Below are 86,966 nucleotides of genomic sequence, written 5' to 3'. Positions count from 1 at the left end.
TTATTTTTTGTTGGTTCTTTGTTCATAATTGAGTAGGTAAAATTAGAATATCGTTATATTTAATTGTGTATTTGGATGAAAGATGATTATAAAAATAATTTACAAGGTTTGAAATATGTATTTAATAGGTAGTATAATGATAATATAAACATTATGCTACCTATTTTTTTGAAAGGGGAAATTAAAATTGAACAAAAAGATTGGTTATATAATTGGTATTGCTATAATATTAGCATTAGTTTTAATAAGTTCTTTTTCAAGTATTATAAATTTCATTACAGATTATCTATGGTTTAAGGAATTAGGATACACTAAGACATTTTTTACCAAATTAAGAACTCAGTTTACAATAGGAATACCTACTTTTATTCTATTAACTTTATTGTTAGTTTTCTATTTTAAATCTATTAAGAAAAGTTATTATAAAATAGCTGGTATAATACCAAATAAAGCTGGAGAAAGAAGATTAAATTCTGTACTTTGGGCTGTTTCAGCTTTGATTTCATTATATATCTCTTCAATTTTTGCAGGTAATTTATGGTTTACTATACTAAAGTTCATTAATTCAAACAATTTTAATATTAATGATCCTATATTTAATAAAGATATATCATTTTATATATTCAAGTTACCTTTGCTAAGTGAAATTATAAATTTACTGTTACTACTTTGTTTTATATTAATTATCTTAACTGCTGTATTTTATTTGATTCTTATAACAATAAGAAGACCAGGAATTTATAATGAAGATGAGTTTTATGATGGACCAGTTAGAAATATAAATTCTTTATTTAGTAAGAGAATTTTTAAAGTTGCATTGTTCCAGATAGGGTTAATAGGTTTAGTTATATTTATTGTTATTGGTTTAAATTTCATATTAAAAAGTTATGGAATACTGTATTCTACTAGAGGAAAAGTATATGGTGCAAGTTTTACTGATGTCCATATATCCTTATGGATTTATAGAATAATGGCTTTTATATCTGTAATATCAGCAATAGGATTTTTTATTGGTATTATTAGAAAAAAAGTTAGATTAGCATTAACAGGACCTGTAGTTTTAATAATATTTTCTATGATAGGAAGTATTGTTAGTGGGTTATTTCAGCAGTTTATAGTTGAACCGAATGAAATTTCAAAGGAAGAAAAATATTTTACATATAATATAGAATATACTCAAAAGGCATATGGATTAGAAAATGTTAAAGAAATGAACTTTAATGTTGAGCAAAATTTGACAAGAGATGATTTGATTAATAATAAAGAAACTATAAAAAATATAAGAATTAATGATTATAGGCCTATAAATCAAGTATATAATCAATTGCAGGGAATAAGACAGTATTATAGATTTAATGATATAGATATAGATAGATACTATATAAATGGAGAATATACACAAGTGTTTTTAGCAGCAAGAGAATTAGATCAAGAAAAACTGAGTAATCAAGCAAAAACTTGGATTAATCAACATTTAAAATACACTCATGGATATGGTTTGACTTTATCACCAGTTAATTCAGTTACACCAGAAGGTCAGCCTAAGCTTTTAATAAAAGATATTCCTCCTGTTACAGAGACAGATTTGAAAATAGAGAGACCAGAAATATATTTTGGTGAATTAACTAATGATTATATAATAGTAAATACAGATGAAAAAGAATTTGACTATCCAATTGGTGAAAATAATCAAGAAGCAATATATCAAGGCTTAGCAGGTATAAAATTAAGTGGAATAAACAGACTATTATTTGCAATTAGAGAAGGAAGTTTTAAACTGATATTATCAAGTGATATTAATTCTGATAGTAGAATTATAATAAATAGGAATATTATAGATAGGGTTAAAAAAATAGCACCTTTTATTATATATGATAGTGATCCATATTTAGTTATAAATCAAGAAGATGGTAAGCTTTACTGGATAATCGATGGATATACTGTAAGTAGTAGATATCCATATTCACAACCTTATAGAGACTCAAATATTAACTATATTAGAAATTCAGTAAAGGTAGTTATAGATGCTTACAATGGGACTACTAAGTACTATGTATTTGATGAAGATGATCCTATAATAATGACTTATAAAAATATATTTTCTGATTTATTTTTAGATAAAGACCAAATGCCTAAAGGTTTAAAAGAACATGTTAGGTATCCTCAATTACTATTTGATATACAAGCTGAAGTTTATAAGTTATATCATATAAATAATCCTGTTGTTTTTTATAATAAAGAAGATGTGTGGGATATAGCTAAAGAGAAATACATGTCAAATGTTAAAGAAGCTGAATCAAATTATGTTATGTTTAAACTACCAGATGAAGAAAAAGCTGAATTTCTTTTAACAGTACCTTATACACCAGCTACAAAACCTAATATGACAGCTCTATTTGTTGCTAGAAATGATGGAGATAATTATGGGAAGCTGTTTATTTATAAATTTCCAAAATCAAAAACTGTAGACGGTTTAATGATGATAGAGTCTAGAATAGATCAAGATTCAAATATTTCACCACAATTGACATTATGGAGTCAAAAGGGTTCTATAGTTTTAAGAGGTAATTTATTAGTCGTGCCGATAGAAAATTCTTTATTATATGTAGAACCTATATATTTGCAAGCTGATAATGAAAACAGTTTACCAGAAGTTAAAAGGGTAATAGTTGCATATAAAAATAAAATAGTAATGGAAGAAACTTTAGATGAAGCTCTTACAAAAATTTTCGGACAGATAGATAGAGAAGAAGATAAAAATGGTGTGATTGATAATGTAGATATAAATATATCAGATGGGAATTTAACGGAAATAATAAAAAAAGCAAATGAAATATTTAATAAAGCCAAAGAAGCTTCTCAAAAAGGTGATTGGGCTAAATATGGAGAGTATTTGAATAAATTAGAAAATATTTTAAATAGCTTAAATAACTCATTAAACAATCAATCAGTAAATCAATAGGAAGGAGAAAGATTATGCCAATGAAAGTAGAGAGTTTTGAGCTAGACCATACAAAAGTAAAAGCTCCTTATGTAAGAAAAGCAGGAAAGATAATAGGACCTAAAGGTGATATAGTGCAAAAATATGATTTAAGGTTTATACAGCCTAATGTTGGTGCTATACCGACAGCCGCAATGCATACAATTGAACATTTAATGGCAACCTATTTTAGAGACGAAATAGAAGATATTATAGATATTTCACCTATGGGATGTAGAACTGGATTTTATTTAATAAAATTTGGAGAAATAGATATTGAAGATATTAGAAAGGCTTGGATTAAAGTTTTAAAAAGAATTATAGAAACTAAAGAAGAAGAAGTTCCAGCTACAAATGAAGTACAATGTGGCAATTTCAGAGATCATTCATTGTTTTCAGCAAAAGAATATGCAAAAACAGTTTTAGAAAAACTTGAAAGAGTGGGGGAATAAAATGAAAAAATATATAGAAAATATAAGTCAAATAATAGGAAATACACCAATGTTTAAATTTGATAATAAAGCTTACGACATACCAAAAAATGTAAACATATTTGCGAAATTAGAGTATCTTAATCCTGGTGGCAGTATAAAAGATAGGACAGTTTTATATATGCTAGAGCAGGCTGAAAAAAAAGGTATTATTAAGCCAGGATACACTTTGCTTGAAGCGACAGCAGGTAATACAGGCATTGCGTTAGCATTATTAGGTGTACAGAAAGGATATAGAGTTATAGTAGTAGTACCAGGTAAATTTTCTATTGAAAAACAGATTATTATGAGAGGATTAGGTGCAGAAGTTTATAGTACACCTACAAAAGAAGGAATGGAAGGGGCTTATAGAAAAATAGAAGAACTATTAAAAGAAATTCCAAATGGTTATGTACTTAATCAATTCACAAATCCATTTAATCCAGAGGCACATTATATGATGACTGGCCCTGAAATATATGATGATATGGATGGCGAAATAGATGTATTTATTGCAGGAGCAGGAACTGGTGGTGCTTTTTCTGGTATAGTTAAATATTTAAAAGAAAAGAACAAAAATGTAAAAGGTGTCTTAGCTGATCCAGTAGGTTCAATATTAGGTGGTGGTGAGTATGCTACTTACAGAATAGAAGGAATTGGTAACGATTTTATACCTGAAACTATGGATTTGTCTTTAGTTGATGAAGCTATTTATGTAAATGATGATGAAGCGTATGATATGGTTAGAGATATTGCAGCAAAATCAGGACTTACAGTAGGGTCATCTTCAGGAGCTAATTTGGCAGCTGCAATAAAATATGCAAAGAAATATAAAGGCGACAAGGAAATTAATATTGTAACTTTAATGCCTGATAGAAGTGATAGATATTTTAGCAAGGATATATATGGTTTTAAAGATATGTATGAAAATAATGAGGACTAAAAACGCTTAGTCCTCATTATTTTTATTTCTTCAGCAGACATAGAATCAAGCTGTTTAGCTTTTATAGCTATATCATTCCTATTAATAATTCCTTTGTCTACTAGAACTTCAATAATACTTGCAATAGCTAAGGTATTTCTATAATCTATTTCTTTTAAATCACTTATTTGTGAAAAAATATCTATATCGTTCATAATAACCCCCCTTAACTAATCTATATGTTTGTATTGTTGACAAATTTATGAAATATATACAGTAGTTTTGGGTAAAATAATATTTAGGTACTAGGTACTGGATACTAGGTACTAGTAAATCAGAGGATAGGTGGCATTATCAGAAATTAAACACAGTAAGTGAAAAAATTACTTGCAAAAGATTGTTTTGTATGGTAAAATTATGCTCAAAATTAGATAAGAAAAAAGCTTTGAAGGGAAATAGTAGATAATCTGGTCTCTTAAGAGAGCCGATGGTTGGTGTGAATCGGTGGGAACGGTTATCGAATCCGTCCTGGAGCTTTTTACCTAAAAGTAAAACCGATGCACCGGTTATAGTGCATAGAGTGAGCTTAAAGCTAACTAGGGTGGCAACGCGGGAGATAACTCTCGTCCCTAAATTATTTAGGGATGAGAGTTTTTTTTCGACTAAAAATAGAAACAAAAGGAGGGGTTTTTATGCTAGATATTAAAAGAATAAGAAATAATCCAGATGAAGTGAGAAAGGCTTTAGAAAAAAGAGGTTTAGGTTCAGAGATTGATGAAGTACTGAAACTAGATGAAAAAAGAAGAAAACTATTAGTTGAAGTTGAAGAAATGAAGGCAAGACAAAATGCTGTATCAAAAGAAATACCAAAGCTTAAGAAGGAAGGGAAAGATGTTTCAGAGGTACTAAATGAGATGAAGGAGCTATCTCAGAAAATCAAAGATATTGATGTTTTAGTCAAGGAAATTGACAATCAATTAAGAGAAGCTTTATTAAGAATACCTAATACACCTCATCCTGATATTCCAGTAGGTGATAGTGATGAAGATAATGTTGAGGTTAGGAGATGGGGAACTCCTACAAAATTTGAATTTGATCCAAAGGCGCATTGGGATATTGGTGCTGATTTAGATATATTAGATTTTGAGAGAGCTTCTAAAATTACAGGTTCGAGATTCGCTTTATTCAAAGGTTATGGAGCAATGCTTGAAAGGGCATTAATTAACTTTATGATAAATTTGCATACTAAAGAGCATGGGTTCACAGAAATAATGCCACCATTCATGGTAAATAGAGATAGTATGACTGGAACAGGTCAGCTTCCAAAATTCGAAGAAGATGCTTTTAGACTACCTAGTAAAGATTTCTTTTTAGTTCCTACAGCAGAAGTACCTGTAACTAATATACACAGAGACGAGATATTAAAAGAGGAAATGCTTCCAATATATTATGTTGCTTATACACCTTGTTTTAGACAGGAAGCAGGTTCAGCAGGAAGAGATACTAGAGGACTTATAAGAAATCATCAATTTGATAAGGTTGAACTAGTTAAAGTAGTTAAACCAGAAAATTCCTATAATGAATTAGAAACGTTAACTAATTGTGCTGAGAAAGTTTTACAGCTCTTAAAATTACCATATAGAGTAGTAGAACTATGTTCTGGAGATTTAGGATTTTCATCTGCAAAAACTTATGATTTAGAAGTCTGGATGCCAAGCTATAATAGATATGTAGAAATATCATCTTGTAGTAATTTTGAAGATTACCAAGCAAGAAGATTAAACTTAAGATTTAGACCTAATGATAAAGGCAAAGTGACGTTTGTTCATACTTTAAATGGTTCTGGTTTAGCAGTAGGAAGAACATTTGCAGCAATACTTGAAAATTATCAACAAGAAGATGGAAGTGTAGTTATACCAGAGGTATTAAGGCCATATATGGGTGGATTAGAAGTAATTAAGAAATAGTATGTAGACAACAAGAATGTAGATATCAGGGGATATCCCTGATATCTTGCTTAAAATTCATATAAAACTTATAGACCAGTAAATACATTTAATTTTGGAGGAGATTTATGTTAAGGAGCAGAAAATACATTTTTATAATAATAATTTTAATACTCTCTACTGTATTTACTAGTTGTAGATATAAATTCAATAAAACTGATAAAGCAGATATAAGTAAAAATAAATATGAAACTTTAATGATAGATGATTATAACAATGTTGACATAGATAATATAAGTCAATATCAGATAGATGTGGTATTTAATCCAGAAGAAAAATATTATACAGCTAAGCAAAATGTTGTATATATAAATAATGAGGATATTTCATTGAATGAGATATATTTTCACATTTACCCTAATGCATTTAAGAAAGAGAGTACTGCTCCTTTTTTATTTGATAATTTTAAAAAGGCATATCCTAATGGATTTAAACCTGGTTATATAGACATACAAAAAGTTTCAGTAAATAATAAAGAGCTAGATTTTAGCATAATTGGTGAAGATAAAACTATACTTAAAATACCTTTAAGTGATGAAGTATTGCCTAAACAAAAAATAAACATCTATATAGAATATAAGGTGGTTATACCTCCAGCTCATGATAGATTTGGATATGGTGAAAAGACCTTTAATCTAGGAAATTGGTATCCTATACTTGCTGTTTATGATGATGAAGGGTGGAATTTAGATCCATATTATAGTATTGGGGATCCTTTTTATAGTGAAGTAAGCAACTATCAAGTAACGATAAAAGCTCCAAAAGATATTAAAATAGCTGCTTCTGGTTTGAAAATATCAGAAAAAACGATAGATAATATGAAAATATGGAAGTTTAAAGCTGAATTAATGCGAGATTTTGCTTGGGTTGCAAGTAAAGATTTTATTGAAGATGAAATAAAAGTAAATGATACTATAGTTAAATTTTATTTTTTGAATGATAACATTGAAATACAGAGTTTTGTAAAAAATGTAGCTTTTGATTGTATCAACATATTTAATAAGATATTTGGTAAATATCCATATAAGCAGTATTCAGTTGTTGCTACAAATTTTTCAAGTGGTATGGAATATCCAGGAATAGTTTTTATAGGAGAAGAATATTATTCTGATGAATATAGAGAATTTTTAGAGACAGTAATAGTTCATGAAACAGCACATCAATGGTGGTATGGCATTGTTGGAAATGATGAAGTAGATGAAGCATGGTTAGATGAATCTATAACTTCTTATTCAGAGGTTATTTATATTAGTGAAAAATATGGTGATGAAGTTGGAGAATATTATTACTATGAAAATACATCAAATTACTATATATCTAGAAAATCAATATTAAAGATTCCGGATGAAGTTATAGTAAAACCTTTAAGTAAATTTAAAGGATGGGATGATTATGCACCATTAATTTATTCTAAAGGAGCAATGTTTATATATGAAATAAAAGAAAAATATGGTGAAGATGTACTTTATAACATACTAAATGAGTTTTTTAATAGGTATAGATTTAAAATTGCTTCTACTAGTGATTTTGTCAATGTATGTGAAGATATCACTGGGGATGATTTTACTGATTTAATAAATTATTGGCTCTATGGTAAAAATGTATCTTAAGTGGTTTAAAAATTGCTTTTTAGGTAAAAACTATTAGGTATATTTAAGGATTTTAAACAATTGTACATTAAAACTAATTTGACAAAAAAAATTTATTGATGTATTATATATAGTTGTGGTAATGGCTGATTTTAAGATTTTGTGCACCCGTAGCTCAGCAGGATAGAGCGGCGGCCTCCTAAGCCGTGTGTCGGAGGTTCGAATCCTCTCGGGTGCGCCATTTTTATATATAGGGGATACTTGTCTATGGATGAATATTTCATGAGGTTGGCTTTAGAAGAGGCATATAAAGCTTATAAAATTGATGAGGTTCCTGTAGGGGCTGTTATTGTAAAAGATGGAGAGGTTATAGGAAGAGGATATAATATTAAAGAAACGCTCAAGGACGCTACTTGTCATGCAGAGATTATAGCTATTAAAGAGGCAAGTAAAAAATTAGGTGGCTGGAGACTTTTAGGAGCTACTATGTATGTTACTATAGAGCCTTGCCCTATGTGTGCAGGAGCAATAGTAAACTCTAGGATAGAAAAACTTGTCATAGGAGCCAAAGATTTTAAAATGGGCGGCTGTGGTTCTGTAATAAATATAGTTGATAATCCTAAATTTAATCATAGAGTACAAATTGTATGGGGTGTGCTAGATAAGCAGTGCTCTGATATTATGAAGGAGTTTTTTAAAAAACTAAGAAAAAAATAATACTATGGAGAGATGGCAGAGCTGGTCGAATGCGCCTGACTCGAAATCAGGTGTACACCCCCTAAGGTGTACCGAGGGTTCGAATCCCTCTCTCTCCGCCATATGAAAATAAGAGAGTATCTTTATGATATTTTTAGACAAAGTACTAATTGATATAAAGATAATATTATAAGAATAAGTAAATTCATAAGTGCACAGGGGAGTAACTGGCACTTTTATAGTGTAATTAAGCCAACATCATGATAAGTTCTCTTATCTGGCTTAATTTTAAATAGTGAGACTTGTGTATAGCGTTATTACGTTATACTCAAGTCTTTGTTTTTGATAAGAGAAATCGATAGTTTATAGTTAATAGTTAATAGACTAGTTATTGTGGACTATTGACTAACAACTATTAACTTAATGAAAAAGGATGGTGTTTTTATGGAAACATTTGTATTAAATATTATTGCTAATTCATCTTTACCTATTCTTTTTATGATTATAGCAATAATGCTATATACATTAAGTAAAGGAGCAGATTTACTAGTAAATGAGGCAGTAGCATTATCAGAAGAATTAGGAATACCTAAAATGATTATTGGTGCTACAATTGTAAGTTTAGGAACTACACTTCCTGAAGCTTCAGTTTCAGTTATGGCATCAATTTCAGGTAATTCTAGTTTGGCTTTAGGTAATGCAGTTGGTTCTGTAATATGTGATACTGGACTCATATTAGGTATTGCGGCATTAATTTCCCCATTAAAAATTCAGAAAGATATTGTTAATAGACATGGTTGGATTCAATTTTTTGCTGGATTATTATTGGTAATAGTTTCTATACCATTTACTTCTTTAAGTCATATATTTACTAATGGAGGATATATATCTAAATCATCTGGATTTTTATTTATTTTTCTATTGATAATATATATATATACTTCTGTAAGATGGACTAAAAATAACAAGGATGAAAATGCAGTTACAGTAGAATTCAGTGGAGAAATAGAAAATAAATTCATGATTTTAATAAAACTGATTTTAGGCGTAGTTATTATTATAATTTCTTCAAAATTATTAATTCCGACAGTGCAAGAAACAGCTATAAGATTAAGCGTTCCGAATAGTGTAATAGCAGCTACTTTAGTTGCGTTTGGCACGTCACTTCCTGAACTTGTTACATCTGTTACAGCTTCTATAAAAGGTCATGGAGAATTAGCTATTGGTAATGTTATAGGTGCAGATATTTTAAATGTATTATTTGTGGTAGGATCAGCTGCAGCATTTTCAAAAGAAGGTATACATGTTACTCCTGATTTTTTCAAACTATATTTTCCAGCAATGATATTTATTTTAACTATATTTAGATTAGGTACTATACTTAGTAAAGATAAACTTAGAAGATCATTTGGACTGATTTTGCTGTTAACTTATGTTGTAATAAGCATGTTAAGCTATTTATAGATAAATTTAGTATTATTTAACACTTTACAAGTACCAATAGAAAATGATATAATTATATTTGCATGATTTTAAGATAATATATTTTGGAGAGATGGCTGAGTCTGGCTGAAGGCGCTCGCCTGGAAAGCGGGTAGACGCGAAAAGCGTCTCGCGGGTTCGAATCCCGCTCTCTCCGCCAAAATTAAATTTTGCCGTGCTAGATGGGGAGGTAGCGGTGCCCTGTAACCTGCAATCCGCTATAGCAGGGTCGAATTCCCGATTGAGGCTTGCTATTGTGAGGTCTGCCCTGAGTAAGTGGCGTTGACGATTGGGTCCTACGCAACGGAAATTCATGAACCCCGTCAGGTCCGGGAGGAAGCAGCGGTAAGTGAACACTTCCGTGTGCCGTAGGGGTGCCTGGTTTGAGTTAACTGCTCAGGTAACGCTTGGGGTAGTAAGTCAAGGTCGGGTGCACGGCTTTAAATTAAAGAACTAATTAAAGGACTATGGTGTAGATCATAGTTCTTATTTTTATTTTAGAAAGTTATCATTTTTTTGTAGAAAAATGTAGAAAAATATAGGAAAATATTGTATTATGTAGAGTATATAGTATTACAACTTTTGTTGTTAGAAAATTGAATAATTTTACTTACTTAAAATTAATAAAGGGTGTTTGTTATGATATTTAATTCGTTTAAGAGAAAATTAATCGTTGCACTTATTATGTTAGCGATTTTTCCAATCATTACTTTGGGTTTTGTAGTCAATTTAACAGTAAAGGAGCAGATAATAAATCAAGCAATTGATGTTAAAACTCAGTTTGTAGCTAATAAAACAGATGAGATTAATAGGTGGTTTAACGATAAAGAGAAAACTTTAGAAGCTATTATAAGTGATTATCTAGCTCATAAAGAACAGATGGATTCAGTAATTAGTTCTGAAAATATAGATAGTTATCTTGCCGATTTAGCTAAAAATATAGATTCTTTTTCAGATATATATGTAATTATAAAAGGTAGAGAAGAATATAACTCTGCTTTATTAGATGGTGAAAATGATATTAGAATAAAACTATTATATGATAAAGTATTAAAAACCGGCAATACTTTATGGAGTCAACCTTATAAAGATTTAAAGACTGGAAAAATGATTTTGACTATATTTATTCCTATAAAAGATGCAACAGGAGAAATAAAAGAAGTAATAGGAGCAAATATATTTATTAATTCTATAGAAGATGTATTTAAGGAGCTAAGAGAAAAATTAGTAGCTGATGGTTTTACTGTTAGAGTTATGACTTTAGAAGGTAATAAGATAGATCTTTTTAATGGCATTAATAGATCAACTAATAGTCTTGACAAAGAATTAGAAAATATTAATTTATCAACATTAATAGATGGAGATAATGGAAAAATATCGATTCAAGGTAAAGAATATTTTGTTATTCAATCAATTATTCCTAAGGTAGGATGGAAATTAGTTTGTTTAATAGATAAACGTATATTTTTTACAAATATAATGAGACTAAATAAATACATAACAATAACTGTAATATTTACACTTATATTTGTAATATTATTAGCTTCATTTTTATCTAATCAATTTTCTAAACCATTAGAAAAATTAAGGGAAGGGACTATTGAGTTATATAAAGGCAATTATGATTATAAAATCTCAATGTATAGAGATGATGAATTTGGACAATTGGCAAAAGCCTTTAATAGAACAACAGATGAACTTGATAAAACCTATAAAAGATTAAGTGAACAGACAAAAATGTTAATAGAAAATAATAAACAGTTACGGGATATGAATATTGAGTTACAGGCTTCATATGAACAACTTCAGGCTGTTACATTGGAGCTCAATGAATCAAAAGAAAAATATAGATTATTAGTTGAAAATATGAATGATTTAGTATGGGTTATTGATTCTAATTGTAGAATTATGTTTGTTAATAAACAGATAAAAGATATGTTGAAATACGACAAGGAAGAAGTTGTAGGTACAGATATAAGGGATCTCTTATCAAAGATGTGGTATTTTAATAGTATAGAAGGTAAAAGTAAAAGTTTAAATAGTGACTTTAAGAAGTTGATGGAAAGTGATTATAATAGTGTTCAAGTTATATTAAAGTCTAAGAATGGAAAAGAAGTAATAGGAGAAGTTAGTACTAGAAGAATATTTGATAAAGGAAAATTTATTGGGGTACATGGTGTATTAAGGAATATTACAGAGAGAAAACAATTATATAGCCAGATCATAAGAAAAAATAAAGAGCTTTCTACAATCAATAAAATCAGTAAAAACTTAAATTCTACAATGAATATAAATAAACTTCTAAAAATGGTTGTTGATGATATAGTAGACCTAATGGAAGTTCCTCTGTGTACAATAAGATTATTAACAGAAGATGATAAATTAAAGTTAATGTCCTATTCAGGAGAACTAACAGATATTATATGGTCTGATGAGATACCAGTTAACGAGGATATTTTAGGAGAAGCTATAAAAAAAGGTGACATTATTAAACTTAGTGATTTTACTGACAAAAATATAAGCAAGTACAATAAGAAAGTTATTGAAAGTGGAAAGGTCGATCGTATAAATGTCATTCCACTGATTGCAAGAGAAAAAATATTAGGAGTACTTACAGTAACTACAAAAAAAGAGATTGATGAAAGTGAAACTACTATTTTGACTTCTGTAGCAAATCAAGTAGCCATGATGATTGAAAATATAAACTTATATAATGGACTAAAAGAGAGTTATTTAAGAACAATAAAGACTTTAGCAGCAGCAGTAGAAGCCAAAGATAAATATACAGAAGGTCATTCATATAGAGTTTCTAAATATTCATATATAATTGCAAAACATATGGGATTACCTAACAGGGTATGTGAAGAAGTAGAAATAGGTGGTATTCTTCATGATATAGGCAAAATAGGAATTAAAGATTCAATACTTACTAAACCAGGGAAATTGACTTATGAAGAATTTAATGAAATAAAAAGACATCCTACAATAGGTGATAAAATACTTCAAAACGTAGGTTTTTCAGATATTGTTATGAATGTAATCAAATATCATCACAAAAGGTATGATTTAAATGGCTATCCTGAAGAAAATAAAATATCAGAATTACCTTTAGAAGCTTGTATAGTAGGTGTTGCTGATGCTTTAGATGCAATGGCTTCAAGCAGGTCATATAGAAAGGCTATGAGTATAGAAGATGCTATTAAAGAAATTATTAAAAATAAAGGAACTCAATTTCATCCAGAGGTTGTAGATGCATTGGTGGATATGTATAAAAAGACTCCTGAAACTATTATAGAAATTTCGAAATCTTATTGCGATTAACATTAAATGACTAGCGGCTTTGGCCGCTTTTTTTATGGTAGAAGTATTTAGTATCTGATATAATTAATTATGGAAAAACATTTGTTTGAAGGTGATGAAATGGCATATCAAGCTTTATATAGAAAATATAGACCTAGGAACTTTGATAGTGTCTTAGGTCAAGAGCATGTTACCACAATATTGAAAAATCAAATAATAAATAATAGTATTGCTCATGCATATCTGTTTTCAGGAACAAGAGGAACAGGTAAGACATCTACAGCTAAAATATTTGCAAGGGCTGTTAATTGTTTAAATAATAAGGATGGAAATCCATGTAATGAATGTGAAGTATGTAAAGGAATATTAAATGATACTATTATGGATGTTGTAGAGATGGATGCAGCTTCAAATAATAGTGTAGACGATATAAGGGAATTAAGGGAAAAAGTTAAATATCCTCCTTCAAAAGGGAAATATAAAGTTTATATAATAGATGAAGTCCATATGCTGTCAAAAGGGGCATTTAATGCACTTTTAAAAACACTAGAAGAGCCACCAAAACATTTATTATTTATTTTAGCTACTACAGAACCACAAAAACTACCAGCTACAATATTATCAAGATGTCAAAGATTTGATTTTAAGAGGATAAGTGTAGACGATATTGTTAAAAATATGAGATCTATATGTGATGAACTGAATATAGATGTAGAAGATAGAGGCCTTCGACTTATAGCTAGAAATTCTGATGGTGCAATGAGAGATGCACTTAGTATATTAGACCAATGTGTATCTTTTTCAGATGGAAAAATAACATATGAATATATTTTATCTATATTAGGCACAGTAAACCTAGACATTATATTTGAACTAACTGATGCTGTTATTAATGGTAATTTGGATAAAACTTTAGAGTTAATTGAGAACATAGTTAGAGCTGGAAAAGATATTAATCAATTTATTAAAGATTTGATTTTGCACTTTAGAAATTTAATGATAGCAAAAACTTCTAGTAATATTGAAGATATTATAGATGCTAGTGATGAAATGATAGATAAACTAAAAAAACAGGCAAAAATTATTGAGCTAGATGATATAATGAGAGCTATCAAAATATTATCTGATGTAGAAGTTAAAGCAAAATGGTCATCTCAACCTAGAATAATTTTAGAAGTAGGTTTAATAAAATTTATAAAATCATCATCTGATATTGATATAGATAATTTATTAGAAAAAGTTATGAAACTCGAAAAAATTATAGAGGAAGGTAATTTTCATATAAGTAAACCAAGTTATTCACATAATACTGAATTTAAAACTTTAATATCAGATAATGTTAAAAAAGATGTTTTAAAGCAGGAAGTACAAATAAAAGACGAAATATCTAAGCAAGATGGAAATATTAATAGTGTAGATACAAGTTTTGATAAAATAAAATCAGATTGGTTAAAATTCCTAAAGAGTTTAAAAAAAGAGAAGATCAGTATACATGCTTTATTGATGGAAGGCAAACCAGTTAGCTTTGAAAATAATATATTAACAATAGCTTTTGAAGATGGCTTTGCTTTTCATAAGGATGCTATAGAAAAGAAAGATAATAAACAGTTTGTAGAAAAAACAATAAGTAAATACTTCAATTGTAATATAAAAACGAAATTTATTATGGCAAATGAAATAAAAAAGACAGAGGATAAACAAGACGATAAAAAAAAAGATATAATTGAAAAAATTAAAAACATTTTTGGTGAAGATTTAGTTGAAATTGTTTGATATAATTAGGCTGACAAAATAAAATTAAGGAGGATGATATAATGGCAAAAGGAAGATTCCCAGGTATGGGAAATTTCAATAACATGATGAAGCAAGTACAAAAAATGCAAAAAGAAATAGCAAAAATGCAAAAAGAGTTAGAAGAAAGAGAAGTAGAAGCTAGTTCAGGTGGTGGAGCTGTTACAGTTAAAGCAAATGGTAAGAAAGAAATACTAGATATAACTATAGATAAAGACGTGGTAGATCCTGACGATATAGAAATGTTACAGGATTTAATTTTAGCTGCAGTAAATGAGGCTTTAAGAAAAGCAGATGAGATGGTAAACAGTGAGATGCAAAAAATTACTGGAGGAATGCCAGGTTTATTCTAAGAAGGTGATATAGATGGAATACTTTCCTAAACCAATTGCAAAATTGATAGAAGAATTTTCGAAATTGCCTGGTATAGGTAAAAAAACGGCTCAACGATTAACATTTTATGTACTTAATATGAAAAAAGAAGAAGCCATGAATCTTGCAAATGCAATAGTTAATGCAAAAAGGGATATTAAATATTGTAGTGTATGTGGCAATTTAACAGATAGAGATCCTTGTCTAATTTGCAGCAATAAAAGAAGAGATGAAACGTTAATATGTGTAGTTGAAGACCCTAAAGATATAGTTGCAATGGAGAGAACTAAAGAATTTAAGGGACTTTATCATGTACTTCATGGCAGTATTTCACCTATGGAAGGTATTGGACCAGAGGACATTAGAATCAGAGAATTACTAATTAGAATAAAAAATAGTCCAGTAAAAGAAGTGATTTTAGCTACAAATCCTACTATTGAAGGTGAAGCTACAGCAATGTATATATCTAAGCTTATAAAACCAATGGGGATAAAAACCACTAGAATAGCCCACGGAATACCAGTGGGAGGAGATTTAGAATATGCAGATGAAGTTACACTATCAAAGGCTTTAGAAGGAAGAAGAGAAATATAATTATGTATAACCCTCCAAAAAAATGTAAATAATTAAGATAAAAATTATTTTGGGGGGTTATTAATATGTCAAATATGTTTTCGCAAAATAAAGTGAAAACACTTTTGAATGTAAATAACTTATTAGTTAATATGAAGGACAAGTTGATTCACCATAAAAGCAATGAAGAGGAATTTTTTAAAGCCTTAAAAATGGCACATTTTGAATGGAAAGAAGCAGAAAATTATTTTCAAAATGTAACAGATCCCGATTTAATAGATTTTGCTATCTATAATATGGAGGCTGCAAAAACAAAATATATCTACCTTTTAAAAGAAGCTAGAAAAAAAGGAATAAAAGCATCTGTATAAAGGCTTGTAATATTATTTTATTTTTACTTATATACTTAAATAAGAAAATATTTTAGGAGCGTGGAATAAATGGGCTTGGGTTTAGAGGTGGGGGTAGCTTTATCTTATATAGTGGCATTAGCCGTAATATTAATTGTTGTAACAATTCTTTTAAAACCGTTAAAATTAATTTTAAAATTAATAATTAATGGAATAATAGGTTTAGTATTACTTTTGTCAGTAAATTTTTTCGGTAAGTTTATTGGAATAAAGATAGGGATTAATATTATAACGATAATCATTGCAGGATTTTTAGGGATACCAGGAGTGATTTTGTTAATAATAATAAATTATATTTTGTAAATGAAAGTGGTAGAATAAGAGAGGGAATGTTTTCCCTCTTTTTTCTTTAACTATAAACTAATGACTAGCAACTATTGACTATCGACTAACAACTTCTTATTAGAAAAAAATAAAAATTCGATAAATTTGTCTTATATCATATTGTATCTATTGAACAATTTATATTTATCTGTTATACTAAAAAATGCAAACTGTTATATATTTAAAACTAAGATTTCCAGTATTATTAATGACCTGTTATATGAAAAATATAATATTGTACTACAACAGATACAATAAAAAACCACTGTTGTATAACAATTAATTTTATTTCCATAAGTTAATAATTCCTTTATATTTATTGAAGGAATTAAAGCTAATATATAGAAATATTCTGTGTATTTATAAGAACACAAAATTAAATTATTTTAATGGTTAATATGAAAGGAGGAAAATTGATGGCAAACAAAATGGTTGAAATTCGTTGGCATGGCCGTGGTGGTCAAGGTGCAAAAACTGCTTCATTATTATTAGCTGAAGCTGCATTTGCTACAGGTAAATTTATTCAAGGATTCCCTGAGTATGGTCCAGAAAGAATGGGAGCACCAATTACAGCTTATAACAGAATTAGTGATAGCAAAATAAGAATACATAGTAATATTTATGAACCAGACTATGTAGTAGTTGTTGATGAGACTTTACTTAAAGACGTAGATGTAACGGCTGGATTGAAAAAAGAGGGCGCTATTGTAATTAACTCAGAAAAGAGCCCAGAAGAATTAAGACCGCTTTTAAAAGGATATGAAGGAAGAGTTTACACTATTGATGCAAGAAAAATTTCAATTGAAGCATTAGGAAAATACTTCCCAAATACTCCAATGTTAGGAGCTATAGTTAAAGTTGCTAACATAATGGAAGAAGAAGTATTCTTAAAAGCTATGGAAGAATCTTTTGCTCATAAGTTTGCTACAAAGCCAGAGGTTATCGAAGGAAATATGGAAGCTATCAAGAGAGCCTTGAAGGAGGTTAAGGGCGATGAAAGATAATAAAAAGGTTACAATAACTACTGAAACGACTTGGAAAGAAATAACTCCAGGTGGAATCATCTATGAAGCTGGTAATGCGCATAATTATAAAACTGGCGAATGGAGATCAATGAGACCTATCTGGAATAGTGAGAAATGTAAACAGTGTTTATTATGCTTCCCAGTATGCCCTGACTCATCAATATTACTTGAAGACGGAAAAGTAGTAGGAATTGACTATGACCATTGTAAAGGCTGTGGGGTATGTGTAGAGGCATGTCCATTTAAAGTATTTGACTTTGTTAAAGAAGATTAGTTGTAAGGAGGGAAACAAATGGCTATAAGAGAAAGATTAAGTGGTAACGAAGCAGTTGCAACTGCTATGAAACAAATAAATCCTGATGTTGTTGCAGCTTTCCCTATTACTCCATCAACTGAAGTACCACAGTATTTCTCACAATTTGTTGCTAATGGTTCAGTTGATACAGAGTTCGTTGCTGTTGAAAGTGAGCACAGTGCTATGAGTGCTTGCGTTGGTGCATCAGCTGCAGGTGCAAGGGTTATGACTGCTACATCAGCTAATGGTCTTGCTTTAATGTGGGAGATATTATATATAGCTGCTTCATCAAGATTACCAATAGTTATGCCTGTTATAAACAGAGCATTATCAGGTCCAATCAATATCCACAATGACCATAGTGATTCTATGGGAGCTAGAGATTCAGGTTGGATACAATTATATTCAGAAGATAATCAAGAAGCATATGATAATATAATTCAAGCTATTAGAATAGCAGAGCATAAAGATGTTAGACTGCCTGTAATGGTATGTTTAGATGGATTTATAGTTAGCCATTCAGTTGAAAATATAGAATTATTAGAAACTGAAAAGGTTAAAGAGTTTGTTGGTGAATACGATCCAGGTTTAGATACATTATTAAATCCAGAGCAACCAGTTGCTATGGGACCATTGGATTTACCACCACATTATTTTGAACATAAACGTCAACAAGCTGAAGCTATGAAGAATGCTAAGAAAGTTATTTTAGAAATAGCTAAAGAATTTGAAGCTTTAACAGGAAGAAAATACGGTTTATTTGAAGAGTATAAAATGGAAGATGCAGAGGTTGCTATTGTTGTACTTAACTCAACTGCAGGAACAGCTAAGGAAGTGGTTGATGAGTTAAGAGAAAAAGGTGTAAAAGCTGGATTAATTAAGATAAGAGTATTTAGACCATTCCCTGTTGAAGAATTAAGAGATGCATTAAAACATGTTAAAGCTATAGCTGTAATGGATAAAGCAGATAGTTTCTCAGCTGCTGGTGGTCCAGTATTTGTTGAAACTAGAGCAGCATTATATGATGCTGAAACTAAGCCAGTTGTAATAAACTATATTTATGGTTTAGGTGGTAGAGACGTAAGAACTAATGATATTATGAAGGTATACAATGACTTACTTGAAATAGTTGAAACAGGAGAAGTTAAGTCAGTTTACAACTACTTAGGTGTAAGAGAATAGGAGGTGTACCGAATGGCTTTAAATTTAAGAGAAGCTGCAAAGAGACCTGAAAGATTTACAGGTGGTCATAGATTATGTGCTGGATGTGGTGCTTCTGTAACTGTTCGTGCTGTTTTAAGAGCATTAAAACCAGAAGATAAAGCAGTTATAGGTGCTGCTACTGGTTGTTTAGAGGTTTCAAGTTTCTTGTATCCATATACAGCTTGGAAAGATTCATTTATTCATAACGCATTTGAAAATGCAGGAGCTACTATAAGTGGTGTTGAAGCTGCTTATACAGTTTTAAAGAAAAAAGGAAAAATAAACGATACTTATAAGTTTATAGCTTTTGGTGGAGACGGTGGTACTTACGATATAGGTCTTCAATCATTGTCAGGAGCAATGGAAAGAGGACATGACATGGTATATGTTTGCTATGACAATGGTGCTTATATGAATACTGGTATCCAAAGATCATCAGCTACTCCAAAATATGCAAATACAACAACTTCTCCAGCAGGAAAAGTTGTTCCAGGTAAGCAACAGTTTAGAAAAGATTTGACTCAAGTTATGGCAGCACATCATATACCATATGTTGCGCAAACTGCACCATTTGGTAACTTCAGTGATATACATCAAAAAGCTGAAAAAGCTATATATACTGAAGGACCAGCTTTCTTAAATGTATTTACTCCATGTCCTCGTGGATGGAGATATGATACTCCAAAATTAATGGAAATAGTTAAGTTAGCTATAGATACTTGCTACTGGCCATTATATGAAGTAGAAAATGGTGAGTGGAGATTAACATACAAGCCTAAGAAGAAACTTCCGATAGAAGACTTCTTAAGACCACAAGGAAGATTTAAACACTTATTCAAACCAGAAAATCAACATTTAATTGAAGAACTTCAAAAAGAAATTGACAGAAGATGGGAAATGCTCCTTGAAAAATGTGGAGAATAATAAAAAAAGCCCTAACCTATTAAAGGTTAGGGCTTTTTATCTACAAAAAAACCTTTTTAAATATTTGAATTATTCTGAATTTTTTGATTTAATATTATTAAAGAAAAAATATAAAAGGGGGATATACTATGGCTGCACCAAAATTGAATGTAGAATTGAGGTATGAAGGTGGCAGGAGGTACTCTATTAAATTAAGAAAAGATGGTTTTATACCAGGAGTAATTTATGGTCATAATAAAGAGACCAAAAGCATTAAACTAAATGAAGTTGAAACATTAAAAGTTTTAAAAAGATTCGGTTCAGGTTCTACAGTAAACTTGAGCTTAAACGGAGAAGTGATTCCAGCTATAATTAAAGAAGTACAAAAGGATATTATTAAAGATAATTTATTACATATAGACTTTCAACAACTTTCTGAAGATGAAGAAATTAAAGTTTTTGTTCCTGTAGTTTTATCTGGAAAAGGGAAAGTAGAGAGTTCTACAACTATTATTCAGCAACAGATAATGGAATTAGAAATAAGATGTTTACCAAAATACATACCAACTACTGTAGAAGTTGATGTATCTAATCTAAAATTTGGTGATTCTATTACAGTGGGGGACTTGAAGTTAGGAGATAATATAGAAATATTACATGATGAAAATGAAGTTATAGCATCATTAACTGCAAATAGTAAGTATGAAGAGCTTGAAGACGATAAGAATGTACCTATTTATGAAAGTGATAAGAGTATATTAGATAGATAAACTTAAAGCGGCCTTTGGCCGCTTTGAGCTTGTTGACAAAGTTATATTATTTAATGAATTGAAAAAATAGCGTTCATAGACAAATCTTCAGAGAAAACATAGACTTATAGTTTCGAAAAATCCTAGTATTTATTTAGTTTACACCCTGAAAGTGATCTTTGATCGCTTTTTCTTTTTTTTGATAGATTAAGTTTTGCTGTTGTACTAATTTTGCATTTCTGTTCACTGTCCTCTGTACTCTGTCAACTGAAAAAGACTTCCATGTTTAAAAGAAAATAGTATTGGAAATAATGAGTAGAGAGAAAAATTAAGGAGGGGAAATTATGGCCGATGTACATATAAACTGTAATTTAAGAAATGAAATAGGCAGTAAAGCATGTCATAGAATTAGAAGTAGAGGACAGGTACCAGGTGTTATATATGGACATCATTTTTCAGGTTATAGTGTCCAATTTGATGCTTTGGAGCTTAACAAAATAATTAAGGAATATGGAGAAAATGCATTAATTAATGTTGAAGTAGAAGGAAATACTTTTCCAGTAATGATAAAAGAAATACAAAGAGATCCAATTAAAGGCAATATAATTCATATTGATTTGCAAAAGACTTATGAAACAGAAAAAATTCATGTTACAGTACCTATTGTGTTAAAAGGCAAGGAATATGTAAAAAATATTGGAGTTGTACAGCAGCAATTAAAAAATATAGAAATAGAATGTTTGCCTACACAAGTACCAAAGAATATTACAGTTGATATATCTAATCTTTTGACTGGTCGTTCATTAAGAGTATCCGATGTAGAATTTGGAGAAGAAATAAGTGTTTTAAACGATAAAAATGAAGTAATAGTATCACTTGCATCTATGAAGAATGAAGATGGTGAAGAAGCTGAAAATGAAGATGAAATAAACTTAGTATAAATCATCAAAAAACCTGTATCTAAGCTATTTAACTTAGATACAGGTTTTTTATGTAAAATTATAGTTCGACGTTACTATAGAAAAAAGTAGAAAAAAATGATATAATGGAACAAAAATAATAAACGTGAAGAAATTGGTAAATAAATGCCAAAGCGTGGTGAAAATTAATGAAAATAGTCTTATTAATTCTTTTATTAATTCCTTTTGTAATGTTACAAACATATATAATAAGAGATGTTTTAGAAGTAGCTAGAAGAAGTAAGAAGCATCATAGTTCTTATAGTAAAAATAATAGTGTGAATGCATATAATTATTATAGACATTCTAGATTTAATAGAAATAATATTAGAGCTGTCAAATAACAAAATCTTCGACTTTAATAAATTTAGGAAGATTTTGTTGAAATCCATATACGGAAATTATATTTGGAATTATTCACAACTTAATAAGGAACATAATTTCCTATGGATTATAAAAATCGTCATCTTTTAGATGGCGATTTTAGCATTTTAAAAGTAAAATTTGAAATTAGCTTATTTTTTAATTAAAATAGATATAAGAATATTTTTGGAGATGACTTAAAATGAGAAAGATAAATGTAAGTGAGATAATAGACAAAGTTAAAGAAATGTGTATAAAGGCTAATTATGAATTAGGGGAAGATGTACTAAAAAAGCTACAAAGTGCCAAAGATAAAGAACAATCCCCTATAGGAAAAGATATTTTGGATAAGTTAATATGGAATGCAAATATATCAAAAGACAAACAAATGCCAATGTGTCAGGATACTGGAATGGCAGTTTTTTTTGTTGAAATAGGACAGGATATATATATAGAAGGTGGAAATTTAACTGAAGCAATAAATGAAGGAGTTAGACGTGGTTATAAAGAAGGATTTTTAAGAAAATCAGTAGTTAATGACCCAATAATAAGAGAAAATACCATGGACAATACACCTGCAATAATACATTATGATTTAGTCGAAGGAGATAGATTAAAAATAAGTTTTGCACCAAAGGGATTTGGAAGTGAAAATATGTCTGGCTTAAAAATGTTAAAACCATCAGATGGGATTGAAGGTATTAAGAAATTTGTTTTAGATGTAGTAAAAAATGCAGGTGCTAATCCTTGTCCTCCTATTGTTGTTGGTGTAGGTATTGGAGGGACAATGGAAAAAGCGTGTATATTAGCTAAAAAAGCTTTATTTAGAAAAATTGGAGAATTTAATCCTATAAAGCATATTGAAAAGTTAGAAAAAGAACTATTAGATGAGATTAATAAAACGGGGATAGGACCTCAGGGATTGGGAGGAGATGTTACAGCTTTATCTGTAAATATAGAAGTTTTTCCTACTCATATCGCTGGACTGCCTGTTGCAGTTAATATAAACTGTCATGCAGCAAGACATATGGAAGTAGAACTATGAAATAAAAGTTAGGATACAGAGGACAGAGAACAGGATAAGGTTATGAAGAGAAGAAGGAGGATTTAATTGAAAGAAATAAAAATAACTACTCCATTAAATGATAATATTATAAAAAAGTTAAATGCTGGGGATAGAGTATATATTACAGGTACTATTTATACTGCTAGAGATGCAGCACATAAAAGAATGGTAGATAGTTTAAAAAACAGTGAAAGCTTACCTTTTGATATAAATAATTCTATAATCTATTATGTTGGACCATGTCCACCAAAACCAGGTCATGTAATAGGTTCAGCAGGTCCTACTACCAGTTATAGAATGGACGATTATACTCCTATATTATTAAAAGCTGGACTAAAAGGAATGATAGGAAAAGGGAATAGAAGTAAAGAGGTTATTGATTCAATAATAAAATATAATTGTGTGTACTTTGCTGCGATAGGAGGAGCAGGAGCTTTGATTTCAAACTGTATTAAATCCTCAGAAATTATAGCCTATGAAGATTTGGGTACAGAAGCTATTAGAAAACTTTATGTAGAGGATTTACCAGTTATAGTTGCTATAGATAGTAAAGGAAATAATTTATATGATATAAATATTAGAAATAAATAATAAAAATAGAAGGAGAAAGATTATGAATATAGGTGAAAGATCCCTTAAATTGCATGAAAAAACTAAAGGTAAAATTTCTATCAAGTCAAAGATCGATGTTGTTGACAAGGAGAGTTTATCACTAGCATATACACCTGGAGTTGCAGAGCCTTGTAAGCGTATAAAACAAGATAAAAATAATATATATAAATATACATCTAAAGGCAATATGGTTGCTATTGTAACAGATGGTAGTGCTGTTCTAGGCTTAGGAGATATAGGCGCAGATGCTGCATTACCTGTTATGGAAGGGAAAGCAATACTTTTTAAAGAATTCGCAGATATAGATAGTTTTCCGATTTGTATTAATTCTAAGGATGTAGATACAATAGTTAATACTATAAAGCTTATAAGTTCATCTTTTGGAGGTATAAATCTTGAAGATATTTCAGCTCCAAGATGTTTTGAAATAGAGGAAAGGCTAAAAAAAGAATTAGATATTCCTGTATTTCATGATGATCAACATGGTACAGCTGTTGTAGTATTGGCAGGTCTTTTAAATAGTGCAAGACTTCTAAAAAGGGAACTAAAGAGCTTCAAAATAGTTATTAATGGAGCAGGAGCCGCAGGAATAGCAATTTGTAAATTACTTTTAAAAGTAGGAATAAAAGACATAATCGTATGCGATAGTAAAGGAGCTATTTATAACGGTAGAGAAGATTTAAATTGGGTTAAAGAAGAAATTTCTCAAATTACAAATCCAAGAGAAGAAAAGGGTAAGCTTAAAGATGTGATTAAAGGTAAAGATGTATTTATAGGGGTATCAGCGCCAGGGGTTTTAACAGGAGATATGATTCAAAATATGAATGAAGATCCAATTATATTTGCTCTTTCTAACCCTATACCAGAAATTATGCCTGATATTGCAAAAGAGTATGGGGCAAAAATAGTTGCTACCGGTAGATCTGATTTTAGCAATCAGATAAATAATGTATTAGCTTTTCCTGGAATTTTTAGAGGTGCTTTAGATGCTAAAGCAAAAGCTATAAATGATGATATGAAAATAGCAGCAGCTTATGCAATTGCATCTATTATAGAAGATGATGAATTAAAGAGTGATTATATAATACCTAATCCATTTGATAAGAGAGTTGTGAAAAGAGTATCAGATGCTGTAAAGGATATAATAAATAATTAGTTAGTTTCATAAGAAAGGAAGATAGTTGTGAGAAATGTCGTAAAAGAGGTGACAACAAAACAACTGAAGCCATTTTGGGAAGTTATTTTAATAATATTAATTTCAGTAATAGGTGTGAATTCACTCATAACATTATGTAATAGATTAGGTGAAAAATATGCAGGAATTGCTAGTATTATTATATTAATACTTTCTATAGGCGTTTGTATATTTATAATAAAAAAGTTACTTGAATGCTATACTTATATTTTAATAGATGATGAGCTTTTGTTTGAAAAAAGTGTTGGTAAGAAAAATAATTTAATTTTGAGGATCCCTATGGAGGATATAGAAACTATAAAACCTTATAGAGAGTTAAAAGATGATGAAAATATTGCTTATACTTATAAATTTATTTGTGACAAGGAATATGATAAATTCTATTTTGGCGAATTTGAAAAGGAAGGTAAAAGATATAGATTTATATTTAAACCAGGTGAAAGGTTATTAAATGCTTTAGGTAGTAAGGTTTTTAGTGATATAGAAAGCTGAGGAGATTTTATCCTCAGCTTTTTAAATAGATCCTTTTGTTTTTATTAAATTTTAATGTTTTTCTTTTATACATAAAATAGTCTGCTTTTTCAAAAGCTGATTGTAAATTATTGATATTATTTGTATTAGAGAAGCCAAAGCTAACACTTATTTTAAAAGGAAGTTTTTTGCTTTTTAGTGCAATATTATGTTCAATTCTATTGATTATTTTTTTCATTACATTATTTCCTACATTAGGAACTATAATTATAAATTCATCTCCACCATATCTTATTGGTATATCTTTTTTTCTTATAGATTCTTTAATCGATTGAGACACTATTTTTATAGCTTTATCTCCTGATTTATGACCCCAATTATCATTTATATATTTCAAGTTATCCATATCTATTATTATTACTCCATATGTTTCATAATCAGGAAAGTTTAAAATTCCTTCTTTAAAGTGTTCCCAAAAATTCCTATTATGCAAATTAGTAAAAGAATCTATATATGCAAGTTCTCTATAATAATTTATATTAAATGGACTGGTAGTGATGGAGATTAAATAAAATATATTGTCATTATGAAATACTTTTTGGCTTTTTATCATATGACCTTTATATTCTAATTTATTAAGGTTATTTTTTTTATTTAGTTTTAAAATATCAGAATTCACCACTAGAGACTTATAGAATTCAGATTTTTCTGAACTACAGAATAATATTTCTCCATCTTCATATAATAATAAAATAATTTCTTCTATCATTTTGTATCCCCCAATAGACCTATTTTTCCCCTTTGTTCTTTATTAGAACGTAATTTTTAAAAAAATGAAATATTCTTAAAGTAAGGTGGTGAATATTGTGTATGAAACTAATAAATGATAAACAAGAAAAAAATTTAATTGGTAAAAGATTGAAAATAGCACGTTTAAAAAACAATTTAACCCAACAGCAGGTTTCAATAAAACTACAAACTATGGATATTCATATCGATAGAGCTAGTATATCAAAAATAGAACAATGTAAAAGAATAGTTACCGACTATGAATTAGTAGCTTTTTCTAAACTTTTAGGTGTTAGTGTAAATTGGTTATTAGGTATTGAAAAAGAATAAAATTTATTAACACCTATAAACCTATCTGGGGTAATACTACCCAAATACTAATATAATTATTCATTAATAAATTGTCAAGTTTTTGTATTTAAGGCATTTTAATTACAAATATACTGCAAATTAAAAAGTATTATTTAGAAAAAACTTTATTAATATCATTTACTATCATGCTATCAATAGCTCCATTATCTGCTATTTGTCTTAAAATTTCTATAGCTTTATAGTGAGGCATTGGTTTACGATAAGGCCTTTCTTCAGTGAGTGCTTGATAAATATCCAAACAGGCCATAAGTCTTGAGTTAAAATCTAGTTGTTTATTATTTTTTCCAAAAGGATACCCTGATCCATCTAATTTTTCATGGTGATTTGCTGCCCATTCAGTAATCTCTTCAAAACCACTTATTTCACTTAAAACTATTCTAGTATAATAAGTGTGAGTTCTTATTATATCAAATTCTTTTTCTGTTAATTTACCATCCTTATCTAATATAGAATTAGGTATTGCTAATTTTCCTAAGTCATGCAAATCTGCAGCAATAATTAATTTTAGTTTTTCTTCTTTATCTTTATTATAATAATCACACATTTCAGATGCTTTTAAGCTTAACCCATATGAATGTTTAAGTGTAAATTTAGATTTAGAGTCTATAATTTTTGAAAAAACTTTTGTTATATCATGTATTTTTTCTAGACTTAAATTTTTACTAAAAGAAGGTACATTAGATTTTAATACTCTAATTACGTATTCATCTTTTAAATCTAGCCAAAAACTAGTGTTCTTACTAACTTTCAGAAATATATCAACTAACTTACTAGAGAATAGTTTATTTTCATTAGCCTTCACAAAAGATATTATTTTATTTCTATTTTTTAAATATGAGTTTTTTAAATCAAATCTTAAATCTAATGTATCGGCTAAAGAAATTATTTGAGACATTAAAGGAATACTATCTCCTTTTTTGCCAAAAAAACCGCTTCCATCGTAATTTTCATGATGATATAAAATTACACCTTCAACATTAGTCAAGAACGGATAATTTTTTAAATTTTCTTCAGATACAATACAATGATTCCTACAACTTTCAATACTATTTAATATATCAACGTTTTTATTTTGCAAAGTATCATGTATAGCTTTTTCGCTTATACTATTATCGTGTAGAAGAGCTAGAGACACTAAATCGAAAATTTCTTCTGGATGCATTCCTATTTCTTCAGCCATTCTTAAAGATATGTATGCAACTCTTTTTGAATGATTCAATGGTATTCCAAGTATATCTGTTTCAACGAAATCTAACGCCCATGATACAGCTAGTAAAAATTCATTTAGGTTAAAATCCATTGTATCACCCCTCAAATTATACCAATTATGCTATTTCTATTATAACACCTATTAGTTTTTATGAAACAATGATTTTGTTAGAATAAGGTAATAAATGATATTTTATGTTATGTAAATTAAATAATACAAGTTAACAGCGAACTTTGGGCATGCTTTACGAATAAAATATTAAAAAAGGGAAAAAATCTAGTTAATAATTATTTAAGGGGATGGTAAAATGGACCTAAAAATATGTAAAATGTGTAATAAACTAGATTATAATGGTATAGATTTATTAGGAGTACATATATGCAAGGAATGTGAAGATGATATTATTAGCATAAATATTAAAGATATAAAGTATGAATATTACAAGACGATGATTAAACATATTTGGATAGAATATTTAGTAGATGTAAGTTAAGCTTTATTGACATGGTTTTATTCCATGTCTTTTTGTTTTGTATATGTTAGATTATAATATTTATAAAAGAGAGACTAATGACGATTTTTTAGGAGGAGCTTTATGAGAGTGCCTATTATAGAAGGTCTAAATAATTATATTAATAAAAATAAAATTAGGTTTCATATGCCAGGGCATAAAGGTAAAGAAGCTTTGATAGATTGGGTAAATTTAATTCCTCAAATAGACGTTACTGAGATTGAAGGAACAGATAATTTACACTCCCCTAGTTCAATAATACTAGAGAGTCTTAAGTTAGCTTCTAAAACATTCAAGACAAAAAGAACTTATTATTCAGTTAATGGTACTACTGCAGGTATTTATGCAGCAATAATGTCATCTACAAAACCGGGCGATAAAATTTTAATCCAAAGAAACTGTCACAAATCTGTATATAATGCTATAATATTAGGAAAATTAAATCCAATATATATATATCCTAACTATAATAATGAGTACAATATAGTTACTGATATAAATCCTGATGATATAGAGAAAGCACTTTCAAAACACGGTGACATTAAAGCTGTTGTTATAACAAATCCTTCATATTATGGTGTATGTAGTGATGTAGAGAGCATAGCTAAAATAGTACATAAACATAATAAGGTTCTAATAGTAGATGAAGCACATGGAAGTCATCTTATTTTTAGCAATAAACTTCCTAAATCTGCTATTGAGTCTGGTGCAGATATAGTTTTACAAAGTACACATAAGACTTTGCCTGCATTTACACAATCATCTATGATTCATGTATGTAGCAGCAGAGTTGATTTAGAAAGATTAGAAACTATGCTGTCAATTCATATGACTACAAGCCCTTCTTATATTCTGATGTCTTCACTTGATTTTGCTAGAGCTTATATGGCTAAGGAAGGACAGCAGAAACTTAATACTTTAATACAAAATATAGAGAAAGTTACGTCTCTTATGAATAACATTAAGGGAGTTAAAATTTTTAACGGTAGAGATAAGAAAGTATGTTTTGATTTTGACATAACTAAGATATTGATCAATCTTACGGGTATAAATATTAATGGAAGTAGACTCGAGGAAATTCTAAGTAGAGATTATGATATACAGGTAGAGATGTCAGACATTTATTATGTATTAGCACTGGCTACAGTTTTTGATGAATATGAAGACTTAGAGAAATTGGCATTAGCAATTGAGGATATAGCAAGAAAAGAAGTTTATAGGATAGATAAAGTGGACAAAGTAGATTATGAATATATTAAACCAAAAACAAGAATTTCTATTTATGATGCTTTTTATAATGAAGTAAAGTATGTTGAAATTACTAAAAGTATTGGTAAGATATCAGCTAACTTTATTATACCTTATCCACCAGGGATACCGATATTATGTCCGGGAGAAGAAATTACAGATGAGATAGTGAAATATATTAATTATTTAAAGACAATAAAAATACCTATTTTAGGTCTTAGTAAAGACTCAAATGAAATAAAAATTATAAAGTAAAGGATGGTATAAATGAAGGGAATATTTATTACAGTAGAAGGTCCAGATGGATCAGGCAAGAGTACACAAATAAGGCTACTAGAAGAATATTTAAAAGACAAAGGTTATAATGTAGTAGTAACTAGGGAGCCTGGAGGAACTAGAATTAGCGAAGATATTAGAAAAATTATTTTAGATACATCTAATACAGATATGTCACCGTATACAGAAGCTTTACTCTATGCAGCATCTAGGGCACAACATGTATATGAAACTATTCTACCAGCTTTAAAAGAAGGAAAAATAGTCATATGTGATAGATTTGTAGATTCTAGTTTAGTTTATCAAGGTTTTGCTAGAGGATTAGGGATTGAAAAAATTAAAGAAATAAATGATTTTGCAACAGAAGGGCTTAAGCCCGATGTTACTTTATTTTTTGATATAGATATAGATACTGCTTTAAAGAGAATAGGAAATAGAACTACAAAAGATAGACTTGATAAGGAGAATATAGAATTCCATAGAAAAGTATATGAAGGATATATGAAAATCAAAGAAATATATTCACATCGGATAGAAGTAATTAATGCAGCTTACGATATTGAAAACACATTTAAACAGGTAAAAAGTGTAATCGATAGATTGTTAGAATTAAACGAAAAGGAGGTGCTAAAATGAAACTTATTATAGCAATAGTTCAGGATGAAGATGCTCCTAATTTAATAGATGTTCTTATGAAAAATAACTATGGTGTTACTAAACTAGCATCTACAGGTGGCTTTTTAAAATCTGGTAATACTACATTGTTGATAGGTGTTGAAAAAGAAAAGGTTGATGAAGTTATTAGAATCATAGAGGAGCTTTGTCAGTCAAGAAAGCAAGTTACAACATCTCCTTCACTTACAACACTATCTCCAGGAGTTTACGTGCCATATCCTGTTGAGGTTCAAGTGGGTGGTGCAACAATATTTGTAGTTGATGTAGACCGTTTTGAAAAGGTATAGGAGGATTATTTATGAAAATAAGTGATATATCTAGTAAAAACAGCAAAACGCTTAATAAAATTAATGAAGTTAGTAATAAAACTGATGTTAATAAAATAAAATTTAGTCAATCTCTAAGGGTGATGGAAGGGCTAAATAAAAGAGAAAGATTAGATTTATTGCTAAAGCAAATAGACAAGCAGGCAGAGAAATTATCTAAAAAGATAGATATAGGCGAGTTAATAGCTTATAAAAAATTAGTTTCACAATTTATGCAAGAAGCTTTAGAATCTATGGTTAAGTTTAGCAAAAATGGTTTCCTTGATAGAAGAGGAAGACATAGGATTTATGCTATAATAAAGAAAGTAGATAAAGAACTTGAAAAGTTAACAGAAGATGTGTTGAAAAAGGAAAAGAATAATTTAAATATATTAAAAAGACTTGATGATATTAGAGGACTTATATTGGATATTTATCTATAGCTGGAGGATAAAGCATGGATTTTAATGATATAATTGGTCATGAACAAAATATTTTAAAGCTTCAAAATGCAATAAAAAATGATAGTATAGCTCATAGCTATATTTTTGAAGGACCTAAATCTATGGGTAAAAAAAAGCTGGCAATGGTTTTTGCTAAAACTTTATTGTGTGAGGAAAAAGGCATAGAGCCATGCAATAAGTGCCATTCATGTCTTAAATTTGATTCAGGTAATCATCCGGATTTTGATATAATAAACCCTGAAGGTAACTCCATAAAAAGAGAACAAATAGAAAAGTTATTACATTCTATTAGAATGTTGCCCTATGAAGGTATGAGAAGAGTATATGTTATAGAAGATGCATATAAAATGACTGCAGAGGCACAAAACAGTTTTCTTAAGACTTTAGAAGAGCCGCCTGAATATGCAGTTATTATACTTATAACTGATAAGAGTAGAAGCCTTTTGCCTACTATAGTTTCTAGATGTCAAGGAATAAAATTTTCATATGTGGAAAACGAAAAAATTGAAAAACTGTTGGTGGATAAGTACGGCTGTTCTAAGGAAGAAGCAAGTTTTATAGCTTCATTTTCAAATGGGATAGTAGGAAAAGCTGTTAAATTAATACAATCTGAGGAATTTAGAAAACTAAGGGATGATATTATTTTTGCTATAGATGATATTATTTACTCAGATAAATTTAGAATATTTAGTTTAAGTCAAACTTTTGTTGAGAACAAAGATAATATAGAAGATATATTAGATTTATTAACAATTTGGTTTAGAGATATTATGATTATTAAAGTAGCAGGAGATACTAGATTCATAATGAATAAAGATAAAATAGAGCTTATATATAAGCATAGTAATACCTTATCAATTGAAAAAGTAAGTGATATAATAGAAAATATTGAAAAAACTAAAGAAGATATAACTTCTAATGTTAATTTTCAGCTGGCTATTGAAGTTATGCTTCTAAAAGTACAGCAGGAGGTATAATTATTTATGGTTACTGTAGTTGGAGTTAGATTTAAAAAGGCTGGTAAGATATATTATTTTGATCCGGTTGGATTAGAAATTAACAAAAATGATTATGTAATTGTTGAAACAGTTAGAGGTATAGAGTTTGGTCAAGTTGTAGTAGGTCCAAAAGAGGTGAGCGAAGAAGAAATAGTTTCGCCTTTAAAGCCTGTAATAAGAATAGCAACTGAAGAAGACATAGAAAAACATTATGAAAATAAAGAAAAAGAAAATATTGCTTTTGATATATGTTTAAAGAAAATAGAAGAACATGGTTTAGAAATGAAATTAATAGACGTTGAATACACATTTGACAATAATAAGGTGATATTTTATTTTACAGCTGATGGTAGAGTTGATTTTAGAGAACTTGTAAGAGATTTAGCTTCAGTGTTTAGAACTAGAATTGAGTTGAGGCAAATTGGTGTAAGAGATGAGGCTAAAATGATGGGAGGTCTTGGTCCTTGTGGAAGGGCTATGTGTTGTGCTAGTTTTCTAGGTGAGTTTGAACCTGTTTCTATAAAAATGGCAAAAGAACAGAATTTATCATTAAATCCAACTAAGATTTCAGGAATTTGTGGTAGACTTATGTGTTGTTTAAAATATGAGCATGAAACTTATGAAAAATCATTAAAAAAACTGCCTCAAATTGGAGCTCTTGTTGTTACTCCAAAGGGAAATGGTATAGTTATAGAAACTAATACATTACTAGAATTAGTAAAAGTTAAGGTTAAGCAAGGGGACACAGAAGAAATAATTCCATTCATAGTTGATGAAATTAAGGTTGTAAATGAGGATGAAGAAGATAAAGAAGTTTAAAAATTACTAATTATTAAGCTTGTTATTGTATGTTAAAAACAATAAAAATACTTTTATAAAACAATAATAAATGTTAAAATAAAGGAGAACACTACTTATAGTGTTATATCCAGAAGGAGGTGAACCTGATGGCTTACAAAATTACAGATGCTTGCATCAGTTGTGGAGCATGCGAACCAGAATGTCCTGTAAATGTTATTAGTCCAGGAGAAGATAAATATGTAATTGATGCAGAGGGTTGCATCGAGTGCGGTGCTTGCGCAAATGTATGTCCAGTAGATGCACCAGTACAAGAATAATTATAAATACATAAGAAAGGCCCAATTAGGGTCTTTCTTTTTATTTTAGGAAGTTATATAAAATGCTATAATATATAGTAAGAAAGCAGTAGGAGAGTGACAAATGAGGAAAGTAGATTTAAAAGAAAACGAGAGAATAGATGATTTGCAGTGTGAAGGATTAAAAATTATACAAAATACTAAAGGGTTTTGTTTTGGTATGGATGCTGTATTATTAGCAAATTTTTGCGATATAAAAGATAATTCAGAGATAGTAGATTTAGGTACAGGAACAGGTATAATTCCATTATTGTTATGGGCCAAAAATAAAGTAAAAAAGATATATGGAGTAGAAATTCAAAAAGATGTTGCTCAAATGGCTAAAAGATCAGTTTTTATGAATGAGCTTGAAAAGTCCATAGAAATAGTAAATATTGACTTAAAAGAAGCTCCTGAGACTCTTGGTATTAATAAGTATGATGTAGTAACTAGTAACCCACCTTATATGATTTCAGGTAGTGGGGCTATTAATCCTGAAGACAAAAAGGCTATTTCAAGACATGAAATAATGTGCACGCTTGAGGATGTTATAAGGGTATCGAGTAGGCTACTAAGACACAATGGTAGGTTTTTCTTAGTTCATAGACCACATAGAATCGTTGATATATTATGCTTATTAAGGAAATATAAACTTGAACCTAAAAGCTTACGATTTGTTCATCCTAAAGTTGGAGAAAGACCTAATCTAATTTTGATAAAGAGTATAAAAGCCTCTAAACCTGATTTAAAATTTTTAAAACCACTTTATGTATACAATGAAGATGGAAGTTATACAGAAGAAATTTATGAAATTTATGGTATAGAGAGGGGGAAGGAGATTGAATAAGGGTATATTATATATATGTCCTACCCCGATTGGCAATTTAGATGATATTACAGTTAGGGTTCTTAATATATTGAAAAGTGTAGATTTAATAGCAGCTGAAGATACTAGACATACTTTAAAACTATTAAATCATTATGACATAAAAAAGCCACTAACAAGTTATCATGAGCATAATATAAAGCAAAAGGGGAAATTTTTAGTTGATAAACTTTTAGCAGGAGAAAATATAGCTTTAGTTTCTGATGCTGGAATGCCAGGCATATCAGATCCTGGAGAGGATTTGATAAAGCTTGCAATTGAAAATGATATAAATGTAGTTGGTTTACCGGGCCCTAGTGCTTCTTTATTAGCTTTAGTAGTTTCAGGTCTTTCTACAAGAAAATTTGTTTTCGAGGGCTTCTTATCTTCTAATAAAAAGGAAAGAAGGGGAAGGCTTAATAAAATTAAAACAGAAGATAGAACTATTATTTTTTATGAATCTCCACATAGGCTTATAAGTTCCTTAAAGGATATGAAAGAAATATTAGGAGATAGAAAAATTGCAGTTGCGAGAGAACTTACAAAGAAGTATGAAGAAATTTTTAGAGGTACCATAAACGAGGCAATCGATAAATTCCAAAAAGATGGTATAAAAGGTGAATTTGTTTTGGTAATAGAGGGAGCACAAATGGAAGATGATGAATTTGACGACAATTGGTGGGCTGACATGACGGTAAAAGAACATATATTGTTTTATATAAATAAGGGCTTTAATAAGAAAGATGCAATTAAAATAGTGGCAAAAGAAAGAAATATACCTAAGAGAGATGTTTATAAAGAAAGTTTATCTATAAAGTTTTAAATAAGAATAGGGGTGTGGGAAGATGAAGATTACTAAAGATATGATCATTTTTGATATTATTAAAAAAAATGAAAAGGTTCTTGAAGTATTAAAAAAGTATGGTTTGTACTGTAATTCATGTAATGCAGTTTACAATGAGTCTATTGAAGTAGCTTCAAGAGTTCATCATGTAGACTTAGATAAATTACTAGAAGATTTAAATAGCTTAGATGAGAATAAAGAATAAAAGCAGCTTAATAGCTGCTTTTATGTATTATTATTTTTTTAGTTCTTCAAGACAGCTTGGGCAGATGTTTTTACCTTTGAATACTTGTACGTCTTTAGCTTGTCCACAGAAAATGCATGCTGGTGCGTATTTTTTTAAGATTATATGTTCACCATCTACATAGATTTCTAGTGAGTCTTTTTCTCCAATTTCAAAAGTAGTTCTTAATTCTTTTGGTATAACGATTCTTCCTAGCTCGTCCACTTTTCTAACGATACCAGTTGATTTCATAAAATTCCCCTCCTAATATTAGTCATAATTCGACAACTTCCTACAAAGAAATAGTACCAGATATACCAATAAAAGTCAACATAAAATTTAAAATTTCCAAAAATTAATATATTTATTAGTATTTTTGATTAAAAAAATTAAATTTTTTAAGCATTTGCTTCTGTTTTCATATATATGATAAAAATGAGTTTATTAACAGTCTGAAATAATTTTTTTGATTATTAATTAAATTAACAAAAATTACGTCGATTAATGTTAATGGAAATTTAAAGCAATATAAATATTAAATAATTGTTTTATAATCCATTAGTGATTTAATATTTCAAATGGTATATAATTATAATAAAGAATACTAAAGATATTGCTTTTGAGGGGTTGATTTAATTGGATTTAATCCTTCCTAAATTGAAGGAAATAGGAAATAAAAAAAATGTCAAAATATATCTTGTAGGTGGTTATATAAGGGATTATTTACTTGATAAGCCCAATGAGGATATTGATTTTGTTGTTAAAGGGAATGTGGAAGATGTAGCTAAAGATTTTGCCGAATCTATAAATGGAAAGCTTATTACTTTAGGCGGTAGACATAAATTTTATAGAGTTATCAATAATAAAAGGAACATTACAGTAGATTTAAGCCAATTGAAAGGTGAAGACATAAAAGAAGATCTATTAAATAGAGATTTTACTATAAATAGCTTAGCAATTGATATAGATAAAATAGAAAAAGAAATAATTTCTAAAGAAAATATTATAGATGTATCAAATGGACTTGATGATTTAAATAAAGGCATTATTAGATATATTAATGAAAAGATTTTTGAAGAAGACCCTATTAGGATGTTAAGAGCAGTTAGATTTATGTCACAGCTTGAGTTTGAACTAGATGACACTACAAAAAGGCTTATAAAGAAAAATAAAGATAAAATTAAAAACATGCCTGGTGAGAGGATAACACATGAGTTATTTAAGTTATTAAAGTATAGAAGAACTTATTACTATTTTAACTATATGGATAGAACATTAAATATTTTAGAAGAAATTTTTCCAGAAATAGAACCAATGAGAGAGATAGGAAAATGTAAGTATCATGTGGTTGATTCTTTAACTCATTCAATATATACACTTAAAGTAGCAGAAGATATTATTTATGCAAATGGTTATTTTGAAGATCATGTAAGAAAGGCATATGAGGAGCATACTAAAAAAATAGTCGCATCAGGACATACAAGATTAGATTTAATAAAATTAGGGGCATTTTTTCATGATATAGGGAAGCCATCTGCTAAGAAAGTTGATGAAACAGGAAGGATAAGATTTAAAGGACATGAAATAACAGGAGCAGAAATAGTTAAAAAAATTGCAGAAAGACTTAAATTAAGTATAAAAGAAAGAGATTTACTTTATAAAATGGTTGCAAAACATATGCTTCCGCTAGTTTTATATAAAAATAATGATGTAAGTGGGAAGGCCTTATATGGAATATTTTCAGAATTAAAAGAAGATACTTTAGATATTTTACTTATATCTTTATCAGATATTATAGCAACAAGAAAGTTACTGTTCCCAGAAGAAGAAATGGGTAAATTCAAGGTTCATATAGAATATATGGCTAATAATTATCTAACAAGATATAAAGAAATAGAAAAGATATCTAATATTATAACAGGAAAAGAGATTATGCAAAAATTTGATTTAGGTAAAGATGTATTAGTTGGTGATTTACTAGAAGAAGTGAGGAAAGCAATATATTATGGCAAGATAAGTGCTAATAAACAAGCTGCATTAAAATATATTGAACAACTATTATAATTGGCTATTTGTTGTTTGCTTTTCGCTTTTCGATAGACGATAGTTAATATACAAATAACTGAATAAAGTCCTCCGTTTAGATATAAATATATAGAACTCGTTTTATACGAGTTCTATTCTGCTTTTTTGAAATATATTATTTTTTCAAGGCATATAATTTGATAGAAAAGAGGAGGGATAACGTTGATAAACTATATATGGTTTTTCCTGATTTTTATTGGAATAATTGTTTCGATTGTTAACGGAAATATAGATTCAATAAATGCAGTTGTTATAGAAGATACGCAGGAAGCTGTAAAATTTGCAATAAGTTTAACCGGAGTTATGGCAGTATGGCTTGGACTTATGAATATTGCGAACAAGTCTGGGCTGATAAATGCATTTAGCAGAATATTAAGGCCTATTACTAAGCTTTTATTTCCTGAAATTCCGCAAAATCATCCAGCAATAAGTGCAATAATCATGAATATGGTAACTAACATGTTCGGAGCAGGTAATTCTGCTACAGCTTTAGGAATTAAGGCTATGGAAGAGATGAATAAGCTTAATACCGACAAAAAGAAGGCTTCTAATACAATGTGTATGTTTTTAGTAATAAATATGTCTTCAATACAGTTAGTTCCACTCACAGTACTTAAAATTAGAGCAGATGCAGGCTCGTTAAATCCTACAGAGATTATTGGAACTTCTTTAATAGCTACTACAATTTCTACATTAGTAGGAATAATAAGTGTTAAAATATTTCAATTAAGAGGTTGATAGTATGGTTTATATATTTAATTTAATTTCTATCTCTATAATACCAATTATTATATCGATTATATTAATTCATGGATATCTAAAAGGTATAGATTTATACGATGCTTTTGTTGATGGTGCTAAAGAAGGATTTAAAACTTCTATTAGAATAATGCCATATCTAATAGCAATTTTTGTAGCAATAGGTATATTTAAACGTTCTGGTGCTATGGATATTATGGTAAATATTTTTAGCCCTTTAGCTAAATTTTTATCTATTCCGAAAGAAGTAATTCCTTTAATTATAATGAGACCTATTTCAGGCAGTGGTTCACTAGCTATAGTAAAAGACATAATAACTACATATGGTCCTGATTCTTTTGTTGGTAGAGTAGCGTCAACAATGATGGGTTCTGCTGAAACTATTTTTTATACTATGGCTGTTTATTTTGGTGCTGTGGGGATCAAAGATGGTAGATATACTTTAAAAGCAGCATTGTTATCTCACTTAGCTGCTGTAATTGCCTCAGTTATAGTTTGCAAAGTGATGTTTTTTTGATAGGTTATTGAAGTTGGAAAAATTACTTGACAAATAGATGTATTTTTTTGTATAGTTTTTGATAAATAAACATAATATAATATCAAAAACTATGAAGGGAAGAGTAGGTTTAACATTCTAACTATAGAGAGTCAGGGTTGGTGGAAACTGACGTTAGAGGTTAAGCTGAAGATGGCCCCTGAGTTGAATAGCTGAAATAGTAGTAGGCTATTACGGGTTTGTATCCGTTAAAATTACAAGGTTATTATTGTAACCTACTGAGGCATAAGTCGTGAGGCTTATGTAAATTAGGGTGGTAACGCGAGTTAATCCTTCGTCCCTATTGTTAGGGGTGAAGGATTTTTTATTTATCATTTAACATTTAAAATTCATTAAGTATGGGAGGAGATATTTTATGAATAAGACTTTCTATATTACAACACCAATCTATTATCCAAGTAATAATCTTCATATAGGGCATACGTATACAACTGTTGCTGCGGATGTATTAGCTAGATTTAAAAGACTTACAGGTTATGAAGTTAAGTTTCTTACTGGTACGGATGAACACGGACAAAAGATTGACAAAATAGCTAAGGAAAAGGGGATAACTCCTAAGGAATATGTGGATAAAATCGTAGAAGACATTAAGAAACTGTGGAAAACTTTAGAGATTACAAATGATATTTTCATTAGAACTACAGATAAGCAGCATGAAGAAGTAGTTCAGAAGATATTTACAAAGCTATATGAAAAAGGAGACATATATAAAAGTTACTATGAAGGGCTTTATTGTACTCCTTGTGAGTCTTTCTGGACAGAGAGTCAACTTGTTGATGGGAAATGTCCAGACTGTGGAAGAGAAGTTGAATTAACAAAAGAAGAAGCTTATTTTTTCAAACTATCAAAATATCAAGATAAACTAATTAAGCTTTTAGAGGAAAATTCAGAGTTTTTACAGCCTGAATCTAGAAAAAATGAAATGATAAATAATTTCTTAAAGCCAGGACTTGAAGATTTATGTGTATCAAGAACTTCATTTGATTGGGGAATTAAAGTTCCATTTGATGAAAAACACGTAATATATGTTTGGTTTGATGCAGTATGTAATTACATTACAGCTTTAGGATATTTAACAGATAATGATGAAGATTTTGAGAAATTCTGGCCTGCTGATGTGCATTTAGTAGGTAAAGAAATTGTTAGATTCCACACTATTGTTTGGCCTGCAATTCTAATGGCTTTAGATATAGATGTTCCTAAAAAAGTTTTTGGTCATGGTTGGATATTATTTGAGGATGAGAAAATGTCAAAATCTAAAGGAAATGTAGTTTATCCAGAACCTTTGATTGAGCTTTACGGAATAGATGCATTAAAATATTTCTTATTAAGAGAGTTTTCATTTGGCCAAGATGGTTCTTTCTCTAAGGAAAAGTTTTTACAAAGAATTAATTCTGATTTAGCTAATGATCTTGGTAATTTAGTTAGTAGAACAGTAGCTATGATAGAGAAATACAACGGTGGAATTATGCCAAAGCCAGTAGAAGATGGAGAATATGATGAGGACCTAAAAGAATTGGCAACATCAGTACCTTATAAAGTTGAAGAATTAATGGATAAACTAAACTTTAGTAGTGCTTTAGAAGAAATTTGGAAGCTCATTGGAAGAACAAACAAATATATAGATGAAACAACACCTTGGATTTTAGCTAAAGAAGAAGATAAAAAAGGTAGACTTGATACAGTACTTTATAACCTAGCAGAATCACTTAGAATTATATCTGTGTTAATAAGACCTTTTATGGAAAAAACATCAAATGCTATTTGGAGACAGTTAGGCTTAGACAATGGACAGGGAACATCATGGGATGATATAAGTAAATGGGGCAGTCTACCTTCAGGATTAAAAGTTAGAAGAGAAAATCCAATGTTCCCAAGATTAGATATTAAAAAGGAATTAGAAAGACTAAATAAAGCAAATGAAGAATTTTTAAATAAAAGACAAGGTGCAAGTTTATCTAATGAAATAGATGAAGATAATTTTATTACGATAGATGATTTTGATAAAATTGACTTAAGAGTGGCAAAAGTTATTGAGGCAAAAAAACATCCTAATGCTGATAAACTTTTGGTTTTACAGCTTGAAGTTGGGGATGAAAAAAGACAGGTTGTTTCAGGAATAGCTAAATATTATAATCCAGAAGATTTAGTAGGAAAAAATGTTATACTTGTAGCTAATTTAAAACCAATTAAATTAAGAGGTATTGAGTCGCATGGTATGGTTCTTGCTGCAAGTAAAGGTAAGAAATTAACTTTAGCAACTGTATTAGACGAGATAAAAAGCGGAGCGAGAGTACAATAGTTAAAGTTTACAGGGAACAGGGGACAGAGAACAGAGAACAGGTATACTGGTAACTGTCCCCTGTCAACTAATTTTTGTACTCTGGCAACTGGAAACTGGCAACTAATAAATAAGGAGAGAGACACATGCTAATAGATAGCCATGCACATTTAGATGACAAAAGATTTGATAAAGACAGAGATAAAATCATTAAAAGCTTGAAAAATAATGATATATGGGTAGTTATAAATCCAGGTGCTGATTTGGCATCATCTATAAAAGCTGTTGCTTTAGCACAACAATATGAAAATATATATGCAGCAGTCGGTATACATCCTCATGATGCTAAGACTATGGATGATGATACAATAGAAGTTTTGAAGTCATTATTAAAGAAAGATAAAGTTATAGCTGTAGGAGAAATAGGGTTGGACTATCATTATGATTTTTCACCAAGAGATATACAAAGAAAATGGTTTAGAGAGCAGATTAAATTAGCAAAGGAATTTAATTTGCCAATTATAGTACATGATAGAGAAGCACATAAAGATGTATACGATATATTAAAAGAGGAACAAGATGGTACATTAACAGGAGTACTGCACTGTTTTTCTGGTAGTGTAGAAATGGCAAAAGAATATATAAAGATGGGATTTTATATATCTTTTGCAGGACCAGTTACTTTCAAAAATGCAAAAACTGCTAAGGAAGTAGTAAAGGCTATAGATATTAACAGAATACTGATTGAAACAGATTCACCATATCTTACACCACATCCGCATAGAGGTAAGAGAAATGAACCTTTATATGTAAGATATGTTGCTGCAATGATTGCAGAATTAAAAGATATAACTGTTGAAGAAGTTGCGCGTATTACTACTGAAAATACAAAGAGGTTATTTAATATAGACTAAAAAACGGCTTTTAGCCGTTTTAGACTGTTGACGAACTTGTCTTTTTAAATATTTTATGAAAATGAAAGCGAATGCTTGAAAGAATTTAGTTAAAAAACTAGGTGAAAATTTTTGAGAAAATCCGTAGGCTTAGCATGGACGCTAAGCCAGCTTCCAGAGTCAGGACGACTCATTGGAAGCGTTAGGGTTTTCTAAAAATTTGAGCCTTAAGTTTTTTCTAAATTCGTCCGCATGAGCGTCATTTTCATATAAATTTTGCTTTGTCATCAAGTTCAAAACGGCTTTTAGCCGTTTTTTTGTTTGGAGAATATAGCGAATATCAAAAGACTATTAGAAGTAACGTCATATTACTCTTTTCATATAATGTTACTAAGCAATATTAATTGCATAAGGAGTTGATTTAATGAGAAGAGATTGTGATAGAGATTATCCAAAAGATAAAGATAAGTGCCCGATGATGCCAATGTACCCAATGTATCCAATGTATCCTATGTATCCGATGATGCCATATGGTGAGAATCCAATGATGCCAATGTATCCGATGTACCCAATGTATCCAATGATGCCAATGATGGATGAAGAAATGGATATGGAAGATATGGAAAAAATGTATCCAATGTACCCTATGTATCCAATGTACCCTATGTACCCAATGTATCCGATGTATCCAATGATGCCGATGTATCCTATGCACCATATGATGCCTGGCATGTAAAAAATATTTTAGCTTAGGGTTAAATGCTATTTTACTAGTGTTTAACCCTAATTTTATTTAATAGTCAATTGACAACTGCTTTCTATTTACTGTCAGCTGAATTTAAAGAATATAAGTGTATATTTGGGAAATAATAACGTTTTGAAGAACAATAATTAGCAAAAAAATAGTAACATTTGGTCCTAAAGGTGTAAATATCTAATAAATTTGACAAAAATTAATATTTACAATACAATACATAAAAACTCTAGTTTTTGGAGGAACTGAAATGAGTATAAAATTCATTAATAAGAAAATATTGCTATTATTTATTATATTATTAATTCCATTGTTAGCTATTTTAGGGATCTATAAAAGTAGCGTAAAAGAAGTTAGTATTATTATAGATGGGAAACAAATGTATTATAAAACTACAGAGAAAACAGTTGAAAAGTTTTTAAATAAGCTCAATATAGATCTAAATGAGGAAGATTATGTAAGTGCAGAACTTGATGATAAAATTGAGAATGGCATGGTGATAGAAATTAATAGAGCTACTTTTTTAGAAGTTTTTTTGGGGAATAGAGCTACAGAAGTCAAGACGCCAAAAAAGACTGTTAAAGAAGTATTAAATGAGTTAAGTATTGAATATGATGAAGATGATTATATAATACCTAGACTAAACAGTAGCATTATATCTGGCATGAAGATAAGAGTTGTACAAATAGATAAAGAGACTGATTTGAAGATGGAAGTAATACCGTATGAAGAAATAACAAGATATAATGATAATCTTGAAAAGGGTAAAGTTAAGAAGATACAGTCTGGTAAAAATGGTATTAAAGAAATGGAGATTAGCAAAATTTACAAAAATAGAAAATTAATTTCTAAATATATATCTGATGAGAAAATAGTACAAAAGCCTATTCCACAGATATACGAAATTGGTACTAAAGATTATTTCATTTCATCAAGGGGAAATGTTAAATTTGAAAAAAGTATAATTATGAGTGCCACAGCCTATGATTTATCCTATGAAAGTACGGGTAAAAGGCCTGGTGATAAAGGTTATGGAATTACAGCTATGGGTACTAAAGTTAGACATGGAGTAGTAGCAGTAGACCCAAGAGTAATCCCTTTAGGTACAAAATTATATATCCAATCTTTAGATGGTACTAAAGATTATGGCTTTGCTGTAGCAGAGGATACAGGAGGAGCAATAAAAGGTAATAAAATTGACCTTTTCTTTGAAAGTAGAAGTAAAGCTTTAGCTTTTGGAAGAAGAAAAGTAAAAGTTTATATTTTAAGTGATTAGTATATTATATCTTAGTTTGTTAGCTAACAGTTGCATGTTATCGGCTGTTAGCTTTTTTGAGTTGCAAGTTGTAGGGATAAGGGATAGGAATTGAAAATTGAAAATTAAAAATGTAAAATTATATATTAGGTACTTGGTGCTAGGTACTAGGCACCCAGTACCCAGTATCTAGTACCCAGTACCCATTATTAAGGAGGCTAAAAAATGATAAAAGAAGTAATTGTAGTAGAGGGAAAAGATGATATAGCAGCTGTAAAAAGCGCGGTAGATGCAGAAGTTATAGCAACTGGTGGATTTGGATTATCATCAGAAACTATGAGAAGAATTAAGACGGCTGCTAAAAAAAGGGGCGTTATAATATTTACAGATCCTGATTATGCAGGAGAGAAGATACGAAAAATAATTTCCAAGGAAATTAAAAATTGTAAACATGCTTTTCTGCCTAAAGAGAAGGCTACTAAAGGAGACAATATAGGAATTGAAAATGCTTCTAAAGAAGACATTATAATAGCGTTAAAAAATGCAAGAGTAGAATCAATTGATGAAAGAAATGAATTTACTAAGGAAGATATGATAAAATATGGATTGGTCGGGAATCCTAATTCAAGCAAGCGAAGAGAAGAGTTAGGAAAAATATTAGGTATTGGATATTGCAATTCTAAACAATTTTTAAAAAGACTAAATAATTATGGAATAACTAGAGAAGAATTTCTAGAATCAATTAGGAGGATTGAAAAATAAATGAGTGAAAGAAAACTATATTCCCCTAGGGTAATTAAAGAGATAATAGATGAATATGGATTTGCTTTTTCAAAGAGTTTAGGTCAGAATTTTTTAATAGATAAAAATATCATAGATAAAATATGTGATGGAGCAGAAATAAAAGAAAGTGACCAGATAATAGAAGTAGGTCCAGGCATAGGAACTTTAACACAAGAATTATGTAAGAGAGCAAGGAAAGTTGTAGCAATAGAAATAGATAAAAACTTATATCCTATACTTAATGATAATTTATCTAGTTATGATAATTTCCATTTAGTTCAGGGAGATGTATTAAAAATAGACCTTAATACATTGATATCTGATTATTTTGATAATGATGGGGAAATAAAGGTAGTAGCTAATTTGCCATACTATATAACAACACCAATTATTATGAAATTATTAGAAGAAAAAATAAGAGTAAATAAGATTGTAGTAATGGTTCAAAAAGAAGTAGCACTAAGAATGAGAGCTAAACCTGGCACTAAGGATTACGGTGCACTTTCTATTGCAGTACAATATTATTCTAAACCTCAGATAATAGTTAATGTTCCTAAAAATGTATTTATGCCGCGTCCTAATGTTGATTCAGCTGTAATTATGTTAAATGTATATGAAAAACCAATTGTTAAAGTTGAAGATGAGAAGTTCTTATTTAAAATCATTAAAGCTGCATTTGGCAAGAGAAGAAAAACTTTAGTTAATGCGTTAAATTCAAGCCAGCTAGGTATAGCCAAGGAAGATATAATATCCATACTAAATGAATGTAATATTGATGTAAAAGCTAGAGCCGAAGACTTAAGTTTAGATGAGTTTGCAAAGATAACTAATTCTATTTTAAGTAAATAGTTCACTATTCCCCCTTATATACATATATTTATAATAAGATGTTCGAAAGGGGGAAATAACATTGTATGAAAAACGGACCTATATGAGGAAATTTGTAATGTTAGAATCCAATGCTGTAGGATACCTAAAGAATAAAGATAGCCTGAAAGGATATGCTAAGATAGAGGTTAGAGATGGTAGAGGGAAAATACAGTTAAATATAGAAGAAACTAAGAATATAGATGCAGATGGTATATACGTTGGTGGTTTACTTTCTGTTATTAATGAACAGCCGATAAAAGTAGAGATGGGCAACATTATATTAAATGAGAATGGTAAAGGAAATTTGTTGTGGAAATTCAATCCAGAATCAGTAGGAGGAACAGGTATTTCTATTGATAAGTTTAATACAATATTTGTGCAATTCTATGGAAATAATAATGAAGAAATAGTAATTCCTTTAGTCGGGTATGTTGGAAATAAGGATGATTCTATTAATAAATTAATTAAAGATATAGAAGCTAAAAAAAATAATCATTATAAAACAGAGAATGTTCAGAATAGAACATATGAATTAGATAATATAACAGAAGAGAGTGAAGATGATAATTCTGTAGAACATGATGAAACTCAAATAGAGAATAAGCAGGTACCTATTCAAAATAAAACTGAATATGGACAGAATGAAGATAAATATTTAGAAATAGAAAATGAAGAAGATATTTTCATAAAAAATGAAGAAGTAGAAAAGACAAGTGAACATAAAATAAATGGGATTAAATATGAAACAAATAATGCTGATGATAAGTATGGACATTCTATTAATATGAATTACGATTATACTGAAAGCAATAGAAATTATAGTAGGCATATAGCTAATTATTCTTTGAATATATTAAAATTCTTTGAAAAAGTTAATCCTTTAAGAGAAGAATTGAAAGGATATACTTGGTGGGAAATAGAGTATGACAGGAAAAACATTTATAGAGGATTTCTACCTTTCTATAACTATATAATTAACACATATTACCCTTATCAAATTAATTTTAAAACGACAACCTGTCATAATTTAATTAGGAAATATGGGCATTATATATTTGGAACTGTAGAAGAAAATGGAGAGATTAAATATTATGTTTATGGTATTCCTGGCAGATTTACTAAAGATGAACAACCTTATAGAGGAATGACTGGATTTACTACATGGATACCAAGAAAAGGCAGAAATAGAGAAAGAATAGGTTATTGGCTACTTCATATTGATGCTATAACTGGTAGAATAGTAAGCCCTTTAAAACCAACTTATCCTAGATAAATCAAAGCCCCTTTAATAGGGGTTGTTTTTTTAGTTGCAATATTGGTAATAATTAGATTATGATATAGTTAACGATGTGTTTTGATTAAGGAGGAGTGTGATGGGTATTAAAACGAATAGGGAAAATAGAGAAGCTGAATGTCAAATAATTTGTCCAAATGGGAATATTGTTAACAAGGTAAAAAGAAAATTATTAAATGATGAAATAATTATTGAATTATCTGATATATTTAAAGCATTGAGTGACCCAACTAGACTTAAAATAATAAATGCACTTTCAAATAGTGAATTATGTGTATGTGATATTGCAGCTGCATTAAATATGAGCCAGTCTGCTATATCACATCAATTAAGGACATTAAGGAATTTAAGGTTGGTAAAATACAGGAAAGAAGGAAAATCAGCAATTTATTCACTCGATGATGATCATATACTTGAATTATTTAATCAGGGACTAGAGCATGTAAAGCATGGATAGAATAATATATAATAAAAATGAAAACATCGATTAATTTTTTGATTAAAAAGGATATCTGAGGGTATTAAAAGAAATAATTTATAATATAGTTTAATAAAAAATAAGGAGGAATTTTTATGGCAAATGTAATAATTTATACTAGCAATACTTGACCACATTGTGTAACTGCTAAAGAATACCTTTCGGGTAAAGGTGTAAATTATGTGGAAAAAAATGTGCAAACAGACCCAGCTGCTAGAAGAGAACTTATTAAAATGGGATTTATGGGTGTTCCAGTTATAATTGTAGATGGTGAAACTATAGTTGGGTTTGATAAAAATAGATTAGATCAGTTATTATAGAAACTCCGGGTTTTATGTCCGGAGTTTTAGTCTATATATTAAGAAAAATTAATATTTTTTAAAAGAAAAAACTTGATTAGACATACCCTTATGGGGTATACTTATGTTAGAAAATATAATATCATAGGAGGTTAATATCATGGCTGATATAATAATCTATACAAGCAGCACTTGCCCACATTGCTATGCTGCAAAAGACTATTTCAATTCAAAAGGATTAAGTTATACTGAGAAAAATGTATCAGTAGACCCTCAAGCAAGAAAAGAGCTTATACAAATGGGTTATATGGGAGTTCCTGTTATAATAGTTAACGGAGAGACTATTGTAGGATTCGATAGAAACAGATTAGAAGAAATATTATAATAAAAATAATAAAACCCAGCTAGAAATCTAGTTGGGTTTTATTATGCATATTTACTTATTTAATTCTTTTAATAATTCTTCAAGGTTAATACCATGAACCATAGCTGCTTGTTCTAATGACTCCATTTGTGAAGAAGGGCAGCCTAAGCATCCCATTCCAAATCTTAATAATATTTCTGCAGCTTCTGGTTTAACTCTTAATATTTCGCCTATAAGCATATCTTTTGTTATAGTCATTTGAATTCCTCCTTCTTTATGAATGTTCAATATAATCATAACATATTTTTCATTTTTTTGTGTGATTAAAATCACAAATCATTTTAACTTTATTAATAATTGACCAGATTTAACTTGTTGTCCTTCAAAAACTAATATACTATCAATTTCGCCACTTGTAGTAGCTAGTATATTTGTTTCCATTTTCATAGCTTCTATAATAATAAGACTTTGCTTTTCTTTTATTTTATCCCCTTCTTTGACAAGTATTCTAGATATTGTACCAGGTATTGATGCTCCAATTTCTTTTTCACTATTTGGATCTGCCATAATTGTAACATTTGTGATTTGTTTTTCTCCAATACTTTTATCAAATACCTTAATTTCTCTTCTATTACCGTTTACTTCGAATATAACTGTTCTATATCTATTTTCATCAAGTTTACCGACTTCAACTAATTTTACTATCATAATATTGCCTTCTTCTAATTCTATTTCGCTAATCTCTCCTTCATTTAACCCATAGAAAAATACATGACTTTCTAGATTATATAAATGCCCATATTGTTTTAAAGATTTTAAATAATCAGTATATACCTTTGGATAAAGAGCATAACTCAATATATTTCTAATGTTTACATCTTTCATATTAAATTCTTTTTCCAATTTTGACTTTATTTTTTCAAAATTAACTGGCTCTAAAATTTCTCCAGGTCTACAAGTAACTGGCTTTTCTCCTTTCAATACAATCTTTTGTAGCTCTTTTGGAAAACCTCCTTCAGGTTGGCCCATCATTCCCTTGAAATATGATACAACTGAATCTGGGAATGTAAAATTTTTCCCCTTTTCAATTATATTTTCTTTTGTTAAACCATTCTGTACCATGAATATTGCTAAGTCCCCAACAACTTTAGAAGATGGAGTAACCTTAACTATATCTCCTAGTAATTCATTTACTTTTTTATACATTTCTTTAATTTCATTAAATTTATGTCCAAGGCCAAAACTTTCTACTTGAGGTCTTAAATTAGAATATTGTCCACCAGGTATTTCGTATTTATATATTTCAGCTGTACCAGATTTTAAACCAGATTCAAATGTTTCATAAACTTTTCTAACTTCATTCCAATAATCTGATATTTTCTGAATATCTAATAGATTAATACCTGTATCAAGTTCAGTATTTTCAAGAGCAGCTACAATAGAATTTAGTGCTGGCTGACTCGTTAATCCAGCCATAGCATTGAAGGCTGTATCTACTATATCTACACCTGCTTCAGCAGCCATTAGTAAAGTAGCTACACCATTTCCACTTGTATCATGTGTATGAAGATGTATTGGAATAGAAATTTCATTTTTCAATGCTTTAATCAATTTTGAAGCAGCATATGGTTTTAATAGTCCAGCCATATCTTTAATACCAAGTATATGAGCTCCCATTTTTTCAATTTCTTTAGCTTTATTAACGTAGTACTTTAATGAATATTTATCTCTTTTGGTATCTAATATATCTCCTGTATAACATATACAAACTTCTGCTATTTTTCCTACTTTTAATACTTCATCTAAAGCTACCTCCATGCCTTTTAACCAATTTAGACAGTCGAATATTCTAAAAATATCTATACCTTGGTTAGCAGCTTCTTTGATGAAAGTTCTGATAACATTGTCAGGATAATTAGTATAACCGACCGCATTTGAGCCTCTAATTAGCATTTGGAACAATATATTTGGAATCTTTTTCCTAAGATCTTGTAATCTTCTCCACGGTGATTCTCTTAAAAATCTATATGCAACATCAAACGTAGCTCCTCCCCACATTTCTAACGAAAATAAATCTTTAGCTAATACAGCAGTAGCTTTAGCTATTTTCACCATGTCTTTAGTTCTGACTCTCGTTGCAATTAAAGATTGATGAGCATCTCTAAATGTGGTGTCAGTAAGCAGTAGTTTTTTCTGATTTTTTATCCAATCAATAACTCCTTCTACACCTTTTTCATCGAGTAGTTGTTTAGTACCTTTAAGGTCTTTTGGAGTTAAACCTTTAGGTACAGGAGGGATGTTATAATCTTTTTTAGTTCCTCTAACTTCGTTAACTACTTTTTCTCCAATGAACTTTAAGATTCTTGTTTCATAATCTTTTTTAGGACTTATATCGAAAAGTTCAGGTGTATTATCTATAAAGTGTGTATCACATTCTCCCTTTAAAAATTTTTCATGATTTAAAACATTTATTAAGAAAGCATCATTGGTTTTAACTCCTTTTACGTTCATTTCCTTTATTGACCTTATTGCTTTCCTTGCAGCATCTTCAAAAGTTCTAGACCAAGATACGATTTTTACTAATAAACTATCATAATATGGGGATATTATTGAACCAGTATAACCATTACCTCCATCAAGTCTAATACCAAATCCAGAACTTGTTCTATAAACATCAAGTCTACCTGTATCAGGGGCAAAGTTATTAGATGGGTCTTCAGTAGTTATTCTGCACTGTATGGAATATCCTCGAGGTTTTATCGATTCTTGAGAATGTATACCTATTTTATCTGAATTTAACGGATATCCCTGAGCAATAAGTATCTGACTTTGTACAATATCAATACCTGTTGTCATTTCTGTAATAGTATGTTCAACTTGTATTCTAGGATTCATTTCAATAAAATAATGGTTACCACATTTATCAACTAAAAACTCAACAGTTCCAGCACTTATGTAGTTTACAGCTTTAGCTATTTTCAAAGCATCACTACAGATTTTTTCTTTTAATTCTTTGCTGATAGCTATTGCAGGAGTAAATTCTATTAATTTTTGATGTCTTCGCTGAATAGAACAATCTCTTTCATGAAGGTGAACAATATTCCCATGTTTATCTCCAAGTATTTGGACTTCTATATGTTTAGGTTTTTCTAAATATTTTTCTATAAATATATCATCTATACCAAAAGCTTTTTTAGCTTCATTTTTAGCATTATTAAATGCTAAAGCCAAATCTTTATCATTATAAACTACTCTCATTCCTCTACCACCGCCACCGGCAGCTGCTTTTAAAATAATCGGATATCCAAATTGTTTGGTAAAGGAAAGTGCTTCATCTATACATGTAATTGGTTTATCTATTCCGGGTATAGTTGGAACATTTACACTTTTTGCAATAATCTTTGATTTTATTTTATCCCCTAAGCTTTCTATAGTTTCACTTGTAGGTCCTATAAATTCGATACCTACTTCTTTACACTTTCTTGCAAATTCAGGATTTTCAGATAAAAAACCATATCCTGGATGAATAGCATCAACACCTTTTTTAATAGCTAAATCAATAATTTCATCCATACTCAAATAAACTTCAATAGGTTTCTTTTTTTCTCCAATCAAATAAGATTCGTCTGCTTTTGTTCTGAAAAGTGCATATTTATCTTCTTTAGAGTAAATAGCTACTGTACGAATACCAAGTTCTTTACAAGCCCTAAATATTCTTATAGCGATTTCTCCTCTATTGGCGACTAGAACTTTGTTAAATTTTTTAATCAAATTATTTCTCCTCCTTCAAAAAGTATTAGATAAATATAATTTATACAATTCGATTAGATATCCTCTTAAAAAATATTAGATAAATATAATTTACGTAATTTGATTAAATATTTTGCATAAAAAATAAAAATAATAGTGAAAATATAACTAAGGAGGTGGTTTAATGCCAGATAGAGAGAGAACAAATAATCAAGATATTAGTATAACTAGTATCATACTTAGAGTAATATTGACATCAATAGTAGTTTGGGTAGCTGCTTTCTTAACACCTGGATTTAGCATTAGTAATTTGTGGAGTTTAATTTTATCAGCAATAGTGATAACTGCATTAAATTATATTATAGAACAATTTGCAGGAATTGATGCATCACCTTTTGGAAGAGGTTTGACAGGATTTATAGTAGCGGGAGTAATTTTGTATGCTACTAAATTTATAGTTCCAGGTTTTAATATTTCTGTTGTTGGAGCAATTATTGGAGCTTTAGCAATAGGTATAATAGATATGGTAGTACCGGGGAGAGTATTTTAAAAAGGTCGGCAAATGCCGACCTTTGTGTTTTAAAATTAAAGATTTTGTTTATTGCTGAAAATATGGACAAGTATTTATATTAAATCCGTTATTAAGTCTATTATTTAATTTATTTCCTCTACCAAAGCCTCTTTTTTTAGCAAAGCCTTTTTTTCCAGCCCAAACAGGTCTATTATTTTCATCTCTTAATTTAATCTCCTTATCTTGAGCTTTTATTGAGAATGGTGTAAATATAGTAGTTTCTTGATTATTTACATTAAATGTTCTATAAAATCCTTTGATTTCAATTTCCATATTTTTTGCAAGATTTATCTCTTTAAAACTATCCATGAAAACTATTCTGCCTAGATGAACATTTATGAGCTTATTGTCATCAGTAGTTATATCTAAACTAAAAGGTGGATTAGTTGTGTTGATATTTGATATTTTACCTTTAATAGTAGTTAAATCGTTTTCTGTTAAAGTATAAGCATATTTTCCATCAGTAATATTAGGCCTTCCAAAGCCCATATTCAATCCATATCTCATTGGTTGATTTAGATTTGACTGTTCATCTAGGCCATCTGCAAAAGCTAGTCCTGCTGAAGCAATTATTGATAAAGCTAAAATAGATGTTATAAAGATTAGTTTTTTGTTTTTCATATTGAAAAACCTCCTTTTATTTTTTCCTTGTTTTTATTCTACCCTTTATATGTGACAGTTTTGTGACAGTTTTAGTAACCTTCAGTGAAATCTAAAACTTAGAACAAAATAAAAAAATTCTATAGTATAATAAAATCAAGTTAATTTAATTTGGAGGTGAATGGATTGGATAGTGTTAATATTCTTATTGTCGAAGACGAAGATAGAATGAGAAGACTGATAGGAGATTATCTGAAAAAAGAAGGCTATACTGTAATAGAAGCAGAGAATGGTAAACTGGCGTTAGAAAAATTTATTAATGATAATATAGATTTAGTTATACTTGATATAATGCTGCCAGAATATGATGGTTGGACTGTTATGAGAGAGATTAGAAAAGAATCAAATGTACCTATTATAATTTTAACTGCAAGAAGTGAAGAATCAGATGAATTATTTGGATTTGAACTTGGAGCTGACGAATATGTTACAAAACCATTTAGTCCTAAGGTATTAGTAGCAAGAGTTAAGGCTTTACTTAGAAGAAGTAATACATTTTCAGGAGAAGATATGCTAAAGATTGGTAGTTTAGAGTTAGACCTAGATGGTCATAGAGTATTTAATAATGGGGTTGAAATAAAATTGACCCCTAAGGAGTATGAATTGTTGGTTTACATGGTTAAAAATAAGGGGAAAGCTTTAAGTAGGGAAACTATATTAAATGGAGTTTGGGGATATGATTACTATGGAGATTTGAGAACGGTAGATACTCATATTAAAAGACTTAGATTAAAACTTAAGGAAAACAGTCATATTATTGAAACAGTAAGAGGAGTTGGATATAGATTAGAGGTGAAAAAATGAGAAGGTCATTAAAAACTAAATTGTTTTTAAGTATTTTATTATTAACTTCAATAATTTTAAGTCTAGTATGGTTTTTTAATGTTAAGTTTTTAGACTCTTATTATATAGAGAGGAAAAAGGATAGTTTAATATCATACAGTAATTATATAAAGAACATATATAAAGGTGATATAGAGAAAATATACGATGAATTAGAAAGGATAGAAAATTTAATAGGGGGAAACATTACGATAGTGACAAGTAATGGAGAAATAGAATATCCTGTATCATATAGACCGCAATATGGAAGAATGGGAAGAGGATTAGTTAAAGGTGGTTTAGGCAAATACATTTCTATTTCAAGAGAAGATTTAAAAGAAGTATTAACAGGTAAAACTATTCTAAATACTTTTAAACATCCAAAATTTGATATAGAAATACTTTCTGTTGCTGCTCCTTTGAATAACAATAAAGTATTAATAATTCAATCATCTGTAGCATCAATCAAAGAAGGAATAGACATAATTAAGGATTATTATATATACATAGCAATTATTTCCCTAATAATTGGCATAATATTGACCTTCATACTTACGAAGATAATTACAGAACCCATTGTAAGGTTGAACAAGGTAGCACAAAAAATGGCAAATTTAGATTTCAGCCATAAATATAAGGTTGTAAGCAGAGATGAAATAGGACAGTTAGGAGAAAGTTTAAATTATTTATCTGAAAAATTAAGTTTTACAATAAATGAATTGAATAAAGCAAATGAAAAGTTAAAAGAAGATATAGAAAAAGAAAGACGACTAGATAGAATGAGAAAGGAATTTATTTCAAATGTTTCTCACGAATTAAAAACACCAATTGCTCTTATTAAAGGGTATGCAGAAGGGCTTAAGGATAATGTTATAGAGGATATAGAGAGTAAAAATTTTTATTGTGAAGTTATTATGGATGAGGCTGAAAAAATGAGCAAATTAGTTAAAGATTTACTTGACTTATCACAGTTAGAATCTGGCCATTATTCATTAAATAAAGAAAAATTTGATATATGTGAACTTGCAGATAAAGTTTTAAATAAATATAGACCGATATTTGATGAAAAAAATATAAAAGTTAGCATAAAAAAAGATAATGATAAAATATGCGTCTATGGTGATAAAACCAGATTAGAACAGGTTCTAGTGAATTTTATTAATAATGCTTTAAATCATACAGGTGCAGAAAGAGTTTTAGAAGTTACTATTAAACAGTTAGCTAATAAAGTGATTGTAAGCATTTATAACAGTGGAAGTTTTATACCTGAAGATGAGATAGATAGAATGTGGGAAAGTTTTTATAAGATTGATAAGTCAAGAGCTAGAAAATATGGTGGAACAGGTTTAGGATTATCAATAGTAAGAAATATTTTAAAGCTTCATAATAGTGATTATGGAGTAAGGAATATAAAGAATGGAGTTGAATTTTGGTTTGAATTAAAATTAATATCAATTGATAATAACGATTGTTAATACTCATTCTTAATTAATGTTGAAATTTAGGGGTTACATTTAATTTAAATATGTAATATAATATATCATACCAATATCAATTGAAAATGGGGTGTGATTTTTGAAAAATAAAATAATAGATGAAAATAAGAGATATAAAATTGCAAGTAGAATAACATGGATAACAATAATTCTAAATGTAATATTGGCTGTAGGAAAAATAATTATAGGTTTTATTTCTAATTCAAACGCGATATTAGCGGATGGAATTCATACAATCTCAGATATAGGAAGTTCAATTGGCATTATTATAGGTTTTTTTATTGCAAAAAAACCTGAGGATGAGGAACATCAATATGGGCATGAAAAAGCAGAAACTATAGCAGCTTTTTTACTTTCATTAATGTTAATTGCTGTAGGAGTAAAAATAGGAATTTCTTCTTTAAAGCTTATGTTATATCAAACAACAATAATTCCTGGTATAGAAGCTGTTTGGGCAGCGGTTGTATCTATAATAATCAAAGAGTTTCAGTTTAGAATAGCTATAAATACTGGAAAAAAAATTAATAGCAAGGCATTAATAGCGGATGCATGGCACCACAGATCAGATGCTTTATCATCTATAGCAGCATTATTTGGAGTTGTTGGTGCAAGAATGGGATATTCATTTTTAGACCCTCTAGCCGGATTAATTGTATCTATTATAGTTGTAAAGGTTGGAGTTGAATTTTTCATACATGGATACAATGAATTAATGGATGTATCAATTGAAGAGAATAAGTTATATGAGGTTGCAGAAAGGTTAATCAATAATACTAATGTAAAGAATATAAATGATATTAAAGCGAGAAAACATGGTTCAAAAGTGTATGTTGATATAAAAGTTTGTGTAGATCCTAATATTACAGTTTATATGGGTCATAGTATAGCTGAAGAGGTTGAAGAAGAAGTTAAGAAAAGTCTAGATAATGTAAAGGATGTTATGGTACACGTGAATCCTTGTTCAAATCATGAAGAAACAAATTGTTTAGCATGTAAAAACAAAACAAGTAAATATGTAAGTAAAGAAGATACAAAAGATAAGAAGTAAAGCCTTGTCAAACATACCCCGGCATGGTATAATCAGATAAACGAGAATTTAGGAGGGGGAAAATGACTGATGTATCTATTCCTATAGCTTTTAGTGCAGGGATTCTTTCTTTTCTATCTCCATGTGTACTTCCTTTAATACCAGCGTATATAACGTACATTACAGGTACTACATTTGAAGAAGAGCTTGCCAATAGGAAGCTTTTAGCTGTATCTAGAACTCTGGGATTTGTTATTGGTTTTACTATTATTTTTATGATAATGGGAATTTCAGCAAGTCTTGTTGGACAAATGTTTATTAAGTATAAAGGTATATTTACTAGAATTAGTGGAATATTGATTATATTTTTTGGATTAAATATGATGGGGTTCAAGTTTGAGATTTTAAATAAAGAAAAAAGAGTGAGAATTCCTAAGATTACTAATTGGTTTAGTTCAATTCTTATGGGAATGGCTTTTGCTGCTGGATGGACTCCGTGTATAGGGAGTGTGCTAGCAACTATATTGATTTATGCAGGAACAACCGCTACCTTATCTAAAGGGTTTTATTTATTGTTATCTTATTCTATTGGATTAGCAATTCCTTTTATTTTAACTGCACTCCTTATTAATCAATTTAGTAAGTTTTTAATTAAGTTTGAAAAAATTATCCCATATATTATGAGGATAAGTGGTGTCATAGTAGTTAGTTTTGGTGTATTAATATTTTTAAATAAAATATACTTAATTTCGAATCTTTTTCTTAGATAGAATAGAACCGAATGGAGGTATAAAGTATGAATAAAAAGCTTGCTATAGTAGTTGTTTTAGCTATAACTTTAGTAGCTGTTTTGTTTTATGTATCTTATAATACAGTATCAAATAGTATTAAAGAAGAGAGTTCAAAAGAAGAAAAAATAGAGGTTAATGATGAAAGTTTAGTAGAAGAAGTCTTACCAATGCAGATCGGTAGTATTGCACCAGAATTTACTTTAGAAACTTTGGAAGGTAAAATAGTTTCTTTAGAAGATTACAGAGGAAAAATAGTATTAATAAATTTTTGGGCTACATGGTGTCCATATTGTGTAAAAGAAATGCCAGATTTAAATAGATTGTATCTTGAAAATAAGGAAGATAACTTTATAGTTTTAGGTATAGATGTTGCAGAGAATAAATCTAAAGTAGAAAACTTTGTCAAAGAAGGAGGATATAGATTTCCTATTTTATTAGATAAAACAGGTAAAGTTGCTAGAGATTATTTAGTTAGTGGCTTGCCTATGTCGGTTATGTTAGATGAAGAGGGAAGAATCAGAGCAATACAATTAGGCATGATGACATACCCACAGATGAAGGAAATGTTAGATAGTGTAAGGAGCAAGTGATAATATGAATTCTTACTTCTTTATATACAAGTCAATAGGAATTAGTTGGTTTTTGTTTTTAGCTATAATTTCAATAATTATTAGTTATTATATAACTATTTTTATAGGCAAGGATAGAGGACTTAAGAAAAATGAAGTAGAGGACATATTTTTTACATTAGTTATATCTGGGTTTATTGGTGCTAGATTAGGTTATGTTATATTTAACTTAGATTTATACAAGGGTCATTTTAAATATATTTTCTCCATAAATCATTTGAACCTAAGTTTGCTCGGAGGCGTTATAGCGGGGCTTATTACACTAATATTTATATCAAAGAAATATAAATTTTCTTTTTATTATTTATTTAAGATATTTTTAATTCCTTTTTATTTTAGTATGTCTTTAGCAATGTGGTCTTTGTTTTTGGAAGGTCGTTTAATTGGTAAAGAGTATAGTGGGTTTTTATCTATGTATCATTTATCTGCTTACAGGCATCCAGTTGTGCTTTATTTGTCACTGATATTTATTGTCGGGATAATTATTGAATCTATAAATGTTAAAAGAAGATCTTCAGGTAAGTATATTTCCTATTTAGCTTTCGTGTTAATACTGATAAGTTATTATCTAATCAGGATAAAATTAGCAATCTGATATGAGAATAATTAAAATAGATTGACTTAGACTAAAAAATGTAATAGAATTATGTTTAGAAAATACCCTTATAGGGTATATAAATTAATGAAGATAAAGCATATATATTTATGAAAATAAAAGCGAGTGCTTATGTATGAGTTTTATTTTCATAAATATACTCAGTTATGATAGGAGGATAGTAATGAAGGTAGAAATAACACAAGTGGCCCAAGAAAAACTAAAAGAAATAATGGAAGAAAAAGGAGCGGCATCTCAAAGTGTAAGGATATATATTGCAGGCTTTGGATGAGGTGGTCCAAGTTTTGGGCTTGCTCTGGATGAGCAGAAAGAAAATGACGAAGTAGATACAGCAGGGGATATTAAATTTGTAGTAGATAATGATGTCGCTTCTCAATTTAATCATTTCAATATCGACTATTTAAATGATTGGCTAAGAAGAGGATTTTATATTACTGCAAATGGAGCACATTCTTCTTGTTGATCTAAAGGCAGAATCTAATTGGTTCTGCTTTTTTCTTTATAATTTATTTAAATCGAAGATTTTGTTCTAAATATAAAATTATTTTTTAAAAATAGTATACATAAAAACATCAGTTCCATCTATATTTTCTGCTGTAGCCTGTAGCTTAAAGCTTGGATTTAATCCATTTACAAATGCTTCTTTCCAAGTCCTATTAAGATCATACATTATACTATGATTTATTTTGTACTTTCTCCAGGTGTCGATTAAAATCTGTTTTTTCACATAGAATTTTACTATATTATTGTCATTAAGAGTTATAGTATAACTATTATTTAGACTTTCTTCTAAACTGTAATTTTTAAGTATTCTATAAATATCTTCTGCTGATTTTATTTTGTAATTATCTTTTATTTTTTTTCCCCAACGATAGCCATGACGTTCATATACGTATGTTGTTAATTCTAAACCAGCTCTTTTCCACTTGTTTAATACAGTTTTTACTAATTGTAAATAGTTATTTCTGATATTAGTTGAATTATCTTTTTTATTTTCAATAGTAATAGGTGTTTTTATTAAAGGATTGATAATGTTATTTGGAAAATTGATTTTAAAAGCTTTTATTATACTATTTTCCATGTCTTTTAAAAGTTTTAGTTTTACTGAAATTATATCTTCATTATTGTACAAGCTATCACCTTCCTTAATTTATCTAAATCGAATATTTTGTTCATAAGCCTATTTTTATAATAACCAGAAATTTATTAAATATCATATAAAACTATTTGATTTTAAAATAATAACATGTTACAATAAATATACGTCCCATATGGGGAGGGACTATAAAAGATAATTTTTAATAATAGATAGTGGGGAGAAATATTATGAATGAAGAAAGAAAGAAAGCGTTAAATTTACTTAAAACCTCAAAAGGTCAAATTGAGGGAATAATAAGAATGATTGAAAATGATAGATATTGCGTTGATATTTCTAAGCAAATACTTGCTGTCCAAGCGTTACTTAAAAAGGCAAACTTGAATATAATAGACCAACATATAAAACATTGTGTAAAAGAAGCTGTTCGTAAAGGAGAAGGCGATGAAAAAATTGATGAAATTATTAACATATTAGACAAGTATGCAAAGTAGATTGTAACTAATTTAAATCCTTGTGAATATCTTAAAGCAAAGATAGATATTCTCAAGGAGGCCGATTATATGTATCCATTTATAAGGACGCATATTCATAGATATAAAGGCAAAACATCTTATAATAAAGGTCATTTGCATGAATTTCGGGGGATAACTAGTGAGCCTATACCTTTATGGAGAGGGCATGTTCATTTTTATAAAGGATATACGACAATTAATAAAAAGCATAACCATTATTATATGGGATTTACAAGTGGCCCGGTTAAAGTACCAGGAGGTCATGTTCACTATATTAATGGAAGAACAAGTTATAATAAAGGGCATAGTCACAAATATGTAGACAAAACTTCAAAACAAAAATATAGATACTAATAACAGAAGCGGCTTAAGGCCGCATTTTTTTCTTGCATTTATTCATATTTTCGAATATGATATAAATGTATTTAAATATAATACTAATATTAACCTGGTTAGGAGAGGCTACTATATAGAAATACGCCACTGCCCAGAAACATCCAGAGATGCCAATGGGTAAACAGGGATAATCGAGAAGGTTATACCTAATGTGGCTGGGTCAGCCCTAAGCTATATAGAGCTAAAACCCAACAGGTGACAGGTAGACCCTTCACTTGTTTGAAGGGTTTTTATAATCCATATAATCTATTTTAATCGAAGATTTTGTTCATGCATTAAAATAATATTTTTCTGTAATACTATAATTGCTTATTTTATGAAAGGGTGGTGATGGTTGTGGACTCTGGTCCTATACCTAAGATTAGCTTTGAAAAATTTATATTAAGAAGAGCCATAACCTTGCCACTTAGGAGTGTGTGGCTCTTCTAAAAGGAGGGAAACAAATGAAGGAAAAAATTACTAGACTAATAAACGAAAAAAGATATATTGAAGCCAAAAAAGAAGTCACAAAACTAAACGTAGTAGATATTGCGGAGATTTTGGAAGAGCTCGATAAAAGTTCATATTTAATATTGTTTAGAATATTGCCTAAGGACATGGCGGCTGAGGTCTTTTCATATTTATCATATGAGCAGCAGCGATATATTATAGATTCGATAACAGACAAGGAAATAAAAAGTATAGTAGATGAATTGTTCTTTGATGATATGATAGATATTATAGAAGAAATGCCTTCAAATGTTGTAAAGAAAATATTGAAAAACACAAAAGAGGAAGAAAGAATATTAATTAACCAGTTTCTAAACTATCCAGAAAATTCAGCTGGAAGTCTTATGACAATAGAATATGTTGACCTTAAAAAGGAAATGACAGTTAAGCAGGCAATAGACCATATAAAAAAGACAGGTGTTGATAAAGAGACTATATATACTTGTTATGTTACAGATAAAAATAGAAAACTAGAAGGTTTAGTATCTTTGAGAAAATTGGTCATAAGTGACGATAATAAAACAGTTGGAGAAATAATGGAGAAAGATATAATATATGTAAATACTCATGATGACCAAGAAGAGATAGCTTATCTATTCAAAAAATATGACTTAATGGCAATTCCTGTTGTTGATAAAGAAGGTAGATTAACAGGTATTATTACAATTGACGATATAGTTGATGTTATTGAACAGGAAAACACAGAGGATTTTCAAAAAATGGCGGCAATGTCTCCATCAGAAGAAGAGTATCTTGAAACTAGTGTTTTAACACTAGCAAAACATAGAATTATGTGGCTTTTAATACTTATGATATCAGCTACATTTACAGGTAGTATTATTAGGAGATTTGAAGAAGTATTGCAGTCTGTTGTTATATTGGCGGCATTTATTCCAATGCTTATGGATACAGGAGGAAATGCTGGTTCTCAAGCTTCAACATTGATAATAAGGGGTATGGCTTTAGGTGAGATAGAAATAAAAGATATTTTGAAAGTTATGTGGAAAGAATTAAGAGTTAGTACAGTGGTAGGAGTTATTTTATCTTTAGTGAATTTTGTGAGGATTTATTATATAGAAAAGGTTAGTATTGAGGTAGCAATAACTGTATGTTCAACTTTGTTTTTTACTATCGTTTTAGCTAAAATAGTTGGAGCTATGCTTCCGATAGGAGCGAGAAAGTTGAAATTAGACCCGGCTATTATGGCTAGTCCTTTGATAACTACGATTGTAGATGCGGTTGCATTAATACTATATTTTTCAATGGCTTCATGGATACTAGGGCTATAGAAGGAGGTATTTAACCTCCTTTTTTTCTAATAAGTGAAATTTGATGTTTGAAAACGAAATCTTTTCCTTGCCTTGACACACAAAAAGTACTAATATAAAATTTGGTCTAAGTAAATTAATTTATTAGAGGTGATGAAATTGGTTTTAGATCAAAATAAAACACCGTTATTTGATGCATTAAAGGAATATCATGAAAGAAATGTTATTCCCTTTGATGTTCCAGGTCATAAACATGGTAAAGGTTTAAGTGAATTTGGTGACTTTGTTGGTAATAAAGTTTTAGAGATAGATGTTAATTCAATGAAGCCCCTTGATAATGTTAGTAATCCTATTGGTGTAATAAAAGAGGCTGAAGAATTAGCAGCTGAAGCATATTGGGCCGACCATGCATTTTTTCTTGTTAATGGTACTACATCAGGAGTACAGGCAATGATTATGAGTGTTTGTATGCCTGGTGATAAAATAATATTACCGAGAAATGCACATAAATCAGCTATAAATGGTCTTATATTAAGTGGAGCACAACCTATATATATACAACCTGAAATAAATAATAAACTTGGTATTGCTATGGGAGTATCTTTAGAAAGTGTAGAAAAGGCCATAGCTAAACATCCTGATGCTAAAGCTATATTTTTAATAAATCCAACATATTATGGAGCTACATCAGATATTAAAAAGATAGTAAGATTAGCACATAAACATGGGATGGCAGTTTTAGTTGATGAAGCACATGGAGCACATTTTAAGTTTCACCCAGAACTGCCGCATGATGCAATGGAGTTAGGTGCAGACATGTGTGCTGTTAGTATTCATAAAACTGGAGGTTCGTTAACTCAAAGTTCACTTTTATTATTGAAAGAAGGATTGATTGAAAAGAAAATGGTTAGAACTGTATTAAATCTTACACAGACAACCAGTGCATCGTATTTATTAATGTCAAGTATAGATGTAGCGAGAAAAATGCTAGCAGTACATGGTGAAGAAGTATTTACTAGAGTATTAAATCTTTGCAGAAATGCGAGAAATGAGATAAATAATATAGATGGACTGTATGCTTTTGGCAAAGAGATAGTAGGGACTCCAGGGGTTTATGACTTTGACGAAACAAAGTTGGGTATAAATGTTACAGATCTTGGTATTACAGGATTTGAGGCTTATGATATATTGAGAGATGAATATAATATACAGGTTGAATTAGGAGATGTTTTTAATATATTAGCTATAGTGAGTGTTGGAGATACTGAAGAGTCTGTAAATGCATTAGTTGAAGCACTTAGAAGTATGAGTAAAAAATATAAAGGTAATAAAAAAAGATTTGAAAATGTTACGTTAGAAAATCCAGAAGTTATAGTTTCACCAAGAGATGCATTTTATAGCAATAAGAAAGTTGTTAAATTAGATAATGCTGTAGGTGAAATAAGTGGCGAGTCAATTATGGTTTATCCTCCGGGAATTCCTATTGTAACTCCTGGTGAAAGAATTAGTAAGGAGATAATTGAGTATGTAAAACTATTAAAAAGTCAACATAGTTTACTGCAAGGTACAGAGGATCCTTATGTAGAATATATTAAGGTATTAGGAATGTAACAAAAAAGGCACACATATGTAAGAAATACATATGTGTGCCTTTTTCTATACTTTCTGCTAATTCACGATAAAACTTCTCTTTTCATACAATATACTATACCAACCTATATTCTAAGTAGACAAATTATGCGAATTAGTCTGCATAAAGGGGTGACAATAATTGATTGATGATAGATTTATATATTTGAAAATATATTCTAGTAATGAAAAGAGAGTTATCATAAAAGAGTTAGAGGAAATTGTAAAATATCTAGCCGCTACTCAGATTCCTAACTCTATTGAAAACATACATCCAGAGTTTGTAAAAGTCCAAGTAATATTATCTAGAACGAATTTGGTAAGAAGAATGAGAAGGTTTGGTGGAAAAGGATGCTTAAGATATTCAGACTGTGATATATGTGATGAAGGGCATTGTATTACTATTTTATATGACGATGAACTCGAGAAGATATGGAAAGATAGATATAATAAAATAATGAGTACCATTGAAGAGAGTATAAAAGCTACTGATGGATTAGTAATAACTATGAATAATAGACCTATAATAGCTGGATTTCATAATACTTGCGGAGGTTCCACTGAAAACTCAGAAAATGTTATGGGAAATAGAGTAGTGTATTTAAGGAAAGTATTATGTGATTATTGTTTAAATTCTCCCGATTGGGAAGGATATAAGGAAATTTCGATAAAGGAAATAGAAGAGAAACTAAAAGTAAAGTTTCCGAACTTAACACCAACATTGAAAATTGATATGAAGGGTTTTATAGAGGAAATAGATAGAGATGATGAAGGAAGAATAACAAGCATCAAAATAGGTGGAAAAGTATTTAAAGGTATTGAAGTTAAAGAAATATTAGGACTTGATTCTACTAGATTTAGTATTGCACCTAAGGTACTAGGAGTTAAAACTCGTGGACAGGGAGATGGTTTAGGGCTTTGTCAGCATGGAGCGAATCAAATGGCTTTAATGGGTTTTAAGTTTGATGATATTATAAATTATTATTTTACAGGGGTTGAAATTAAAAAAATTAAAAAACCATGTATAAAAAAACCTTTAAAAGAGAAAATATTAGTAATTGACCCAGGACATGGTGGAGATGATAATATTGGAGTTGAAGGCCCTAAAGGATTAAGGGAAAAGGACGTGGTTTTAAAAATAGGTAAAAAATTAAAAGAACTTTTAGAAAATCTAGGTGCAACAGTCTATTTAACTAGAGATGAGGATAAGTATGTATCTTTAAATAAAAGGGCAGAATTGGCTAATAAAATTAGGCCTAATTTTTTTATAAGTATTCATCTTAATTCTTTTTCTAATTCATTAATTCGAGGGTGTGAAATGTATTATTATAAAGGTGATACGGAAAGTCAAGGGTTAGCTAAATGTATTATGAATAGTATGATGAAAAAACTTGATGTAATAAATAGAGGTATAAAAGTGGCTTCGTTTTTCCTTCTAAGAGAGGTAGGTACAAGTTCGCTTCATATAGAGATTGATTATGTAACTAATCCTGAGGTTGAAAAATTACTCAAAAATAATGAATATATCGACAAAATAGCAGAATCTATTACTCAAGGTATAGTCGAATATTATAAGTTTTAGTAGATATGAGGAGTATTACTGTGTTAATTGACTGAATTTAGAATTTGACAAACTTAATTAAAACTAGTATAATTAATAATTTGACTTTTTTGCAATAATGTGATAATATTTATACGTATATTTTGAAAGAAGGTGATTGCTTGGTGAAAAGAAATTCTCTTGATAAGATCAGGGAGAATGTTAAGTCTTATGTTGGAGAAAAAGTGAGACTAAAGGCTAACAAGGGTAGAAAGAAGACCACTATAAGAGAGGGCGTATTAGAGAGTGTTTATCCAAGCATATTTGTAGTAAAAATTGACGGAGGATATAATACAGTAAGACGAGTGTCATATAGCTATTCAGATATACTTACAGAAACAGTTGAAGTAATAGTATGTAGGGATGAAAAGAAAATACAAATTAGTTAGTTTAGTAAACCGCCATATTCTGGCGGATTTACTTTTTTGTTAAGGAATAGTCAACTATTAATCAATTTTACATTTTCAATTTTTAATTTTTTATTCCCTATCCCCTGACTTTGTCCCCTATTCCCTGTTCTATGTCTCCTGCCCTCTGATTTCTATTCTCTAATTTCAGCATCTAATATCCAGTACCAAGTACCCAGTACCTATTATCCTTTACTGTAGTTCTATCAAATAATCTAGTATAATTAATTAAAGAACTTTTATATTTGAATACATAATAAAGGAGAGGATTTAATGAGGAAGAATTTAGTACTTGTATTTATTTTATTAATTTTTGTAGTGACTGGTTGTAAAGAAAAAGTATTAGAGCAATCAAACATAATTGAAACTACTAAAGCTGATGAAATTGAAGAACAAAAAGCTATTGAAATAGATAAAGAGCAAAAAGAAGGAAAAGAGGTTATAAAAAAAGAAGAACCGAAAGTATTTATTGGACAGGCCTTGGATACTATAGATAAAGATGGTTTTACTGAAGTATACAAAGAAAAAAATAAAAAAAGTAGTATTATATATAAACTTAAAAATTATGAAGAAGTTAAGCTTCTAGAGACTTTGCCTTATGGATGGTTCAAAGTAAAGCTAGAAGATGGTAGAGAGGGTTATGTAGATTCAAGATATGTAAGAACTAAAGAAATTCCTCCTCATGAGTTTAATGAGAAAACAGAGGGGTATGTTTTAGTTTTTAATACTGATAAGCAAATTTTAAGAATTTATAAAGATGGAGAATTGATAAAAGAATCTTTAGCATCTAGTGGCATATGGGACTATTTTACACCAAAAGGTATATTTCAAATAGAAGAAGGAAGAAGAGGAAAGTGGTTTTATACTCCTAGATTTAAACAGGGAGGTAAATACTGGGTTGGTTTTAAAGGAACGTATTTATTCCATTCTATCCCTTTTACTGAAGATGGTAAAATAATAGAAAAAGAGAAAGAAAAATTAGGTACACCAGCTAGTCATGGATGTATAAGACTTCCTGTTGATGTAGCTAAATATATTTATGAAAACATCCCTGCGGGGTCTTTAGTGTTGATATATTAAGTTGGGTGCTGGGTACTTGGTACTAGGTACTGGGTGCTGGATACTAGGTACTTGGTACTGGAAATGATGGACTCGATTCGGATTGTTTTTAACATCTTTTAAGTCTATTATAACGTTATATTGTGAACTGTTTAACTTCAGATGCAAAGTCTGAAGTTTTTTTCTGTTCTCTTTTCCCTGTTACCTGTTAACTAAAAGTGACATAGTTACTTTTTATGCATAACAAAAAAGCTTGTACATATAATGTAATGAATACGGACAAATTTTTTCAATAACTTCTAAGAAGAAAGAGGGGGTTTTGTGAAAGAGAAAGCTTTAAAGTGGATGGGGAACATACTAATATTTCTTTTATTAGCATCTATATTATCGCTATTTTATACCCGAATAAAACATAAAAATGATAAAAACTATATACCTTCAGTTTTTGGAATAAGGTTTATGACTGTTTTATCAGGAAGTATGCAACCTAATATTGAAGTTGGGGATTTAGTTGTTATAAAGCCTATAATACCTAAAAACATAAAAAAAGGAGATGTTATTACATACAGATTAACTGATAATATATTCATTACGCATAGAGTCATAGATGTTATACACGATAATGGTGAGTATTTATTTATAACAAAAGGTGATGCTAATAACGTTCGAGATGATGAAAAAATAAATTTTAGTCAATTAGTAGGTAAAGTATTTTTAATTATTCCTAGTGGAGGATATATACTTTATTTTCTGAAAAAGCCAATAATTTTTGCTCTTTTAATATTAATATTATTAATTACATTCATAGTAGGTGAAATGCAAATTTTTCATCTAAAGAAAGGGGGAGCTTAATATGAAAAAAAGATTAGTTTTAATAATGATACTAATAGGTTTATTAGCTTTTGGAGTAGGAATGGGAACATATGCATGGTTTACGAGTAGTGTTACAACTACAAATAACGTATTTAAAACTGGTATATTAAGAATAAAAAACCCAGGTAATGGGGTATTTGCTTCAGGCATATTAAATGTAGATAATATCTATCCAGGATGGGAAGGTTCTAAAAAAATTACAATAACAAATGATGGAACATTAGCTTTTAAATTCAAATTAAAAGATATAACTTTAAAATCTCAAAATGATGAGGGTAAAATCTTATATAATGGGACAAATGGTCTTAGAGTTAGTTTTGATAAGCAAAATTGGTATAGAGTTAAAGATATAACTAATTATGTGTTCAGCGGGCAAATTAATAAAGGAAAATCAAAAACTATTACCGTTTACTATAAATTACCTAAAGAAGCAGGAAACGGTTATCAAGGCAAATCTGTTACTTTAGAATTCAATTTTGTAGCTACACAAACAGAAAATAAAGGCTGGTCAGAATAATATAGGCTTATTAGTGTTTTATCATTAATAGTAGCGGAGAATTAATTCTCCGCTACTACTAATCTACCAAGTATCCAGTACCAAGTACCCAGAAAATATACAAGGTGGTGAAAAAACAACCTAATAATGAAAATATCAATTGAAAATACAACATGTAAGTTTTTGATGTTAGTGATTATAATAGGCTCGATATTGTTTGTAAATCAAAATGTTGCTTACACAGAGAATACCCCTGATGTTATATTATACATACATGGAGAAAAATCTATTGGAGGACCGATATTTCATCAAAAGGGAAACTTAGTTGATGGATATTTAGCTCCTGGAGCTACTGTGTCAGGAACTTTAAGAATTTATAATAATTATTCAGAAAGAATAAATGTAGAAAATTTAGCTTTGACAATAAAGTTAGAGAAATCATATGGGGATAATTACTATCAAATTGAAGATGAAAATTTATACGAAGTGTTTGCAAAGAATATGAAGTTAACTATTAAAAGGGGAAGAATGCTGATATTTACTAAGATTATATATAATAAAAGTTTTTATGAAATGATGTATAAGAAAGATAATGAAGATTACAATGGGTATGATTTACCCATATTAGACCGTTTTAATATAAATAAAAATGACTATATAGATTTAAAATACATAGTACATATGGATGAAAGGGCAGGGAATGAATTACAAGGCATTAAAGCAACTGTAAATTTTCTTATAAATGTAAATGAAAACCCTGTCTATCAAGGAGGTTCTAGTTATAATCCACCAAGTAGTGGAGGAGGATCCAGAGGTAATTCGAAAGAAGAAGTTGATGATGAAATACAGTTAGAAGATGAAAATGAGAAAAAACAAGAAGTTAATGTAGACTTTATTGATATTAAAGGACATTGGGCAAAGGATTGTATCCAAACACTTATAGAACATAATATAGTAAATGGCTATCCTGATAAAACAATAAGACCTGACAATTTCATAACAAGAGCTGAAGCAGCTGTTCTTATTTGTAGAGCTTTAAATTTAGAAGAAAAAAATAAACTTTTTACTGGATATATAGATTCTATACCTAAATGGGCTAGAGGATATGTAATAGCATCAACAGAAAAAGGCATATTTAAAGGATATCCTGGTAGACTTTTTAAAGCTAGTAAAAAAATTACTAGACAAGAGATGATAGCTGTGTTGATGAGAGGCTTTAATAAAGAATTAGAAGAAGAAATAGAGATTAACTATATAGATAAAGATAATATTCAAGACTGGGCTTTAAGATATGTAAAAACAGGAGTTTACTACAAAATAGTAAATGGATATCCAGATAGTACCTTTAAACCAAATAATAATATTACAAGAGCTGAGGTATTCACTATGATATGTAAGTTATTAGGATACCATAATGAACATGCTAGCTAAATTTTTAGAGATGATAAATTATAAATAACAAGTTAAACGAGGTGAAAGTGAATTAAGAATGATAAAAAATGGAAAACAAAAAGTAAAGGGAATTATTTTAAAAGTTATGGGGTTTCTTACTGGAGGAACTTTAATATCTATGGTTTTGCTAATAAATATGGATACATATTCTTGGTTTACAAGTAAAATGACATATAATTTAAGTGTAACTGCAGCTACAACCGAAGATATTTTGGAAAAAATAGAAATCAAAACGGTTAACCCGAAAGAAATCGTACTTAAAAAAAATAATTCAATAAATATAGAACCAGTAATATATTTTAGTGTAGAAGGAGAGGCATCAGATTATATTTTACATATAAATCCTATAAAACTTAAAAATCATAAAAAATATACAGTACCTATTAATGTAGCTGTGAATTTAAAACAAATTATTGAGTTGTTAAATAAAGACAATGAAAATAATAATAAAAGAGTTCAAGGTACAATAAGGATTAAATATTTAAACGAATTTATTGATGAAAAAATAGATATTGAATTTACTACAAAGTACCTTTTTAAAAAGTTTCTTGAGAGATTAAGTATAAGATGTTTAAACGAAGAGAATGAATTTGAAATAGAAAAACATTTAAGAAAAGTAATAATGCATATTGATAAACAAGCAAGACTACAAAGTAGTAAGTTTTATGAAAAAGAAACTGTAGCTGAAGAAATATATGGAAGTGAATAATAGGTTTTGAATTTTTAATCTAAAAAAGTCTGCATTAATGCTGCAGACTTTTCCATTATCTAAAGTTTTAAATACTATGTTATAATCCTAAAAAAATAGCGATTTTCTGTATGCTATAATAAACTATAAAGCAAATTATTATAAATAAACTAAAATATATAATGAAACCTGCTGCTTTATATTTTTTCTTTAATGTCGATAAATTTATACCTCGAGGATTTAACAGTATATTCATTATTAATGCTGATATTATAAATGATAACATGTATAGTATAATTTTTTTCATATTACACCAACCTTTATTTGAAAATAAGTCTAAAAATAACCATAATTACAAAATAGAGTACAAACCCTAATATCAAATTTTTAACAAATCGTTTAGAAGAAGACATTAAAATACCTCCCTATTCCCTTTTCTTAAATATTCTTGCTTATCTTAAAATTTTCCTGCAAGAAAAACTTAAATTTAGAACAATATAGGTATGAGCGTTATTTTTTCAATTCATTAAAAAATATAACTTTATTAAAAGTAAAAGCTAAGGAGGAAATCCTTAGCTTTTACTTACTTGAATTATATTTAATTTACCTCTTCAGTAACTTTACTGCCGAAGAAGTATAATATCCCAAACAATACTATTGTACCAATTAAAAGTGAAATATAAGGGCTAATACCAAAGCCTACAGGAATAAATCCTATCAAAATAGCTACTAACGCTACTGTTAAGGCATAAGGTAATTGTGTTTTTACATGAGCCATATGGTCACAAGCACTAGAAATTGATGACATAATAGTTGTATCAGAAATAGGAGAACAATGGTCTCCAAAAACAGCACCAGTTAATACAGCTCCAACAGTAGGAACTAATAATTCAGTACCTCCTAACTGTATAGCTAGAGGTATAGCTAAAGGCATAACTATAGAATTAGCTCCCCAAGATGTACCAGTTGCAAAAGCAGTTACTGCTGGTATTATAAACATCATTAGAGGTAGTAAATAAGCTGGTAGAGAACTTTTTAAAATGTTAGCTATAAATTCAGCTGTTCCAAGATCACTATTAACTCCACCTAAAGACCAAGCTAAGATTAATATTATAGATGCTGTTGTCATAGATTTAACACCAGAAACCCATGCATCTACAATTTCTTTTAAAGATAATAATCTTTGCATTAGAGTCATTATAGCAGCAATTAAGCTACCACCAAAAGAAGCCCACAATAAAACTACGCTTGAGTCAGCATTTCCAAAGGCGTCTTTTATTGAGCCGCTTTCAAGGCCACCTCCATTAATGTATAGACCTACTACTGTTATTAGTAAAACTGAAAGAATAGGAATTATCGCATTATACCATCTTTCAGATTTTACTTTTGTATTTAATGATGACATTTCATCTGAAACTAGAGGAGTAGCATTATCATCTAGAACTTTTCCTGTCTTATAAGTTCTTTTTTCAGCTCTAGCCATAGCTCCAAAATCGCGTCCTGTAAATATTATAATTAAAACGAAAATCAAAGCTAACAAGCTATAAAATCTATAAGGTATAGTTTGTAGAAAAACACTATAAGCGTTTAAATCTATATTAATTTTAGCTAAGCTATCTCTTATTAATCCAGTTTCAAAACCTATCCATGTAGATACTAATGCTATACTTGCAACTGGAGCAGCAGTTGAATCAACTATATAAGCTAATTTTTCTCTTGAAATTTTCATTTTATCAGTAATACTTCTCATAGTATTACCAACGATAAGAGTATTAGCATAATCATCGAAGAAAATCAATATACCCATTAACCAAGTTGCGAACAATGTAGATTTGCTATTTTTTGCTTTGGAAACTATAAGTTTAGCAATTCCGTTTGTACCTCCATTTTTACTTAAGATACCTATAAGTCCTCCTATAGAAAGACTGAAAACTAAAATAGATGCATTCCAAGTATCAGCTAATGAACCAACAATATATGTGTTTAATGTTTCTGAAAAGCCTGTTAATGGATTAAATCCTGTTAGTATAGTAGCTCCTACGAAAACAGATACAAATAGTGATAAAAGTACTTCTTGAGTAATCCATGAAAGGATTATTGCCAGTATTGGTGGTATGATTGAAAGCCATCCATATTGCATAAATATTCCTCCTTCATTTTTAGTAGTTCGTATTTTGTTTTTTGATAAATTAAGTTGCCAGTTGCCAGAGGACAGGCGACAGGAAGCAGAATGCAAAATGTAAAATTGAAAATTAAAATTTAAAGAATAACTAATAGTCGAAAGCTGTTATCTGTCCCCTGATCTCTGATCTCTGTCATCTGTCCCCTGTTTTCAGATAATAAAAAAACACCTGATAGGCTTATCAGGTGCTATTTTCAAAAAAAGCATAGATCAAGCCCATCCCTCCTTTTTGCCCAGCGTGAGATAGCACTCCATCAGGATATCGGGCAATTATCCTGATGACAGTCCTACACCTATTCGATGCAGGCCCAGCCTTAGATTTTGGATATCTAAGACTTCGGCGACAGCTCCTTTCACTATATTTCATAGGCTTCCGGCCTCCCTATAGCTACTCTTAGATGTCGCGCCTCTACCTCACCCCTTTGAGGGATGAGGTCGTATTAAATTGTGATGTATTATAATTTACCATGTATAAATATAAAAGTCAACAGTTAATTGTTGGGAGTGAATGTTTATTAAAAAAACTATTGACATTTAAAAAAAAATAGTATATTTATTATATGTAAACTTTAAGTTTATTTTTATTAATTTTTGTCGTTTAGTTTAGCAATTCTAAACTTATTATATAGTATCTCTTGATTAGGGGTGTAACTGTGGATATCGGCAATAAAATAAAACGGCTAAGAATGCTGAATGGATTGACTCAGCAGGAGCTAGCACAAAGATGTGATTTAACTAAAGGTTTTATATCACAAATTGAAAGAAATTTAACTTCGCCGTCTATTGCAACATTAATGGATATATTAGAAGCTTTAGGAACTGATATTAGGAACTTTTTTAATGAAGTTGAGAATGATAAAGTTGTGTATACAAAAGAGGATATATTTTCAAGTGAAAATGAAGAACTAGGTCATATTATCGAATGGCTTATTCCGAATGCACAAAAGAATAATATGGAACCTATACTTCTTACGTTAGAATCTGGAGGTATAAGTAATATAGAGAATCCTCACGAAGGAGAAGAATTTGGATATGTTCTATCTGGAAGTATTTATTTAAGTTTAGGCGATAACAAGTATAAAGTGAACAAAGGAGAAAGTTTTTATTTTAAGTCAGATAAGAAGCATTTTATTGAAAATAGTTTTAAGAGAAAAGCTGTTGTACTTTGGGTGACTTGTCCACCGAGTTTTTAAGTAAGATATCAGATTAATATTCTTTGATAGAGAGGAGAAGACTTATGAAGATAGAACAATTAGGAAGACACATTTTAGCAGAGTTTTATAATTGTGATAAAGATATATTAAATGACCATGCTTTAATAGAGAAATATATGAATGAAGCAGCTACTGAAGCAAAAGCAACAATAGTAAAGAGTGTATTCCATTTATTTAATCCATGGGGAGTGAGTGGAGTTGTAGTAATACAAGAATCTCATCTTACAATTCATACTTGGCCAGAATATGGATACGCTGCAGTTGACTTATTTACATGTGGAGATGAAGTAGATCCATGGATTGCTTTTGATTACTTAAAAGAAAAGTTAAAGGCTGAAAAAGCAGAAACACTGGAAGTTCCAAGAGGAATAGTAGAGAAGATAAAAAGATTTTCAGATGGTAAATTAGATGATATTAAAGTTAAACACAAACCAGCTGTTGTAAATGCATAATTTTTAATGTACGAAAAAAAATAAAGCCGAGGGCAATCTCGGCTTTAGAAGTTATAGGAAAAATAGTTGATAGTTAATAGTCGATAGTCAATTGACTATTAACTATTGACCAATAACTAAAGACTATTGACTAATTAAATAAGGAGGAATTTTAAAATGGAATTATGGTTTACTGAAGAACATACTGATTATGCTAGATTTTCCTTTAAAGTAAAAAAACATCTTTATTCAAAAAAGAGTCCTTTTCAACAAGTAGATTTTATAGATACATATGAGTTTGGTAAGGTACTTTTATTAGATGGACTTGTTATGGTAACAGAAAAGGACGAATTCATATATCATGATATGATAACTCATGTTGCTATGGCTACAAATCCTGAAATTAAAAGGGTTTTAGTTATAGGTGGTGGAGATGGTGGTACAGTAAGAGAATTGACTAGATATAATACAATAGAAAAAATTGATATGGTTGAAATAGACGAGCTAGTTGTTAAAGCTTCAAGAGAATTTTTACCATTAACTTCATCTAAATTAGATGACGAGAGAGTAACTTTATACTTCGAGGATGGAATAAAGTTTGTAGAAGATAAGGAAAATGAGTATGATTTAATCATTGTAGATTCAACAGACCCGATAGGACCAGGAGAAGGGCTATTTACTACAGAGTTTTATAAAAACTGCTATAAGGCATTAAGCGATAAAGGTATACTTGTTAATCAAAACGAAAGTCCTTACTATGAAAGAGATGCTAAGGCTATGTTAAGAGCAACAGGAAAATTGAAGAAAATTTTCCCTATAGTAGAAGTATACCAATTCCATATGCCTACATATCCATCAGGACATTGGTTATTTGGATTTGCATCAAAATCATTACACCCAATTAAAGATTTCAAACCAGAAGAGTGGAAAAAATTTAACTTAAAAACTAAGTATTACAATACAGATATACACGTAGGAGCATTTGCTTTACCAACTTATGTTAAGGAGTTGATTGAATCTGGTGTTAAATAAAAATATTCATACATTTATAGGATTTGACAGTGAATATGAAGATTCACAAATAGTAGTTTTTGGAGCACCTTTTGATGGAACAACTTCATTTAGACCAGGAACAAGATTTGCTCCTACTATAATGAGAAATGAATCATATGGTTTAGAGACATATAGTCCTTATCTTGATAAGGATTTGACTGATATAAAAGTTTATGATGCTGGTGATTTAGAATTTCCGTTTGGAAATACAGAAAAAGTATTAGATATGATAAATAAGTTTGTAAAAGATGTTTTAAATGATGGAAAGATACCTGTTATGATAGGTGGAGAGCATTTAGTGACTTTACCATCTGTTAAAGCAGTTTATGAAAAATATAAAGACCTTTATATTTTGCATTTTGATGCCCATACAGACTTAAGAGAGGACTACATGGGTGAAAAATTATCACATGCAACAGTTATAAGAAGAGTTTGGGAATTTCTTGGAGATGGTAGAATATATCAATTTGGAATTAGGTCTGGTGAAAGACAGGAATTTGAATGGGCTAAAAAGCATACAAACCTGACTAAATTTACTTATAAGGGTCTTGAAGATGTAGTAAATGAAATAAAAAATAAACCAGTTTATGTTACTATTGATTTAGATGTTTTGGATCCGTCAGTTTTTCCTGGAACTGGTACACCAGAGCCTGGAGGAATATCATTTAATGATATGATGGATATTATTAATATTTTAAAGAGTTTAAATATTGTAGGAGCAGATATTGTAGAGTTGTCTCCACATTATGATAATAGTGGAGCTTCAACTGCTGTTGCATGTAAAATACTTAGAGAGTTAGTTGTTGCAATTAGTAAATAGACAAGCGGCCAATGGCCGCTTAATTTTTTTAAAATCATTCCTTTTAATTCAGGCTACCAACGTGCCTTAGCTGATGTTTTTGATGATTAATTTTTAATTTTATTCTAGTACCCAGTACCTAGTACCAAGCACCCAGTACCCATTAAAAAAATAACAGTAATTTTTTGGGACATTTTAACATAAAATTTTTCATAGAGAAATAATAATATAATAGGCTTTGAATTAGGGTAGTGTAAATAATTGAAAGGGGGATAAAGATGGCAGTAGAACTAATCAAAGATTTACTTAAGATAGAAGAGACGATAGGAAGAGAAGAAGTAGAGGCATTAATTGAGGACGAAATATTATTATCAGAAGTTGAATCTGGTATAAAAAAGATACTTAATATTGACGGTGAGATAGAGACTTTAGAAACTAAAGCTGTTAAGGATAAAGTGTTAATAAATGGAATAATTAAATACAATATCCTATACAGTGCAGATGATGAAAATTCGTCTATTCAGAGAATAGAAGATTCAACTAATTTTCAGGAAGAGATTATAATTAATGGTGCAGAAGAAGAGATGAATGTTGATATTAAAACAAACATAGAGCATATAGATTGTAATTTAATAGACAACAGAAAAATATCTGTTAAGGCTGTACTGCATTTTAACACAAAAGTACAATCATATAGCAATATAGAAGTTGTTAAAGATATTCAAGGAATTGAAGGATTGCAAACTTTAAAGGATTACATAAGATATAATGATATTGTAGGAAGTAATACATCTGATACTTTAGTAAAAGAAGCATTTGAATTATCTGAAGATATGCCAAGTATAGAACATATACTTAAGCTAAATGTAAAAGGTTATGAAAAGGAAGTTAGAGTAGTTGAAGACAAGGTAATAGTATCAGGAGTGGTTGAATGCTTGATAATATACTATAGTGAAGATGAAGAGAGTAGAATAAATCACGTGAAGTATGAAATTCCATTTACACATTTTGTTGACTTACCAGGTGCAGTTAAAGATATGAACAGCAAAGTAAATATAGAAATTTCTAATGTTCAATATGAGATAAGAGAGGATGTAAATGATGAGAAAAGAGTAATAGACATAGAAGTATTTGTGAAGGTAAGTGCTAAAGTATTTGAACAAAGAGAAAAAGAAGTAATTTTAGATTCATATTCAACAAAAAGGAAGTTTACATTAGTAAAAAAAGAAGTAGATGTGTTAGAAAATATAGCAGAAAGTACATCTAAAGAGGTTGTAAAAGGAGTAGTTAACTTACCACAGGATTATGAAGGTATTGAAAGTATATGTGATTTAATAGCAAAACCTGTATTAACAGACTATAGAGTTGTAGAAAATAAATTAATAATTGAAGGGTTACTTGAAGCAGATGTATTATATGTTGGAGAGTCTACAGGAGAAATAATGAGTTTCAAAGAAGAAATACCATTTAAATCCTATGTAGACATAAATGGAATTAAAGAAGGAATGGAGATTGACATTGACCTTGCGATGGATAGCTTAAAATTTAATAGAGTTAATTCACGTGATATTGAAATAGAAGGTATTGTAAAAAACAATGTTAAAGTTGATAGAATTAAAAAGATTGATATTATAACAGAAATTGAAGAAGATGATAAAGTAATTGATTTAAGTAATAAACCTAGTATAACTATTTATATAGTTCAAAAATGTGATACATTATGGGATATAGCTAAAAGGTATAATACTACTGTTGATGAGTTAATAAAAACAAATGATATTGTAAACCCTGAAAATATAATGCCAGGTGAAAAAATTATTATTCAAAAACAAATTGAAGCTGTGGAATTTTAAAAAGCTCTAAGGCTCTGCCTTAGAGCTTTTATTAATGACTAAAGAAGGATTTTTTTATAAAATATATAATATATAGATAAGGAGTTGATATTGTGAAAAAAATAGAAGTAGAAGCTCATGCCAAAATAAATCTTTCATTAGACGTATTAAGAAGAAGAGAAGATGGATATCACGAAGTTAGAATGATAATGCAACAGATTGATTTAAAAGATATTATACAAATTGAAGAGTGTAGTAATGATGTAATTATAGAAACAAATGAAACGATGCTTCCTACCGATTCAACCAATCTTGCATATAAAGCTTGGGATATTTTATCCAAAAGATTCAATATTAATAGAGGAATTAAAATAAAGATAGAAAAGAATATACCTATAGCTGCTGGCTTAGCAGGAGGCAGTGCAGATGCAGCAGCTGTATTGAAAGGTCTAAATGAATTATGGAATTTAAACCTTAAAGAAAAGGATTTAATGGATATAGGACTAGAAATTGGTGCAGATGTTCCTTACTGTATCATGGGAGGAACAGCCTTAGCTGAAGGGATAGGCGAAAAATTAACTAAATTAAAGAGTTTTAAAAATAAACTTGTTCTCATAGCAAAACCTTCAATACAAGTTTCTACGGCATATGTATATAAAAATTTAAAAATTCGAGATGTAAAAGAACATCCTGATATAGATAATTTGATAAAAAATATTGAACTAGATAATGTAAATTTTGTAGCTAAAAATATGATTAATGTGCTAGAAATGGTAACCATTAGTAAATATCCTATTATACAAAAAATAAAAGATTATATGATAAAGTGCAATGCTTTAGGCAGTTTGATGAGTGGTAGTGGACCTACTGTATTTGGTATATTTGATAATATTGATGATATTACCAAATGTAAAGAAGAACTTAAAACATGGATTGATAGGGTGCATATAGTTAGAACTATCTAGGGGGGATATTTTTTTGAATAAGGATTTAGATAAGCTTAGATTACATGATTATAAGCCTCTTAGAGAAATTGTATTTGAATCTTTAAGAGAGGCGATAATAGATGGAAAATTAAAACCTGGTGAAAGGTTAATGGAGGTGCAATTAGCAGAAAAGTTGGGGGTAAGCAGGACTCCTGTAAGAGAAGCAATAAGAAAGTTAGAACTTGAAGGATTAGTTATTATGATTCCTAGAAAGGGTGCTTATGTTGCAGATGTATCTATAAAGGATATTTTAGAAGTTTTGGAGATAAGAGCTTCTCTTGAAGGGTTGGCAGCTCAATTGGCATCACAAAGAATAACAGAGGACGAACTTGAATCTTTAAGAGTAAAAGCTAAAGAATTTGATGATTGTATAAAAAACAAAGACATAAAATGTATTATTCAAAAAGATGTAGAATTTCATGACATTATCTTTAAAGCTACTAGAAATGAGAAACTTATAGCAATTGCAGAAAGCTTAAGAGAGCAGGTACAAAGATTCAGGATTATATATATGACAGAATATAATGGATCAACTAAGTTATCTGAAGAGCATAGTAAAATAATTGAGGCAATAAGCAAAAGAAAACCGAAGGAAGCAAAATATTACGCAGAAATTCATATAGAAAATGCTGAAGAGTATATTATTAAAATGACTAAATCTAAAATAAAAAAGAGGACAAGTGGGGTCGAGTAGGGGATGATTAACAGTATAATATTGGCTGGAAAGTCAGAAAAAAAATTAAAAGGAAAGTATACAAAAGCACTTGTAAATATTAATGGAAAGCCTATGATTTCGTATGTAATTAAAGCATTAAAAGAATCTGGAGTAGTAGATAAAATAGTTGTAATTGGGGATAGAGATGAAATTAACAAAGAAGCACTTGAAGATGTGGAATTTGTAATTCAAGATAGAGGTTCAATAATAGATAATGTAATAGCCGGAGTAGACTATTTTAAAGAAGACTCTATGATATTAATATCTACTTGTGATATTCCGCTTTTGACAGGTGAAGCTGTATATGATTTTGTAAAAAAATCATTAGAGTCAAAGGCAGATGTTTGTTATCCAATAATTGAAAAAAGTGTTTGCCTTGAAAAATATCCAGAAGCAATTAGAACTTATGCTAAGCTTAAAGATGGCTATTTTACTGGTGGAAATTTGATATTAATAAATCCAAAAGTTCTGGATAGATGCATAGTAAAGGCAAAACAAATGATAGAGTACAGAAAAAATCCTGTAAAAATGAGTAAAGTACTAGGGTTTACTTTCTTATTAAAACTTGTTATTGGTAGGCTTACTATTGAGAGTGCAGAAAAAAGAGTATCTAAAATCTTAAGATTGAAGCCAAAGGCAATAATAACACCATATCCTGAAATTGGGAATGATGTGGACAAACTTGAAGATTTAAATATGGCTGAAAAATATTTGAGTTAAACTGAGGGTCTATATCCTCAGTTTTAGATTCAATATAAAGTATATTATATAATGTAATTTTGTCAGCAGTTTATACTTCGGGCATATGCCCGAAGTATTGTAGTTTATGATTTTACAATTCTTTTAAAAGGTTTGCCATTTCAATAGCAGTTAAGGCAGCTTCATAGCCTTTGTTACCAGCTTTCGTTCCAGATCTTTCAATAGCCTGTTCAATAGTATCTGTAGTTAAAACGCCAAATATCACAGGTATTTCAGTATCTAAAGATACCTTTGCTATGCCTTTTGAAACCTCACTTGCTACATAGTCAAAATGAGGTGTAGCTCCCCTTATTACTGCTCCTAGGCAGATTACTGCATCATATTTTTTAGATTTAGCCATTTTTTTAGCTATCAGGGGAATTTCAAAGGAACCAGGAACCCAGGTTACTTCAATATCTTCTTCATTTACTCCATGTCTTTTTAGTCCGTCTAAAGCACCGGAAAGAAGTTTGCTACTTATAAATTCGTTGAACCTACCCACTATAATTCCAAACTTTAAACCTTGAGCAATCAATTTACCTTCATAGATTTTCATATTATTCTTCCTCCTTTAGAAATTCTAACATGTGTCCCATTTTTTTCTTTTTAGTTTTTAAATAATACTCATTTTTTTCATTACAGCCTACTTCAATAGGTATTCTTTCAACTATTTTAAGGCCATAGCCTGATAAACCTGAAAGCTTTTTCGGATTGTTTGTCATGAGTTTTATATTTTTAATTCCTAAATCTACAAGTATCTGTGCTCCGATTCCATAATCTCTCAAGTCTTCAGGAAATCCTAAAGCGAGATTGGCTTCTACTGTATCCATACCTTTATCTTGGAGAGCATATGCCTTTAACTTATTTATTAAACCTATGCCTCTCCCTTCTTGACGTAAGTATAATAAAACGCCTTTACCTTCCTCATTAATATACTTCAATGCAGCTTGCAGTTGTTCTCCGCAGTCACATCTCATTGATCCAAAGGTATCACCTGTAAGGCATTCAGAATGGACCCTTACAAGTACAGGTTCATCTCCAGCTATATTACCTTTTACTAAAGCCACATGATGTTCGTCGTTTAATTTATTCTGATATCCAATTATTTTGAATTCTCCATATTTTGTGGGCATATTAGCCTCTGCAACTTTTTCTATTAAGACTTCATTTTTTCTTCTATAGGATATCAAATCTGCTATAGTAATTATTTTGAGATTATGTTTTTTTGCAAATTTCATAAGTTGCGGAAGTCTTGCCATGGTACCGTCATCATTCATAATTTCACAAATTACACCTGCTGGGTATAAATTAGCGAGCCTGGCTAGATCTACTGCAGCTTCCGTATGTCCAGCTCTTTTTAAAACCCCGCCTTGCCTTGCTTCAAGAGGGAATACATGGCCTGGTCTTTTAAAATCTTGAGGTTTAGCATTTTTATCTAAAACTTTCTTTATAGTAAGAGCTCTTTCGAAAGCTGAAATACCTGTTTTAGTTTCTTTAGCATCTATTGATATCGTAAAGGCAGTCGAATGTGAGTCAGTATTTTCGCTGACCATTTGGGGTATATCAAGTGCTTTAAGTCTTTCAGAAATTATAGGCATGCAGATAAGTCCTCTTCCGAATTTAGTCATGAAGTTAACTGCTTCAGGTGTAATCTTTTCTGCTGCCATTACAAGGTCGCCTTCGTTTTCTCTGTCTTCATCATCTACTACGATAATCATTTTACCCTGTTTTATATCTACTATAGCTTCTTCTATAGTATTAAATTTAAACAAATTTATCACCTCTTTTATATAAATCCATGCTTTTTTAGGAATTCCACATCTATACCTTTATCATCTTTTGTTTCGTTGTTATAAACTAGGAGTTTTTCAACATATTTGCCTATCATATCACATTCTAGATTGACTTCGTCACCTAAAGATTTTTCTATAAGTGTTGTGACTTCTTTAGTATGGGGGATTATGGACACTTTAAATGTTTTGTTATCAATGTAGGCTACTGTTAAGCTGATGCCGTCAATAGCAATAGAGCCTTTGAAGATGATATATTTCAACAATTCTTCAGGAGGTTTTATAGTAACCCATATTGCATTGTCTTCTTTGTCAAATGACAGTATTTTACCTGTTCCATCGATATGACCGCTTACTAAATGTCCTCCCAGCCTATCGCTTAATCTCAATGCTCTTTCGAGATTAACCTTACTACCTGGCGCTAAATTTTTTAAATTACTTTTCCTAATAGTTTCAGGCATGACGTCTACGCTGAATGTATTATCGGTAAAATCTGTAACCGTTAAACATACTCCGTTTGTGCTAATACTGTCTCCAATTTTTATGTCTTCCAATACTTTCTTTGCTTTTATAACTATTTTTACAGATTTAGTTCCCTTTAAAATCGATTTAACTATACCTACTTCTTCAACAAGACCAGTGAACAAGTTAATTACCTCCTTTGTTTCGTACATATCCTTCTATCATAATATCTTCATCTAACTTATGAATTGTGATATTATCTATGCAAAAAGAGTCTTTTATAAATGGAACACCATCTCCATCAACAGGAGTTTTGGACAGATGACCTCCGATTATTTTAGGTGCTATAAAGAAGTTTATTTTATCAACTATATTGGATTTTAAAGCGGAATAATTGAGAGTTCCTCCGCCTTCTAGAAGAACGCTGTCTATACCCATTTCACCTAACTTTTTCATAAGATAATTTAAGTCTACTTTGCCGTTTATAGTTGGTGCCGTTAAGACTTCTACTCCCAGGTCTTTAAGTTTTTTGATTTTGTTCTTATCAGCCAAAATCGTAGTAGCTACTATAGTTTTTGCATTAGTTATACCTTTAACTACTTTTGAATCTAAAGGTATTTTGCATCTGCTGTCTACAATAACTCTTACAGGATTTTTTCCTTTAAAATTCTTTAACCTTACTGTAAGTTGAGGGTCATCAACTATGACTGTATTTATTCCTACCATTATGGCACTGTATCTATGCCTTAATTTATGAACGTACTGCCTAGAAGTTTTACCAGTGATCCATTTAGAATCAGAAAACTTTGTAGCTATCTTTCCATCTAGAGTCATTGCAGTTTTCATGAGGCAGAAAGGAACTTTGGTTGTAATATATTTTATAAAGATTTCATTGAGTTTTTTTGCTTCATCTTCTAATATGCCTATTTCTACTTCAATTCCATTATTCTTAAGTATTTCTACACCTCTACCAGAAACTAAAGGATTAGGATCCAAGGTTGCTATAATAACTTTTTTAATACCGCTGCTTATTATTCTATTGACACATGGGGGAGTTTTCCCAAAATGAGAACAAGGTTCTAAGGTTACATACATGATTGAATCTTCTGGATTTTCAACAACTGAATTTAAAGCTTCAACTTCTGCATGATTTCCGCCAAAGTATTTATGATAACCTTCCCCTATAATATTGTCATTCTTAACAATGATACAGCCTACCATTGGATTAGGGTTTACAAAACCAGCACCTTTTTCTGCCAATTCCAGTGCTCTTTTCATGTATTTTATATTCATTATAAATTACCCCCACATATATAAAATAAAACCCTGAAGTTAAAACTTCAGGGCATAAAATTTCAAAAAGATATAGGACGATACAAACATTTTTCCTTCTCCCATCCAGACTATACTGTCGGCTCTGGAATCTCACCAGATCAACCGCAACTGCGGCTCGCGGGCTGTACCGCCGGTCGGGAATTTCACCCTGCCCTGAAGGAAATAAACATATTCTATTATAATATTTGATTGTTTAAATAAAGCATATCATTATTGGATTTTAAAATCAAGTTTTTATATCAATTTCAAATAATTCCTTTTAATGAAACGTAAGCGAGTAATACTTCATTTTTTGCATAACATTACATATTATTGCAAATATTATATTTAACAAAAAAGTGGAAATCGTAGAGGTGATATTTTGGCTTTAACGAAGTCAGTTATAAATGAATTTAAAGAGCTGTACAGCTTATATATGGCTTTTTTAGTAGTATTTATAGGTTTTTTTACATATTTTGTTGATGGAGTGTATTTAAGAGCTAAGGGAAATATGAAAGAATCATCTTTAGCAAAAATAATAGGAATTATATATATAATTGGAGGTCCATTATTTTATGTTTTAATTAGAATTTTGTGAGGAGGAGCTAGATGCCACTTAAGAAAAGAAATAAAAAAGAAGATTCTAAACAAGAAAATAGCATATCTATATCAAAAGATATAGAGACAAACTTGAAAAAGATAAAAGAGATATTAAAAGATTGTGATGATATAGTTTATAGAGAATTTACAGTTGGAGAAAGACAAAATTTCAAATTTGCAATTGTATATGTAGATGGCCTTACTGACAAAATGCTAGTAAACGATTATGTATTAGAATCTCTTATGCATCAAGCTAGAGGTTTAGAGCCTCATCCTAATAGCATTAAGAGCAACTTATATGAATTAGTAAAAAAAGGAAATATTGCAATTACAGAGATGAAAGAAGTAGAGACTTTAAATGAGGCGATAGATAATATATTAGCAGGTGAAACAATACTTCTTATAAATAGATATCAAAAAATTATAATCGCATCATCTCGTGGATGGCCTGTAAGAGGTCTGACTGAACCTCAGACAGAGACTGTAATAAGAGGACCAAGGGATGGTTTTGTAGAAACGCTTAAAGTCAATACTACATTAGTTAGAAGAAGAATAAGGGACCCTAAACTTAAAATAAAAAATATGCAGATTGGCAGAAGATCTAAAACAGATATAGCTGTGCTTTATATAGAGGATGTAGCTAATAAAGAGCTTATTGAAGAGGTTATAAAGAGACTCAAGACTATTAAAGTAGATGTAATTTTAGAGAGTGGAATTATAGAGCAGTTTATAGAGGACAATTGGGCATCACCTTTTCCACAAATAGAAAATACTGAAAGACCCGATGCCGTAGCAGCAGCTCTATATGAAGGGAGAGTTGCTATACTTGTTGATAATACACCTTTTGCACTCATAGTACCAGTAACTATTAGTACTTTATTACAGTCTTCTGAAGATTATTATGAAAGATGGATTATTACTTCTTTAATTAGAATTTTGAGATATATTGCATCTTTTATGGCTCTGTTATTACCTTCTATTTATATAGCAGTTACAGCTTATCATCCAGGTATGCTTCCTACACAGCTAGCCTTATATTTAGCAGCAACAAGAGAGGGAGTTCCATTCCCTGCTATTATTGAAGCATTTATTATGGAGGTTACTATAGAGCTTCTTAGAGAAGCAGGTATGAGATTGTCAGGACCTATTGGTACTACTATAGGTATAGTTGGAGGTCTAGTAATAGGTCAAGCTGCTGTTGAAGCTGGAATTGTAAGTCCTATGATGGTTATTATAGTTGCATTAACAACTATAGCGTCTTTTGCTATACCCAGCTATAATATTGCAACAGGTTTTCGCTTTGTAAGGTTTGGAATAATGATTTTTTCAGCGATATTAGGGTTGTATGGCATAATGTTAGCTTTAATTATATTAGGCACTCATTTGGTTAGATTAGAAAGCTTTGGAGTACCTTATATGTCACCTTATGTGTCTTTTAGTGCAACATATAATGATTTAAAAGACAGTCTAGTTAGAATGCCTATTCAAACTATGAAAAAAAGACCTAAATTTACTAAGGTCTACGATAAAGACAGAATATTTTCTGACAGCGAAGAATAAGGGGTAAGAAGGTGCATGAATAATGATTAAAGGCAATGATAAGATATCAGCTAATCAAGTAATGTTTATTTTGCTTACGACAATCATTGGAGTAGGAATATTATCACTTCCTAGGAGTGTAGCTGAAAAGGCCAGTACTGACGGATGGATTCTAATAATATTAGGTGGAATTACTGCTTGTATTTTAACTGCAATATCAGTTAAGTTAGTTAATATGTTTACAAATAAAACTGTAGTGGAGTTTGGAAGAGAGTTAATTACAACTCCTATATCTAATACCATTTCAATTATATTATTTATGTATTTTGTTATATTTTCTGCTTTTGAAGTAAGAATTTTTGCAGAAGTTGTTAAAATGTTTCTATTAGATGATACTCCAACAGAAATTATTATAATTTCAATGCTTTTAGTTAGTGCATATTTAGTAAGAGGAGGAATAGAAGGATTAGCTAGGATGGCAGAGTTAATACTGCCTATAGTTGTTATACCAGTATTTTTATTACTATTATCTTTAATTCCAGATTTAGATTTTACTAATCTATTACCAATTTTTAGAACAAATCCGTTAGATATTATTAAATCTGTACATATAACTTTTTTTAGCTTTATGGGCTATG

At 29.6% G+C, this 86,966-nt stretch carries 91 protein-coding genes, 3 tRNA genes, 1 other RNA gene, 3 riboswitches and 2 other annotated features (1 of these 100 cut by a window edge); of the genes, 82 read left to right on the top strand and 13 right to left on the bottom strand.

Annotated features, from left to right (window positions below; genetic code table 11):
• Window positions 1-187 precede the first annotated feature (187 nt).
• From TR13x_RS05600 to TR13x_RS05590, 3 genes are read left to right on the top strand one after another with little or no spacing between them, the layout of a single operon-like run.
• Window positions 188-2,962: a UPF0182 family protein gene (locus TR13x_RS05600; protein ID WP_200905821.1), complete on the top strand. Its 2,775-nt coding sequence runs from the start codon at window positions 188-190 to the stop codon at window positions 2,960-2,962.
• 14 nt (window positions 2,963-2,976) lie between these two features.
• Window positions 2,977-3,432: an S-ribosylhomocysteine lyase gene (locus tag TR13x_RS05595; RefSeq protein ID WP_054870914.1), complete on the top strand. Its 456-nt coding sequence runs from the start codon at window positions 2,977-2,979 to the stop codon at window positions 3,430-3,432.
• A 1-nt stretch (window position 3,433) separates the two neighbouring features.
• The gene (locus TR13x_RS05590; protein WP_054870913.1) at window positions 3,434-4,393 is read left to right on the top strand and encodes a PLP-dependent cysteine synthase family protein; all 960 of its coding nucleotides are present in this window, start codon (window positions 3,434-3,436) and stop codon (window positions 4,391-4,393) included.
• On the opposite strand, the gene TR13x_RS05585 is transcribed toward TR13x_RS05590, so the two are convergent.
• The gene (locus TR13x_RS05585) at window positions 4,390-4,587 is read right to left on the bottom strand and encodes a hypothetical protein (protein ID WP_054870912.1); all 198 of its coding nucleotides are present in this window, start codon (window positions 4,585-4,587) and stop codon (window positions 4,390-4,392) included. The two genes, TR13x_RS05590 and TR13x_RS05585, sit on opposite strands and share 4 nt — an antisense overlap.
• Before the next feature lie 221 nt (window positions 4,588-4,808).
• Window positions 4,809-5,006 (top strand) — a binding site (T-box leader).
• 58 nt (window positions 5,007-5,064) lie between these two features.
• Here TR13x_RS05585 and serS point away from each other — a divergent pair.
• From serS to TR13x_RS05460, 25 genes are all read left to right on the top strand, one after another.
• Window positions 5,065-6,339 carry a serine--tRNA ligase gene (serS, locus tag TR13x_RS05575; RefSeq protein WP_054870910.1) on the top strand — a complete coding sequence of 425 codons (1,275 nt, stop codon included), beginning with the start codon at window positions 5,065-5,067 and terminating at the stop codon, window positions 6,337-6,339.
• Window positions 6,340-6,446: 107 nt separating this feature from the next.
• On the top strand, window positions 6,447-7,988 hold the full coding sequence (locus TR13x_RS05570; RefSeq protein ID WP_054870909.1) for a M1 family metallopeptidase: 1,542 nt from the start codon (window positions 6,447-6,449) through the stop codon (window positions 7,986-7,988).
• Between the two features lie 143 nt (window positions 7,989-8,131).
• A tRNA-Arg gene (locus tag TR13x_RS05565) sits at window positions 8,132-8,208 on the top strand.
• A 26-nt stretch (window positions 8,209-8,234) separates the two neighbouring features.
• Entirely contained in the window at window positions 8,235-8,684 is a 450-nt protein-coding gene (gene tadA, locus TR13x_RS05560; RefSeq protein WP_054870908.1) for a tRNA adenosine(34) deaminase TadA, read from the top strand.
• A gap of 6 nt (window positions 8,685-8,690) precedes the next feature.
• Window positions 8,691-8,785: transfer RNA gene (locus TR13x_RS05555), tRNA-Ser, on the top strand.
• Between the two features lie 322 nt (window positions 8,786-9,107).
• Window positions 9,108-10,127, top strand: a complete 1,020-nt coding sequence (locus tag TR13x_RS05550; RefSeq protein ID WP_054870907.1) for a calcium/sodium antiporter — start codon at window positions 9,108-9,110, stop codon at window positions 10,125-10,127.
• A gap of 85 nt (window positions 10,128-10,212) precedes the next feature.
• Window positions 10,213-10,305, top strand: a tRNA-Ser gene (locus TR13x_RS05545).
• A gap of 13 nt (window positions 10,306-10,318) precedes the next feature.
• Window positions 10,319-10,583: signal recognition particle sRNA large type (gene ffs / locus TR13x_RS10935), an RNA gene on the top strand.
• 201 nt (window positions 10,584-10,784) lie between these two features.
• On the top strand, window positions 10,785-13,466 hold the full coding sequence (locus TR13x_RS05540; RefSeq protein ID WP_054870906.1) for an HD domain-containing phosphohydrolase: 2,682 nt from the start codon (window positions 10,785-10,787) through the stop codon (window positions 13,464-13,466).
• Window positions 13,467-13,565: 99 nt separating this feature from the next.
• Window positions 13,566-15,218, top strand: coding sequence for a DNA polymerase III subunit gamma/tau (dnaX, locus tag TR13x_RS05535; RefSeq protein ID WP_054870905.1), 1,653 nt, complete (start codon window positions 13,566-13,568; stop codon window positions 15,216-15,218).
• Window positions 15,219-15,259: 41 nt separating this feature from the next.
• The gene (locus tag TR13x_RS05530) at window positions 15,260-15,589 is read left to right on the top strand and encodes a YbaB/EbfC family nucleoid-associated protein (RefSeq protein ID WP_054870904.1); all 330 of its coding nucleotides are present in this window, start codon (window positions 15,260-15,262) and stop codon (window positions 15,587-15,589) included.
• A 13-nt stretch (window positions 15,590-15,602) separates the two neighbouring features.
• Window positions 15,603-16,202: a recombination mediator RecR gene (gene recR / locus TR13x_RS05525; RefSeq protein WP_054870903.1), complete on the top strand. Its 600-nt coding sequence runs from the start codon at window positions 15,603-15,605 to the stop codon at window positions 16,200-16,202.
• Window positions 16,203-16,267: 65 nt separating this feature from the next.
• Complete coding sequence (locus TR13x_RS05520) at window positions 16,268-16,552, top strand: YaaL family protein (protein ID WP_054870902.1); 285 nt, start codon at window positions 16,268-16,270, stop codon at window positions 16,550-16,552.
• A gap of 69 nt (window positions 16,553-16,621) precedes the next feature.
• Window positions 16,622-16,894, top strand: a complete 273-nt coding sequence (locus TR13x_RS05515) for a pro-sigmaK processing inhibitor BofA family protein (RefSeq protein ID WP_054870901.1) — start codon at window positions 16,622-16,624, stop codon at window positions 16,892-16,894.
• A gap of 437 nt (window positions 16,895-17,331) precedes the next feature.
• Entirely contained in the window at window positions 17,332-17,919 is a 588-nt protein-coding gene (locus TR13x_RS05510; protein WP_054870900.1) for a 2-oxoacid:acceptor oxidoreductase family protein, read from the top strand.
• Complete coding sequence (locus TR13x_RS05505; RefSeq protein ID WP_054870899.1) at window positions 17,909-18,214, top strand: 4Fe-4S binding protein; 306 nt, start codon at window positions 17,909-17,911, stop codon at window positions 18,212-18,214. Before TR13x_RS05510 ends, TR13x_RS05505 begins: the two co-directional genes overlap by 11 nt.
• Before the next feature lie 18 nt (window positions 18,215-18,232).
• Complete coding sequence (gene porA / locus TR13x_RS05500) at window positions 18,233-19,417, top strand: pyruvate synthase subunit PorA (RefSeq protein WP_054870898.1); 1,185 nt, start codon at window positions 18,233-18,235, stop codon at window positions 19,415-19,417.
• A 12-nt stretch (window positions 19,418-19,429) separates the two neighbouring features.
• On the top strand, window positions 19,430-20,362 hold the full coding sequence (locus TR13x_RS05495; RefSeq protein ID WP_054870897.1) for a thiamine pyrophosphate-dependent enzyme: 933 nt from the start codon (window positions 19,430-19,432) through the stop codon (window positions 20,360-20,362).
• Between the two features lie 128 nt (window positions 20,363-20,490).
• Window positions 20,491-21,111, top strand: coding sequence for a 50S ribosomal protein L25 (locus TR13x_RS05490; protein WP_054870896.1), 621 nt, complete (start codon window positions 20,491-20,493; stop codon window positions 21,109-21,111).
• A gap of 323 nt (window positions 21,112-21,434) precedes the next feature.
• The gene (locus tag TR13x_RS05485) at window positions 21,435-22,031 is read left to right on the top strand and encodes a 50S ribosomal protein L25 (RefSeq protein WP_054870895.1); all 597 of its coding nucleotides are present in this window, start codon (window positions 21,435-21,437) and stop codon (window positions 22,029-22,031) included.
• 167 nt (window positions 22,032-22,198) lie between these two features.
• Window positions 22,199-22,393 (top strand): hypothetical protein, encoded by a 195-nt coding sequence (locus tag TR13x_RS05480; RefSeq protein ID WP_054870894.1) that lies wholly within the window; start codon window positions 22,199-22,201, stop codon window positions 22,391-22,393.
• Window positions 22,394-22,614: 221 nt separating this feature from the next.
• Complete coding sequence (locus TR13x_RS05475) at window positions 22,615-23,457, top strand: fumarate hydratase (protein WP_054870893.1); 843 nt, start codon at window positions 22,615-22,617, stop codon at window positions 23,455-23,457.
• Window positions 23,458-23,523: 66 nt separating this feature from the next.
• A complete protein-coding gene (locus TR13x_RS05470; protein WP_054870892.1) occupies window positions 23,524-24,069 on the top strand; it encodes a Fe-S-containing hydro-lyase in 546 nt (181 codons plus the stop codon).
• 19 nt (window positions 24,070-24,088) lie between these two features.
• Complete coding sequence (locus TR13x_RS05465) at window positions 24,089-25,246, top strand: NADP-dependent malic enzyme (RefSeq protein ID WP_304438590.1); 1,158 nt, start codon at window positions 24,089-24,091, stop codon at window positions 25,244-25,246.
• A gap of 27 nt (window positions 25,247-25,273) precedes the next feature.
• Window positions 25,274-25,777: a hypothetical protein gene (locus tag TR13x_RS05460; RefSeq protein ID WP_054870890.1), complete on the top strand. Its 504-nt coding sequence runs from the start codon at window positions 25,274-25,276 to the stop codon at window positions 25,775-25,777.
• Between the two features lie 13 nt (window positions 25,778-25,790).
• Here the strand turns inward: TR13x_RS05460 and TR13x_RS05455 are convergent, their stop codons facing one another.
• Window positions 25,791-26,525: a diguanylate cyclase gene (locus TR13x_RS05455; RefSeq protein ID WP_054870889.1), complete on the bottom strand. Its 735-nt coding sequence runs from the start codon at window positions 26,523-26,525 to the stop codon at window positions 25,791-25,793.
• A 101-nt stretch (window positions 26,526-26,626) separates the two neighbouring features.
• On the opposite strand from TR13x_RS05455, the gene TR13x_RS05450 reads away from it, so the two are divergent.
• Window positions 26,627-26,875, top strand: a complete 249-nt coding sequence (locus tag TR13x_RS05450; protein ID WP_054870925.1) for a helix-turn-helix domain-containing protein — start codon at window positions 26,627-26,629, stop codon at window positions 26,873-26,875.
• Window positions 26,876-27,005: 130 nt separating this feature from the next.
• On the opposite strand, the gene TR13x_RS05445 is transcribed toward TR13x_RS05450, so the two are convergent.
• Window positions 27,006-28,217: an HD-GYP domain-containing protein gene (locus TR13x_RS05445; RefSeq protein ID WP_054870888.1), complete on the bottom strand. Its 1,212-nt coding sequence runs from the start codon at window positions 28,215-28,217 to the stop codon at window positions 27,006-27,008.
• A gap of 217 nt (window positions 28,218-28,434) precedes the next feature.
• On the opposite strand from TR13x_RS05445, the gene TR13x_RS05440 reads away from it, so the two are divergent.
• The 11 genes from TR13x_RS05440 (at window position 28,435) to TR13x_RS05390 (ending at window position 35,654) form a co-directional block, all read left to right on the top strand.
• On the top strand, window positions 28,435-28,620 hold the full coding sequence (locus tag TR13x_RS05440) for a sigma factor G inhibitor Gin (RefSeq protein WP_054870887.1): 186 nt from the start codon (window positions 28,435-28,437) through the stop codon (window positions 28,618-28,620).
• A 102-nt stretch (window positions 28,621-28,722) separates the two neighbouring features.
• A complete protein-coding gene (locus TR13x_RS05435) occupies window positions 28,723-30,141 on the top strand; it encodes an aminotransferase class I/II-fold pyridoxal phosphate-dependent enzyme (protein WP_054870886.1) in 1,419 nt (472 codons plus the stop codon).
• A gap of 12 nt (window positions 30,142-30,153) precedes the next feature.
• A complete protein-coding gene (tmk, locus tag TR13x_RS05430; RefSeq protein WP_054870885.1) occupies window positions 30,154-30,798 on the top strand; it encodes a dTMP kinase in 645 nt (214 codons plus the stop codon).
• Window positions 30,795-31,124, top strand: coding sequence for a cyclic-di-AMP receptor (locus tag TR13x_RS05425; protein ID WP_054870884.1), 330 nt, complete (start codon window positions 30,795-30,797; stop codon window positions 31,122-31,124). The genes tmk and TR13x_RS05425 overlap by 4 nt, the downstream gene beginning before the upstream one ends.
• Before the next feature lie 11 nt (window positions 31,125-31,135).
• Entirely contained in the window at window positions 31,136-31,585 is a 450-nt protein-coding gene (locus TR13x_RS05420; protein ID WP_054870883.1) for a YaaR family protein, read from the top strand.
• A 14-nt stretch (window positions 31,586-31,599) separates the two neighbouring features.
• Window positions 31,600-32,583, top strand: coding sequence for a DNA polymerase III subunit delta' (holB, locus tag TR13x_RS05415; RefSeq protein ID WP_054870882.1), 984 nt, complete (start codon window positions 31,600-31,602; stop codon window positions 32,581-32,583).
• Window positions 32,584-32,589: 6 nt separating this feature from the next.
• A complete protein-coding gene (locus TR13x_RS05410; protein ID WP_054870881.1) occupies window positions 32,590-33,423 on the top strand; it encodes a stage 0 sporulation family protein in 834 nt (277 codons plus the stop codon).
• A 128-nt stretch (window positions 33,424-33,551) separates the two neighbouring features.
• On the top strand, window positions 33,552-33,722 hold the full coding sequence (locus TR13x_RS05405; RefSeq protein WP_054870880.1) for a DUF362 domain-containing protein: 171 nt from the start codon (window positions 33,552-33,554) through the stop codon (window positions 33,720-33,722).
• A gap of 103 nt (window positions 33,723-33,825) precedes the next feature.
• Window positions 33,826-34,587 (top strand): tRNA1(Val) (adenine(37)-N6)-methyltransferase, encoded by a 762-nt coding sequence (locus tag TR13x_RS05400; RefSeq protein WP_054870879.1) that lies wholly within the window; start codon window positions 33,826-33,828, stop codon window positions 34,585-34,587.
• Window positions 34,580-35,428 (top strand): 16S rRNA (cytidine(1402)-2'-O)-methyltransferase, encoded by an 849-nt coding sequence (gene rsmI, locus TR13x_RS05395; RefSeq protein ID WP_054870878.1) that lies wholly within the window; start codon window positions 34,580-34,582, stop codon window positions 35,426-35,428. Before TR13x_RS05400 ends, rsmI begins: the two co-directional genes overlap by 8 nt.
• A 22-nt stretch (window positions 35,429-35,450) precedes the next feature.
• A complete protein-coding gene (locus TR13x_RS05390; protein WP_054870877.1) occupies window positions 35,451-35,654 on the top strand; it encodes a DUF1858 domain-containing protein in 204 nt (67 codons plus the stop codon).
• 30 nt (window positions 35,655-35,684) lie between these two features.
• Here the strand turns inward: TR13x_RS05390 and TR13x_RS05385 are convergent, their stop codons facing one another.
• On the bottom strand, window positions 35,685-35,924 hold the full coding sequence (locus TR13x_RS05385; RefSeq protein WP_054870876.1) for an AbrB/MazE/SpoVT family DNA-binding domain-containing protein: 240 nt from the start codon (window positions 35,922-35,924) through the stop codon (window positions 35,685-35,687).
• A 384-nt stretch (window positions 35,925-36,308) separates the two neighbouring features.
• Between TR13x_RS05385 and TR13x_RS05380 the strand changes: the two genes are divergently transcribed.
• The 13 genes from TR13x_RS05380 to TR13x_RS05320 all read left to right on the top strand — a co-directional run bounded on the left by TR13x_RS05380 (window position 36,309) and on the right by TR13x_RS05320 (window position 48,364).
• Window positions 36,309-37,736, top strand: a complete 1,428-nt coding sequence (locus TR13x_RS05380; RefSeq protein WP_054870875.1) for an HD domain-containing protein — start codon at window positions 36,309-36,311, stop codon at window positions 37,734-37,736.
• 183 nt (window positions 37,737-37,919) lie between these two features.
• Window positions 37,920-38,495, top strand: a complete 576-nt coding sequence (locus TR13x_RS05375) for a nucleoside recognition domain-containing protein (RefSeq protein WP_082394799.1) — start codon at window positions 37,920-37,922, stop codon at window positions 38,493-38,495.
• Window positions 38,496-38,499: 4 nt separating this feature from the next.
• Complete coding sequence (locus TR13x_RS05370) at window positions 38,500-39,033, top strand: spore maturation protein (protein ID WP_054870873.1); 534 nt, start codon at window positions 38,500-38,502, stop codon at window positions 39,031-39,033.
• Between the two features lie 82 nt (window positions 39,034-39,115).
• Window positions 39,116-39,357: a binding site (T-box leader), on the top strand.
• 70 nt (window positions 39,358-39,427) lie between these two features.
• The gene (metG, locus tag TR13x_RS05365; protein ID WP_054870872.1) at window positions 39,428-41,374 is read left to right on the top strand and encodes a methionine--tRNA ligase; all 1,947 of its coding nucleotides are present in this window, start codon (window positions 39,428-39,430) and stop codon (window positions 41,372-41,374) included.
• Window positions 41,375-41,499: 125 nt separating this feature from the next.
• On the top strand, window positions 41,500-42,267 hold the full coding sequence (locus TR13x_RS05360; RefSeq protein WP_054870871.1) for a TatD family hydrolase: 768 nt from the start codon (window positions 41,500-41,502) through the stop codon (window positions 42,265-42,267).
• A 403-nt stretch (window positions 42,268-42,670) separates the two neighbouring features.
• Window positions 42,671-42,982, top strand: coding sequence for a hypothetical protein (locus tag TR13x_RS11050; protein WP_054870870.1), 312 nt, complete (start codon window positions 42,671-42,673; stop codon window positions 42,980-42,982).
• A gap of 268 nt (window positions 42,983-43,250) precedes the next feature.
• Window positions 43,251-44,276, top strand: a complete 1,026-nt coding sequence (locus TR13x_RS05350; RefSeq protein WP_054870869.1) for a 3D domain-containing protein — start codon at window positions 43,251-43,253, stop codon at window positions 44,274-44,276.
• A gap of 204 nt (window positions 44,277-44,480) precedes the next feature.
• Window positions 44,481-45,017: a ribonuclease M5 gene (gene rnmV / locus TR13x_RS05345; protein WP_054870868.1), complete on the top strand. Its 537-nt coding sequence runs from the start codon at window positions 44,481-44,483 to the stop codon at window positions 45,015-45,017.
• Window positions 45,018-45,887, top strand: a complete 870-nt coding sequence (gene rsmA, locus TR13x_RS05340) for a 16S rRNA (adenine(1518)-N(6)/adenine(1519)-N(6))-dimethyltransferase RsmA (RefSeq protein WP_054870867.1) — start codon at window positions 45,018-45,020, stop codon at window positions 45,885-45,887.
• Window positions 45,888-45,948: 61 nt separating this feature from the next.
• Window positions 45,949-47,181 (top strand): hypothetical protein, encoded by a 1,233-nt coding sequence (locus TR13x_RS05335; protein ID WP_152912114.1) that lies wholly within the window; start codon window positions 45,949-45,951, stop codon window positions 47,179-47,181.
• Window positions 47,182-47,281: 100 nt separating this feature from the next.
• Window positions 47,282-47,659 carry a helix-turn-helix transcriptional regulator gene (locus tag TR13x_RS05330; protein ID WP_054870865.1) on the top strand — a complete coding sequence of 126 codons (378 nt, stop codon included), beginning with the start codon at window positions 47,282-47,284 and terminating at the stop codon, window positions 47,657-47,659.
• 116 nt (window positions 47,660-47,775) lie between these two features.
• Window positions 47,776-48,000, top strand: coding sequence for a glutaredoxin domain-containing protein (locus TR13x_RS11345; protein ID WP_082394797.1), 225 nt, complete (start codon window positions 47,776-47,778; stop codon window positions 47,998-48,000).
• Window positions 48,001-48,139: 139 nt separating this feature from the next.
• Window positions 48,140-48,364 carry a glutaredoxin family protein gene (locus TR13x_RS05320; RefSeq protein ID WP_054870864.1) on the top strand — a complete coding sequence of 75 codons (225 nt, stop codon included), beginning with the start codon at window positions 48,140-48,142 and terminating at the stop codon, window positions 48,362-48,364.
• A 51-nt stretch (window positions 48,365-48,415) separates the two neighbouring features.
• Here the strand turns inward: TR13x_RS05320 and TR13x_RS05315 are convergent, their stop codons facing one another.
• Window positions 48,416-48,601, bottom strand: a complete 186-nt coding sequence (locus TR13x_RS05315; RefSeq protein WP_054870863.1) for a DUF1858 domain-containing protein — start codon at window positions 48,599-48,601, stop codon at window positions 48,416-48,418.
• A gap of 78 nt (window positions 48,602-48,679) precedes the next feature.
• The gene (locus TR13x_RS05310) at window positions 48,680-52,111 is read right to left on the bottom strand and encodes a pyruvate carboxylase (protein WP_152912123.1); all 3,432 of its coding nucleotides are present in this window, start codon (window positions 52,109-52,111) and stop codon (window positions 48,680-48,682) included.
• 166 nt (window positions 52,112-52,277) lie between these two features.
• Here TR13x_RS05310 and TR13x_RS05305 point away from each other — a divergent pair, with 166 nt between their 5' ends.
• Window positions 52,278-52,643: a phage holin family protein gene (locus tag TR13x_RS05305; RefSeq protein ID WP_054870861.1), complete on the top strand. Its 366-nt coding sequence runs from the start codon at window positions 52,278-52,280 to the stop codon at window positions 52,641-52,643.
• A gap of 48 nt (window positions 52,644-52,691) precedes the next feature.
• On the opposite strand, the gene TR13x_RS05300 is transcribed toward TR13x_RS05305, so the two are convergent.
• A complete protein-coding gene (locus TR13x_RS05300) occupies window positions 52,692-53,285 on the bottom strand; it encodes a hypothetical protein (protein ID WP_054870860.1) in 594 nt (197 codons plus the stop codon).
• A gap of 165 nt (window positions 53,286-53,450) precedes the next feature.
• Here TR13x_RS05300 and TR13x_RS05295 point away from each other — a divergent pair, with 165 nt between their 5' ends.
• From TR13x_RS05295 to TR13x_RS05270, 6 genes are all read left to right on the top strand, one after another.
• Window positions 53,451-54,128: a response regulator transcription factor gene (locus TR13x_RS05295; protein ID WP_054870859.1), complete on the top strand. Its 678-nt coding sequence runs from the start codon at window positions 53,451-53,453 to the stop codon at window positions 54,126-54,128.
• The gene (locus TR13x_RS05290) at window positions 54,125-55,621 is read left to right on the top strand and encodes a cell wall metabolism sensor histidine kinase WalK (RefSeq protein ID WP_054870858.1); all 1,497 of its coding nucleotides are present in this window, start codon (window positions 54,125-54,127) and stop codon (window positions 55,619-55,621) included. Before TR13x_RS05295 ends, TR13x_RS05290 begins: the two co-directional genes overlap by 4 nt.
• A 100-nt stretch (window positions 55,622-55,721) precedes the next feature.
• Window positions 55,722-56,690: a cation diffusion facilitator family transporter gene (locus TR13x_RS05285; protein WP_054870857.1), complete on the top strand. Its 969-nt coding sequence runs from the start codon at window positions 55,722-55,724 to the stop codon at window positions 56,688-56,690.
• A gap of 62 nt (window positions 56,691-56,752) precedes the next feature.
• Complete coding sequence (locus TR13x_RS05280) at window positions 56,753-57,439, top strand: cytochrome c biogenesis CcdA family protein (RefSeq protein ID WP_054870856.1); 687 nt, start codon at window positions 56,753-56,755, stop codon at window positions 57,437-57,439.
• 26 nt (window positions 57,440-57,465) lie between these two features.
• On the top strand, window positions 57,466-58,050 hold the full coding sequence (locus tag TR13x_RS05275) for a TlpA disulfide reductase family protein (protein ID WP_054870855.1): 585 nt from the start codon (window positions 57,466-57,468) through the stop codon (window positions 58,048-58,050).
• 4 nt (window positions 58,051-58,054) lie between these two features.
• The gene (locus TR13x_RS05270; RefSeq protein WP_054870854.1) at window positions 58,055-58,684 is read left to right on the top strand and encodes a prolipoprotein diacylglyceryl transferase family protein; all 630 of its coding nucleotides are present in this window, start codon (window positions 58,055-58,057) and stop codon (window positions 58,682-58,684) included.
• 562 nt (window positions 58,685-59,246) lie between these two features.
• Here the strand turns inward: TR13x_RS05270 and TR13x_RS05265 are convergent.
• A complete protein-coding gene (locus tag TR13x_RS05265) occupies window positions 59,247-59,837 on the bottom strand; it encodes a hypothetical protein (protein ID WP_054870853.1) in 591 nt (196 codons plus the stop codon).
• Window positions 59,838-60,031: 194 nt separating this feature from the next.
• Between TR13x_RS05265 and TR13x_RS05260 the strand changes: the two genes are divergently transcribed.
• The 11 genes from TR13x_RS05260 (at window position 60,032) to TR13x_RS05210 (ending at window position 70,694) form a co-directional block, all read left to right on the top strand.
• Entirely contained in the window at window positions 60,032-60,295 is a 264-nt protein-coding gene (locus TR13x_RS05260; protein WP_054870852.1) for a metal-sensing transcriptional repressor, read from the top strand.
• Window positions 60,296-60,364: 69 nt separating this feature from the next.
• A complete protein-coding gene (locus TR13x_RS05255) occupies window positions 60,365-60,670 on the top strand; it encodes a YmaF family protein (protein WP_054870851.1) in 306 nt (101 codons plus the stop codon).
• A gap of 87 nt (window positions 60,671-60,757) precedes the next feature.
• A riboswitch (M-box (ykoK) riboswitch) is annotated at window positions 60,758-60,921 on the top strand.
• Window positions 60,922-61,155: 234 nt separating this feature from the next.
• Window positions 61,156-62,490, top strand: coding sequence for a magnesium transporter (mgtE, locus tag TR13x_RS05250; RefSeq protein WP_054870850.1), 1,335 nt, complete (start codon window positions 61,156-61,158; stop codon window positions 62,488-62,490).
• 132 nt (window positions 62,491-62,622) lie between these two features.
• Window positions 62,623-64,080, top strand: a complete 1,458-nt coding sequence (locus tag TR13x_RS05245; protein WP_054870849.1) for an aminotransferase class I/II-fold pyridoxal phosphate-dependent enzyme — start codon at window positions 62,623-62,625, stop codon at window positions 64,078-64,080.
• Between the two features lie 160 nt (window positions 64,081-64,240).
• Window positions 64,241-65,680, top strand: a complete 1,440-nt coding sequence (locus TR13x_RS05240) for an N-acetylmuramoyl-L-alanine amidase (protein ID WP_054870848.1) — start codon at window positions 64,241-64,243, stop codon at window positions 65,678-65,680.
• Window positions 65,681-65,823: 143 nt separating this feature from the next.
• Window positions 65,824-66,087: a Veg family protein gene (locus tag TR13x_RS05235; protein WP_255351312.1), complete on the top strand. Its 264-nt coding sequence runs from the start codon at window positions 65,824-65,826 to the stop codon at window positions 66,085-66,087.
• Window positions 66,088-66,378: 291 nt separating this feature from the next.
• Window positions 66,379-67,185, top strand: coding sequence for a L,D-transpeptidase family protein (locus tag TR13x_RS05230; protein WP_054870846.1), 807 nt, complete (start codon window positions 66,379-66,381; stop codon window positions 67,183-67,185).
• A gap of 300 nt (window positions 67,186-67,485) precedes the next feature.
• Window positions 67,486-68,016 (top strand): signal peptidase I, encoded by a 531-nt coding sequence (locus TR13x_RS05225; protein ID WP_054870845.1) that lies wholly within the window; start codon window positions 67,486-67,488, stop codon window positions 68,014-68,016.
• 1 nt (window position 68,017) lies between these two features.
• Window positions 68,018-68,554 (top strand): TasA family protein, encoded by a 537-nt coding sequence (locus tag TR13x_RS05220; protein WP_054870844.1) that lies wholly within the window; start codon window positions 68,018-68,020, stop codon window positions 68,552-68,554.
• Window positions 68,555-68,719: 165 nt separating this feature from the next.
• Complete coding sequence (locus TR13x_RS05215) at window positions 68,720-69,964, top strand: S-layer homology domain-containing protein (RefSeq protein WP_161802932.1); 1,245 nt, start codon at window positions 68,720-68,722, stop codon at window positions 69,962-69,964.
• Between the two features lie 58 nt (window positions 69,965-70,022).
• On the top strand, window positions 70,023-70,694 hold the full coding sequence (locus tag TR13x_RS05210) for a hypothetical protein (protein ID WP_054870842.1): 672 nt from the start codon (window positions 70,023-70,025) through the stop codon (window positions 70,692-70,694).
• A 577-nt stretch (window positions 70,695-71,271) separates the two neighbouring features.
• On the opposite strand, the gene TR13x_RS05200 is transcribed toward TR13x_RS05210, so the two are convergent.
• Window positions 71,272-72,813 carry a Na+/H+ antiporter NhaC family protein gene (locus TR13x_RS05200; RefSeq protein ID WP_054870840.1) on the bottom strand — a complete coding sequence of 514 codons (1,542 nt, stop codon included), beginning with the start codon at window positions 72,811-72,813 and terminating at the stop codon, window positions 71,272-71,274.
• Window positions 72,814-73,091: 278 nt separating this feature from the next.
• Window positions 73,092-73,275, bottom strand: a riboswitch (Lysine riboswitch).
• 233 nt (window positions 73,276-73,508) lie between these two features.
• Between TR13x_RS05200 and TR13x_RS05190 the strand changes: the two genes are divergently transcribed.
• From TR13x_RS05190 to TR13x_RS05155, 8 genes are all read left to right on the top strand, one after another.
• Window positions 73,509-74,048 carry a helix-turn-helix domain-containing protein gene (locus TR13x_RS05190; protein ID WP_054870838.1) on the top strand — a complete coding sequence of 180 codons (540 nt, stop codon included), beginning with the start codon at window positions 73,509-73,511 and terminating at the stop codon, window positions 74,046-74,048.
• Between the two features lie 44 nt (window positions 74,049-74,092).
• Complete coding sequence (gene speD / locus TR13x_RS05185; RefSeq protein WP_054870837.1) at window positions 74,093-74,521, top strand: adenosylmethionine decarboxylase; 429 nt, start codon at window positions 74,093-74,095, stop codon at window positions 74,519-74,521.
• 156 nt (window positions 74,522-74,677) lie between these two features.
• A complete protein-coding gene (gene speE, locus TR13x_RS05180) occupies window positions 74,678-75,532 on the top strand; it encodes a polyamine aminopropyltransferase (RefSeq protein WP_054870836.1) in 855 nt (284 codons plus the stop codon).
• Window positions 75,522-76,373, top strand: a complete 852-nt coding sequence (gene speB, locus TR13x_RS05175; protein WP_054870835.1) for an agmatinase — start codon at window positions 75,522-75,524, stop codon at window positions 76,371-76,373. The genes speE and speB overlap by 11 nt, the downstream gene beginning before the upstream one ends.
• 257 nt (window positions 76,374-76,630) lie before the next feature.
• The gene (locus TR13x_RS05170; RefSeq protein WP_054870834.1) at window positions 76,631-78,205 is read left to right on the top strand and encodes an SPOCS domain-containing protein; all 1,575 of its coding nucleotides are present in this window, start codon (window positions 76,631-76,633) and stop codon (window positions 78,203-78,205) included.
• A 92-nt stretch (window positions 78,206-78,297) separates the two neighbouring features.
• The gene (ispE, locus tag TR13x_RS05165) at window positions 78,298-79,149 is read left to right on the top strand and encodes a 4-(cytidine 5'-diphospho)-2-C-methyl-D-erythritol kinase (protein ID WP_242851721.1); all 852 of its coding nucleotides are present in this window, start codon (window positions 78,298-78,300) and stop codon (window positions 79,147-79,149) included.
• Window positions 79,150-79,162: 13 nt separating this feature from the next.
• Window positions 79,163-79,864 carry a GntR family transcriptional regulator gene (locus tag TR13x_RS05160; RefSeq protein ID WP_054870833.1) on the top strand — a complete coding sequence of 234 codons (702 nt, stop codon included), beginning with the start codon at window positions 79,163-79,165 and terminating at the stop codon, window positions 79,862-79,864.
• Window positions 79,865-79,867: 3 nt separating this feature from the next.
• Window positions 79,868-80,605, top strand: a complete 738-nt coding sequence (locus TR13x_RS05155; protein ID WP_200905820.1) for a nucleotidyltransferase family protein — start codon at window positions 79,868-79,870, stop codon at window positions 80,603-80,605.
• A 112-nt stretch (window positions 80,606-80,717) separates the two neighbouring features.
• On the opposite strand, the gene ribE is transcribed toward TR13x_RS05155, so the two are convergent.
• From ribE to ribD, 4 genes are read right to left on the bottom strand one after another with little or no spacing between them, the layout of a single operon-like run.
• On the bottom strand, window positions 80,718-81,179 hold the full coding sequence (gene ribE / locus TR13x_RS05150; RefSeq protein ID WP_054870832.1) for a 6,7-dimethyl-8-ribityllumazine synthase: 462 nt from the start codon (window positions 81,177-81,179) through the stop codon (window positions 80,718-80,720).
• Between the two features lies 1 nt (window position 81,180).
• The gene (locus TR13x_RS05145) at window positions 81,181-82,395 is read right to left on the bottom strand and encodes a bifunctional 3,4-dihydroxy-2-butanone-4-phosphate synthase/GTP cyclohydrolase II (protein WP_082394796.1); all 1,215 of its coding nucleotides are present in this window, start codon (window positions 82,393-82,395) and stop codon (window positions 81,181-81,183) included.
• Between the two features lie 14 nt (window positions 82,396-82,409).
• Window positions 82,410-83,060: a riboflavin synthase gene (locus TR13x_RS05140; protein ID WP_054870831.1), complete on the bottom strand. Its 651-nt coding sequence runs from the start codon at window positions 83,058-83,060 to the stop codon at window positions 82,410-82,412.
• A gap of 1 nt (window position 83,061) precedes the next feature.
• Entirely contained in the window at window positions 83,062-84,168 is a 1,107-nt protein-coding gene (gene ribD / locus TR13x_RS05135; protein WP_054870830.1) for a bifunctional diaminohydroxyphosphoribosylaminopyrimidine deaminase/5-amino-6-(5-phosphoribosylamino)uracil reductase RibD, read from the bottom strand.
• 89 nt (window positions 84,169-84,257) lie between these two features.
• Window positions 84,258-84,375, bottom strand: a riboswitch (FMN riboswitch).
• 196 nt (window positions 84,376-84,571) lie between these two features.
• Here ribD and TR13x_RS05130 point away from each other — a divergent pair.
• The 3 genes in view from TR13x_RS05130 to TR13x_RS05120 are tightly spaced (at most 22 nt apart) and all read left to right on the top strand, a layout consistent with a single transcriptional unit that may run on beyond the window.
• Window positions 84,572-84,787 (top strand): CLC_0170 family protein, encoded by a 216-nt coding sequence (locus tag TR13x_RS05130; protein WP_054870829.1) that lies wholly within the window; start codon window positions 84,572-84,574, stop codon window positions 84,785-84,787.
• Between the two features lie 11 nt (window positions 84,788-84,798).
• Window positions 84,799-86,349 (top strand): spore germination protein, encoded by a 1,551-nt coding sequence (locus tag TR13x_RS05125; RefSeq protein ID WP_054870828.1) that lies wholly within the window; start codon window positions 84,799-84,801, stop codon window positions 86,347-86,349.
• Between the two features lie 22 nt (window positions 86,350-86,371).
• Window positions 86,372-86,966, top strand: partial view of an endospore germination permease gene (locus TR13x_RS05120; protein ID WP_054870827.1) — the 5' portion only. 515 nt of this gene lie beyond the right edge of the window; only the first 595 of its 1,110 coding nucleotides appear in the window; it begins with the start codon at window positions 86,372-86,374; its stop codon lies beyond the right edge, outside the window.

This window comes from Caloranaerobacter sp. TR13 (assembly GCF_001316435.1).
GTDB lineage: Bacteria > Bacillota > Clostridia > Tissierellales > Thermohalobacteraceae > Caloranaerobacter.
This window is presented reverse-complemented; position numbering and strand designations above follow the sequence as displayed.

Coding starts and splice junctions, on each gene's coding strand:
- TR13x_RS05595 (WP_054870914.1), top strand. CDS start 2,977: ATGCCAATGAAAGTAGAGAGTTTTGAGCTAGACCATACAAAAGTAAAA.
- TR13x_RS05590 (WP_054870913.1), top strand. CDS start 3,434: ATGAAAAAATATATAGAAAATATAAGTCAAATAATAGGAAATACACCA.
- TR13x_RS05585 (WP_054870912.1), bottom strand. CDS start 4,587: ATGAACGATATAGATATTTTTTCACAAATAAGTGATTTAAAAGAAATA.
- serS (WP_054870910.1), top strand. CDS start 5,065: ATGCTAGATATTAAAAGAATAAGAAATAATCCAGATGAAGTGAGAAAG.
- TR13x_RS05570 (WP_054870909.1), top strand. CDS start 6,447: ATGTTAAGGAGCAGAAAATACATTTTTATAATAATAATTTTAATACTC.
- tadA (WP_054870908.1), top strand. CDS start 8,235: ATGGATGAATATTTCATGAGGTTGGCTTTAGAAGAGGCATATAAAGCT.
- TR13x_RS05550 (WP_054870907.1), top strand. CDS start 9,108: ATGGAAACATTTGTATTAAATATTATTGCTAATTCATCTTTACCTATT.
- TR13x_RS05540 (WP_054870906.1), top strand. CDS start 10,785: ATGATATTTAATTCGTTTAAGAGAAAATTAATCGTTGCACTTATTATG.
- dnaX (WP_054870905.1), top strand. CDS start 13,566: ATGGCATATCAAGCTTTATATAGAAAATATAGACCTAGGAACTTTGAT.
- TR13x_RS05530 (WP_054870904.1), top strand. CDS start 15,260: ATGGCAAAAGGAAGATTCCCAGGTATGGGAAATTTCAATAACATGATG.
- recR (WP_054870903.1), top strand. CDS start 15,603: ATGGAATACTTTCCTAAACCAATTGCAAAATTGATAGAAGAATTTTCG.
- TR13x_RS05520 (WP_054870902.1), top strand. CDS start 16,268: ATGTCAAATATGTTTTCGCAAAATAAAGTGAAAACACTTTTGAATGTA.
- TR13x_RS05515 (WP_054870901.1), top strand. CDS start 16,622: ATGGGCTTGGGTTTAGAGGTGGGGGTAGCTTTATCTTATATAGTGGCA.
- TR13x_RS05510 (WP_054870900.1), top strand. CDS start 17,332: ATGGCAAACAAAATGGTTGAAATTCGTTGGCATGGCCGTGGTGGTCAA.
- TR13x_RS05505 (WP_054870899.1), top strand. CDS start 17,909: ATGAAAGATAATAAAAAGGTTACAATAACTACTGAAACGACTTGGAAA.
- porA (WP_054870898.1), top strand. CDS start 18,233: ATGGCTATAAGAGAAAGATTAAGTGGTAACGAAGCAGTTGCAACTGCT.
- TR13x_RS05495 (WP_054870897.1), top strand. CDS start 19,430: ATGGCTTTAAATTTAAGAGAAGCTGCAAAGAGACCTGAAAGATTTACA.
- TR13x_RS05490 (WP_054870896.1), top strand. CDS start 20,491: ATGGCTGCACCAAAATTGAATGTAGAATTGAGGTATGAAGGTGGCAGG.
- TR13x_RS05485 (WP_054870895.1), top strand. CDS start 21,435: ATGGCCGATGTACATATAAACTGTAATTTAAGAAATGAAATAGGCAGT.
- TR13x_RS05480 (WP_054870894.1), top strand. CDS start 22,199: ATGAAAATAGTCTTATTAATTCTTTTATTAATTCCTTTTGTAATGTTA.
- TR13x_RS05475 (WP_054870893.1), top strand. CDS start 22,615: ATGAGAAAGATAAATGTAAGTGAGATAATAGACAAAGTTAAAGAAATG.
- TR13x_RS05455 (WP_054870889.1), bottom strand. CDS start 26,525: ATGATAGAAGAAATTATTTTATTATTATATGAAGATGGAGAAATATTA.
- TR13x_RS05450 (WP_054870925.1), top strand. CDS start 26,627: ATGAAACTAATAAATGATAAACAAGAAAAAAATTTAATTGGTAAAAGA.
- TR13x_RS05445 (WP_054870888.1), bottom strand. CDS start 28,217: ATGGATTTTAACCTAAATGAATTTTTACTAGCTGTATCATGGGCGTTA.
- TR13x_RS05440 (WP_054870887.1), top strand. CDS start 28,435: ATGGACCTAAAAATATGTAAAATGTGTAATAAACTAGATTATAATGGT.
- TR13x_RS05435 (WP_054870886.1), top strand. CDS start 28,723: ATGAGAGTGCCTATTATAGAAGGTCTAAATAATTATATTAATAAAAAT.
- tmk (WP_054870885.1), top strand. CDS start 30,154: ATGAAGGGAATATTTATTACAGTAGAAGGTCCAGATGGATCAGGCAAG.
- TR13x_RS05425 (WP_054870884.1), top strand. CDS start 30,795: ATGAAACTTATTATAGCAATAGTTCAGGATGAAGATGCTCCTAATTTA.
- TR13x_RS05420 (WP_054870883.1), top strand. CDS start 31,136: ATGAAAATAAGTGATATATCTAGTAAAAACAGCAAAACGCTTAATAAA.
- holB (WP_054870882.1), top strand. CDS start 31,600: ATGGATTTTAATGATATAATTGGTCATGAACAAAATATTTTAAAGCTT.
- TR13x_RS05410 (WP_054870881.1), top strand. CDS start 32,590: ATGGTTACTGTAGTTGGAGTTAGATTTAAAAAGGCTGGTAAGATATAT.
- TR13x_RS05405 (WP_054870880.1), top strand. CDS start 33,552: ATGGCTTACAAAATTACAGATGCTTGCATCAGTTGTGGAGCATGCGAA.
- TR13x_RS05400 (WP_054870879.1), top strand. CDS start 33,826: ATGAGGAAAGTAGATTTAAAAGAAAACGAGAGAATAGATGATTTGCAG.
- TR13x_RS05390 (WP_054870877.1), top strand. CDS start 35,451: ATGAAGATTACTAAAGATATGATCATTTTTGATATTATTAAAAAAAAT.
- TR13x_RS05385 (WP_054870876.1), bottom strand. CDS start 35,924: ATGAAATCAACTGGTATCGTTAGAAAAGTGGACGAGCTAGGAAGAATC.
- TR13x_RS05370 (WP_054870873.1), top strand. CDS start 38,500: ATGGTTTATATATTTAATTTAATTTCTATCTCTATAATACCAATTATT.
- metG (WP_054870872.1), top strand. CDS start 39,428: ATGAATAAGACTTTCTATATTACAACACCAATCTATTATCCAAGTAAT.
- TR13x_RS05360 (WP_054870871.1), top strand. CDS start 41,500: ATGCTAATAGATAGCCATGCACATTTAGATGACAAAAGATTTGATAAA.
- TR13x_RS11050 (WP_054870870.1), top strand. CDS start 42,671: ATGAGAAGAGATTGTGATAGAGATTATCCAAAAGATAAAGATAAGTGC.
- TR13x_RS05350 (WP_054870869.1), top strand. CDS start 43,251: ATGAGTATAAAATTCATTAATAAGAAAATATTGCTATTATTTATTATA.
- rnmV (WP_054870868.1), top strand. CDS start 44,481: ATGATAAAAGAAGTAATTGTAGTAGAGGGAAAAGATGATATAGCAGCT.
- rsmA (WP_054870867.1), top strand. CDS start 45,018: ATGAGTGAAAGAAAACTATATTCCCCTAGGGTAATTAAAGAGATAATA.
- TR13x_RS05330 (WP_054870865.1), top strand. CDS start 47,282: ATGGGTATTAAAACGAATAGGGAAAATAGAGAAGCTGAATGTCAAATA.
- TR13x_RS05320 (WP_054870864.1), top strand. CDS start 48,140: ATGGCTGATATAATAATCTATACAAGCAGCACTTGCCCACATTGCTAT.
- TR13x_RS05315 (WP_054870863.1), bottom strand. CDS start 48,601: ATGACTATAACAAAAGATATGCTTATAGGCGAAATATTAAGAGTTAAA.
- TR13x_RS05305 (WP_054870861.1), top strand. CDS start 52,278: ATGCCAGATAGAGAGAGAACAAATAATCAAGATATTAGTATAACTAGT.
- TR13x_RS05300 (WP_054870860.1), bottom strand. CDS start 53,285: ATGAAAAACAAAAAACTAATCTTTATAACATCTATTTTAGCTTTATCA.
- TR13x_RS05290 (WP_054870858.1), top strand. CDS start 54,125: ATGAGAAGGTCATTAAAAACTAAATTGTTTTTAAGTATTTTATTATTA.
- TR13x_RS05280 (WP_054870856.1), top strand. CDS start 56,753: ATGACTGATGTATCTATTCCTATAGCTTTTAGTGCAGGGATTCTTTCT.
- TR13x_RS05275 (WP_054870855.1), top strand. CDS start 57,466: ATGAATAAAAAGCTTGCTATAGTAGTTGTTTTAGCTATAACTTTAGTA.
- TR13x_RS05270 (WP_054870854.1), top strand. CDS start 58,055: ATGAATTCTTACTTCTTTATATACAAGTCAATAGGAATTAGTTGGTTT.
- TR13x_RS05260 (WP_054870852.1), top strand. CDS start 60,032: ATGAATGAAGAAAGAAAGAAAGCGTTAAATTTACTTAAAACCTCAAAA.
- TR13x_RS05255 (WP_054870851.1), top strand. CDS start 60,365: ATGTATCCATTTATAAGGACGCATATTCATAGATATAAAGGCAAAACA.
- mgtE (WP_054870850.1), top strand. CDS start 61,156: ATGAAGGAAAAAATTACTAGACTAATAAACGAAAAAAGATATATTGAA.
- TR13x_RS05245 (WP_054870849.1), top strand. CDS start 62,623: ATGAAATTGGTTTTAGATCAAAATAAAACACCGTTATTTGATGCATTA.
- TR13x_RS05230 (WP_054870846.1), top strand. CDS start 66,379: ATGAGGAAGAATTTAGTACTTGTATTTATTTTATTAATTTTTGTAGTG.
- TR13x_RS05220 (WP_054870844.1), top strand. CDS start 68,018: ATGAAAAAAAGATTAGTTTTAATAATGATACTAATAGGTTTATTAGCT.
- TR13x_RS05215 (WP_161802932.1), top strand. CDS start 68,720: ATGTTAGTGATTATAATAGGCTCGATATTGTTTGTAAATCAAAATGTT.
- TR13x_RS05210 (WP_054870842.1), top strand. CDS start 70,023: ATGATAAAAAATGGAAAACAAAAAGTAAAGGGAATTATTTTAAAAGTT.
- TR13x_RS05200 (WP_054870840.1), bottom strand. CDS start 72,813: ATGCAATATGGATGGCTTTCAATCATACCACCAATACTGGCAATAATC.
- speD (WP_054870837.1), top strand. CDS start 74,093: ATGAAGATAGAACAATTAGGAAGACACATTTTAGCAGAGTTTTATAAT.
- speE (WP_054870836.1), top strand. CDS start 74,678: ATGGAATTATGGTTTACTGAAGAACATACTGATTATGCTAGATTTTCC.
- TR13x_RS05170 (WP_054870834.1), top strand. CDS start 76,631: ATGGCAGTAGAACTAATCAAAGATTTACTTAAGATAGAAGAGACGATA.
- TR13x_RS05155 (WP_200905820.1), top strand. CDS start 79,868: ATGATTAACAGTATAATATTGGCTGGAAAGTCAGAAAAAAAATTAAAA.
- ribE (WP_054870832.1), bottom strand. CDS start 81,179: ATGAAAATCTATGAAGGTAAATTGATTGCTCAAGGTTTAAAGTTTGGA.
- ribD (WP_054870830.1), bottom strand. CDS start 84,168: ATGAATATAAAATACATGAAAAGAGCACTGGAATTGGCAGAAAAAGGT.
- TR13x_RS05125 (WP_054870828.1), top strand. CDS start 84,799: ATGCCACTTAAGAAAAGAAATAAAAAAGAAGATTCTAAACAAGAAAAT.